At 30.8% G+C, this 115,343-nt stretch carries 106 protein-coding genes, 7 tRNA genes and 3 rRNA genes (2 of these 116 running past the window's edge); 77 read left to right on the top strand and 39 right to left on the bottom strand.

Annotation, left to right across the window (positions count from 1 at the left end):
• From AEBR_RS12830 to AEBR_RS12790, 9 genes are all read right to left on the bottom strand, one after another.
• Positions 1 to 568, bottom strand: the beginning of a protein-coding gene (locus AEBR_RS12830; RefSeq protein ID WP_129088376.1) for a complex I subunit 1/NuoH family protein. It extends 716 nt beyond the left edge of the window; the window shows 568 of its 1,284 coding nt (coding positions 1-568); it begins with the start codon at positions 566 to 568; its stop codon lies beyond the left edge, outside the window.
• On the bottom strand, positions 565 to 2,001 hold the full coding sequence (locus AEBR_RS12825; protein ID WP_129088377.1) for an NADH-quinone oxidoreductase subunit G: 1,437 nt from the start codon (positions 1,999 to 2,001) through the stop codon (positions 565 to 567). The genes AEBR_RS12830 and AEBR_RS12825 overlap by 4 nt, the downstream gene beginning before the upstream one ends.
• A gap of 35 nt (positions 2,002 to 2,036) precedes the next feature.
• On the bottom strand, positions 2,037 to 3,323 hold the full coding sequence (locus AEBR_RS12820; RefSeq protein WP_129088378.1) for a citrate synthase: 1,287 nt from the start codon (positions 3,321 to 3,323) through the stop codon (positions 2,037 to 2,039).
• A gap of 14 nt (positions 3,324 to 3,337) precedes the next feature.
• A complete protein-coding gene (gene nuoF, locus AEBR_RS12815; RefSeq protein WP_129088379.1) occupies positions 3,338 to 4,597 on the bottom strand; it encodes an NADH-quinone oxidoreductase subunit NuoF in 1,260 nt (419 codons plus the stop codon).
• On the bottom strand, positions 4,597 to 5,073 hold the full coding sequence (nuoE, locus tag AEBR_RS12810; RefSeq protein WP_129088380.1) for an NADH-quinone oxidoreductase subunit NuoE: 477 nt from the start codon (positions 5,071 to 5,073) through the stop codon (positions 4,597 to 4,599). Before nuoE ends, nuoF begins: the two co-directional genes overlap by 1 nt.
• Positions 5,073 to 6,707 carry an NADH-quinone oxidoreductase subunit D gene (locus AEBR_RS12805; protein WP_129088381.1) on the bottom strand — a complete coding sequence of 545 codons (1,635 nt, stop codon included), beginning with the start codon at positions 6,705 to 6,707 and terminating at the stop codon, positions 5,073 to 5,075. Before AEBR_RS12805 ends, nuoE begins: the two co-directional genes overlap by 1 nt.
• Positions 6,700 to 7,215: an NADH-quinone oxidoreductase subunit B gene (locus AEBR_RS12800; protein WP_129088382.1), complete on the bottom strand. Its 516-nt coding sequence runs from the start codon at positions 7,213 to 7,215 to the stop codon at positions 6,700 to 6,702. The genes AEBR_RS12805 and AEBR_RS12800 overlap by 8 nt, the downstream gene beginning before the upstream one ends.
• Positions 7,206 to 7,568, bottom strand: a complete 363-nt coding sequence (locus AEBR_RS12795; RefSeq protein ID WP_128983436.1) for an NADH-quinone oxidoreductase subunit A — start codon at positions 7,566 to 7,568, stop codon at positions 7,206 to 7,208. Before AEBR_RS12795 ends, AEBR_RS12800 begins: the two co-directional genes overlap by 10 nt.
• A 131-nt stretch (positions 7,569 to 7,699) precedes the next feature.
• A complete protein-coding gene (locus tag AEBR_RS12790; RefSeq protein WP_129088383.1) occupies positions 7,700 to 8,857 on the bottom strand; it encodes a MalY/PatB family protein in 1,158 nt (385 codons plus the stop codon).
• Positions 8,858 to 8,941: 84 nt separating this feature from the next.
• Between AEBR_RS12790 and AEBR_RS12785 the strand changes: the two genes are divergently transcribed.
• Positions 8,942 to 10,756 (top strand): menaquinone biosynthesis decarboxylase, encoded by a 1,815-nt coding sequence (locus tag AEBR_RS12785; protein ID WP_129088384.1) that lies wholly within the window; start codon positions 8,942 to 8,944, stop codon positions 10,754 to 10,756.
• Positions 10,757 to 10,763: 7 nt separating this feature from the next.
• On the opposite strand, the gene AEBR_RS12780 is transcribed toward AEBR_RS12785, so the two are convergent.
• On the bottom strand, positions 10,764 to 11,582 hold the full coding sequence (locus AEBR_RS12780) for a transporter substrate-binding domain-containing diguanylate cyclase (protein WP_420370943.1): 819 nt from the start codon (positions 11,580 to 11,582) through the stop codon (positions 10,764 to 10,766).
• Between the two features lie 227 nt (positions 11,583 to 11,809).
• A complete protein-coding gene (locus AEBR_RS12775) occupies positions 11,810 to 13,042 on the bottom strand; it encodes an ABC transporter substrate-binding protein (protein WP_129088386.1) in 1,233 nt (410 codons plus the stop codon).
• A 115-nt stretch (positions 13,043 to 13,157) separates the two neighbouring features.
• Here AEBR_RS12775 and AEBR_RS12770 point away from each other — a divergent pair, with 115 nt between their 5' ends.
• The 9 genes from AEBR_RS12770 (at position 13,158) to AEBR_RS12730 (ending at position 21,673) form a co-directional block, all read left to right on the top strand.
• A complete protein-coding gene (locus AEBR_RS12770) occupies positions 13,158 to 13,727 on the top strand; it encodes an anthranilate synthase component II (protein WP_128983444.1) in 570 nt (189 codons plus the stop codon).
• On the top strand, positions 13,724 to 14,920 hold the full coding sequence (locus AEBR_RS12765) for a hypothetical protein (protein ID WP_129088387.1): 1,197 nt from the start codon (positions 13,724 to 13,726) through the stop codon (positions 14,918 to 14,920). Before AEBR_RS12770 ends, AEBR_RS12765 begins: the two co-directional genes overlap by 4 nt.
• A complete protein-coding gene (locus AEBR_RS12760) occupies positions 14,920 to 15,543 on the top strand; it encodes a type II secretion system protein (protein WP_129088388.1) in 624 nt (207 codons plus the stop codon). The genes AEBR_RS12765 and AEBR_RS12760 overlap by 1 nt, the downstream gene beginning before the upstream one ends.
• A gap of 299 nt (positions 15,544 to 15,842) precedes the next feature.
• A 16S ribosomal RNA gene (locus tag AEBR_RS12755) occupies positions 15,843 to 17,360 on the top strand.
• Between the two features lie 144 nt (positions 17,361 to 17,504).
• Positions 17,505 to 17,581, top strand: a tRNA-Ile gene (locus tag AEBR_RS12750).
• A 36-nt stretch (positions 17,582 to 17,617) separates the two neighbouring features.
• Positions 17,618 to 17,693: transfer RNA gene (locus AEBR_RS12745), tRNA-Ala, on the top strand.
• 371 nt (positions 17,694 to 18,064) lie between these two features.
• Positions 18,065 to 20,949: ribosomal RNA gene (locus tag AEBR_RS12740) — 23S ribosomal RNA — on the top strand.
• A gap of 156 nt (positions 20,950 to 21,105) precedes the next feature.
• Positions 21,106 to 21,221, top strand: a 5S ribosomal RNA gene (rrf, locus tag AEBR_RS12735).
• The 16S, 23S and 5S rRNA genes sit together here with 2 tRNA genes alongside, the layout of an rRNA operon.
• 218 nt (positions 21,222 to 21,439) lie before the next feature.
• The gene (locus tag AEBR_RS12730) at positions 21,440 to 21,673 is read left to right on the top strand and encodes a hypothetical protein (protein WP_129088057.1); all 234 of its coding nucleotides are present in this window, start codon (positions 21,440 to 21,442) and stop codon (positions 21,671 to 21,673) included.
• A 41-nt stretch (positions 21,674 to 21,714) separates the two neighbouring features.
• On the opposite strand, the gene AEBR_RS12725 is transcribed toward AEBR_RS12730, so the two are convergent.
• Both AEBR_RS12725 and AEBR_RS12720 read right to left on the bottom strand, forming a co-directional pair.
• On the bottom strand, positions 21,715 to 22,227 hold the full coding sequence (locus AEBR_RS12725) for a peptidylprolyl isomerase (RefSeq protein ID WP_129088058.1): 513 nt from the start codon (positions 22,225 to 22,227) through the stop codon (positions 21,715 to 21,717).
• 15 nt (positions 22,228 to 22,242) lie between these two features.
• Positions 22,243 to 24,033 (bottom strand): peptidoglycan D,D-transpeptidase FtsI family protein, encoded by a 1,791-nt coding sequence (locus AEBR_RS12720; RefSeq protein WP_228712200.1) that lies wholly within the window; start codon positions 24,031 to 24,033, stop codon positions 22,243 to 22,245.
• Positions 24,034 to 24,142: 109 nt separating this feature from the next.
• Between AEBR_RS12720 and AEBR_RS12715 the strand changes: the two genes are divergently transcribed.
• Positions 24,143 to 25,378 (top strand): FtsW/RodA/SpoVE family cell cycle protein, encoded by a 1,236-nt coding sequence (locus AEBR_RS12715; RefSeq protein WP_129088060.1) that lies wholly within the window; start codon positions 24,143 to 24,145, stop codon positions 25,376 to 25,378.
• The gene (locus tag AEBR_RS12710) at positions 25,378 to 26,397 is read left to right on the top strand and encodes a UDP-N-acetylglucosamine--N-acetylmuramyl-(pentapeptide) pyrophosphoryl-undecaprenol N-acetylglucosamine transferase (protein WP_129088061.1); all 1,020 of its coding nucleotides are present in this window, start codon (positions 25,378 to 25,380) and stop codon (positions 26,395 to 26,397) included. The genes AEBR_RS12715 and AEBR_RS12710 overlap by 1 nt, the downstream gene beginning before the upstream one ends.
• Here AEBR_RS12710 and AEBR_RS12705 read toward each other — a convergent pair.
• Positions 26,377 to 27,147 (bottom strand): undecaprenyl-diphosphate phosphatase, encoded by a 771-nt coding sequence (locus AEBR_RS12705; protein WP_129088062.1) that lies wholly within the window; start codon positions 27,145 to 27,147, stop codon positions 26,377 to 26,379. The genes AEBR_RS12710 and AEBR_RS12705 overlap by 21 nt on opposite strands.
• Positions 27,147 to 27,806, bottom strand: a complete 660-nt coding sequence (locus AEBR_RS12700; protein ID WP_129088063.1) for an MqnA/MqnD/SBP family protein — start codon at positions 27,804 to 27,806, stop codon at positions 27,147 to 27,149. Before AEBR_RS12700 ends, AEBR_RS12705 begins: the two co-directional genes overlap by 1 nt.
• A 70-nt stretch (positions 27,807 to 27,876) precedes the next feature.
• Here AEBR_RS12700 and AEBR_RS12695 point away from each other — a divergent pair, with 70 nt between their 5' ends.
• The 5 genes from AEBR_RS12695 (at position 27,877) to glnA (ending at position 32,153) form a co-directional block, all read left to right on the top strand.
• A complete protein-coding gene (locus AEBR_RS12695) occupies positions 27,877 to 28,098 on the top strand; it encodes a MoaD/ThiS family protein (protein WP_129088064.1) in 222 nt (73 codons plus the stop codon).
• Position 28,099: 1 nt separating this feature from the next.
• Positions 28,100 to 28,543: a molybdopterin synthase catalytic subunit gene (locus AEBR_RS12690; protein WP_129088065.1), complete on the top strand. Its 444-nt coding sequence runs from the start codon at positions 28,100 to 28,102 to the stop codon at positions 28,541 to 28,543.
• Positions 28,543 to 29,793, top strand: coding sequence for a GGDEF domain-containing response regulator (locus AEBR_RS12685; RefSeq protein ID WP_129088066.1), 1,251 nt, complete (start codon positions 28,543 to 28,545; stop codon positions 29,791 to 29,793). Before AEBR_RS12690 ends, AEBR_RS12685 begins: the two co-directional genes overlap by 1 nt.
• Positions 29,790 to 30,590 carry a histidinol-phosphatase HisJ gene (gene hisJ / locus AEBR_RS12680; RefSeq protein WP_129088067.1) on the top strand — a complete coding sequence of 267 codons (801 nt, stop codon included), beginning with the start codon at positions 29,790 to 29,792 and terminating at the stop codon, positions 30,588 to 30,590. The genes AEBR_RS12685 and hisJ overlap by 4 nt, the downstream gene beginning before the upstream one ends.
• 135 nt (positions 30,591 to 30,725) lie before the next feature.
• Positions 30,726 to 32,153 (top strand): type I glutamate--ammonia ligase, encoded by a 1,428-nt coding sequence (glnA, locus tag AEBR_RS12675; protein WP_129088068.1) that lies wholly within the window; start codon positions 30,726 to 30,728, stop codon positions 32,151 to 32,153.
• Positions 32,154 to 32,224: 71 nt separating this feature from the next.
• Here glnA and AEBR_RS12670 read toward each other — a convergent pair whose 3' ends face one another.
• From AEBR_RS12670 to gpmI, 3 genes are read right to left on the bottom strand one after another with little or no spacing between them, the layout of a single operon-like run.
• On the bottom strand, positions 32,225 to 34,231 hold the full coding sequence (locus AEBR_RS12670) for a penicillin-binding protein 1A (RefSeq protein WP_129088069.1): 2,007 nt from the start codon (positions 34,229 to 34,231) through the stop codon (positions 32,225 to 32,227).
• Between the two features lie 2 nt (positions 34,232 to 34,233).
• Positions 34,234 to 34,932 carry an ATP-binding cassette domain-containing protein gene (locus tag AEBR_RS12665; protein WP_129088070.1) on the bottom strand — a complete coding sequence of 233 codons (699 nt, stop codon included), beginning with the start codon at positions 34,930 to 34,932 and terminating at the stop codon, positions 34,234 to 34,236.
• On the bottom strand, positions 34,932 to 36,407 hold the full coding sequence (gpmI, locus tag AEBR_RS12660; protein ID WP_129088071.1) for a 2,3-bisphosphoglycerate-independent phosphoglycerate mutase: 1,476 nt from the start codon (positions 36,405 to 36,407) through the stop codon (positions 34,932 to 34,934). The genes AEBR_RS12665 and gpmI overlap by 1 nt, the downstream gene beginning before the upstream one ends.
• Before the next feature lie 69 nt (positions 36,408 to 36,476).
• Here gpmI and mraY point away from each other — a divergent pair, with 69 nt between their 5' ends.
• The 25 genes from mraY to AEBR_RS12535 all read left to right on the top strand — a co-directional run bounded on the left by mraY (position 36,477) and on the right by AEBR_RS12535 (position 60,055).
• Positions 36,477 to 37,538, top strand: a complete 1,062-nt coding sequence (gene mraY, locus AEBR_RS12655) for a phospho-N-acetylmuramoyl-pentapeptide-transferase (protein WP_129088072.1) — start codon at positions 36,477 to 36,479, stop codon at positions 37,536 to 37,538.
• Positions 37,539 to 37,548: 10 nt separating this feature from the next.
• On the top strand, positions 37,549 to 38,709 hold the full coding sequence (murD, locus tag AEBR_RS12650) for a UDP-N-acetylmuramoyl-L-alanine--D-glutamate ligase (protein WP_129088073.1): 1,161 nt from the start codon (positions 37,549 to 37,551) through the stop codon (positions 38,707 to 38,709).
• Positions 38,710 to 38,745: 36 nt separating this feature from the next.
• A tRNA-Phe gene (locus AEBR_RS12645) sits at positions 38,746 to 38,821 on the top strand.
• A 13-nt stretch (positions 38,822 to 38,834) separates the two neighbouring features.
• Positions 38,835 to 38,910 (top strand) — tRNA-Thr (locus tag AEBR_RS12640).
• Positions 38,911 to 38,974: 64 nt separating this feature from the next.
• Positions 38,975 to 39,059 (top strand) — tRNA-Tyr (locus tag AEBR_RS12635).
• Positions 39,060 to 39,068: 9 nt separating this feature from the next.
• Positions 39,069 to 39,145, top strand: a tRNA-Gly gene (locus tag AEBR_RS12630).
• A 237-nt stretch (positions 39,146 to 39,382) separates the two neighbouring features.
• Positions 39,383 to 40,591, top strand: a complete 1,209-nt coding sequence (gene tuf / locus AEBR_RS12625; protein WP_129088074.1) for an elongation factor Tu — start codon at positions 39,383 to 39,385, stop codon at positions 40,589 to 40,591.
• A gap of 9 nt (positions 40,592 to 40,600) precedes the next feature.
• Positions 40,601 to 40,774, top strand: coding sequence for a 50S ribosomal protein L33 (rpmG, locus tag AEBR_RS12620; RefSeq protein WP_128983368.1), 174 nt, complete (start codon positions 40,601 to 40,603; stop codon positions 40,772 to 40,774).
• Between the two features lie 28 nt (positions 40,775 to 40,802).
• Positions 40,803 to 40,878: transfer RNA gene (locus AEBR_RS12615), tRNA-Trp, on the top strand.
• A 70-nt stretch (positions 40,879 to 40,948) separates the two neighbouring features.
• Positions 40,949 to 41,131, top strand: coding sequence for a preprotein translocase subunit SecE (gene secE, locus AEBR_RS12610; protein WP_129088075.1), 183 nt, complete (start codon positions 40,949 to 40,951; stop codon positions 41,129 to 41,131).
• Between the two features lie 10 nt (positions 41,132 to 41,141).
• The gene (nusG, locus tag AEBR_RS12605; protein ID WP_128983372.1) at positions 41,142 to 41,669 is read left to right on the top strand and encodes a transcription termination/antitermination protein NusG; all 528 of its coding nucleotides are present in this window, start codon (positions 41,142 to 41,144) and stop codon (positions 41,667 to 41,669) included.
• Between the two features lie 106 nt (positions 41,670 to 41,775).
• The gene (gene rplK / locus AEBR_RS12600; RefSeq protein WP_128983374.1) at positions 41,776 to 42,201 is read left to right on the top strand and encodes a 50S ribosomal protein L11; all 426 of its coding nucleotides are present in this window, start codon (positions 41,776 to 41,778) and stop codon (positions 42,199 to 42,201) included.
• Between the two features lie 70 nt (positions 42,202 to 42,271).
• The gene (rplA, locus tag AEBR_RS12595; RefSeq protein ID WP_129088076.1) at positions 42,272 to 42,970 is read left to right on the top strand and encodes a 50S ribosomal protein L1; all 699 of its coding nucleotides are present in this window, start codon (positions 42,272 to 42,274) and stop codon (positions 42,968 to 42,970) included.
• Positions 42,971 to 43,134: 164 nt separating this feature from the next.
• Positions 43,135 to 43,623, top strand: a complete 489-nt coding sequence (rplJ, locus tag AEBR_RS12590) for a 50S ribosomal protein L10 (protein WP_129088077.1) — start codon at positions 43,135 to 43,137, stop codon at positions 43,621 to 43,623.
• 59 nt (positions 43,624 to 43,682) lie between these two features.
• The gene (gene rplL / locus AEBR_RS12585) at positions 43,683 to 44,060 is read left to right on the top strand and encodes a 50S ribosomal protein L7/L12 (protein WP_129088078.1); all 378 of its coding nucleotides are present in this window, start codon (positions 43,683 to 43,685) and stop codon (positions 44,058 to 44,060) included.
• Positions 44,061 to 44,232: 172 nt separating this feature from the next.
• Positions 44,233 to 48,378 carry a DNA-directed RNA polymerase subunit beta gene (gene rpoB / locus AEBR_RS12580; protein WP_129088079.1) on the top strand — a complete coding sequence of 1,382 codons (4,146 nt, stop codon included), beginning with the start codon at positions 44,233 to 44,235 and terminating at the stop codon, positions 48,376 to 48,378.
• Positions 48,371 to 52,903: a DNA-directed RNA polymerase subunit beta' gene (rpoC, locus tag AEBR_RS12575; protein ID WP_129088080.1), complete on the top strand. Its 4,533-nt coding sequence runs from the start codon at positions 48,371 to 48,373 to the stop codon at positions 52,901 to 52,903. Before rpoB ends, rpoC begins: the two co-directional genes overlap by 8 nt.
• Before the next feature lie 228 nt (positions 52,904 to 53,131).
• A complete protein-coding gene (locus AEBR_RS15500; RefSeq protein ID WP_228712201.1) occupies positions 53,132 to 53,320 on the top strand; it encodes a hypothetical protein in 189 nt (62 codons plus the stop codon).
• 68 nt (positions 53,321 to 53,388) lie between these two features.
• Positions 53,389 to 53,676, top strand: coding sequence for a YciI family protein (locus AEBR_RS12565; RefSeq protein ID WP_129088082.1), 288 nt, complete (start codon positions 53,389 to 53,391; stop codon positions 53,674 to 53,676).
• Positions 53,677 to 53,914: 238 nt separating this feature from the next.
• Positions 53,915 to 56,014, top strand: a complete 2,100-nt coding sequence (locus AEBR_RS12560) for a TonB-dependent receptor plug domain-containing protein (RefSeq protein ID WP_129088083.1) — start codon at positions 53,915 to 53,917, stop codon at positions 56,012 to 56,014.
• A complete protein-coding gene (locus tag AEBR_RS12555) occupies positions 56,004 to 56,759 on the top strand; it encodes a class I SAM-dependent methyltransferase (protein ID WP_129088084.1) in 756 nt (251 codons plus the stop codon). The genes AEBR_RS12560 and AEBR_RS12555 overlap by 11 nt, the downstream gene beginning before the upstream one ends.
• A complete protein-coding gene (locus AEBR_RS12550) occupies positions 56,747 to 57,808 on the top strand; it encodes an ABC transporter substrate-binding protein (protein WP_129088085.1) in 1,062 nt (353 codons plus the stop codon). The genes AEBR_RS12555 and AEBR_RS12550 overlap by 13 nt, the downstream gene beginning before the upstream one ends.
• Positions 57,808 to 58,824 (top strand): FecCD family ABC transporter permease, encoded by a 1,017-nt coding sequence (locus AEBR_RS12545; RefSeq protein WP_129088086.1) that lies wholly within the window; start codon positions 57,808 to 57,810, stop codon positions 58,822 to 58,824. The genes AEBR_RS12550 and AEBR_RS12545 overlap by 1 nt, the downstream gene beginning before the upstream one ends.
• Positions 58,817 to 59,563 (top strand): ABC transporter ATP-binding protein, encoded by a 747-nt coding sequence (locus tag AEBR_RS12540; RefSeq protein WP_129088087.1) that lies wholly within the window; start codon positions 58,817 to 58,819, stop codon positions 59,561 to 59,563. Before AEBR_RS12545 ends, AEBR_RS12540 begins: the two co-directional genes overlap by 8 nt.
• Before the next feature lie 24 nt (positions 59,564 to 59,587).
• On the top strand, positions 59,588 to 60,055 hold the full coding sequence (locus AEBR_RS12535) for a MarR family winged helix-turn-helix transcriptional regulator (protein WP_172658903.1): 468 nt from the start codon (positions 59,588 to 59,590) through the stop codon (positions 60,053 to 60,055).
• 11 nt (positions 60,056 to 60,066) lie between these two features.
• Here the strand turns inward: AEBR_RS12535 and AEBR_RS12530 are convergent, their stop codons facing one another.
• The 15 genes from AEBR_RS12530 to AEBR_RS12460 form a co-directional block, all read right to left on the bottom strand.
• Entirely contained in the window at positions 60,067 to 60,336 is a 270-nt protein-coding gene (locus tag AEBR_RS12530; RefSeq protein ID WP_129088089.1) for a hypothetical protein, read from the bottom strand.
• Between the two features lies 1 nt (position 60,337).
• On the bottom strand, positions 60,338 to 60,934 hold the full coding sequence (locus AEBR_RS12525) for a nucleotide-binding protein (RefSeq protein WP_129088090.1): 597 nt from the start codon (positions 60,932 to 60,934) through the stop codon (positions 60,338 to 60,340).
• Between the two features lie 250 nt (positions 60,935 to 61,184).
• Positions 61,185 to 61,733 carry a DUF3833 domain-containing protein gene (locus AEBR_RS12520; protein WP_129088091.1) on the bottom strand — a complete coding sequence of 183 codons (549 nt, stop codon included), beginning with the start codon at positions 61,731 to 61,733 and terminating at the stop codon, positions 61,185 to 61,187.
• Positions 61,730 to 62,956 carry an SAM-dependent methyltransferase gene (locus tag AEBR_RS12515; protein WP_129088092.1) on the bottom strand — a complete coding sequence of 409 codons (1,227 nt, stop codon included), beginning with the start codon at positions 62,954 to 62,956 and terminating at the stop codon, positions 61,730 to 61,732. Before AEBR_RS12515 ends, AEBR_RS12520 begins: the two co-directional genes overlap by 4 nt.
• Entirely contained in the window at positions 62,956 to 63,696 is a 741-nt protein-coding gene (locus tag AEBR_RS12510; RefSeq protein WP_129088093.1) for a DUF1365 domain-containing protein, read from the bottom strand. Before AEBR_RS12510 ends, AEBR_RS12515 begins: the two co-directional genes overlap by 1 nt.
• Positions 63,693 to 64,940 carry an NAD(P)/FAD-dependent oxidoreductase gene (locus AEBR_RS12505; RefSeq protein ID WP_129088094.1) on the bottom strand — a complete coding sequence of 416 codons (1,248 nt, stop codon included), beginning with the start codon at positions 64,938 to 64,940 and terminating at the stop codon, positions 63,693 to 63,695. The genes AEBR_RS12510 and AEBR_RS12505 overlap by 4 nt, the downstream gene beginning before the upstream one ends.
• Entirely contained in the window at positions 64,940 to 65,464 is a 525-nt protein-coding gene (locus AEBR_RS12500; RefSeq protein WP_129088095.1) for a lipocalin family protein, read from the bottom strand. The genes AEBR_RS12505 and AEBR_RS12500 overlap by 1 nt, the downstream gene beginning before the upstream one ends.
• 72 nt (positions 65,465 to 65,536) lie before the next feature.
• The gene (locus AEBR_RS12495) at positions 65,537 to 66,790 is read right to left on the bottom strand and encodes an MFS transporter (protein ID WP_129088096.1); all 1,254 of its coding nucleotides are present in this window, start codon (positions 66,788 to 66,790) and stop codon (positions 65,537 to 65,539) included.
• A gap of 1 nt (position 66,791) precedes the next feature.
• The gene (locus tag AEBR_RS12490) at positions 66,792 to 67,211 is read right to left on the bottom strand and encodes a nuclear transport factor 2 family protein (RefSeq protein ID WP_129088097.1); all 420 of its coding nucleotides are present in this window, start codon (positions 67,209 to 67,211) and stop codon (positions 66,792 to 66,794) included.
• Complete coding sequence (locus AEBR_RS12485; RefSeq protein ID WP_129088098.1) at positions 67,208 to 67,966, bottom strand: SDR family NAD(P)-dependent oxidoreductase; 759 nt, start codon at positions 67,964 to 67,966, stop codon at positions 67,208 to 67,210. The genes AEBR_RS12490 and AEBR_RS12485 overlap by 4 nt, the downstream gene beginning before the upstream one ends.
• 164 nt (positions 67,967 to 68,130) lie before the next feature.
• Positions 68,131 to 68,937 (bottom strand): sulfite exporter TauE/SafE family protein, encoded by an 807-nt coding sequence (locus AEBR_RS12480; protein ID WP_129088099.1) that lies wholly within the window; start codon positions 68,935 to 68,937, stop codon positions 68,131 to 68,133.
• 17 nt (positions 68,938 to 68,954) lie between these two features.
• Positions 68,955 to 70,550 (bottom strand): gamma-glutamyltransferase, encoded by a 1,596-nt coding sequence (gene ggt / locus AEBR_RS12475; protein ID WP_129088100.1) that lies wholly within the window; start codon positions 70,548 to 70,550, stop codon positions 68,955 to 68,957.
• 3 nt (positions 70,551 to 70,553) lie between these two features.
• On the bottom strand, positions 70,554 to 71,879 hold the full coding sequence (locus AEBR_RS12470) for a TRAP transporter large permease (RefSeq protein WP_129088101.1): 1,326 nt from the start codon (positions 71,877 to 71,879) through the stop codon (positions 70,554 to 70,556).
• A gap of 3 nt (positions 71,880 to 71,882) precedes the next feature.
• Positions 71,883 to 72,392, bottom strand: coding sequence for a TRAP transporter small permease subunit (locus tag AEBR_RS12465; protein ID WP_129088102.1), 510 nt, complete (start codon positions 72,390 to 72,392; stop codon positions 71,883 to 71,885).
• Positions 72,389 to 73,486 carry a TRAP transporter substrate-binding protein gene (locus AEBR_RS12460; RefSeq protein WP_129088103.1) on the bottom strand — a complete coding sequence of 366 codons (1,098 nt, stop codon included), beginning with the start codon at positions 73,484 to 73,486 and terminating at the stop codon, positions 72,389 to 72,391. Before AEBR_RS12460 ends, AEBR_RS12465 begins: the two co-directional genes overlap by 4 nt.
• Before the next feature lie 498 nt (positions 73,487 to 73,984).
• Between AEBR_RS12460 and AEBR_RS12455 the strand changes: the two genes are divergently transcribed.
• From AEBR_RS12455 to AEBR_RS12415, 9 genes are all read left to right on the top strand, one after another.
• Positions 73,985 to 74,503 (top strand): ureidoglycolate lyase, encoded by a 519-nt coding sequence (locus tag AEBR_RS12455; RefSeq protein ID WP_129088104.1) that lies wholly within the window; start codon positions 73,985 to 73,987, stop codon positions 74,501 to 74,503.
• 224 nt (positions 74,504 to 74,727) lie between these two features.
• On the top strand, positions 74,728 to 75,450 hold the full coding sequence (locus AEBR_RS12450) for a DUF4198 domain-containing protein (protein ID WP_129088105.1): 723 nt from the start codon (positions 74,728 to 74,730) through the stop codon (positions 75,448 to 75,450).
• A gap of 3 nt (positions 75,451 to 75,453) precedes the next feature.
• Positions 75,454 to 76,056, top strand: coding sequence for a cobalt transporter CbiM (cbiM, locus tag AEBR_RS12445; protein ID WP_129088106.1), 603 nt, complete (start codon positions 75,454 to 75,456; stop codon positions 76,054 to 76,056).
• Positions 76,053 to 76,451, top strand: coding sequence for a hypothetical protein (locus AEBR_RS12440; RefSeq protein WP_129088107.1), 399 nt, complete (start codon positions 76,053 to 76,055; stop codon positions 76,449 to 76,451). The genes cbiM and AEBR_RS12440 overlap by 4 nt, the downstream gene beginning before the upstream one ends.
• Positions 76,448 to 77,095, top strand: coding sequence for an energy-coupling factor transporter transmembrane component T family protein (locus tag AEBR_RS12435; protein ID WP_129088108.1), 648 nt, complete (start codon positions 76,448 to 76,450; stop codon positions 77,093 to 77,095). The genes AEBR_RS12440 and AEBR_RS12435 overlap by 4 nt, the downstream gene beginning before the upstream one ends.
• Positions 77,092 to 77,742 carry an energy-coupling factor ABC transporter ATP-binding protein gene (locus tag AEBR_RS12430; protein WP_129088109.1) on the top strand — a complete coding sequence of 217 codons (651 nt, stop codon included), beginning with the start codon at positions 77,092 to 77,094 and terminating at the stop codon, positions 77,740 to 77,742. Before AEBR_RS12435 ends, AEBR_RS12430 begins: the two co-directional genes overlap by 4 nt.
• A gap of 72 nt (positions 77,743 to 77,814) precedes the next feature.
• Positions 77,815 to 78,444 carry a LysE family translocator gene (locus AEBR_RS12425; protein WP_129088110.1) on the top strand — a complete coding sequence of 210 codons (630 nt, stop codon included), beginning with the start codon at positions 77,815 to 77,817 and terminating at the stop codon, positions 78,442 to 78,444.
• The gene (locus AEBR_RS12420) at positions 78,441 to 79,136 is read left to right on the top strand and encodes an aspartate/glutamate racemase family protein (RefSeq protein WP_129088111.1); all 696 of its coding nucleotides are present in this window, start codon (positions 78,441 to 78,443) and stop codon (positions 79,134 to 79,136) included. The genes AEBR_RS12425 and AEBR_RS12420 overlap by 4 nt, the downstream gene beginning before the upstream one ends.
• 8 nt (positions 79,137 to 79,144) lie before the next feature.
• The gene (locus tag AEBR_RS12415) at positions 79,145 to 79,672 is read left to right on the top strand and encodes a GDSL-type esterase/lipase family protein (RefSeq protein ID WP_129088112.1); all 528 of its coding nucleotides are present in this window, start codon (positions 79,145 to 79,147) and stop codon (positions 79,670 to 79,672) included.
• On the opposite strand, the gene nosD is transcribed toward AEBR_RS12415, so the two are convergent.
• The 4 genes from nosD to AEBR_RS12395 all read right to left on the bottom strand — a co-directional run bounded on the left by nosD (position 79,664) and on the right by AEBR_RS12395 (position 83,860).
• Entirely contained in the window at positions 79,664 to 80,875 is a 1,212-nt protein-coding gene (gene nosD / locus AEBR_RS12410; protein WP_129088113.1) for a nitrous oxide reductase family maturation protein NosD, read from the bottom strand. The two genes, AEBR_RS12415 and nosD, sit on opposite strands and share 9 nt — an antisense overlap.
• Before the next feature lie 67 nt (positions 80,876 to 80,942).
• Positions 80,943 to 81,866: an endonuclease/exonuclease/phosphatase family protein gene (locus AEBR_RS12405; RefSeq protein ID WP_129088114.1), complete on the bottom strand. Its 924-nt coding sequence runs from the start codon at positions 81,864 to 81,866 to the stop codon at positions 80,943 to 80,945.
• Positions 81,867 to 83,012 (bottom strand): MFS transporter, encoded by a 1,146-nt coding sequence (locus AEBR_RS12400; RefSeq protein WP_129088115.1) that lies wholly within the window; start codon positions 83,010 to 83,012, stop codon positions 81,867 to 81,869.
• A gap of 92 nt (positions 83,013 to 83,104) precedes the next feature.
• Positions 83,105 to 83,860, bottom strand: coding sequence for an alpha/beta fold hydrolase (locus AEBR_RS12395; RefSeq protein WP_129088116.1), 756 nt, complete (start codon positions 83,858 to 83,860; stop codon positions 83,105 to 83,107).
• Positions 83,861 to 84,001: 141 nt separating this feature from the next.
• Between AEBR_RS12395 and AEBR_RS12390 the strand changes: the two genes are divergently transcribed.
• Both AEBR_RS12390 and AEBR_RS12385 read left to right on the top strand, forming a co-directional pair.
• Positions 84,002 to 86,758 (top strand): transporter substrate-binding domain-containing protein, encoded by a 2,757-nt coding sequence (locus AEBR_RS12390; protein ID WP_164969520.1) that lies wholly within the window; start codon positions 84,002 to 84,004, stop codon positions 86,756 to 86,758.
• A gap of 63 nt (positions 86,759 to 86,821) precedes the next feature.
• Positions 86,822 to 88,936, top strand: a complete 2,115-nt coding sequence (locus AEBR_RS12385) for a methyl-accepting chemotaxis protein (RefSeq protein ID WP_228712202.1) — start codon at positions 86,822 to 86,824, stop codon at positions 88,934 to 88,936.
• A 22-nt stretch (positions 88,937 to 88,958) separates the two neighbouring features.
• On the opposite strand, the gene AEBR_RS12380 is transcribed toward AEBR_RS12385, so the two are convergent.
• Positions 88,959 to 89,711 (bottom strand): Rossmann-like domain-containing protein, encoded by a 753-nt coding sequence (locus tag AEBR_RS12380; RefSeq protein ID WP_129088119.1) that lies wholly within the window; start codon positions 89,709 to 89,711, stop codon positions 88,959 to 88,961.
• Between the two features lie 354 nt (positions 89,712 to 90,065).
• On the opposite strand from AEBR_RS12380, the gene AEBR_RS12375 reads away from it, so the two are divergent.
• The 6 genes from AEBR_RS12375 (at position 90,066) to AEBR_RS12350 (ending at position 95,220) form a co-directional block, all read left to right on the top strand.
• Complete coding sequence (locus AEBR_RS12375) at positions 90,066 to 90,725, top strand: class I SAM-dependent methyltransferase (protein ID WP_129088120.1); 660 nt, start codon at positions 90,066 to 90,068, stop codon at positions 90,723 to 90,725.
• A gap of 9 nt (positions 90,726 to 90,734) precedes the next feature.
• Positions 90,735 to 91,223: a hypothetical protein gene (locus AEBR_RS12370; RefSeq protein WP_129088121.1), complete on the top strand. Its 489-nt coding sequence runs from the start codon at positions 90,735 to 90,737 to the stop codon at positions 91,221 to 91,223.
• A 2-nt stretch (positions 91,224 to 91,225) separates the two neighbouring features.
• On the top strand, positions 91,226 to 91,420 hold the full coding sequence (locus AEBR_RS12365; RefSeq protein ID WP_323807953.1) for a YwbE family protein: 195 nt from the start codon (positions 91,226 to 91,228) through the stop codon (positions 91,418 to 91,420).
• A gap of 145 nt (positions 91,421 to 91,565) precedes the next feature.
• On the top strand, positions 91,566 to 93,683 hold the full coding sequence (locus AEBR_RS12360; RefSeq protein WP_129088123.1) for a methyl-accepting chemotaxis protein: 2,118 nt from the start codon (positions 91,566 to 91,568) through the stop codon (positions 93,681 to 93,683).
• 170 nt (positions 93,684 to 93,853) lie between these two features.
• Complete coding sequence (locus tag AEBR_RS12355; protein ID WP_129088124.1) at positions 93,854 to 94,303, top strand: YaiI/YqxD family protein; 450 nt, start codon at positions 93,854 to 93,856, stop codon at positions 94,301 to 94,303.
• A gap of 104 nt (positions 94,304 to 94,407) precedes the next feature.
• The gene (locus AEBR_RS12350) at positions 94,408 to 95,220 is read left to right on the top strand and encodes a DUF234 domain-containing protein (protein ID WP_129088125.1); all 813 of its coding nucleotides are present in this window, start codon (positions 94,408 to 94,410) and stop codon (positions 95,218 to 95,220) included.
• Between the two features lie 473 nt (positions 95,221 to 95,693).
• Here AEBR_RS12350 and AEBR_RS12345 read toward each other — a convergent pair whose 3' ends face one another.
• Complete coding sequence (locus AEBR_RS12345; RefSeq protein WP_129088458.1) at positions 95,694 to 96,665, bottom strand: IS110 family RNA-guided transposase; 972 nt, start codon at positions 96,663 to 96,665, stop codon at positions 95,694 to 95,696.
• A gap of 467 nt (positions 96,666 to 97,132) precedes the next feature.
• Here AEBR_RS12345 and AEBR_RS12340 point away from each other — a divergent pair, with 467 nt between their 5' ends.
• The 18 genes from AEBR_RS12340 to ffh form a co-directional block, all read left to right on the top strand.
• Positions 97,133 to 97,924, top strand: a complete 792-nt coding sequence (locus tag AEBR_RS12340; protein WP_129086831.1) for a hypothetical protein — start codon at positions 97,133 to 97,135, stop codon at positions 97,922 to 97,924.
• Positions 97,914 to 98,315 (top strand): hypothetical protein, encoded by a 402-nt coding sequence (locus AEBR_RS12335; protein WP_128978663.1) that lies wholly within the window; start codon positions 97,914 to 97,916, stop codon positions 98,313 to 98,315. Before AEBR_RS12340 ends, AEBR_RS12335 begins: the two co-directional genes overlap by 11 nt.
• 368 nt (positions 98,316 to 98,683) lie before the next feature.
• Entirely contained in the window at positions 98,684 to 99,061 is a 378-nt protein-coding gene (gene rpsL / locus AEBR_RS12330) for a 30S ribosomal protein S12 (RefSeq protein WP_129086830.1), read from the top strand.
• An 11-nt stretch (positions 99,062 to 99,072) separates the two neighbouring features.
• Complete coding sequence (gene rpsG / locus AEBR_RS12325) at positions 99,073 to 99,540, top strand: 30S ribosomal protein S7 (RefSeq protein ID WP_129086829.1); 468 nt, start codon at positions 99,073 to 99,075, stop codon at positions 99,538 to 99,540.
• A gap of 18 nt (positions 99,541 to 99,558) precedes the next feature.
• Complete coding sequence (gene fusA / locus AEBR_RS12320; protein WP_129086828.1) at positions 99,559 to 101,667, top strand: elongation factor G; 2,109 nt, start codon at positions 99,559 to 99,561, stop codon at positions 101,665 to 101,667.
• Positions 101,668 to 101,903: 236 nt separating this feature from the next.
• The gene (locus tag AEBR_RS12315; RefSeq protein ID WP_129086827.1) at positions 101,904 to 102,773 is read left to right on the top strand and encodes an NAD(+)/NADH kinase; all 870 of its coding nucleotides are present in this window, start codon (positions 101,904 to 101,906) and stop codon (positions 102,771 to 102,773) included.
• Entirely contained in the window at positions 102,774 to 104,303 is a 1,530-nt protein-coding gene (locus AEBR_RS12310) for an AAA family ATPase (RefSeq protein ID WP_129086826.1), read from the top strand.
• Positions 104,304 to 104,495: 192 nt separating this feature from the next.
• Entirely contained in the window at positions 104,496 to 107,399 is a 2,904-nt protein-coding gene (locus tag AEBR_RS12305; protein ID WP_129086825.1) for a methyl-accepting chemotaxis protein, read from the top strand.
• Positions 107,400 to 107,505: 106 nt separating this feature from the next.
• Positions 107,506 to 108,810: a peptidase U32 family protein gene (locus AEBR_RS12300; RefSeq protein WP_129086824.1), complete on the top strand. Its 1,305-nt coding sequence runs from the start codon at positions 107,506 to 107,508 to the stop codon at positions 108,808 to 108,810.
• Positions 108,810 to 110,114: a glycosyltransferase family 9 protein gene (locus tag AEBR_RS12295; protein ID WP_129086823.1), complete on the top strand. Its 1,305-nt coding sequence runs from the start codon at positions 108,810 to 108,812 to the stop codon at positions 110,112 to 110,114. The genes AEBR_RS12300 and AEBR_RS12295 overlap by 1 nt, the downstream gene beginning before the upstream one ends.
• Positions 110,115 to 110,150: 36 nt before the next feature.
• On the top strand, positions 110,151 to 110,645 hold the full coding sequence (gene purE / locus AEBR_RS12290; protein ID WP_128978680.1) for a 5-(carboxyamino)imidazole ribonucleotide mutase: 495 nt from the start codon (positions 110,151 to 110,153) through the stop codon (positions 110,643 to 110,645).
• Positions 110,645 to 110,878 (top strand): glutaredoxin family protein, encoded by a 234-nt coding sequence (locus tag AEBR_RS12285; protein WP_129086822.1) that lies wholly within the window; start codon positions 110,645 to 110,647, stop codon positions 110,876 to 110,878. Before purE ends, AEBR_RS12285 begins: the two co-directional genes overlap by 1 nt.
• Before the next feature lies 1 nt (position 110,879).
• Positions 110,880 to 111,764 (top strand): glycine--tRNA ligase subunit alpha, encoded by an 885-nt coding sequence (gene glyQ, locus AEBR_RS12280; RefSeq protein WP_129086821.1) that lies wholly within the window; start codon positions 110,880 to 110,882, stop codon positions 111,762 to 111,764.
• Positions 111,765 to 111,767: 3 nt separating this feature from the next.
• Positions 111,768 to 112,523: a Nif3-like dinuclear metal center hexameric protein gene (locus AEBR_RS12275; protein ID WP_129086820.1), complete on the top strand. Its 756-nt coding sequence runs from the start codon at positions 111,768 to 111,770 to the stop codon at positions 112,521 to 112,523.
• Positions 112,516 to 113,238 (top strand): zinc ribbon domain-containing protein, encoded by a 723-nt coding sequence (locus tag AEBR_RS12270; RefSeq protein ID WP_129086819.1) that lies wholly within the window; start codon positions 112,516 to 112,518, stop codon positions 113,236 to 113,238. Before AEBR_RS12275 ends, AEBR_RS12270 begins: the two co-directional genes overlap by 8 nt.
• Before the next feature lie 2 nt (positions 113,239 to 113,240).
• Positions 113,241 to 114,392: a lipid IV(A) 3-deoxy-D-manno-octulosonic acid transferase gene (gene waaA / locus AEBR_RS12265; RefSeq protein WP_129086818.1), complete on the top strand. Its 1,152-nt coding sequence runs from the start codon at positions 113,241 to 113,243 to the stop codon at positions 114,390 to 114,392.
• Positions 114,393 to 115,142, top strand: coding sequence for a pseudouridine synthase family protein (locus AEBR_RS12260; protein ID WP_129086817.1), 750 nt, complete (start codon positions 114,393 to 114,395; stop codon positions 115,140 to 115,142). It begins immediately after the preceding gene.
• Between the two features lie 144 nt (positions 115,143 to 115,286).
• Positions 115,287 to 115,343, top strand: the 5' portion of a protein-coding gene (ffh, locus tag AEBR_RS12255; protein ID WP_129086816.1) for a signal recognition particle protein. Its footprint extends 1,305 nt past the window's final position; only the first 57 of its 1,362 coding nucleotides appear in the window; its start codon is at positions 115,287 to 115,289; the stop codon falls past the right edge of the window.

Genomic DNA, 115,343 nt, shown 5'->3' with positions numbered 1-115,343 from the left:
CCATATCATTTAAGTTTATAGAACCATAAGTTAATAAAATTGAGATAACTGAAAGAGCCATAGCCGCTTCATAAGAGATAACTTGTGCTGAAGCCCTAATTCCACCTAAAAGTCCATATTTATTTTCAGATGAATATCCACCTAAAATAATACCAAATACAGAGAGCCCTGCAAATGCTAAAAACCACATAATTCCAAGAGTTGTTGGAATAGCTTGCATCATATAAGTATTCCCATCAACAGTTATATTATCTGCAAAAGGGATAACACCCATTGTTAAAAACGAACAGATAAATACAATTGCTGGAGCTATTGTATATAAAAATTTGAACTTGATATGTGCAGGAGTAAAGTCCTCTTTAAAGACAAGTTTTAACATATCTGCTATTGCTTGGATTAAACCACCAAGTCTAATCCCACCAATATCAGCCCTATTTGGCCCAGTTCTATCTTGAATAAAACCAGCCACTCTTCTCTCCCACCAAACCATAACAGGAGTTGTACCAACTGATAGGGTTACAGCAAGAAGAATATTTATTATTATAATAACTATTTCAGCTACACTCATAGATTACCTTTATCTATCATAGTTTTTATATGTTCTATAATTGAAGTTATTGTCTCTTTTGGAGAATCTTTTCTTATTTTTGATATTACTTTTTGTTTAATTCCCTCAAAGTTTATATAAGTTCCACTCTTCTCATAAAATGATGCAACAGGTATTGCTACAGCAGATTTTGAGATAGTTTCAAAATTATGAGAGAAAAAGCTTATTACTTTTTTATTATCAAGTGATTCTAAATGTTTATCAAAATAGTTATTTCCTAAAATAACTAAAGTGTTTGCCTCTTCTATTAATTTTTTAAAGTTCTCTTCATTTTCATCAATTTCAAGCTCTTTATATGCAGCTCTATTTGCACACTTGTCACTTTTTCTTAAGAAATCATCCCCAAAACTTTCATCTATATATTGTGGTGCATATCCTGTAACATCTGCATTTAAAATAGAAGCTAAGTTTTTAGCATTTTGCATCTCTTCAATTGAGAGATTTGGATCTAAAATAAACACAATTTTATCTTTTTGTGTTAACACTTTAAATGATTTTGTAATTGCATTATCTAAAAGTGCTTCTTTCCCATCCATTAAAGTTTTTTCAAATCTATTTTCAGCTTCATTTTTATATGATAATCTTCCCTCATCACAAATAAACCATCCATTAACCTCTTTATTAACTCTTGGTTTGAATCTAAAGATTTGGTCATCTTTATATTTCTCTTTTCTATGATCAACTCTGATATTACATCCCCTTGCACAACCATTACAGATTGCATCAAATGAATCTAAAAACCACACCCTTTGTTTAAATCTAAAATCTTGTGAAGTTAAAGCTCCAACAGGGCATAAATCCACAACATTCATAGCATATGGGTTAGATAGTGGTCGTCCTGGGAAAGTTCCAATTACAGAGTGATCTGCTCTATTTATAACACCTAACTCATTTGTTTTTGTAATATCTGAACAAAATCTTACACATCTAGTACAAAGGACACATCTCTCTTGGTCAAGCATTACATTGCTTCCAAGTTCTATTCTTTTTCTAGCAGTAACTTTTTGTTCAACTTCAATTCTTGAGTGATAAAATCCAGACTCCATATAGTAGTCTTGTAGTTTACACTCTCCTGCTTGGTCACAGGTAGGACAGTCAATAGGGTGGTTGATTAGTTCAAGTTCTAAAATTTCTCGTCTAACTTTCTCAATCTTTTCACCTTTTGTTCTAACTATCATTCCCTCTTTTACAGGAGTATCACACGCAATTTGAGGTCTTTTTTGACCTTCGATTTCAACCATACACATCCTACAGTTTCCATCTTTTCCTAATGCTTGGTGATAACAAAAGTGGGGAATATGGATATCTCTATCTAAAAGAGAGTCTATTAATAGACTTCCCTTTTTAGCTTCAATTTCTGCCCCATCCACCGTAAATTTGACAACTTCACTCATATCGTGTAATCTCCTTTTAATTAACCGCTATTATTTTATTTACCTGTATATAATTGTCTAGGTCTTGCAATTTTTGCAGTTGGGTCTTGTTTTAATTCTGTCCATTGAGAGATCCACCCTGGAATTCTTCCGATTACGAAAATTGGTGTAAACATCTCAATTGGTATTTTAAGAGCTGTTAAAATTACTCCTGAATAGAAGTCAATATTTGGATATAAACCTCTTGATACAAAGTAATCATCACTTAATGCAGCTTTTTCAACAGCAGCAGCGATATCTAATAGATGTGAATCTAAATGTAACTCTTCTCTTAGTTTGTCTTGAAGTTTTTTAAGCTCTTGCGCTCTTGGGTCTCTGTTTTTATAAACTCTGTGACCAAATCCCATAAGTCTAAATGGATCATTTTTATCTTTTGCTTTTGCAATATAAGTTGGAACATTTTTAACATCACCAATTAGTTTTAGTTGCTCCATAACTCTCTCATTTGCTCCACCATGAGCTGATCCCCAAAGTGCAGCAATACCAGATGCAATAGATACATAAGGGTGAGCTTCTGTTGAACCAACATTTCTAACAGTTGTAGTTGAAGCATTTTGTTCATGGTCAGCATGAAGTGTTAAAATTGCATCAAGAGCATCAACTTCTACTTGTTTAATCTCATCATTGTGTCCATTTCCAAGATATTTTAGTTTTCCACCTGGATATGCTCTTAGCATATATAAAAAGTTTTCAGTAAAATATCTGTTTATATCTGGATAGATCATTGGAACACCAATAGAGTTTCTATAAGCCATAGCAGCAATTGTTGGCATTTTTGCCAATATTCTTCTTCTCATAACTCTAAACTCATCTTCATTGCTTGGGTTTAAGTGGTCTTTATAAATAGTTGCAAGTGCCATTGTTGCTGCTCCCATTGTTGCCATTGGGTGAGCATGATCTGGAAGTGCATCAAAAAGTCTTAAAATACCTTCATCAAGAAAAGATCTGTGTCTAATCTCTAAATCAAAGTTTTTTGATTGTTCAGGAGTTGGCAAATTACCGTTCATTAAAAGATAACAAACATCAAGGTATGAACTTTTACCTGCTAAATCTTCAATAGGAATCCCTCTGTATCTTAATTCAGAGTTCTCACCATCAATAAATGTGATTTTAGATTCACAAGATGCAGTTGAAGTGTAACCAGGGTCAAATGTAAACATACCAGAGTCTTTGTAGAAAGATCTAATATCTACAACACTTGGTCCTCTTGTACCATCAATAATATTATACTCAAAAGACTTACCTGTTCTGTTATCAGTTAATGTCATCGTATTTTTTCCCATTTTATATCTCCTTATTAATTGTTAAAATGTGCTTCAAATTCATGTCTATATTTTTGCACTATACTTTTGATAATATCTTTTACAGCGGGTGCAAAAACACAAATAGTTTTACCATTCATAGTTTCACATACATCAAGAATAGTTTGAATGTCATTTTGTGAACCTTCTCCCTCTAAAATCTTTTTAATAATTTTATCAATCCACCCAGTTCCTTCTCTACATGGAGTACATTGTCCACAAGATTCATGGTGATAAAACTCTATTAGGTTTTTAGCTACAGCAACCATTGAGGTACCCTCTGGGATAATCATCATTCCACCAGTACCTAAAGTTGAACCAATCTCCCACATAGATTCATAATCTAAATGGGCTTTTTCAACCTCTTGTGCAGTTAAAATAGGACAAGATGCTCCACCTGGGATAACAGCTTTTAATTTAAGCCCATCTTTCATTCCACCACCAATTTCATTGATAACATCAATCATCTTTTCACCATATTGTAACTCATAAACACCAGGGTTTTTAACTGGACCACTCATTGCAAAAAGCATTGTTCCTGGAGCTTTTTGGGTTCCGTATTTTGTATATGATTCATATCCATTTAATACAATATTTGGAACAGATGAGATAGTTTCAACATTGTTTACAGTTGCTGGCATATCGTAGAACCATTCACACTCTTTTCCATGTGGTTTAAGTCTAGGATGTCCTCTTTTACCTTCAATAGATTCAATAAGAGCAGATTTTTCACCACAAATATATGCTCCTCCACCTCTATGAACTGTAATATCAACGCTAAAGTCATATTTATTCATAACTTTAGGTCCTATAATTCCTGCTTTGTAAGCCTCTTCAATAGCTTCATTTAGTCTATCAATGAACCATTTATATTCACCTCTTATATAGATGAATGCTTCATTTGCTTGAAGAGCCCAACAAGATACAATAATTCCTTCTATAAGTAAGTGTGGATCGTATTGGAATATTTGTCTATCTTTAAAAGTTCCTGGTTCTGATTCATCCCCATTAACTATTAAATATCTTGGTCTCTCATCAACTGGTGGCATAAGTTGCCATTTAGAACCACAAGCAGCTCCACCACCACCTTTTCCTCTAAGTCCACTTTTACAAACCTCTTCAGTGATATCTTCTGGTTTCATTGAAAAAGCTTTATCAATAGAGTCATATCTTCCGTGTTTTAAAGCAACTTCTAATTTATGAGAATCAGGAATGTCGAAGTTTTTACTAACAATTTTTACTAATTCAACTGCCATTACTTACACTCCTCAATAATTGATTTTAATTTGTCAACAGTTAAGTTTTCATGGTATTGGTTATTTAGTGCAATCATTGGTGCACCACCACATGCTCCTTGACATTCAACTTCACTAAGAGTGAATTTCCCATCAGCAGTTGTTTGTCCTGGTTCAATTCCAAGAGTATCTTTAATGAATTTTTTAAGCTCTGGCGCTCCCATAATCATACAAGAGAGAGTTTTACAAAGTTCAATATGATATGTACCTATTGGTTTTAAGTTAAACATTGTATAAAATGTTGCAAATTCATAAACCTCAATTGGAGTTTTACCAAGTCTATCTGCAACATAAATCATTGCATCAGGGCTTACCCATCCCTCTTGCTCTTGTACTAACCAAAGTGCAGGAAGCATCATAGCATCAATTTTTGGATACTTTTTTGCTACTCTTTGGAACTCTTGTTCGTTTTCGTCTGTATATTTAAATTTACCCATTATCTATCAAACTCCCCTGCAATAAAGTTCATACTTGCCATTGTTACAACGGCATCTGCTAACATTCCACCTTCAACTATCTTTGCATATCCTCCAAGGGCATAATAACATGGTGGTCTACATTTAACTTTATATGGTGTTCCTGAACCATCACTAACTGCATAGAATCCTAATTCTCCATTTGCACCTTCTGTTGCACTATAGTATTCACCTTTAGGTACTTTAATACCTTCAAATGTTAGTTTAAATTGATTCATTAAACCTTCTATATTTCCATAAACATCTTTTTTACTAGGAAGAAGAATTGCAGGATGTTCTGCATTTATAGGTCCATCAGGAAGCTCTTTCATAGCTTGTCTAATAATTTTCATTGATTGTCTCATCTCTTCAAATCTACACATCATTCTGTCGTATACATCTCCGTGTGATCCAACAACTACATCAAAATCAAAATTTTCATATCCATAATATGGAGCATCTTTTCTTAAATCAAATGCAACTCCAGCAGCTCTTAAATTTGGACCTGTTATCCCTGCATCAAGTGCAAAATTAGCATCTATTACACCTACATCTTGAGTTCTATCATGGAAAATTTTATTGTGTTCAATTAAAGATAAAGAATCATCTAAAGCTTTTTCAACATCTTTTAAAACATCCTCTAAATCTTGGGCAAAACCATCATATAAATCAAACTCCAAACCACCAATTCTTGTGTATGAGTTTGTTAATCTAGCTCCAGTTAGTTTTGAGAATAAATCATAAGCTTTATCTCTTGGTGCGAAGATATACCAAAAGTTAGTAAGACCACCTAAGTCAACCATATTTGCTGCATTACAAACAATATGATCGGTTAATCTACTAAGCTCACCAATGATAATTCTAATCATTTTTGCTCTAGGAGTTATATCAACCCCTAACATCTCTTCTATTGTTTTACAATAACCAATATTATTTAACATTGCTGAACAATAGTTAAGTCTATCTGTATATGGGATAACTTGAGAATAGTTGTGAGTTTCACAAGCTTTTTCAAAACCTCTGTGAAGATATCCAATCTCGGTTACACAAGCTTTGATTGTTTCCCCTTCCATTGCAACAAAGTTTCTAATAGTACCATGTGAAGCAGGGTGCGAAGGCCCAACATTTAGAAGCATTAAATCTTCTAAATCCACATCTTTATATCCTTTTGATTTTAATAAAGGAATCATCTCATCCATTAAATCTTCTGTTTCTGTACAGATTTGACCTTTTGTAACTTCATAATCTTTTCTTAATGGATGTCCAACAAATTGATGGTGATTTAAAACTCTTTTTAAATTTGGATGACCTTTGAATCTGATCCCATATTGGTCAAAGGTTTCCCTTTCTCCCCAATTAGCTGCATAATAAAGGTCTGTTATTGAATCAACTTCTAAAGTTTTATCATCAACATAAGCTTTTACTGTGAGCTGTTTTTTAAAGTTGCTAGTTCTTAATATATATATAACTGCAAATCTTGAAGGTGTAACATCTGGATATTGTAAATAATCAATTGCAGTTACATCTAAAAGAATAGTGTAGTCTTGTTCATTTTTGAGTTTTGTAATTGTTGATTTTATATCTTTTGCATCAATTAGCATATCTGGTTTAAGCATCTAAAATCCCCTTATATTCTTTAACTCTATCTTTGATGATTGATTCATCTTGTGCTCTTTCTTGGATTCTCATAATTGCATCTAAAACAGCTTCTGGTCTAGGGGGACATCCTGCAATATATTCATCAACTGGAATAATTTCATCTATCCCTTGTAATGTTGTATAGTTATCATAAAAACCACCAGAACAAGCACATGCTCCCATAGAGATAACCCATTTAGGCTCACACATTTGATCCCAAATCTTTTTTAAAACAGGTGCTTGTTTATAAGTAATTGTTCCTGCAACAATAAGTAAGTCTGCTTGTCTTGGAGAGAATCTTACAACTTCTGCCCCAAATCTTGAAATATCATATCTTGATGCGGCAACTGACATAAATTCAATACCACAACATGCAGTACCAAATGCCATAGGCCATAAAGAGTATGACCTTGCCCAGTTAATAGCTGAGTCAAGTTTTGTTGTGATTATTGAATCACCTAAATTAGCTTCTGCTCCTAATCCCATGATAATGCCTTTTTCTTATACATATAAATTAATCCTGCAAAAAGTAATCCTATAAAGATAAACATTTTAATAATACCTGCGTATCCTAAGTCAAGAATATTCACTGCCCAAGGAAACATAAATATAATCTCTACATCAAATAATAGAAAACCAATTGCAACTAAATAGAATTTTACTGAGAATCTAATATTTGTATTCCCAACAGGGTTTGAGATACCACTTTCGTATACAGTATTTTTTAGTTTGTCGTCTGTTTTATTTGGTCCAAGATACTTAGTTAGTAAAAAAACTCCTACTAATATAAAAGCAATTGCAACAAATATAACAGATGAAAGAATTAAGTGTGTTGACATATTCTATCCCGTTTATTTATATTGTTAAATGAATTGTACTATATTTTATTTTACTATTTGGTCATATGGTAAAAAATAGTAATAGTTAATCTTCTTGTGAGAAGAATGGTAATACTTGTAAAAAATTACCATCAAAAAAATGTAACTATTTTACTCAAACCTTTTTCTAGTTCAGATTGAGGTAGAGCACAATTAAGCCTAAAATACCCTTTGCCTTCCCTTCCAAAGGTACTTCCTTCATTTAAAGCAACTTTTGACTCCTCCAATAACTTTTGTTTCACTTTGTTATAGTCATTAGTAATTTTTTTAAAGCTTAACCAAAGTAAGTATGTAGCTTCTGGTTCTAAAAATTCAATTTTAGAGTTATTTTTTTCTAAAAAATCTTTAGTAAAATTTATGTTTTTCTTTAAATAAACTAATAATTCATCAAGCCAAGAATCTCCCAACTCATAAGCAGCTTCAAGGGCAGTAAAACCAAATACATTTATTGATTTAACTTCTCTTTTTTCAATTATTGTTTTAAAGGTATTCATAATTTCACTGTTTTTTGAGATTGCATAACCACATTTTAGACCAGCGGTGTTAAATGTTTTCCCTGGAGAGTTTAATGTAAGAGTATTCATTGCAATCTCATCCGAGATTGTGGCGATTGGTGTGAATTTTTTAAATACTATATCTGAATGAATTTCATCACTTATAATTAATATGTTATTATCTAAACATATTTGTGCAAGTTCTTTTAACTCCTCTTTACTCCATACTCTTCCTACTGGATTGTGAGGTGAACATAAAACAAAAATTTTTGTTTTTGGTGTGATTTTCTTTTTTAGGTCCTCTAAATCCATTGTGTAGTAACCATTGTTTTCTTTAAGTGGATTAGTTACTAAAACTCTATTATTTGATTTTATATGCTTAAAAAGGGGAAAATAAACAGGAGTTTGAACAATAACTTCATCCCCAACTTCGCTAAAAGCTTCAATTGCAGCACTGTATGCTGGAACAACACCATTTACAAAAGTGATCCAAGATGTATCAATATTCCAATTGTGTCTTTTTTTCATCCAATTTTTTACTGCATCAAAAGTTCTTTGGGTAGCAATTGGATAACCATATAATCCTTTTTTAGCTCTCTCTAAAATTACATTATTAACTACATCAGGGGTTTTAAAATCCATATCAGCAACCCACAAAGGTTGAAGATCTTCGTAACCAAAATAGATATCAAGTGCATCATATTTAGAACAAGAGGTGTTTTTTCTATCAATTATTTCATCAAAATTATAAATCATACAAATTTTTCCTACTATAAAGTTTTTTTTATGGATAAAATGATATAAGATTTACACTAATTTTTAGGTTATTTTGAGGACGTAATGAAAGAAACTATTGAAATTTTAAAGAAGAATGATTTACTAAGAGTAATTGATGATGAATTGGATATCTATTTGGAGATACCACATATTGCATATATTGAAGTAAAAAAAGAGAATAGTAAGGCTCTTTTATTTACAAATGTAGTTGATAAAAAAAGTGGAAAAAAATTTGATATTCCCGTATTAATGAACGTATTTTGTAATGAAAAAGCTGTAAAACTTTTTATTGGTGATGGGGATATGATAGGAAAAGAGATAGAGTCTCTTCTTAAAATGAAACCACCCACAACCTTTTCAGAGAAACTCTCTACTTTTGGTAAACTATTCTCTTTAAAAAATACAATTCCTAAAAAGATAAAAGGAAAAGGTGAGTGTCAAGAGGTTATAAAATTAGGAGATGATGCAAAACTTTCTGATTTACCTATATTAACAACTTGGGAAAAAGATGGTGGACCATTTATTACCATGGGACAAGTTTATACAACTTCTTTAAATGGTGAGATGAAAAATCTAGGAATGTATAGACTTCAAGTCTATGATGATAATACATTAGGAATGCATTGGCAAATACATAAAGACTCAAATCACTTTTTCCATGAGTATAAAAAAGCTGGCAAAAAAATGCCTGTATCAATCGGAATTGGTGGGGATCCTATGTATATTTGGTGTGGACAAGCTCCGCTTCCTATTGGAGTATTTGAACTTATGCTTTATGGTTTTGTAAAAAATAAACCAGCTCAATTGGTAAAATCTATTACAAATGATATTTGGATTCCAAAAGATAATGATTTTGTAATTGAAGGTTTTGTTGATACTTCAAAAATGAAAATAGAGGGACCTTTTGGAGACCATACGGGATATTATACTTTAGAAGAGGAGTATCCCTTCTTAGAAATCAGTGCAATAACCCATAAAAAAGAGCCAACTTATCTTGCAACAGTTGTTGGAAAACCACCTTTAGAAGATAAATATATGGGGCATGCAACTGAGAGAATCTTTTTACCTCTTTTAAAAACAACTGCACCTGATTTAATTGATTATTATATGCCAGAAAATGGAGTGTTTCATAATTTAATAATTGCAAAAATAAAAACTTTATATCCTGGGCATGCTCAACAAATGATGCATGCATTTTGGGGAGTAGGGCAGATGAGTTTTGTAAAACATGCAATTTTTGTAGGAGAAGATGCTCCTACTCTTACAGATCATCAAGCAATCTCTGAATATATTTTAAATAGAGTAAATATTGATGAGATTTTAATATCAAAGGGGGTTGTAGATGCCCTTGACCACTCTAGTCCAAAATTTGCAATTGGTGGAAAACTTGGTCTTGACTGTACAGGAGATGAGGTAGAAGAGTCAAAAATAAAAGTTGTTGAAGATGATGAGTTATTAAATAAAATGCAAAATATTTGCAGTGATATAAAAGAGTTAAAACAATATTTTATAAATACAAAAAACCCTATTACTGTAATTAGTGTAGATAAAAAAATAAATCAGAAAAAACTATTTGAGAGCTTAAATCCACTATATGAAAATATGAAAATATTAGTAATTGTAGATGCTGCAAATCAAAATGATGTGGAAAACTCATATATGCTTTTATGGAGAGTTGTAAATAATATTGATTCAAACAGAGATATTTTTATTGAATCAAATACTATTTGTATAGATGGAACAAATAAAAATATATTAGATAACTTTGATAGAAGATGGCCTGGAGATGTTGATTGTACAAAAGAGGTTATTGATTCTTTAAGACAAAGAGGTATTTTAGATATAAGTGATGAGTTTATAAAAAAATTCCAGTTGTAAAAGGGCTTTAAGCCACTTTTACGCTGTTTTTGCCATGTTTTTTAACATAATACATAGCATGGTCAACCCTTGAAAGAATGCTATCTTCATTATCACTCTCTTCAAACTGAGTAACACCAAAACTACAAGTAATGGTTTTATTTACACTAAAATCATTATTTGATATTTTTTCTTTTAAAATATGTGCAATATTTGAAGCTTTTATTTTATCTGTTTCAGGAAGAATAATTATAAACTCTTCTCCTCCCCATCTTCCGAAGTAATCAGCATCTCTAATACTGCTTTTTACCACATTAGATATTTTAACTAGCACTTCATCTCCTATTGAGTGTCCTAGATTATCATTTACAAATTTAAAGTCATCAATATCAAAAAATATAATTGAGAAATCTCTTTTGTATCTTTTAAATCTATGAATCTCTTGATTAATCATAGATTTAATTTTTCTTCTATTAAAAATTTGAGTTAGAGGATCAATATTTGCCATTTGTTGCAACTCTTTTTCAATTTTTGTTCTCTTTTTTATTTCCATATTCATTTTTCTATTACTTCTAATTATAAAAAATATCACAATTATTAAGGGAACAACAACTTTATATATCTCTTTGTAATCATAACTATTTTGAAAAATGACAGAGTAATATTTTGAACTAATTAATTCCCTCTCTTTCTCTGTAATTGTTGAAATAGCCTTATTTAAAAGATTTAGAAGAGTTTTGTTATCTGAATTAACAATTAGTTTGAGTTGATATTTTTCATCAAAAGAACCAACTATTTTGATATTTGTTAAGCCTTCGTATGAAATATTATAGTTCAAAGCTGGCATTTTGCTCACATATGCATAAACTTTTTTCTTTTCTAAAAGTTTAAAGCCTTCATTCGCACTTTTTACTTCAACAAAATCTATTTTTGGATAAGCTTTTTTTAATTCATTAAAATATGATGTATATTTAATTATAGCAATTTTTTTGCCATTTAACTGATTTATATCTGAAATATAGGGTTTGTCATAAAGAGAGGCAATACCAATTTTTATCTCTGTTATTGTGTCTGTTAATACTGTTTTATTTGAAGTACTCTTTTACTAAAGGCATATTTTATTAAATTTGGATTGTGTTTAATCCTTTCAACACTCTCTTTTATATTGGTTGTTATCTCAACATTGCTATTTTTAAAATCAAGTTTTTTTATAAGTAGATTCCAATAGTCAAGTTCTATTCCAGTTAACTCATTATTCATCATCATTGCAAAAGGTTGGAAATTATTATCACTCAAAAGAGTTATTTTTGATTGTTCAATATAATTTTTTTGATCTTTTGAGTATTGAATATTGCTGCTGTCATATATAAAATCTTCAACATTAGCTCTATTTTTTGCATACTGTCCAAAACCTAAAAGAATATATAATCTCTTTATTTCATCAATCTTCTTTTTTTCAATATCTCCTAAAAGTCCTTCATCAATTTTTGAAAGTTTTTTAAGAAGGTTCCCCTCATATATAAGTTGTTCTAGAGTTTTGTTTTGTGTATTGTATTTATCAAAAATCAGTTTTGCAGTCTCTTCTATATTATTAAAAGCATACTCCCATCCCCTCATAGTAGCTTTATAAACTGCTCTAACTCTTTGGGAGTGGTTTTTAAGTTCATCTTGTGAAGTAAAAAATATTCCTCCATAAAAATCAAATCCATAATCTTTTGGGTTTAAAACATTGTATTTTATTCCTCTCTTTTCCAATAAATAAGGCTCATTAGATAGATAACATCCCATTGCCTCTGTGTTACCATTTATCAAATCTTCCAAATCAAAAGAGTGATTTTTGAAACTTATGTCACTAAGTTTTAGCCCTTGAGAGATTATCATTGCATTTATACTTGCAGCAGATCTTGCATCAGAGGTTAACATAACACTTCTATTTTTTAAATCAGAAGGGCTTGTAATATTTGATTCTTTCTTTGATATTAAAACCATTGGTGAATTTTGATATATGGCACTTAATAGAATAATTTTTTTATTATCTAATATATCTATAATAAGGGAAGATTTTCCTACGGCGTAACTATTTGGTGTAGTTAAAATTTTATTTACTATATTGAAATTTGAGTTATACTCTTTTATTGATACATCAAGACTCTCTTTTTCGTAGAAACCTTTTTCTTTTGCCACATAATATCCTGCAAATTGAAATTGATGCAACCAATCCAATTGAATAGTTATCTTCTCCAATTCTTTAGCATAAAGAGTTGTTACAAGTAAAAGAAAGATAGTTGTGATTTTGATTTTATACATATAAAAATTATAATTTATTTTATATTATAAAACACTTTTTAGACATTAAGAAAATACAAATTAAATATAAAACTTGATATAATCATATTTCAATATATATATAGGACAATATTAAATGATTTTAATGATTGATAATTATGACTCTTTTACATACAATATAGTTCAGTATTGCCTAGAGTTAGGTGCCAATTTAAAAGTTATTAGAAATGATGAACTTAGTGTAAAAGAGATTGAAGAGTTAAACCCTGAAAAAATTATAATCTCTCCAGGACCTGCAACTCCTGATGATGCAGGAGTATGTCTTGAAGCAATTAAATATTTTGCGGATAAAAAACCTATTTTAGGTATTTGTTTAGGACATCAAAGTATAGCCCAAGTTTTTGGAGGGGAAGTTATAAAAGCAAAAAATATGATGCATGGTAAAACTTCAAAAATGAAAAGAGTTAAAAAAAGTATAATTTTTGACGGTCTGCCTGATGAGTTTATTCAAACAAGATATCACTCGCTGACAGTAAAAAAAGAGAATCTTCCTGAGTGTATTATCCCAACTTCATACAGTATGGATGATGATGAGATTATGTCTTTAGAGATTAAAGATAAACAAATTTATGGTGTTCAGTTCCATCCTGAGTCTATTATGAGTGAGCATGGATTTACTATTATTAACAACTTTCTTAAAATATGAGTCTCTCTGATAATACTTACAAATATCTTTTTTATGCTATTTTATTTGTAGTATTATCACAACTTTTTTTTGCTGTTGAGACATTAAGTATCTCATATAAAGAGGCATTGAATGTTTTTGTAAACAATTCATTACTCTCTTTAATTACAAAAGCATCAATATATTTTTTTGGACAAAATGACTTTGCTTTAAGAGTCCCTTTTCTAATCTTTTATCTTCTTAGCGTTATATTAATGTACAACTACACAGAAGATTTTTTCAAAAATGAAAAAGATAGATTTATTTCAATTGTGATTTTTATGGTTTTACCTGGACTTCTTAGTGCTGCACTTTTAGTTAATAGTGCAATTATAGTTACATTTCTAACAATTTTTTATCTCTATTATCTAAAAATATTTAAAAAACATTGTTATCTTCTTTTGATTCTTTTTCTTTTTGTGGATAACTCTTTTTCTATTCTTTTTTTAGCACTCTTTTTCAATGCTTTAAAAGAGGATGATAAAAAGGTAATTTTTATAACAGTAACTCTTTTTATCATTTCAATGCTTTTTTATGGGTTTGATACGGGAGGTAAACCAAGAGGATTTTTAGTAGATACTTTTGGAATATACGCCTCAATATTTTCACCTCTACTTTTTATATATTTTTTTTACGCTATATATAGAGATGGAGTAAAAGGTAATAGAGATATTGTGTGGTTTATTTCTGCAACCTCATTAGCTTTTTCTCTGCTCTTCTCTTTTAGACAAAGAATATATATTGAAGACTTTGCACCTTTTGTTGTTATCTATTTACCATATATGATTAGAAACTTCTTTCACTCTTTAAGAGTTAGATTACCACAATTTAGAAAAAGACACTACTATATAACTTGGGCAACATTGCTTTTACTATTTATTAATGTAATGCTAACAATATACAATAAGCCACTATATTTGGTGTTAGAAAATCCAAGAAAACATTTTGCTTATAAATATGATATTGCAAAAGAGGTTGCCTCAATTTTGAAAGCAAATAATATAAATGAGATTGAGAGTGATGAAAAGGAGCTCTTATTAAGGCTTAAATTCTATGGGATAAAAAAGGGTCATAAATATTTTGTATCTACAAGAAAACAGTACTATTATGATTTAGAGATTCCCATTGAATATTTTGACAAAACTGTTGCAACTTTATATATAATAAAGAACTGATGAAAACTGCACTTACTCTATTAGAAGTAATAGTTGTAATTTCATTAATATCAATAATCTATTTTACTCAATCAAACAAAACTTTCACAAATACAGATTTAGAAAAAGCTGCAAATAGAATAGTGCTTTATTTAAAACAGACAAGGTATCAAGCTTTAATAGCTGATAGAAGAAATGAAAATGTATCTTTATGGTATAAAAGAAGATGGACAATGAAGTTTTTTAGATGTAGTGAAAGTGTTGGTGGAATCTATTATGTAATATATAGTGATGAAAATGAAACAGGACATCCAAATAAAGATGAATCACTAATTGATCCCTTAACAAGAAAAAGAGTTTACTCTTCAAATAGTTGTGAAAGTAGTAATGATACAAGTAAGTATGTTCTTCTTACAAAAGAGTTTGGAATTAAAAGTGTAAACATTAGTTGTAATAACACTACAAGTTTAGGTCAAATATCTTTTGGAAGAGATGGAAAAGTCTATTCAAAACTAAGTAATAGTGAAAATTCTGAAGATGAATATGAAATTTTTGAAAAATGTAAAATAGAGTTAATATCTAAAGAAGACCAAAAAATAGGCATTTTTATTGAACCTAAAACAGGATTTACACACAAAGAGTAGCTAAAACCCAAAAATTTTCAAAATTTAAGGTTTAATTTAGTTTAAACTCTTGACAAAGGTAAAAAATTTGTCTATAATTCCCGTCCAATTTCAGAGGAACGACACAAAGTTCTAAAGGGATACGATCTTTAAAAACTCAGGTTTGTTAAGAGAGAAATAATCTTTATAAACCGAATATGAAATGACAAAAAAAATACAAGAGAATATGTGAATAACATATCCTTGTCTATTAACACGAGATTTGATTTTGTTACAATAGTAATAGAATTAAAGTCAAGATTAAATAATCTATAAATATTTTTATGGAGAGTTTGATCCTGGCTCAGAGTGAACGCTGGCGGCGTGCCTAACACATGCAAGTCGAACGAGAACGGGGTAAAGCTTGCTTTACTTGTCAGCTAAGTGGCGCACGGGTGAGTAATGTATAGTTAACCTGCCCTCAAGAAAGGAATAACAGATGGAAACGTCTGCTAATGCCCTATATGCCCATAATACAAAAGTATGCTGGGGAAACGCTTTAGTGCTTGAGGATGGGACTGTATTGTATCAGTTAGTTGGTGAGGTAATGGCTCACCAAGACAATGACGCATAACTGGTTTGAGAGGATGATCAGTCACACTGGAACTGAGACACGGTCCAGACTCCTACGGGAGGCAGCAGTGGGGAATATTGCACAATGGAGGAAACTCTGATGCAGCAACGCCGCGTGGAGGATGACACTTTTCGGAGCGTAAACTCCTTTTATATAGGAAGATAATGACGGTACTATATGAATAAGCACCGGCTAACTCCGTGCCAGCAGCCGCGGTAATACGGAGGGTGCAAGCGTTACTCGGAATCACTGGGCGTAAAGAGCGTGTAGGCGGATAGATAAGTCAGAAGTGAAATCCAATAGCTCAACTATTGAACTGCTTTTGAAACTGTCTATCTAGAGTATGGGAGAGGTAGATGGAATTTCTGGTGTAGGGGTAAAATCCGTAGAGATCAGAAGGAATACCGATTGCGAAGGCGATCTACTGGAACATTACTGACGCTGAGACGCGAAAGCGTGGGGAGCAAACAGGATTAGATACCCTGGTAGTCCACGCCCTAAACGATGTGCACTAGTTGTTGCGATGCTAGACATTGCAGTAATGCAGTAAACACATTAAGTGCACCGCCTGGGGAGTACGGTCGCAAGATTAAAACTCAAAGGAATAGACGGGGACCCGCACAAGCGGTGGAGCATGTGGTTTAATTCGACGATACGCGAAGAACCTTACCTGGACTTGACATTTACAGAACTTTCTAGAGATAGATTGGTGTCTGCTTGCAGAAACTGTAGGACAGGTGCTGCACGGCTGTCGTCAGCTCGTGTCGTGAGATGTTGGGTTAAGTCCCGCAACGAGCGCAACCCACGTCGTTAGTTGCTAACAGTTCGGCTGAGAACTCTAACGAGACTGCCTACGCAAGTAGGAGGAAGGTGTGGACGACGTCAAGTCATCATGGCCCTTACGTCCAGGGCTACACACGTGCTACAATGGGGCATACAAAGAGCTGCAATATCGTGAGGTGGAGCAAATCTCAAAAATGCCTCCCAGTTCGGATTGTAGTCTGCAACTCGACTACATGAAGTTGGAATCGCTAGTAATCGTAGATCAGCTATGCTACGGTGAATACGTTCCCGGGTCTTGTACTCACCGCCCGTCACACCATGGGAGTTGAACTCATTCGAAGCGGGGATGCTAAAGTAGCTACCCTCCACAGTGGATTCAGCGACTGGGGTGAAGTCGTAACAAGGTAACCGTAGGAGAACCTGCGGTTGGATCACCTCCTTTCAGAGATTATGTACCTTATTAAGATTCGTTTCTTAATAAGCATAAGAGAAGAGAAGATAAACAATTATCTTCTCAAAAAGCTACATAAGTAGCAAGTCATTCATGTTCGGTTTATAAAGATTATTTAAATAAATAGGTGAAGATGGGCCTATAGCTCAGCTGGCTAGAGCGCTCGACTGATAATCGTGAGGTCCCAGGTTCAAGTCCTGGTAGGCCCACCATGATTTAGATAATCTAAAGATTATAGAATAATAGTTGGGGATATAGCTCAGCTGGGAGAGCGCCTGCCTTGCACGCAGGAGGTCAGCGGTTCGATCCCGCTTATCTCCACCATCTATTAGAAGCAAATCAAGAGAAGAGTTTATAAAAACTAAATATAAGTCTTAAAATAGATAAGATTTATATTTGGTTTTAAAAGAACCAAAGCGTTACCTTGAAAAAACTTGTTTTTTTAAGTTAGCATGATATTTAAAAACATAATGTTAAAGTCTTTAATTTTTTTCGTTTAAATTGTCTTTCGTATGAAGATGATTTAAAAAAATAAAATTTCATATCTAAAAAAAAGTTGACTTGAAAGAACAATAGTTTTTTTAAGAAAATAAATAGATAGACACAACTGTTTTGTTGAATTGTTAAATTCAATAAGATAGTAGCCAAGGAATAATTATTCAAAAAAGGTAAGATAACGAAAGTTATTTTATTCTCAATAAGCTATAAAGGGCTAATGGTGGATGCCTTGACTGTAAGAGGCGATGAAGGACGTACTAGACTGCGATAAGCATTGGGGAGCCGTCAAGAGGCTTTGATCCAGTGATTTCCGAATGGGACAACCCAGTATGTTATGCATACTATCCTTTTTAAAGGAAGCGAACCTGGTGAAGTGAAACATCTCAGTAGCCAGAGGAAAAGAAATCAATTGAGATTCCCAAAGTAGCGGCGAGCGAAATGGGATTAGGGCGCTTAGTGATAGCATTTTAAATAGTAGAATTACCTGGAAAGGTAAACCATAGAGAGTGAAAGTCTCGTATGCGAAATTTTTAATGTGGTACTAGACTAAGGAACGAGTAGGGCGGAACACGTGATATTTTGTCTGAATATGGGAGGACCACCTTCCAACCCTAAATACTACTTACAGATCGATAGTGAACAAGTACCGTGAGGGAAAGGTGAAAAGTACCCCAGTGAGGGGAGTGAAATAGAACCTGAAACCATTAGCTTACAATCATTCAGAGCCCTATGATTTATCAGGGTGATGGACTGCCTTTTGCATAATGAGCCTGCGAGTTGTGGTATCTGGCAAGGTTAAGCCAAGTGTGAAGCCGTAGCGAAAGCGAGTCTTAATAGGGCGAATTAGTCAGATGCTGCAGACCCGAAACGAAGTGATCTATCCATGAGCAGGTTGAAGCTGGTGTAAGAGCTAGTGGAGGACCGAACCGACGGACGTTGAAAAGTCTCCGGATGACTTGTGGATAGGGGTGAAAGGCCAATCAAACTTCGTGATAGCTGGTTCTCTCCGAAATATATTTAGGTATAGCCTCTAGTAGTAGCGTATAGGGGTAGAGCACTGAATGGGCTAGGGCTGCTTACCGCGGTACCAAACCCTATCAAACTTCGAATACTATACGTGTAATCTAGGGAGTCAGGCGGTGGGTGATAAAATCAATCGTCGAGAGGGGAACAACCCAGACTAACAGCTAAGGTCCCAAAGTTACATCTAAGTGGAAAACGATGTGGAGTTACTGTGACAACCAGGAGGTTGGCTTAGAAGCAGCCACCCTTTAAAGAAAGCGTAACAGCTCACTGGTCTAGTGATTCTGCGCGGAAAATATAACGGGGCTAAGATGTACACCGAAGCTTTAGATTCATAATTTATTATGAGTGGTAGGAGAGCGTTCTATTCAGCGTTGAAGATGTACCGGTAAGGAGCGTTGGAGCGGATAGAAGTGAGCATGCAGGCATGAGTAGCGAGAAAAGAGGTGAGAATCCTCTTCGCCGAAAACCCAAGGTTTCCTACGCGATGCTCGTCATCGTAGGGTTAGTCGGGTCCTAAGTCGAGTCCGAAAGGGGTAGACGATGGCAAATTGGTTAATATTCCAATACCAATATATAAGCGCGATGTGGGGACGCATAGAGTTAATCGAGGTCACGGATGGAAGTGTGGCTCGAAGGATGTAGGTTGTAATTTAGGCAAATCCGGATTACGTTAGACCGAGATCTTACAGGCTCTTGACACTCTTCGGAGGAGATAGAGAATCGATGATACTGTCGTGCCAAGAAAAGCCACTAAGTATATTATATATTGCCCGTACCGTAAACCGACACAGGTGGGTGGGATGAGTATTCTAAGGCGCGTGGAAGAACCCTGGTTAAGGAACTCTGCAAACTAGCACCGTATCTTCGGTATAAGGTGTGCCTACTTTGGTATATGGACTTGCTCCAAAAAGCTAAAGAGGTTGCAACAAAGAGTCCCTCCCGACTGTTTACCAAAAACACAGCACTTTGCTAACACGTAAGTGGATGTATAAGGTGTGACGCCTGCCCGGTGCTCGAAGGTTAATTGATGATGTTAGCTCTGCGAAGCATTTGATCGAAGCCCGAGTAAACGGCGGCCGTAACTATAACGGTCCTAAGGTAGCGAAATTCCTTGTCGGTTAAATACCGACCTGCATGAATGGCGTAACGAGATGGGAGCTGTCTCAACCAGGGATCCAGTGAAATTGTAGTGGAGGTGAAAATTCCTCCTACCCGCGGAAAGACGGAAAGACCCCGTGCACCTTTACTACAGCTTGACACTGTAGCTTGGATATTCATGTGCAGGATAGGTGGGAGGCTTTGAAACGTAGACGCCAGTATACGTGGAGCCATCCTTGAGATACCACCCTTGAATATTTGAGTTACTAACTGCGATAGGTTATCCCTATTCAGGACAATGTCTGGTGGGTAGTTTGACTGGGGCGGTCGCCTCCTAAAAAGTAACGGAGGCTTACAAAGGTTAGTTCATGGCGGATGGAAATCGCCAGTTGAGTATAATGGCATAAACTAGCTTGACTGTGAGAGAGACAACTCGAACAGAGACGAAAGTCGGTCATAGTGATCCGGTGGTTCTGTGTGGAAGGGCCATCGCTCAAAGGATAAAAGGTACGCCGGGGATAACAGGCTGATCTCCCCCAAGAGCTCACATCGACGGGGAGGTTTGGCACCTCGATGTCGGCTCATCGCATCCTGGGGCTGGAGCAGGTCCCAAGGGTATGGCTGTTCGCCATTTAAAGCGGTACGCGAGCTGGGTTCAGAACGTCGTGAGACAGTTCGGTCCCTATCTTCCGTGGGCGTAGGAAAGTTGAAGAGATTTGTCCCTAGTACGAGAGGACCGGGATGAACGTACCACTAGTGTACCAATTGTTCTGCCAAGAGCATCGTTGGGTAGCTACGTACGGATGTGATAAGAGCTGAAAGCATCTAAGCTCGAAGCCAACTCTAAGATGAACTTTCCCTGAAGATCCCAGCAAGACTAGCTGGTTGATAGGCTAGATGTGTAAGTGATGAAAGTCATTTAGCTGACTAGTACTAATAGATCGTTTGGCTTATTTTTAATTTCTTGGTTTACTATCTTATTGAGTTTAACTCGTAAGCGTGTATATCTAAATGATATGAATAAAAGAAAACAATAAAGACATTTAACATTTAAACTCATTATATAATGTGAGTAAAGAGATATATTTTTTAAAATACTTTCTTTACTCATATTGCTGGTGGTTATAGCGAGGTGGAAATACCCAGCTCCATTCCGAACCTGGAAGTCAAGCACCTCTGCGCTGATAATACTGCCCCCTACGGGGGTGGAAACGTAAGCCACTGCCAGCTCTTGAGTATTTATGCTTAAAAAGATTTGCATCTTTTTCAGGGACAAAATATTTTTAATCAAGCTTTTAGCTTAATCATTACCTTCATGATTTAGCTAAGAGCTTTTTTTTTATCTAAATTTTATCTCTCCTCTCTGGCTACCTCCTCTTTTTTTTTGTTTGTAACTATTTCGTTGCCATTAACCTTTTATAATTACTTATCTTTTTAAAGGGGCAATTATGAAAGTGATTTATTTAGTTTTATCTGAAGGTAGTGAGTTAGAGTTTGTAGGTAGTGATGAAAACTATAATTTTTTAAGAAATGAGTATTTTAACTATATGGTTGATGAAGAGCAAAAGGTATTCTCTTTCCCTTTTCCAAATAATGGTGAACTATTAGTTAATTTTGATGAAGTGGTTGCAATTTATGCTGAAGAAGATACTGAAGAGTTTGATGACGAAGATGATGAATAGAAAAGTGGTGCTAGAAGATTCTAGCACCTTTTAAAGCAATATTAATTTTTTGACTCTAATATTTCAACAGATTCAATAATATCACCTTGTCTAATGCTATCAAGAACTTCAAAACTCTCTTCATCATTATTTTCTATTTCACCAAAAACTGTGTGATGACCATCTAAATGAGGACAATCAACAAAACAGATGAAAAATTGGCTTCCCCCAGTATTTGGACCTGCGTGAGCCATTGATAAACTTCCTCTATTATGTATCTGTTTAGGAGCATTAGTTTCACATGCTATTGCCCAATCTGGACCACCTGCTCCAGTACCATCTGGACAACCGCCTTGTGCCATAAAATTTTCTATTACTCTATGAAAATTTAATCCATCATAAAATTTATCATTTGCTAGTGTTGCAAAGTTTGCAACTGTATTTGGTGTCTCTTCATAGAATAGTTTTAACCAAATTACACCTTTAGTTGTAGTCATTTTTGCATATTTAAATTTTGAGAGTTCTTCTTTGTTATAGTTATATTCTTTTAACTCTTTTCTTCCAAATCCAAACATTTGTTATCCTTTTTTTTAATTAGAGATTATATCGTTTTTTGGTGATAGATAGTTTAATCGAACTAGATTTTTAACAATCTCTTTAAAAACAGGTACAGCTGACCAAGCTGCATAGTGGTAATACCAATTTTTACCAGTAGAAATTGGGTCAATAACTGTTACACCAATTGTGTAAGAGCTTTTTTCATCATTAACAAAACCAAAAAATGAGGAGATATACTCTTTTTGATATTTACCATCCCTTGCAATTTGTGCTGTTCCTGTTTTACCACCAATTTCCAGACCATCTATTTGAGCTTCTCTTCCTGTTCCTTGTGTTACAGTTTTAATTAATAATCTTTTAATCTCATTTGCTGTTTTAGTTGAAATAATCTTTTCATTTTCAATTTTGTCTTCTTTATATTTATTATTATCAATTTCAACATATGAGACAATCTTAGGTGTTACTGTTACTCCATCATTGTTAAATGCACTATACGCTTTAAGTATCTGCATAAAAGTTGAAGTCATACCTTGACCATAAGAGACAGTTGCTTTAAATACATTATCCTCTTTCTCTTTATCATTTGCAGAAAATTGCCAAACTTTTGGAATCATTCCTATTTTTTCATAAGGCAAATCAATTCCAGTTTTTCTTGTAAAACCAAATCTTTTCATACCTTCATAAAACTCTGGTCCAGTAAGCCTTTGTGCAAGTTGTAATGTTCCTATATTTGAGGAGAAAATAAATATATCATCAAGAGTTAAATAGTTCTTTTTAAATTGGTGATCATCTTTGATTGTAAATCTATCAAGTTTATAAGCACCCTTAGGAAACTCTCCATCTTTATTTACATTTCCCTTATTATTATAAGCAAAAAAGAGTTCATTTTTTTTGATTCTATTCTTATCTATTGCCAATGATATTGCAATGGGTTTTATTACAGAACCAGGTTCAAATTGGTACTCAATTGCATTTACATTTAGAGATGGAATATCATTTTGATAAATTTTTTCAGGATTAAATCTATTTGAAGAGGCAAGCGATAAAATTTTACCAGTCTTACTATCCATAACAGATATAATTATCTCTTGGGCTTGTAGTTTTTCTTTGTAAATATCTAAAATCATTTCATTGTTTTTTTGTAATTTCAAAGGAATATTTAGGACTAAATTTGCTCCATCCACTCTCTGTTTTATAGTTGAGTTTCTATTAAAAGAGATATATGATAAAACATCTCTGTTTCCACTTAAAATACCATCTTTACTGCTATTTAAAAGTTTATCATAGTTACGTTCTAAACCCTTTATCCCTTTTACTTTTGTTTTATCATTTTGAGTTTCAAATTTAGTAATATATCCCACAACTGGAGTTAAAGTTTTTTCATAAGAGTATACACGTTTTTCTCCACTCTCACTAACAGTAAGCCCTCTTAAAATTTTCCCTCCAGGAACTTTTATTGCTTTAAAAACATCCAGTCTTCTTAGCTTAAACTCTAATTCTTTCAGGTTTTTAGCAGTTTTTGAATCAATATTATATGAAAGAACAAGATTCCCTGGTTCTTTTAATGATTCATCAATTTTTTCTACAATTTTTTTATATGGGATGTTACTATAAATAGAGAAAAGTCTAACAAAAAGTTCTTTCTTATCTGTATCTAAAAATCTTGTATCAATTGAGGCTTTATATATCTTTTTTGAGGTTGCAATTTTGAAATTATCAGAACTAATAATATCTCCCCTAACTGAGAGTTCTTTTTTTGAAGTTTCCAAAGAAGGTAGTCTCCGGTACTCTTCCATGGTATCAAAAATTGAAATTATTAACACAATAAGTAAAAAAAGTATAAAGAAAAACAAAAACATAATTTTCTTGATTTTGTTATCTTTTTCCTTTAAATTTGAAGGCATATTTATCCATAATATAATATAATAAAAAATGAATTCTAACAAAAATACAATTAAAAGAAACAATTCCCAAAAAAGAATTTACCAAGCTGATTATGTACTATTTATATTAGTTTCACTACTAATAATAGCAAGCATTATCTTTTCATATTCATTAACAATTTATACAGTAGAATTCTATGGATATAATCAATTTCATTTTTTTATTAGACAATTAACTGTTGGGATTTTATCTATTTTTATTATGTGGGGATTCTCTTTAGTTGAACCAGATAAAATAGTAAATAGAGTAGGAATGGGATTTTTTATCTTTTTCTTTATTTTAATGATAATAATGCCTTTTTTACCTGCCTCTGTAGTTACTGCTTCGGGTGGGGCTAATAGATGGATTAGGTTACCAGGCTTTTCCCTCTCTCCTGTTGAGTTTTTTAAAATTGGATTTATATATTTCTTATCTTGGTCTTTTCATAGAAGATTGATTGAAGTTCCAAGAAAGATTGGCTTAAAACAAGAACTACTACTTCTTATGCCATATTTTATTGCTTTTTTAGTTGTTGTTTTTATTATTGCTTTTTTACAAAAGGATTTAGGTCAAGTTGTATTGCTTGGAGCAATTTTATTTATTCTATTAATATTTGCAAATAGAAGTTATAAAGTTTTCGTATCTTTAGGAGTCGTTGGGATTTTAGCTTTAGTTGGATTGATTATTGCAGCACCCCATAGGATTAAAAGAATCTACTCTTGGTGGGCAATGGTGCAAGATAAAATATTATCAATTTTACCATCTTGGGCAGATAAGTATTTAAGAATTGATGAACTGCCAGAGCCTTATCAAGTTTCTCACTCATTAAATGCAATGCATAATGGTGGTATATTTGGAGAAGGAATTGGTCTTGGAGATATTAAATTAGGTTTCTTAAGTGAAGTTCATACGGACTTTGTTTTAGCTGGAATTACAGAAGAGATAGGATTAATTGGTCTTACTTTTATTACCTTGATTATGTTTTTAATTGTTTTTAGGATTTTTAGAATTAGTGGCAGAGTTGAAAATAAGATTTATCATCTTTTTACAATAGGTGTTGCCTTGATGATAATTATTGCATTTTTGATAAATTCATATGGAATTTCAGGTATGATACCAATCAAAGGGATAGCTGTGCCACTTCTTAGTTATGGTGGGTCGTCAATGCTTGCTATTTCCATTGCAATTGGTTTAGTTTTATCAATTAGCAAATCTGTAGATTTAAGTAAAAGGGTTAATCAATAATGAGAGTTGTAATAACAGGTGGCGGAACGGGCGGACATCTAAAAGTTGCTGATGCATTAATTGAAGAGTATCATAAAAGAGGGATGAAACCTATATTTATAGGTTCAGTTAATGGACAAGATCAAGAGTGGTTTAAAGATGATAAACGATTATATAAAGCCTATTTTTTGGAAACAAGAGGTGTTGTAAATAAAAAGGGTTTTGGGAAAGTGGCTTCTTTGTTTCAAATCTTTAAGGGGATAAATATATGCTTTGATATTTTTGATGAGTTTGATGTAAAAACTGTTATTTCAGTTGGTGGGTTTTCAGCTGCACCTGCAACTTTTACCTCTATTTTATATTTTGGTTGTAAGTTATATATACATGAACAAAATTCAGTTATGGGAACTCTTAACTCAATTACTTCGAAATTTGCAAAACATGTTTTTTCTTCTTTTGATCCAAAATCAGTAGTTAAAGATTATCCAGTATCAAATGAGTTTTTTGATAATGCAAGGATAAGAGATGAACTTAATACAGTGATTTTTTTAGGAGGTTCACAAGGCGCAACTGCAATTAATGACTTTGCTTTAAAAGTTGCTCCAACTCTTAATCGACTTGGGCTTAAGATAATTCATCAAACAGGTAAAAATGATTATGACAGAGTTGCAAAAGAGTATGAAAACTTAAAAATAAATGTTGATGTTTTCCCTTTTTCAAAAGATATCTCTTTGAAAATGAGTGAAGCAGATTTTGCGGTTAGCCGTGCTGGGGCATCAACACTTTGGGAGTTGTGCGCAAACTCATTGCCTACACTATTTGTACCATATCCCCATGCAGCAAAAGATCATCAATATACAAATGCAAAATATTTAGTAGATAGAGATTTGGCTTATCTTTGTAGAGAAGAGAATCTAAGTGAAGAGTTGCTAATTGAGATATTGAAAAAAGACAACTTCTCAATTAGCAAAAAATTGGTTAACTCTATAAACTGCGATGGTGCAGAATCAATAGTCGATTTAATAAATGAAGGTAAGTAATAAAATACCAAAAAGTATTCTATAAATACCAAAGGCTATAAAGGTAAAATTCTCTAGGAATTTAAGAAAAATCTTTATAGTCAAAAAAGCAACAATAAAAGATACAACAAATCCAATCAAAAGATTTAGAAGATTATCTCCAACAAAGAGTTCATTATGATGTTTAAGTAGATCATATCCCGTTGTTGCACACATAACAGGAAAGGCTAAAAGAAAAGAGAATTCAGCACTTGCTTTTCTGTTTAATCCTACTAGCATGGCTCCAATTATAGTTGAACCAGCTCTTGAAGTTCCAGGAATCAAAGCAAAAATTTGTGCTATTCCTATATATAATGCCTGTTTGTATGAAACATCTTCAACATCACTTGTAATATGTTTTTTTTCATCATAATATTTTTCAACAATTAAAAATATTACACCTCCAACAATAAACATTAAAGCAACTACTTCTAATGAAAATAGAGCTTTAACTTGTTTAGAAAAAAGAAATCCAACAGCTCCAATTGGAACAAAAGCTATAAAAATTTTTGTCCATAAATCAATATGTTTAAGTGTAAATTTTGAAGGGTAATTTAAAATAACAGCCAAAATTGCAGCAAATTGTATTATAACTTCATAGGCTTTATTAACATTAGTTTGGTCAAGCCCTAAAAATTCACTTGCAACTATCAAGTGTCCTGTTGAAGAGATTGGTAAAAACTCAGTAAATCCTTCAATTATTCCTAAAACAATAGAATCAATAGCTGTCATTAAAACCCTTTTTGTTTTGCAAACGTTAAAAACTTTTTAAGGGCTTTTTTTTCAGCATTTTTTATATCATAATCAATTCTTTTTAAGTACTCTAAAATATTTTTTCCAGAGACATTTGATCTTTTTGAGTACTCTTTTAGAATGTATTGAGGAATTTTTACCTCTTTTTTATTAAAACTTTTCATTATATCATTTAACATTTTTCCATTTTTTCTATAACATAAGGTTGCAAAAACAAAAGGTAAATTGTATTTCTTTTTCCATTCCAATGCTAAATCAACCACTTTTATATTAGGATTTTCATGGAAAAATTTCAAAGCTTTATCCCCAATTAGAACTTCTCCATGTAGATTTAAAATTTTTGCTAAAGCATTTGAAGTTTCACTTTGATAATCATCTTTATCTTTACCTGGAATTAAAATTACTGATCTTACATCTTTTCTTGCAATGATTCCATAGTCTAATTTTTTTTCACCTCTTGAAGCAATAGAAGAGATAAAACCAGAGTCAACTTTCCCTTTTTTTAGTTTCTTATTGATTTTTGATGGGTATGATTTTTTATAATTAATAATTGACTTTATTTGACTTGACTGAATACGTTTTTTTAAATATACATGAACAGGCAATAAATTAATAAAATCTATTTTTGCAAATATCATCTGCGAGTCCTTCTTTTTTATAAAATTTAATTGGATATAATATCTAAATTGAAGTGAATAAGGGGTTAAAATGGTAAAAGTAGAATTCTTAGGACCAATAAATAAAGAACCAATAGAAGTTGATATAAAAAGTTTAAATGAATTAAGTACAATATTAAAAAATGATGAAGCATTATCAAAGTGGTTAGAAAATTGTGCAGTTGCGGTTAATGATACAATGGTTATTTCAAAAGATATTAGTTTAGAAGATGGTGATAGAGTTTCTCTTCTTCCTCCTGTATGTGGTGGATGAAATGGATAAATTGATTTTATGTGATGGAGCTCTTGATGTTAATAAAATAAATGCATCTTGGTTTGATGAGTATAAAGACTCAAATTTTGGAGCTATTATTACTTTTAATGGAGTAGTAAGAGATGAAAATCAAATTGATGGATTAAGTTTTGATATTTATGAACCAATCTTAAAAAATTGGTTTGATTCATGGCAAAAAAGAGCAAATGAAAATAATGCAATTGTTTTGATGGCTCATAGCAAAGGTGATGTATTAAATCATCAAAGTTCATATATTGCAGCTGTTTGCAGTCCAAAAAGAAGAGTTGCTTTGGAAATGATTGATGAATTTGTTGAAGATTTTAAAGCAAATGCTCCAATTTGGAAATATGATATCATAGATGGCAAAAGAGTTTATGCTGCTGATAGAAGTACTCCTATTAAAGGATCGGGAATATTAAGTTAATGACAAAAAGAGTATTAATTATAGAGGATAGTAAATCTGTTGCAAATACATTGAGCATGCTTATAAATGAGCATTTAGGCTTTGAGACTATAAAAGGTTCATCCCTTGAAGAGTGTGCAAAACTATTCTTAGAGTATAAAGGCAAGTTTGATGTCGCTCTTCTTGATTTGGGACTACCTGATGCTCAACATGGAGAGATAGTTGATTTTGTAGCCAAATTTGACGTTCCTATGATTATTTTAACTGGTTCTTCAACTATTGAAGATGAGATAAAAAATAGAAGTAAAAATATAGTAGATTATGTAGTAAAAGATGGATTATATTCATATAAGTATACACTTTCAATCATAAAAAGAATTATTAACAATGTTAATATGAAAGTTCTAATTGTAGATGATTCTAAAACTTTTTTAGAGAGTACAAAAAATCTTATTGAGAAATATAGATTAACTGTATTTACTGCAACAAATGGTAAAGAAGCTCTTGAAATACTGGAAAACAACAAAAATATAAAAGTTATATTAACAGATTATTATATGCCTATTATGAATGGACTAGAGTTTGTTAGAAGTGTTAGAAAAAATTATAGTAAAGATGAATTATCAATTATTGTTACATCTGTAACACAAGAGAAAACAATTGCCTCAAAGTTTTTAAAATGTGGTGCCAATGACTTTTTATATAAAGGGTTTACGCAAGAAGAGTTATATGTAAGAATAAATGCAAATATTGAGGTTTTGGAACTATTTGAAGAGCTAAAAAATAGAGCAAACAGAGATTTTTTAACAAATCTTTATAATAGAAGATATCTTTTTGAAGTTGGTAATAAAGATTTAAAAATAGCAAATGAAAAGAATCAAAACTTCTTTATTGCACTTATAGATATAGATAAATTTAAAATTATAAATGATACCTATGGACATAGTGTTGGAGATATTGCAATAAAAATGGTTGCAACATTTTTGCAAAACTCTTTTGATGATGAAGAGATAGTCGCAAGATTAGGTGGAGAAGAGTTTTGTATTGTTTTTGCAAATAAAGATATTGATAAAGTAAAAGATAAATTGGAAGAATTACGAAAAATATTTGAAAAAAACTCTATAAAAGTTGATGAACATAGATTAAATTTTACAATCTCTATTGGGTGTTGTTTTAAAAGATTTGATACCCTTGATAAAATGATACAAGAAGCAGATAATGGACTTTATGAAGCAAAAGATTTAGGAAGAAATATGGTGAGATATAGATGAGAGTAGATTTACACAATCATACAACACTTTGTAACCATGCAACTGGAACTATGGAAGAGTATATACAAAAAGCTATAGAAATAGGTATAGATGTTTACGGTTTCTCTGATCATGCACCAATGCCTTTTGATCCAAAATATAGAATGGATATATCTTTAAAAAGTAGCTATGAGAAATCAATTGAAGAGTTACAAGAGAAGTATAAAAATTCAATTGAGATTTTAAAAGCATATGAAGTGGATTTTATGCAAAATAGTTCTTTGATGTTAGATGAAATATTAACCTCAAAAGTTGATTTTTTAATTGGTTCAGTCCATTTTTTACAGGAAAAGAATTCAGAGCTTTGGGGGTTTGATAATCCAGAATTTATTGGAAAATACAAAGAAAAAGATATTGACCTTATTTGGAGTGATTATTTTACTGCCATAAAAGAGTTAGCAAAGAGTAGATTATTTGATATAGTTGGACACCTTGATTTGATTAAACTCTTTAAGTACCTGCCTAAAAAAGATATAAAACTACTAGCAAAAGATGCTCTTAAAGAGATAAAAAAAGCTAATATGGTTATTGAAATCAATGCTGCTGGTTTAAGAAAACCAATAAATGAACCTTATCCATCAAAAGAGCTTTTAGAACTTGCATTTGAGCTTGATATTCCTATTACTTTCTCGTCAGATGCACATAGTGTTGAGCAAGTTGGGTTTATGTACGATGAGGTTAAATCTTTTGCAAAAAGTGTTGGTTATACGAAGTGCGCAACCTTTAAAAATAGAGCTAAAGAGCTAGTTATTTTTTAAACAACTATATACTACTATCATTGAAGAAATTACCAATAAAAAATATTTTATTGTATATTTTTTAATCAATAAATTTATGTTAATTTTTATTTATTTTGATACAATGTTGCATAATTATTTCAAGGAGTTAAAGATATGGGAAAATTCGTAAATAATTCTCAAGAGTTTTTTAAATTTTGTGAGGAAAATGAAGTAAAATTCGTTGACCTTAGATTTTCAGATATGAAAGGTGCATGGCATCACCTAACTTATATGTTAAGTGCTGTAAATGAAGATAACTTAGCAAATGGTATGCCATTTGATGGTTCTTCGATTGATGCATGGCAACCAATTAACAAATCAGATATGCTTTTAAAACCAGATGTTGAAACTGCATTTTTAGATCCGTTTACTGCTGATTCTACAGTTATTCTATTTTGTGATGTTTATGATATTTATAAAGGTCAAATGTATGAAAAATGTCCAAGATCTATTGCTAAAAAAGCATTATCACACCTTGCTGAATCTGGATTAGGAGATGTAGCATACTTTGGACCAGAAAATGAATTCTTTATTTTTGATGATGTAAAAATTGTTGATGAGATTAATGAGTCATACTATAAAGTAGATTCAGAAGAGGGATGTTGGTCAGATTCTACTGATTATGAAGTAGGAAACATGGGACACAGACCAAGAACAAAAGGTGGATATTTCCCAGTTCAACCAATTGACTCAATGGTTGATTTAAGAGCTGAAATGATGCAAGTATTAGAGCAAGTTGGTCTTGAAGTTACTTTAGGACACCATGAAGTTGCTCAAGCTCAAGGTGAAATCGGAGTAAAATTCGGAACACTTGTTGAAGCTGCTGATAATGTTCAAAAATACAAATATGTTTGTAAAATGGTTGCACACTTAAATGGTAAATCTTGTACATTTATGCCAAAACCACTATTTGGTGATAATGGAAATGGTATGCACGTACACCAATCAATCTGGAAAAATGGTAAAAACTTATTCTATTCACAAGGTGAATATGGTAATTTAAGTGAAACTGCAAGACACTACATTGGTGGTGTATTCAAACACGCTAGAGCTGTAGCATCATTTACTAATGCAGCAACTAACTCTTATAAAAGATTAATCCCAGGTTTTGAAGCTCCTTCAATTTTAACTTATTCTTCTCAAAACAGATCTGCTTCTTGTAGAATTCCTTATGGAGCTGGAGAAGCTGCAACAAGAGTTGAAATGAGATTCCCAGATTCAACTGCTTGCCCATACTTAGCATTCGCTGCAATGTTAATGGCTGGACTTGATGGTATTAAAAATAAATTTGAACCAGTTGGACCAATGGATGACGACTTATTTGAATTATCTTTAGATGAGATTAGAGAGAGAAATATTCCTCAAATGCCTCATACATTAAGAGGTTCATTAGAGGCTCTAATTAGAGACAATGAGTTCTTAAAACCAGTATTCTCTCAAGAGATGATTGATACTTATCAACACTATAAATTTGAAAGTCAAGTTTGGCCTTACGAAGCAAGACCAACTGCATTTGAATTTAAATCAACTTACTCTTGCTAGTAGTATTACTACAATAAAAAAGGCTAGTCCAATTTGGACTAGCCTTTTTTTATACCTAAAATATTTTAGTTTTAGAACTCGATAATTTTTCCATCTGAAGATTCACTTGTTGTTGGCATTTGAACTTTTGGAAGTGGAGAGATTTCAGTATAATACTCCTTTTGACCATTTACAAAAGAGCTTTTAACATTAGTATTTATCTCAAATTTTCTATCCAATTCTGGATGTATTTCTAAATATTTTCTATAAAAATATGAAAAAGCTGGTGCGGCTGTTGAACCTCCACCTTCACTTCTTCTCATTGCTGTGTTATCATCTTTCCCATACCATACAACAGTTTGAATTGTAGGAGAGAAACCACAAAACCATGCGTCAACGTTACTATTTGTTGTCCCTGTTTTACCAGCAAGTTCAAGACCTTTTACACTTGCTCTTCTTCCTGTTCCTTTTAACACCACATCTTTTAAGATAGTTTTCATAAGATAGATTTGTTCAGGAGAATCAACATATTTTGTTTCAGGTTCAAAACTAACAGTCTCTCCCTTTACATTAGTAACAGAATTTATCAAATAAGGAGTTACTTGAATACCATCATTTGAGAAAGCACTATAAGCTTTGCTCATATCAATTGGAGAGATAGAAAAAGATCCCAAAGTAATTGATAAATCTCTAGGCATATCTTCAATTCCAAAATTCTCTAAGCCTTTATACATCTCATTAATACCAACATCAGTTACAAGATTGATAGTTGCTAGATTTCTTGATTTTATTAGTGATTCTCTTAGGGTAATAATCCCTTTAAATTTGCCACCATAATTTTTAGGTTGCCAAACTTTCTCTTCTCCCTCAGACTCATATTCGTAGGTTCTTCCAATATCTATTAACTGTGATGCAGGAGAATAACCTAAATCAAGTGCTGTTTGATATAAAAATGGTTTAACAGCAGATCCTGGTTGTCTTTTACTTTGAATAGCTCTATTAAAAGAGGATTCCTCATAATTTACTCCACCAACTAAAGCTAAAATTTTCCCTGTACTATTCTCAATTGATACAAGTGCACCATTTAAGGTATTTACGAAATATCCTTCTTCAACTGGAACTTCCTCATCTGCTTTTTTTATTACATTATTTATTGGATTAGCTTGAAGTTTTTTATCCCTATCAACTATTGCATCATAACCATATTTAAGAGCATTTCTTGCTATTTCTTGTGCATCAAGATCAATTGTAAGATTAATTTTATATCCACCTGATTTAATATCTTCAATATCTTTCCCCAAAATCTTTATAGCAAAATCTACTATATATGGAGCTTTGTTTTTTGTTAAAGTATCATTGTAAACAGTTGGAATATCATTTATAGCATCATTATACTCATCCTCATTTATCCATCCTAAAGTATGCATTCTATTGATTACTTGATTAGCTCTTGTTAGCGCAAATTTAAGATTTCTTGTAGGATCATAAAAACTTGGTGCTTTTGGAAGTCCCACAAGAATAGCTATCTCTTTTAGATTTAATTCAAAAAGATCTTTTCTAAAATAACCTTGCGCAGCTGTTCTAATACCATAATAGCTATGCCCAAAATATACTTGATTTAGATATCTTTCCAAAATTTGTTCTTTTGTTAAAACATTTTCTAATTTAATTGCTAAAAGAGCCTCTTTTATTTTTCTCATCAATTTCTTTTCTCTTGTTAATGAGACACTTTTTATAAGTTGTTGAGTTAGAGTACTAGCCCCTTCAACATAACCCATTGCTTTTACATTTTTTATCATTGCTCTACTAATTGCATCTGGATTTATTCCATGGTGTTCAAAGAAATTTGTATCTTCAATTGCAACAAGTGCTTCTACAACTCTTGCAGGAATATCTTCATATTTTACATAGAGTCTATGCTCTTTATTAAATATGTTCGCAATAAGTCTTCCCTCTTTGTCAAAGAATTGGGTTGTCATTGGTGGATTGTAGTTTACAACTTCATCTAAATCGCCTCTAATATCATTATACAAGACTAAAAGCCATCCTACAACACCTATACAAAGTGCCAATAAAAAAGTGAATATATATTTTTTCATAACTATTTCCTAAATTCTTTGTTATTAAAAGTTGAGTTAATTAGCTCTTTTGTGTATGAACTTTTAGGCTCTTTTAAAATCTCTATGGTATTACCTTTTTCAATTAGCTCTCCATCTTTTATAATAACAATATTTTTGCACACATCTATAATTGAGTTTATATCATGAGTTACAAAAAGTGTTAAAAAATTTAACTCCTTTTGTAATTTATAAATTAACTCTAATATAACCTTTTTAGAGTTTTCATCCAATGCTGTTGTGGGTTCATCCAAAAGTAGAAGTTTTATCTCATTACTTAAAGCAATTGCAATAACTACCCTTTGAAGTTGTCCCCCACTTAATTGACTTGGAAATCTATCTAAAAGCTTTTTGTCTAAACCTACTAAATCAAAAAGTTTCTCTTTTCTCTCTTTTTGACAAAAAAATTGCTCTTTGATTTTTGTCATAGGAGAGAGTGAAGTAAAAGGATTTTGTGGAATAAATCCTATTGTTTTACTACTTAATTCAAAATCTGAATCAACTTCAAGTTTAAGTTCTAAATTTGAAGGCAATAGATTTAAAATAGATTTTAGAGTCAAAGATTTACCACTTCCACTTTGTCCAATCAGTGCTGTAGACTCTTCTATTTTAAAACTAATATCTACTAACTTTTTCTCTTTAGTAGTTATTGTAAGTTTTTTAATCTCTACAGCATTTGTCATTAAACTAAAGCCTCATCCATCTCATTAGGTCTTTCAAGATTCATTAGTTTTAAAACAGTTGGAGCTATATTATTTAAACTTCCCTCTTTAACCTCTTTTACATTTTCTGCCATTATGAAACAAAAAACATCTCCAACTGTATGATTTGTAAGGGTTTTCCCCTCTTCATCTTTCATCATTTCACAATTTCCATGGTCACTTGTTAAAATAAGAGCATACTCTTTTTGTTTAGCTTTTTCTAATATGAGTCCAAGTTGTTCATCAACTGCTTCAACTGCTTTTATACCTGCTTCATAAACCCCAGTATGACCAACCATATCCCCATTTGCAAAGTTTACAACTATAAAATCAATATTTGCATCCATCCCTTTTAAAACCTCTTGACAAACTTCAGGAGCACTCATTTGGGGTTTTAAATCATAGGTTGCAACTTTTGGCGAAGGAATTAAAACTCTGCTTTCATTTAAAACAGGTTCTTCAACTCCTCCATTAAAGAAGAAGGTAACATGGGCATATTTTTCAGTTTCAGCAGTATGAAGTTGAGATAAACCAGCCTCTGAAATGACTTCTGCCAGAGTATTTTTGGGAGTTTCTTTTGGAAAAATTATAGGAAGAGGAAGATTTTTGTCATATTGTGTCATTGTAGCAATGTTTAAATTTTTCTCAAATCTCTTAAATTCACTAAACTTAGCATTTGCTACAACATTTGAAAGTTCTCTCATTCTATCACTTCTAAAGTTGCAGAAAATTACTCCATCATTTTCATTAAATCCCATATAATTTTCAAACGCAGTTGGAACTAAAAATTCATCAAATATCTCATTATTATATGAATCATCAATATATGTTAATACATCTTTAGTAGTTTTTGGTTTTGCAAAGGCAATTGCATCATAACCCTTTTGAACTCTTTCCCATCTATTATCTCTATCCATAGAGTAATATCTTCCAGAGATTGTTGCTAGGCTAATATCTTCATCACATATATTAAGAAGTTGCTCAATATACTCTTTTGCACAGTTTGGTGCAACATCTCTACCATCAGTGATGGCATGAATAAATACTTTTTTTCCATTCACTTTTGCTATTTTTGCTAAAGCAATTATATGTTCTATATGAGAGTGAACTCCCCCATCACTAACAAGTCCAATAAGGTGAATATTGTTTGATTTTAAGAGTGTATTTTTAATAATCTCATTATCTTTTAAAGTGTTGTTTTCTATAGCCATATTTATCTTAACTAAATCTTGATACAGAACTCTACCACTTCCTATAGTCATATGTCCTACTTCACTATTCCCCATTTGTCCATCAGGAAGTCCAACATGTTTTCCATAAGTATGGATTAGTGAATAAGGTACATTTTTAAACAGATAATCGTAGGTTGGAGTATTTGCATTTACAAATGCATTATAATTTTCTGATTTATTAAATCCAATCCCATCTGTTATAATTAATATTGCTTTTTTACTCATTGTTTAAACCTTTTAAAAAGTACATTGTATTATAATCAACGCGGATTATACCAAATTGAAGGTTTAAATTTGTTTTACTGGTTTTATAGACACTTAGATATAAATATATTTCAATATATTTCAGTTCGTGCAGGAATTGCATTTTTCATCTCTTTTTCATTAACAATGTATCTACTTCCAAAGTTTGTAAAATGGGCAAAATCAAAAAAGGCTTCTCAGCCTATTTATGAATATGCACCAAATTCTCACCAAGAAAAAGTAGGAACTCCAACAATGGGAGGAGTCGTTTTTATTTTTTCAAGTCTAATTGCAACACTTCTTACAGCAAAATTAAATAACTTTTATGTTGTTGGAGCTTTATTGACTTTAGGAACTTTTTCTCTTATAGGTTTTAAAGATGATATTTCAAAAATTATAAAAAATAGTAACTCTGCTGGTTTGTCTCCAAGGGGCAAATTGATTTTACAATTTCTTTTTGCAACTATTATTGCAGTTGTTTTAGTTGTTTATCATCATACTACAACACTATATACGCCATTTTATAAATATCCGCTTTTTGATATGAGTTTTTTTGCAGTTATATTTTGGGCTCTTGTAATGGTCTCTGCTTCAAATGCAGTAAATTTAACTGATGGTTTAGATGGACTTGCTACAGTGCCTTCAATTATGGCATTTGTAACTCTTTCTGGACTTGTGTATGTTACAGGTCACTCAGTATTTTCATCTTATTTATTTATTCCAAGTATCCAATTATCAGGTGAGTTGGCAATTGTTGGAACTTCATTAATTGGTGCACTTATTGCCTTTTTATGGTACAACTGTCATCCTGCCCAAGTATTTATGGGAGATAGTGGTTCTCTGCCTTTAGGTGCTTTTATGGGCTATATGGCAATTGTTGCTAAATCTGAGATTCTGCTTATCTTAATTGGACTTGTTTTTGTAATAGAGACAGTCTCAGTTATACTCCAAGTTGGTTCTTATAAGTTAAGAAAAAAGAGAATTTTTTTAATGGCACCAATTCATCACCACTTTGAAGAGAAAGGCTGGAAAGAGAATAAGATTATAGTTAGATTCTGGATAATCTCTTTTATGGCAAATTTAGTTGCTCTTCTATCATTAAAAATCAGATAAGGCTTAATTTATGATTAGAGTTTTAGGTAAAGGCTTAACTGCCCAAGCTATAAAAGATAGTTTAGAAGATGTTGTTTTATATGATGACTCTGATTTTGACAAATATGATTTAGACTCAAATGAGATTACTATTGTAAGTCCTGGAATCCCACCATATAATAAAATGGTAAAATCTTCTAAAAATATCCAAAGTGATTATGACTTAGTCTATGATGAGATGCCTTTTTCTATCTGGATTAGTGGAACAAATGGAAAAACAACTACTACACAGATGACACAACATCTTTTGGAGTGCAAAGGTAGTGTTTGTGGTGGAAATATAGGTACACCAATAACAAAACTAGATAAAGATGCTCCAATATGGATATTAGAAACCTCTTCTTTTACCTTCTATTATACAAAAAGAGCAAAACCAAATCTCTATATATTGCTTCCAATTACAGAAGATCATATAACTTGGCATGGAAGTTTTGAAGAGTATAAACAAGCGAAACTCAAACCACTTGATATGATGGTTGAAGGTGAAATTGCAATAATTCCAGAAGAGTTTAAAGATTATCCAACAAGTGCAATGAAAATTACATATAAAAACAGTGATGATCTTTGTAGTTATTTTGGTATAAAAAAAGAAAAAATATCTTTCAAAGAACCATTTTTATTAGATGCTCTAATGGCTTTAGCTTCAAAAAAGATAATCTTTGATGAGGTCGATTATGAAAGAATAAATAGTTTTAAAATTGATGAACACAAAGTTGAAGAATTTTTTGATAAAAGTTCAAGATTGTGGATTGATGATAGTAAAGCTACAAATGTAGATGCGACTATTAATGCCCTTGTCCCATATAAAGATAAAAAGATTTATTTAATACTTGGAGGAGATGATAAGGGAGCAAATCTTAAACCACTTTTTGAGTATATAAAAGATTTAGATGTAGAAGTTTATGCTATTGGAACTAATCAAGAGAGAATTTTTGATTTTTGTATGCAAAATAATATAAAAATTTTAAAGTGTAATATCCTTAAAAATGCAGTTGAAGAGATAGCTAAAACACACGATAAAAACAGCGTTGCAATCCTTTCACCTGCAGCTGCTTCACTTGATCAATTTTCTTCTTACAAACAAAGAGGAGAAGAATTTAAAAAATTTGTTTTCCAATTAAGCTTAAATTAATAATCCAATGTGTATAATTTCACTCCAATTTAAGACGGCTCGGTAGCTCAGTCGGTAGAGCAAAGGACTGAAAATCCTTGTGTCGGCAGTTCGATTCTGCCCCGCGCCACCACTTAAATTCGGAAGCTGGTGTAGCTCAGTTGGTAGAGCAGCTGATTTGTAATCAGCAGGTCGGGGGTTCGACTCCCTTCACCAGCTCCATTTTTTTAATGTCGTGCGTAATCTTAAAAAGATCAGCGCTTGACCAGAACAATAATTTTTCAACGGTGAGGTTGGAGAGTGGTCAAATCCAGGAGACTGTAAATCTCCCGCCTATGGCTTCGAAGGTTCAAATCCTTCTCTCACCACCACGTAATGTTGCGGGAGTAGCTCAGTTGGCTAGAGCTTCTGCCTTCCAAGCAGATTGTCGCGAGTTCGAGTCTCGTCTCCCGCTCCATTAATTTATTGATTACTGGGAGCTGAGTTATAACGCATATTTATAACTCCTTTTTTATACAAAAAATCTCCCATTAAAGTTCTTTTTAGTATTTTTTAAGTAAAATACCAATCCACGAAAAAATTAGTTACTATTTTTTTTGTGTAATTTAATAAAACAATCCCCTCTGAATAGAGAAGTTATTGGACTTATCTACTCAGAGGGCAACAACAACCAAAATTTTTTAAGGGGAATTTTATGGCAAAAGAAAAATTCGCGCGAACAAAACCGCACGTAAATATTGGTACTATCGGTCACGTTGACCACGGTAAAACTACTTTAACAGCTGCAATTACTATGTGTTTATCACTTAAAACTGGTGCTAAAGCAATGGATTACGATCAAATTGATAACGCTCCAGAAGAGAGAGAAAGAGGGATTACAATCGCTACTTCTCACGTTGAGTATGAAACAGAAAAAAGACACTACGCACACGTGGATTGTCCAGGACACGCAGACTACGTTAAAAACATGATTACTGGTGCTGCACAAATGGATGGAGCTATCTTAGTTATTGCTGCTACAGATGGACCAATGGCTCAAACTAGAGAGCACATTCTATTATCTAAACAAGTAGGTGTTCCATACATCGTTGTTTTCTTAAATAAAGAAGATCAACTTGATGATGAAGATAAAGAAGAGATGTTAGAATTAGTTGAGATGGAAGTTAGAGAATTATTATCTGAGTATGATTTCCCAGGTGATGACACTCCAATCGTTGCTGGTTCTGCATTCCAAGCTTTAGAAGAAGCTAAATCTGGTACTGCTGGTGAGTGGTCAGAAAAAATTTATGAATTAATGAATCAAGTTGATGAATATATTCCAACTCCAGAAAGAGATGCTGACCAAGATTTCTTAATGCCTGTAGAAGACGTATTTACTATCCAAGGTAGAGGTACTGTTGTTACTGGTAGAATTGAAAAAGGTACAATTAAACTTGCTCAAGAGATCGAAATTGTTGGATTCAAAGATACAATGAAAACTACAGTTACTGGTATTGAGATGTTTAGAAAAGAGATGGATGAAGGTGTTGCTGGTGATAACGCTGGTATTCTTTTAAGAGGTATCAAAAAAGAGGATGTTCAAAGAGGACAAGTTCTTGTTAAGCCAGGATCAATCACTCCACATACACAATTTAGAGCTGAAGTTTATATCCTTTCTAAAGAAGAGGGTGGAAGACATACTCCATTCTTCTCAGGTTATAGACCACAATTCTATATCAGAACTACTGACGTTACTGGATCAATTACTTTACCAGAAGGTACAGAAATGGTTATGCCAGGTGATAACGTTGAAATGACAGTTGAATTAGTTGCTCCAGTTGCTCTAGAAAAAGGTACTAAATTTGCTATTAGAGAAGGTGGTAGAACTGTAGGTGCTGGAGTTGTTGCTGAAGTTATCAAGTAAGGATGATTTATGGGTAATGGTGTAAGCATAAAAATTGGACTAAAATGTGAGGAGTGTGGTGATATTAACTACACTACTTACAAAAATCCAAAAACATATACAGAAAAAATGGCAATAAAAAAATATTGTCCAAGATTAAAAAAACACACAATTCATAAAGAGGTTAAGTTAAAGTCTTCGTAAGAAGGCTACACTTAACTGTGTTTTACGTAGGTCAGTAGCTCCAATGGTAGAGCGCCGGATTCCAAATCCGATGGTTACGGGTTCGAGTCCTGTCTGGCCTGCCACTAAATTTTTTTAAAAGCAGTTTCGACTTCTTTTAAAAAAATTTATAAGCTTAGAATTTTGGAGTCGATTGTGAACAAATTAAAAAAATATTATAAAGATGCTAAAGAAGAACTTTTAAAAGTAATTTTTCCTATTAAAGAACAAATTAGATCAGCTTATTTATCTGTATTTGTAGTTGTAACTGTAATTTCACTTTTCTTAGCATTAATTGATGCAATTATGTCTCTAAGCTTATCAGCATTAATAAACTAAGGATATTTTAATGGCACAACAATGGTACGCGATACAAACACACTCTGGAAGTGAATTAACTGTAAAAAGAGCTCTATTAAGATTATCTGATGAAATGGGTGATGATAGAATTGCTGAAGTATTAGTTCCAACAGAGGATTTAATCGAAGTAAAAAAAGGTAATAAAACTATTGTTGAGAGACCTTTATATCCAGCATATGTTTTTGCTAAAATAGATTTAGATACTGCCCTTTGGCATAGAATTCAATCAATGCCAAAAGTTGGAAGATTTATTGGTGAATCAAAAAAACCAACTCCATTATCTAAAAAAGATATTGATTCTATTATTGACAAAGTTCAAAATAGAGCAGCAGCTAAACCAAAAATTTCATTCGATGAAGGTGAAATGGTTAGAATCAATGAGGGTCCATTTGCAAACTTTAACGGTGTGGTTGAAGATTTTGATATGGCTTCAGGATTATTAAAATTAAATGTTTCAATTTTTGGAAGAAATACTCCTGTTGAAATAAATTATACTCAAGTAGAAAGAGTAATATAAATAATAAACTTTAGGCATTAGGCAAAAAAACTTCAGCTTCCTTTGAGTTTTCTTGCCTAATGCCTAAATCACATTAAAAACAATAAAAATTTAAAAAGGAAATATGATGGCTAAAAAAGTAGAAAATATTTTAAAACTTCAAATTCCTGCTGGTGCTGCTAATCCATCACCACCTGTTGGTCCTGCTCTTGGTCAAAGAGGGGTTAACATCATGGAATTCTGTAAAGCGTTTAACGAAAAAACTAAAGATAAAGCAGGATATACAATCCCTGTTGAAATTTCAGTTTACAACGATAAAAGTTTTACATTTGTTTTAAAACAACCACCAATGACAGATTTAATTAAAAAAATCTCAGGTGTAAAAAAAGGTAGTGATAATCCACTTAAAAACAAAGTTGGAAAACTTACTAAAGATCAAATTATGGAAATCGTTGATATGAAAATCGCAGATTTAAATACAGACGATAAAGAGCAAGCTGCAAAAATTGTTGCAGGATCTGCTAGATCAATGGGAATTGATACTGAATTATAATATTCAAAGTAGCCTTACCACTTGGCTTTAAACAGCGGTAGCAAAAAAAATATAAATTGCGGAGAATAAGATGGGAAAAGTTTCAAAAAGATACAAAGCATTAGCAGAAAAAATTGAAGATAAAAACTATTCATTAGTTGAAGCTTGTGCAAAAGTTAAAGAATTGAAATCTGCTAAATTTGATGAGTCAGTAGAAGTTGCATTAAACTTAAATGTTGACCCAAGACATGCAGATCAAATGATCAGAGGTGCAGTAGTTCTTCCAAATGGTACTGGTAAAACTGTAAGAGTTGCAGTATTTGCTAAGGGTGCAAAAATGGATGAAGCTAAAGCAGCTGGTGCTGATATTGTTGGTAATGATGATTTAGTAGAAACTGTACAAGGTGGAGAGATTAACTTTGATGTTTTAATTGCTACTCCTGATTGTATGGGATTAGTTGGTAAACTAGGAAGAATCCTAGGACCAAAAGGTTTAATGCCGAATCCTAAAACTGGAACAGTTACTATGGATGTTACTAAAGCAGTTAATGATGCTAAGGGTGGTCAAGTTGCATATAGAGTTGATAAAAAAGGAAATATGCATGCTGCTGTTGGAAAAGTTTCATTTACTGAAGATGCAATTAGAGAAAATATTTCTGCATTCGTTGGAGCAATTAACAAAGCTAAACCAGCATCTGCAAAAGGTAGATATATTACTAATGCTGCAATTTCATTAACTATGTCACCATCAGTTAATGTTGATGTATTAGAATTAATGGATATTAAATAAGGGTTTCCCCTTATTTAATTAACATTCAATAGTAAGGATTCTTTAATCCTTATGTTTGAGTGTTAATCAAAGCACTACACTAAAACTGAAGACAGCCGGTTAGAGTCAACTCCGGATTCTTGTAAATCCTGCCGAAGTTGGATGTTTTGAAAGGAGAATATAGAATGACTAAACAAGAAAAAGCTGAAGTAATTGATTTCTTAACTTCTGAGTTTAAAGGTTCACAAGCTATTGTAGTATGTGATTATAAAGGTTTAACTCACAAGAAATTAGAAGAATTAAGAAAAGAGGCTAAAAACAGTGGAACAAAAGTTCAAGTTGCTAAAAATACTTTAGTAACAGTTGCTGTTAAAAATGCTGAGTTAGGAGATATTGAATTATCTGGAACTAACATTTTCTTATGGTCTGAAGATCAAATTTCTGCTTGTAAAGTAGCTGATAAATTTGCAACTGCAAACAAAGATAAATTTGCTATTAAATCTGGGATTATCGAAGGACAAATTGCAGATATTAATAGAGTTAATGCATTTGCTAAATTACCATCTAGAGAAGAGCTTCTTGGAATGCTTGCATCTGTTTGGATGGGACCTGTTAGAAACTTTACTATTGGGCTTGATGCTCTTAGAAGAAAAAAAGAAGAAGAGGCTGCGTAAGACGCAACATTGATATTAAATTTAAAATTAAATAAAAAAATAAAATAAGGAAAAATGAAATGGCAATTTCTAAAGAAGACGTATTAGAATACATCTCTGGTTTATCTGTATTAGAATTATCAGAATTAGTTAAAGAATTCGAAGAAAAATTTGGTGTATCTGCACAACCTGTTGCAGTTGCTGGTGGAGCAGTTGCTGGTGCTGCTGCTGAAGCTGCAGAAGAAAAAACTGAATTTAATGTTATCATTAAAGACGCAGGTGCTAAAAAAATCAACGTAATTAAAGAGATTAGAGCACTTACTGGTCTTGGATTAAAAGAAGCAAAAGCAATGGCTGAAGAAGCTGGTGCAGTTGTTAAAGAGGGTGTTTCTAAAGAAGACGCTGAAGCTGCAAAAGCTGTATTAGAAGCAGCTGGAGCAGTTGTAGAATTACAATAGTAATTTTTTACACTCTTGATGTTATACAAGGCTTTTGCCTTGTATAAAGACTAGCATCTTTGAAGGCTAAGGTTAGAATTTGAGGCCAAATTTTAACCCTATCCTTTAAGGATGCTTTTGCGCTTTATATACAAAGCTAAAAAAAGAAACCACATTTTTTATAAGGTCGACAATGTTAAACTCTTTAAAATCTGGTAATAGACTTAGAGTTGATTTTGCAAAAAATCCTCAACAAATCGAAATTCCAAATTTATTACAACTACAACAAAGTTCTTTTGAAAACTTCCTAATGATAGGAAAACATGATAGAACAGAGGCTGGTATTGAAAAGGTTTTCAAATCTGTATTCCCTATTCATGATGCTCAAAACAGAATCACTTTAGAATATCTAGGAAGTGAAGTTGGAAAACCAAAATATGATGTAAGAGAATCTATGGTTAGAGGATTGACTTATTCAATTCCTTTAAAAATCAATATTAGACTAACACTATGGGATTTAGACGAAAAAACTGGTGAAAAAATTGGTGTTAGAGATATGAAAGAGCAATCTTTATTCATCAGAGAAATTCCATTAATGACAGATAGAACTTCATTTATTGTAAATGGTGTTGAAAGAGTTGTTGTTAATCAGTTACATAGATCTCCAGGTGTAATCTTTAAAGAAGAAGAGTCTAATACTTCTGGTAATAAATTAATTTATACAGGGCAAATTATTCCAGATAGAGGTTCTTGGTTATATTTTGAATATGATGCAAAAGATGTATTATATGTAAGAATAAATAAAAGAAGAAAAGTTCCTGTTACAATTCTATTTAGAGCCCTTGGTTACTCAAAAGAAGATATTATTAAACTTTTCTACCCAATCTTAAATATTAAAATTAAAAATAATAAATTTTTAACTGAATTTAATCCTGATGACTTTACAGGAAGAGTTGAATTTGATATTAAAGATGATAAAGGTAATCTAGTAATTGCTGCTGGAAAAAGACTTACAGCTAGAAAAGGTAAAGCTTTAGTTGATGGTGGTCTTAAACTTGTAGAGTATCCAGTTGATTTATTAATGGACAGATCTACAGCAAATACAATTTATGATCCAGAATCAGGAGAAGTATTATTTGATGCTTTAACTACTCTTGATGAGTTAAAACTTAAAAAACTTCTTGATTTAGGATTTGATAATTTTGATATTGCAAATGACTTAGCAAGTGGAGTTGATGATTCTATTATCAACGCATTTAAAGCTGATGCAGAATCACTTAAACTTTTAAAACAAACAGAACAAATTGATGATGAAAATGACCTATCAGCAATTAGAATTTATAAAGTTATGAGACCAGGTGAACCTGTAACAAAAGAAGCAGCTAAAGAGTTTGTTAAAAAACTATTCTTTGATCCAGAAAGATATGACCTAACAAAAGTTGGAAGAATGAAAATGAACCACAAGTTAGGTGTAAGTGTTCCTGAGTATGTAACAGTACTTACTTATGAAGATATTATCAAAACAGTTCAATATCTTGTAAAAGTAAAAGCTGGTCATGGACACATAGATGATAGAGATCACTTAGGAAACAGAAGAATTAGAGCAATTGGTGAGTTGTTAGCAAATGAGTTACACTCAGGACTTATCAAAATGCAAAAAGCAATTAGAGATAAAATGACTACATTAAGTGGAACATTAGAAGATATAATGCCACACGATTTAGTTAACTCTAAAATGATTACATCAACAATTACAGAGTTCTTTACATCTGGACAATTGTCTCAATTTATGGACCAAACAAACCCACTATCTGAAGTTACTCATAAAAGAAGACTTTCAGCACTTGGTGAGGGTGGTTTAGTTAAAGAAAGAGCAGGGTTTGAAGTTAGGGACGTTCACCCAACTCACTACGGAAGAATCTGTCCAGTTGAGACTCCAGAGGGACAAAATATTGGTCTTATCAATACTTTATCAACTTTCTCAAAAGTTAATGATTTAGGATTTATTGAAGCACCATATAAAAAAGTTCAAGATGGCATTGTAAGTGATGAGATTGTTTATGTAACTGCTACACAAGAGGAAGGTATGATTATTGCTCCTGGTTCAACTAAAGTTGATGACCATGGTAAAATTATTGAACCTCTAATTGAAGCAAGACAAGATGGTGAGATTTTACTTGTTGAAAGAAGTAAAGTAAATCTAATTGATATCTCTTCACAAATGGTTATGGGGGTTGCGGCTTCACTTATTCCATTCTTAGAACACGATGATGCCAACAGAGCACTTATGGGATCAAACATGATGAGACAAGCTGTTCCATTATTAAGACCAAATGCACCTATTGTTGGAACAGGTTTAGAAAAAATTGTTGCAAGAGATGCTTGGGAAGCTATTAAAGCTAAAAGAGCTGGTATAGTTGAAAAAGTAGATGCAAAAAATGTTTACATCAGAGGTGAAGATGAATCAGGTGCATTTATTGATCACTATGAAGTAAATAAAAATGTTAGAACAAACAATAATACATCTTTTGGACAAAGAACTGTTGCAAAAGAGGGTGATATTGTTACTAAAGGGCAAGTAATCGCTGATGGTCCATCTATGGATAATGGAGAACTTGCAGTTGGTGTTAATGCAATGGTTGCCTTTATGCCATGGAATGGTTATAACTATGAGGATGCTATTATTCTATCTCAAAGATTAATTGAGGAAGATGCATTTACTTCTGTTCATATTTATGAAAAAGAGGTTGAGTGTAGAGAATTAAAACATGGTAATGAAGAGATTACAAGAGATCTTCCAGGTGTAAAAGAGGAATCTATTACACACTTAGATAATTCAGGTATTGTAAAAGTTGGAACTTTTGTTAAACCAGGAATGATTCTTGTTGGTAAAGTTACACCAAAAGGTGAAATCAAACCAACACCAGAGGAAAGACTATTAAGAGCTATCTTTGGTGAAAAAGCAGGTCACGTTATAAATAAATCTTTATACTGTCCAACTTCTATGGAAGGTACAGTTGTTGATGTAAAAGTATTTACTAAAAAAGGTTATGAAAAAGACGAAAGAGCAATTGCTGAGATTGAGTCTGAAAAAGCTGAACTTGATATGAAACACCATGATAAGTTATTGATGTTGGATAGAGAAGAGATTCTAAAAATCAATGATCTTTTATCAAAAACTCCTTTAGCAAGTGATGTTGAACTTGATGGAAAAGTATATAAAGCAGGTGGAAGTATCCCTGTTGATGTGCTTGCTGGTGTAAACAGATTTGCAATGAAAAAAGTAGTATCTTCATATTCAAATGAGATTGAAAAAGCATACAATGATATTAAAGAGTACTTTATTAAACAAAAAGCAACTCTAAGAGAAGAGCATGAAGAGAAACTTCAAGTTCTTGAGCATGATGATATTTTACCAAGTGGTGTAATTAAACAAGTTAAAGTTTATATTGCAACTAAGAGAAAAATCAAAGTTGGGGATAAAATGGCGGGAAGACACGGTAACAAAGGTATCGTTTCTAACATTGTTCCTCAAGTTGATATGCCATATTTAGAAAACGGTACAACAGTGGATGTTATTCTTAACCCACTAGGGGTTCCTTCAAGGATGAATATTGGGCAAATCTTAGAGGTTCACTTAGGTCTAGCTGGAAGAAAACTTGGATACCAAATTCAAGATATCTTTGATGCTAAAAAAGCAGATTTTATTGTTGAACTTAGAGCTAAAATGGCTGAGATTGCTGATGTTGCTAAACTAATGGATGGTAAGAAATTTATGGAGTCTTTATCTGATGAAGACTTGATAAGATACGCAAGAGACTGGTCAAAAGGTGTTAGATTTGCAACTCCTGTATTTGATGGTGCAAAAACTGAAGAGTTTGCAAGACTATTTGAGTTAGCAAAAATCGATAGTGATGGTAAAACTACACTTTTTGATGGTAAAACTGGTGATAAAATGAAAGAGAGAGTAAACGTAGGTTATATGTACATGTTGAAACTTCACCACTTAGTTGATGAAAAAGTTCACGCAAGATCTACTGGACCTTACTCACTTGTAACACAACAACCAGTTGGTGGTAAAGCACTATTTGGTGGACAAAGATTTGGAGAGATGGAGGTTTGGGCACTTGAAGCTTATGGTGCTACAAACGTTCTTAAAGAGATGCTTACAACAAAATCAGATGATGTTGAGGGTAGAACAAGAGCTTATAGAGCTATAGCAAACGGTGAAAATGTTCCAGCTTCTGGTGTTCCAGAAACATTCTTCGTATTAACAAAAGAGTTAAAAGCCTTAGGGTTAGATGTAGAGATTTTCGAAGAGGTAGAAGATAATGAGTAATAGCAAAAAAATTTTACAGCCAATTGAAGTAAAAGAATTAGAGAGACCGCAAGATTTCTCTGCTTTTCAGTTAAGACTTGCTAGTCCTGAAAAAATTCTATCTTGGTCATCAGGGGAAGTTAAAAAACCTGAGACTATCAATTATAGAACTTTAAAACCAGAAAGAGATGGTCTATTTTGTGCTAAAATTTTTGGACCAGTAAAAGACTATGAGTGTCTTTGTGGTAAATATAAAAAGATGAGATACAAAGGTGTTGTATGTGAAAAATGTGGTGTTGAAGTAACATCATCAAAAGTTAGAAGACACAGAATGGGACATATTGATTTAGTATCTCCTGTTGCACACATCTGGATGGTAAGCTCACTTCCTACAAGAATTGGAACACTATTAGGTGTTAAATTAAAAGATTTAGAAAGAGTATTATATTATGAAGCATATATCGTAAATGAGCCAGGTGATGCTTATTATGATAATGAAAAAACTAAAAAAGTTGAAAAATATGATATCTTAAATGAAGAGCAATACAGAACTATCTCTGATTTGTTTGAACACACAGGCTTTGAAGCAAATATGGGTGGAGATGTTGTAAAAGAACTTCTTGAAACTATAGATCTAATTGAACTCCTTCACTCTTTAAAAGAAGAAATGGACGGAACTAAATCTGAAGCAAAAAGAAAAACAATTGTAAAAAGATTGAAAGTTGTTGAAAACTTTATCAATTCTGGAAATAGACCAGAGTGGATGATGTTAACAAAACTTCCAGTTCTTCCACCAGACTTAAGACCACTTGTTGCTCTTGATGGTGGTAAATTTGCTGTTTCAGACGTAAATGACCTTTATAGAAGAGTTATAAACAGAAATAATAGACTTAAAAGATTAACAGAACTTGATGCACCAGAAATCATTATTAGAAATGAAAAAAGAATGCTTCAAGAAGCAGTTGATGCACTATTTGATAATGGTAAAACTGCAAATGCTGTTAAGGGAGCTAATAAAAGACCTCTTAAATCTCTTTCTGAAATTATTAAAGGGAAACAAGGACGATTTAGACAAAACTTACTTGGTAAAAGGGTTGACTTCTCAGGAAGATCTGTAATCGTTGTTGGACCATCTTTAAATATGGATCAATGTGGTATCCCTAAAAAAATGGCTCTTGAGCTGTTTAAACCACATTTGATGGCAAAATTAGAAGAGAAAGGTTATGCAACAACTCTTAAATCAGCTAAAAGATTAATTGAGTCTGCAACAAATGAAGTTTGGGAGTGTTTATCTGAGATTGTTGATGAATATCCAATTTTATTAAACAGAGCACCAACTCTTCACAAATTGTCAATTCAAGCTTTCCACCCAGTATTAATTGATGGAAAAGCAATTCAGCTTCACCCACTAGTTTGTGCGGCATTCAACGCCGACTTTGATGGGGACCAAATGGCGGTGCACGTACCACTATCTCAAGAAGCTATTGCAGAAGCTAAGATTTTGATGATGAGTTCTATGAATATTCTTCTTCCAGCATCTGGTAGAGCAATTGCAGTACCTTCACAGGATATGATTTTAGGTATTTACTATCTATCATTAGAGAAAGAGGGAGTAAAAGGTGAACATAAACTATTCGCTGATGTAAATGAAGCAAAAATTGCATTAGAGATGGGTAAAGTTGATCTTCATGCAAAAATTAGAACTAAAATTGATGATAAAGTTATTCATACAACTATTGGTAGACTAATAGTTCATGAAATCTTACCATCATTTGTTCCTGTTGAATTATGGAATAAAATTTTGAAGAAAAAAGATATTGGAGCATTAGTTGATTACATCTATAAACATGGTGGATATGAAGTAACTCCAAGATTCTTAGATAACCTTAAAAACTTAGGTTTTAGATATGCAACAGATGCAGGTATCTCTGTTTCTATTGATGATATTAAAGTACCACTTTCAAAACCTGAACATATTTTAAAATCTAAAAAAGAGGTTATTGAAGTTCAAAGACAATTCTCTCAAGGTTTATTAACTGAGCAAGAGAGATACAACAAAATTATTGATATCTGGACAGAGGTTAATAATATACTTGGTTCAGAGATGATGGATATTGTTAAAACAGATAAAAATGGATTTAACTCTATTTATATGATGGCTGACTCAGGAGCTAGGGGTTCTGCTGCTCAGATTAGACAGTTATCTGGTATGAGGGGTCTTATGGCTAAACCAGATGGTTCTATTATTGAGACACCAATTATCTCTAACTTTAGAGAAGGTCTAAACGTTCTTGAGTACTTTATTTCTACGCACGGTGCTAGAAAAGGTCTTGCGGATACAGCTCTTAAAACAGCAAATGCAGGGTACTTAACAAGAAAACTTATTGATGTATCTCAAAATGTAAGAATCACAAATGAAGATTGTGGTACTCACGAAGGTATTCAAATTACAGATATTAGTTCAGGGAATGAGCTTATTGAGTCACTTGAAGAGAGAATTACAGGTAGAGTTATTGCTGAAGATATTATTGACCCAATCTCAAATGAGATTTTATTTGCAGAGGGTACTTTAATTACAGAAGAGGATGCAAAAGTAGTTGCAGAAGCAGAAGTAAAATCAGTTGTTATTAGAACTCCACTAACTTGTAAAGAGGAAAATGGACTTTGTTCAAAATGTTATGGTCTAAACCTTGGTGAGCAAAGAAAAGCTAAACCAGGTGAGGCTGTAGGAGTTGTTGCTGCTCAATCAATTGGGGAACCAGGAACACAGCTAACACTTAGAACATTCCACGTTGGGGGAACTGCAAGTGCAACTCAAACAGAGAGAGAGTTAAGAGCAGATAAAGAAGGTTTCATTAGATACTACAATATTAAAACACATATTGATAGAGAAGGTAGACATATCGTTGCAAACAGAAGAAATGCAGGTATTTTACTTTGTGAACCAAAAATTAATGCACCATTTAAAGGTAATGTAACTGTTGAAACTATTCACGAAGAGACTGTTTTAACTATTACAAATGGAAAAGAAGAGAAAAAATATTACCTTAGAAAAAATGATGTTGCAAAAGCAAATGAACTTGCTGGGGTTTCTGGTAAAGTTGAAGGTAAACTATATTTACCACATGCAGATGGTGTTGAAGTTGAGAAAAATGAGTCTATCGTTGAGATGATTAAAGGTGGATGGAATGTACCAAATAGGATTCCATACGCATCTTTATTAAAAGTTGAAGATGGTGCGCCTATCACTTCTACACTAATCTCTGGAGCTAAAGGTTTTGTAAAATATTACAAACTTCATGGGGACTACTTAGAAAGAAGAGAAGACATCAATTCTGGTGAAGTTGTACATGAAAAAGGTATGTTTGCAGTTATCGTTGATGCAGAGGGAAGAGAAGCATTAAGACACTATATCTCAAGAGGTTCTGTTGTTCAACTTGACAACAATACTCCTGTAGAAAAAGACAGTGTTATTGCACTTCCAGCTTCAAATGAGCAAGTTGTAATCGCTGAGTGGGATCCATATTCTAACCCAACAATTGCTGAAAAAGACGGTAAAATTGCATTTGAAGATATTATCCCAGGTGTAACTGTTGCAGAGCAATTTGATGAGTTAACAGGTTCATCTAAATTAGTTGTAAATGAGTATATTCCAGCTGGTTATAAACCAACAATAGTTGTTGCAACTGATAAAAAAGAGTTAATTAGATATGCACTTGATCCAAAAACTTCAATTTTTGTAAATGAAGGACAAGAGGTTAAAGTTGCAGATATTTTAGGTAAAACGCCAAAAGCTACACAAAAATCTAAAGATATTACTGGAGGTCTTCCAAGAGTATCTGAGTTATTTGAAGCAAGAAGACCAAAAAATATTGCAGTTCTTGCATCATTTGATGGGATGGTAACATTTGGTAAACCACTTAGAAATAAACAAAGAATTAATGTAACAGATGAAAATGGAAACAGAGTAGAGTACCTTGTAGAGAAATCTAAACAAATTTTAGTAAGAGATGGAGAGTTCGTACACGCTGGTGAAGCATTAACAGACGGACAAGTTTCTCCTCATGATGTACTTAAAATTTTAGGTGAAAAAGCACTTCATTACTTTATTGTTTCTGAAGTACAACAAGTGTATAGATCACAAGGGGTTAATATTGCTGATAAACATATTGAGGTAATTTTATCTCAAATGTTAAGACAAGTATCTATCATTGAAGGTGGAGATACTAAGTTTATTATTGGTGATATGGTTTCTAAGAAAAGATTTATCCAAGAGAATGAAAAGATAATTAAACTTGGTGGTAGACCAGCAATTGCTGAACCTTTATTATTAGGTATTACAAGAGCTGCTGTAACATCAGACTCTATTATCTCTGCTGCATCGTTCCAAGAAACAACAAAAGTTCTAACAGAGGCTGCAATTAGTGCAAAAATGGATATGTTAGAAGACTTAAAAGAGAACGTTGTTATTGGTAGAACAATTCCTGTTGGAACTGGTCTATACAAAAACAAAAAAGTTAAATTTCTTAAACCAAATGAGGAATAATATTAGGGCTTAGGCCCTAATAAAACTATGGATATAATCTCACTTTTCCTTATCTTCATAGCCATTGAAATCTTTGAATCAAATTGGCAAAAATCAGATACTTTATATGGAGTAATCCACAACAACTACGCAATATATAAAAAAAGCATTTTTCTTTTTTTTATATTAAATCTTGGATTTATATATTCACTTTTTTTAGTTATATACTTACATAATAACAGTTTTTTAATGCTTAGTATTATTGGTGTTAAGTTTATGGATATAGCTTTAAAACTAAATATTATAAAAAAAATAGAGAGTAATATAGCTTTGGAAGAGGTAATGCCAAATATAAAAATGAACTTTCTTTTTAGATATCTAAATGCAATTATTTACCCTATAACTTTTCTTTTATCAGAAAACTATTTTAATCTTTAATTTTCATCTTAAACCTTTTGTAAATATTAAATGATAAAATACTTTCAAATTTAATATTGGAGTTCCCCATGCAATACCTAGTAATAGCCTATGATAATGACGGTGCCTTAGAAAAAAGACTTGAAGTTAGAGATGCACATGTTGCTGGTGCAAAAAAAATGATAGCAGAAGGTAAAATCATAAATGCAGGTGCCTTAATTGAAGAGGATCAAATGGTTGGTTCTACACTTTTTGTTGATTTTGAAAGTGATGATGAGATAAATGAGTGGTTAGAAAATGAACCATATGTACAAAATGGTGTATGGAATATGGACGAGTTCCAAATCGTACCTGTGAAGCTACTTCCTAAAGATTAATATCTAAAAAGCTCTATACTTATATCTATAGAGCCTCTTTTATTCTTTTTTTTCTTACAAATACAAACTTTAATATCACATAAAATAATAATTATTTTAAAAGTTTAAAATATAAAACGAAAAATTTATGATTTTCTGTAAATAAACTTATGCGAATAAGTATTTAAGCAATTATTAAATAATAATAAGATAAATTTCATTACCAATTTTAATAATTATTATCATAATAGGAGAAGATATGAATTATTCTAAATATTTGTGGGGGATATCTTTATTATCATCAACATCATTTGCAGAATCAATGATGTATGAAACAATAGATATTTATGACGTAGTTGGGGATGATTTTAAGAATAAAAATATTCTTATAAAAGAGAAAAAGCAGAGTAATAATATTGCAGATTTTTTGAAAGATGATCCTGAAATAACTATAAAAAGAAAGTCAAATTATGGAGACAATGGAGATACCTTATTAATAAGAGGGCAAGGTGGCAATAGAATTGCTTTAAATATTGATGGACATAATATTAACTCTTTAGGGCAGATGGGTGGAAGTTATATCGATTTTGGAACTATTTCTATGGATAATATAGAAAAAATTGAAGTCCTTAAAGGTGGAAGCTCAGTTGAGTATGGAAATGTTTTGGGTGGAGTTATAAATGCTTATACAAAAAGTCCAGAAGAGAAGCCATATTTCAGTATATATGGAACATTGGGAGGTTGGGATGCTGATAATTATTACAATATTAGAACAAGTTATTCCCAAAGATTTGGTAATTTTGGTATAAGTATTGGGGCTAGTCACCAAGAGTCTGATGAATATCTTTGGAATAATGATTATAAGTCTGACTCTATTTCGGCAAAATTATACTATTTTACTCCAAATGATGGTGAATTATCATTAGGTATTATTCATTCTGACACTACAAGGGGAGTAGTTAAAACAAATAGACAGAGTACTAATCCAAATACTCCTTTGTATAATCAAAAAATATCAAATAAATATCCTCTATCTTTGGGTGAAACTTTTGCTGGAGAAAGTGGTGCAAATAGAGCTTTTTCTGTAGTAGGAGAAGGGGCTAACTCAAATAAAAGGAAAAACCTTTTTGATATTGCATACTCCCAACCAATAAACAAAAACTTAACAATTGATTTAAGTGCATATGCAAATAGAGAAGATAGAGATGAAAAGAACTATGCTGATACCTCATTGGTTGGAGGTACTTCATTAAATAATGGTGATTTAGTAATGCAAAGAGATATAGAGATGGATAGAAGCTATGGATATAAGTCAAAAGCAACAATAACATTAGATAACCATAATATTTTACTTGGAGTCCAAAGAAGAGTTTTAAGGTCAGGGGAAAATGTAATCAATTTTATAAATACCCAATACAATGGAAATGCAGGGGGAGGTGGAAATAAAAATAACTCTGTAGGTATTGTAAATGAAGGTACAGATATACAACTAGATGGAATATTTATATCAGATACTTACTTTTTAAACGAAAAACTGGAATTAAATATAGGGGCAAGATATGATAATTATGAAATAGACATGCCAAATGGAGGTGAGACTTTCACTCAAAGTGAAGATAAAATATCACCAAAACTAGGATTAGTTTATACTCCTAATGCAAAAGACTCTTATGGTATCTATTTGTACCAAATGTTTAGAGCCCCTGGTGCAACAGAAGCATATCACTATACTGTGGGTAGAGATGCTTTAAGTGAGTTGGAAAGTAAAAATCTAAAAGCAGAAAAAGCAGATGCTTTAGATTTAATTTATAGGCATAGTTTTAGTGGAAGAAGTATCTTTCAAGCCTCTATTTTTTATTATGATGTAGATGATTACCTATTGTTTAAAACTCCAATAAGTGGGGGAAGGTATGCATATAATGTGGATAATGCAACTTTTTTTGGAGTTAGTATGAATAGTTTCTATGAGATAAATGACTATTTTGCACTAAAAGGTGGTTTTTCATATCAAGAAGCAAAAAAAGAAGGAGATGCCCTAGATCCAAACAATAGAATGGATAAATTAGACTATATACCTGATTTAAAAATAAATGCAGGCTTTGAATGGAAAGTTACTCCTAAAATAAAAACAGACTTTTTAGTAACTTATATAGGTGAGAGATATTATCAAAGAACAATTGATGATGTGGAAAAGTTAAGTGGATATACAACAGTAGATGCTTCAGTTCAATATGAGTTAGCAAAAGGTGCTGTTGTAGAACTTTATGCAGAAAATATTATGGATGAAAATTATGAAGAGGTATTTGGTTACCCAACTGCAGGTACTATAATAGGAGCGAGTTTTAAGTATGTATTTTAAAAAAGAGGAAAAAATAATGTGGGATAAAAAGTCAGAAAATTATCCAAGATATAATCCAAATAGTGAAATTTTTCAAAATAGAGTTTGGGAAATATTAAATAAAGAGGGTGCAATTTGCAAAGATTATAGACTACTTGATATTGGTTGTGGTACAGGAGTATATACAATTCCTTTAGGAAAAATGTTTAAAGAGGTGTATGCAATGGATATATCCTCTAAAATGCTAGATATATTAGAAGAAGATGCAAAAAATTATAGTGTGAATAATATCAAAACCATTCACTCCACATGGGATGAATTAGATTTAAAAGAGATGAAGTTTGATGTGGTTTTTGCTTCTAAAACACCAGCAATAAAAGAGTCAAAAGATTACAAAAAAATGGCAGACTATTCAAATAAATATGTAGCATATTTGGGGTGGGCAGGAGTAAAGAGATCAAATATTCAAAATGAGATTTTAAAAATCTATCCAAATATAGAGTTTAGAAAATTTGATGATACAACAGCTTTTAAAAAATGGCTTGAAAAAGAGAGTATTGAGTATAAATCAACAATATTTGAAGATACTCTTACAAGGGAGATGAGTAGAGATAATGCAGTTACACAGATAAATGAATATATTTCAAAAACAGATATAAACCTATCAAATATGGAGATTGAAAATATAATAATCTCAATTGAAAAGAGTGGAAAGTTAATCTATAGCTTAGATGTAAAATTGGAGTTAATATTATGGGAAAAATAAAATATATCTTATTTATGTTTTTATTTAGTTTGCCAGCTTTTGCCCTAACTGTAACGGATTTATTAAATAGAGAGGTAAGCCTTGAAAAACCTGCAAATAGAGTTATTGCTTTAGGTACTAGTCTAAGTTATGTTACCTATTTAAATTCAGTTGATAAGGTTATTGGTATAGAGGCTATAGAGTTAAAAGATGTAAAAAAAAGAGCTTACACCTATGTAAATAGGAATAAAATAAAAAGTCTTCCTATTGTAGGGCAGGGTGGAAAAGCAAAACGACCAAATCTAGAAGCAATAATAACCCTTAGACCTGATGTGATTTTTACTATTGTTCAAGATAAGAGCGAAGCAGATCTATTATCAAAGCAATTAAATATTCCTGTAGTTGTTGTAGGATATGGAGTAGAATCAGTAGAGTTTGAAGATATTTATAAATCTCTACAGATTATGGGAAAAATTCTAAATAAACAGAATAGAGCAGAGAGTTTAATTAGCTATATAAAAAACTTGCAAAAAGAGTTTAAAAGAGTTGAAAAAAGAAGTAGAGCCTATATTGGAGCAGTTGCATATAAAGGTTTACAAGGTATTACAAGTACAAAAACTGATTTTATGCCATTTAGATTTTCACAAGTTGAAAATATTGCCTTTGATTTACAGAAAAAGGGGCATCTTTTTATAGATAAAGAGTATCTTCTAATGAAAAATCCTTCAAGAATTTTTTTGGACAATGCAGGATGGGAGTTAATATTACAAGAGTTTAATAAGGATAAAAGCTATTTTAAAAGACTTAAAGCATTTAAAGATAGTTCTTATTTGATATTAGCAAACACTTTTTATTATATTAATATAGATCAAATGCTTGCTAATAGTTTTTTTATAGCAAAAACAATTTATCCTAAACAATATAAAGATTTAGATCCAATAAAAAAATCAAATGAGATATTTGAAGCTTTTGTGGGAGAGCCTTTATATGATATGTTTAAAGAGGATACAGGTGGATTTCAAAAGGTCTATTTAGAAAATGAAAAATTAAAATTAAAAAGTATTTTATAATGATTACTCAAAGAACTTTTTGGATTGCAACAATCTTATTTGCATTTTTTATAGTAATGCTCACATTAAAAGTTGGATATATAAATAGTAGTTTTTCTGAAGTTTTCAATGTACTTTTTTTTACATCAACAAATGAAAATCTATCATATTTACTCTGGAATATTCGTATTCCTAGAATGCTAGCAGCATTTAGTGTAGGTGCTGTATTGGCACTATCAGGTGCAATATTACAAAGTACTTTAAGAAATCCCCTAGCTTCACCTTTTACACTAGGATTATCTCAAGGAGCTGCATTTGGTGCATCTTTTAGTATAATTATTTTGGGTTCTGCAACTTTTAGTTTTGGAATTTTTCAAAATGTTAGTTATATTGTAATAGGAGCATTTATAGGTGCTCTTATCTCATCAATGATAGTTTTACTATTCTCTATAATCAAAGGTGTAAGCTCAGAAGGTCTTATTTTAGCAGGTGTTGCAGTTGCAGCTTTTTTTAATGCAGCAACAATGCTTTTACAATATTTTTCTAGTGATAATCAATTAGCAGCAGCAGTATTTTGGACTTTTGGGGATTTAAGTAAAGGCAAATGGGTAGAAATATCTTTGGTATGCACTTTTTGGCTAATAGGAATGGTTTTTGTAATTATAAGAGGTTGGGATTTTAATGCAATAGTGTGGGGAGATACCCATGCAAAAAGTTTAGGAGTTAAAGTTTGGACTTTAAGAATCTACTCTTTATTATTCTCTTCAATTCTTGCTGCAATTGCGACGGCATTTTATGGAATAATAGGATTTGTAGGGCTTATTGCACCCCATATTATTAAACTACTTTTTGAGAATCCTAAACACCATTTTCTATTTTTCGCTTCTTCTTTTTTAGGGGGAATTTTTCTAATGGCATCTGATTTATTAGCAAAGCAAATACTATCACCAATATCTTTACCCGTTGGTATATTAACTGCTTTTGCAGGTGTACCTCTATTTTTATTTATTCTTATAAAAAGGTCAATGCGTGATTAATGTAAAAAATTTAAACTATAAAGTAAAACACAAACATATATTAAAAAATATAGTATTAGATACCAAAAATACTCAAATAACTGCAATTATTGGACCAAATGGTGCAGGTAAAACTACATTTATAAAATTACTAAGGAATTTTTTACCAATTACATCTGGTCAGATAGATCTAGCAGGAAAAAGTATACAAAGCTATAAAAACAAAGAACTCTCTAAATTAATCTCCTATCTTCCTCAGACCACAAAAGCAGTATCTTGTAGTGTGGAAGATTGTATTTTATTAGGAAGGAAACCACATATGAAGTTTTTCCCTAAAAAATCAGATTATGAAAAGTGTGAAAAAATAATGGATGAACTTCATTTAAGTAGGTTAAAAAATAAAAATGTATTAAGTCTAAGTGGTGGAGAACTTCAAAAAGTGCTTATTGCAAGGTCTTTAGTTCAAGAATCTGATATTCTTTTTTTGGATGAGCCTATTAATCACCTTGATATAAAAAATCAGCTAGAGATTATGGATATTACGAAAAAAATGACAAAGCAGAAAAAGATAACAACTTTTGTAGTATTGCACGATTTGAACCTTGCTTTTAAATATGCAGATAAAATTTTACTTTTGAAAGATGGAGAGAATATATTTTATGGAGATAAAAATGAAATTAATGAAAAGATACTAAGCAGTGCATATGGTGTAGATATTGAGCTAATAGATTATAAAGGAGAAAAAAAAGTGATTTATTAGAAAAACTTTTGTATTATTATGTCTATGAAAAATAATGAAAAAGTATGTATTGCTTTCTTACTAGCAAAAGTGCATCATAAACTTCGACATAGACTTAATCAAAAGCTTCGTAAATATGATTTAACCATAGAGCAAAGGCAAATACTTTTAAGACTTTTTACTTTTGGTGCAATGTCACAAAGGGAACTTTGTGAAAAGACTTTAACTGAACCTTCAAATATTACTATCACCCTTAAAAGAATGGAACAAAGGGGATATATTCAGAAAGTAAAGCATCCAAAAGATAAAAGAGCTCTTCTTATTGAAGCTACTGAAAAAGCTTTTAAACTGCAAAAAACACTTGAAGAACTAGGTCGTAATACAACTAAAAATTTTTTGGGTGATATAGAACAGAGTAAAATTGATACTACCATAGAGGTATTACAACAAATGTATAAAAATGAGTTGGATATTGAGTTAAACGATGTGGTGACCCGTGAGATATTTAATTAGATAAAGACTTTTCACTTCTTCATCCCCTTTAAAAGGGTCATTCTCATCCAAGCAGATGTTGTGATTTTTATCCCCACTTGTTTTGACATCTCTAAAGCTTGATTTTCTATCCACTCTTTTTCATTTTGACTTAGAGCTACTGGAATAGCACTGTTTCTTACCTCTTCTTTTTTCTTTTTAGGTCTTCCAGCTTTTTTAGTTTTTGTATTTTTCTCTTCTAAAACACTTTCATTTGTTTTTATTTTAGATGAGTTTTGTTTTAGTTTATCTGCATAGCTCATATTATGCCTTTAGTAGTTTTTTTATCTCTTGCATATCTTCTATTGCATTTCTATAGATATGTCTTTTAAATCTATTCTCTCCTGCTTTTGTCTCTACATATTCACAATCAAAAAGTGAATCCTCTAAAACAGAAGATTCTCTAACAAAAACTATAGGTATTTTGATATCTTTGTAAAGTTTTTTAATCTCTTCATTTAGATACTCTTTTAGTTCAACTGCTTTGTTATTGTTTTTTGCTCTATTAACCACAATTATTATGTTTTCATTTATCTCTTTTACATCTTTAAGTGTTGCCATAGTTGCTTGTAGGTCAACAATAGAAGTAAGTGTTGGGATGATTACTTTTTTTGCTTGTTTGATTATACTATTGATTCTTGTATCTTTAAATCCACCAAAGTCATAAACAACATTTTCATCAAAAGGTATCTCTTCATACTCCTCTTTTGAAACTAAAAACCCCTTTTCCTCTGGCATAAGATTGTGAGCAGAAGAGTGAGAATCATTAGTTACATAGGTTAATCCTAACATCTGTGAAATTTGAACAGATAGTGTTGTTTTTCCAACACCACCTTTTATACTATAAACAACATATGACATCTATATTCCTATTTTTACTATATATTTATATATAAAATTATATATTTTTATATTTAATAGAAAAATATTATATTAAAATAGCTTTAGTAAGAATAAAAAATATAAGTGATGAGGATTTTATTGAATAAAAATTCTGATTTTAAGTGGTTTGATGGATTTTAAAAGCCTATAAAATAGAGAATATTAAATTTATTCTATATATTTTTATATTATATATAGGAAATTTAAATATCTCTATATATTTATATATCTAATTTCTTGGGAAATCTTTTATTATAGTGATTACTAACTCCCCAACTGTAAAACCAAATTTTTTCATTTTTGAATGATTTATTATCACCCCATCACTTTGAAGATGTAACCAATCTTTTACACTAATATCTATTGTTGAATCATTGTATGGAACTCTCATTACATAATCAATCATAACTGTATTTCCATTTGCAATCATTTTTGCTGTTCCTACTATATCCCCTGCTGTTGCATCAAAGGTTTTATCTCCTGTTGGAACAAGTTTCCAAACTCTTGTTTGTTTTTTCCCATCACTATAGACAAATTTCTCATCTAAAGTTCCAATGCCATTTTTATCCCAGCTTCCAACTAAATCACCTTTGAAACTTTTTATGATTTTGCCACTTCTATCTTTTACTATGCCATAGGCTGTAAGTTTTCCATTGAAATACTCTTGGGGTATAAACTCTGGAGTTGTGTTATTAAAGTCTTCTATTTGCATTTTTGAACATCCTGTAAAAATTAGTATGGTAAGTAGGCTTGCTACAACTGTTAAAATCTTTTTCATGCTACTAATCCTTTATTTAACTGCATATTCTCATATCTAGTAAAAGATATTTGAATAAGATTGATATTTCTTGTTAAAAAACCAGCTTCACAATAACAAAGATATATCTCCCACATTCTTATAAAGTACTCATCAAAGCCAAGCTTTTTTACTTCTTCAAGTTTTTCTTTAAAGTTTTTATGCCATATATTTAGAGTTTTTGCATAGTGTTCAGTGTAATCATCTAGGCTTAGAAGATTTAATTTTGTATGTTTTGACGTTACATTAAGTATTTTATTTACACTTGGAAGGTGACCCCCTGGGAAAATATATTTTTGGATGAAGTCTGTTCCTTTTGAATAGGATTTATATCTTTGATCAGGAATAGTTATAATTTGCATTACTAAAACTCCATTTTCTTTTAGTAGTTCTTCACATTTTTTAAAGAAAATATGAAAATATTCTTGACCTACTGCTTCAAACATCTCTACTGCAATAATTGCATCAAATTTTCCATTCATATCCCTATAGTCTTTTAGGAGAACATCCACAAATTCTTCTATTTTATTTTCTTTAAATCGTTGTTCACATAATCTTTTTTGTTCTTTTGATAGGGTTAGAGTTTTAACTTCACATTGATACTCTTTTACTAAATGTAAAGCCATAGCTCCCCAGCCTGAACCTATCTCCAGAACTTTTGAGTCTTTTTTTAGATTTAGTTTTTTTGCTAGAAGCTCAATTTTTCTTTGTTGGGCCTCAAAAAGTGTTTCATCATTTTGGGAAAAAACAGCAGAGGAGTACATCATAGTATCATCTAAAAAGAGCTTAAAAAAATCATTTGACAAATCATAGTGTTTTGAGATATTTTTTTGTGCTTTTGTTTTTGAATTTTTTCTCATATTATGTTTAATTTTATTAAATATAGGAAAAAGATTATATGAACTTAGTTTTTTTTCATCTTCACTTTTTGTTTGAAGTTGTTTTGAGTTTATAAGTGCAATTTGAATTAGAGAGGTTAAATCTTCACATTCAAAGTCTTTATCCATATAACTTTCTGCAAAACCTATATCACCATAAAAAGATAATCTTCTAAATAGATCCCAATTATTCAAAATAAGTTTGGCTTTTGGGAAAGTTCCATTGCCAAATTTTTTTATTTGATTGTTGGGAAATTGAACTTCCAAATCTCCATATTCAATTTTTGATAAAAATTTTTCACCTATTCTTTTCCAGAAAAAGTTCATTATAATCTCCTTATTTGATCCTCTTTAATTGGGTTTGACCATTTTAAACCCTTTCTTTTTAGTTTGAAACTTTGATAAAGGGTTCTTGTAACAACCCATAGGGTTAAAAAAGTGTGTTTAAAAAACAGTTTTAAAATATTTGTTTGACTAAAATTTAATGGTTTTAGTTTTAGTGTTGAACACAACATCTTTTTTTCATCTTCAAAAAGTAAAATATTCAGAAAGAGTTGTTTTTCATCATATTTAAGTCTAAACTCATAGTTCCCCTCCCTTTTAAAAAATGGACTTACATACATATCTTTTTTTGTACTTGATTTAAAATTTATCCCATCTTCACTTTGTAATTTTGTGGGATAAATAACCCTTCCTCCATTATAGTTATGAACTTCTGCTATTAGATATGTGGGGATGTTTTTTTCAAAAAGTATTAAAAGGCTAATTGGATTAAATACAAAGCCTAAAATAGAAGGAAGGGTTATAAACCTCATTTTATGGCACCTTTTAATATCAAAATATTTTAATAGATAGGTTACATTTTCTATAAAATCATCACTTTTGCCAAAATGATTTTTTGTATTAAAAGAGAAGAGATTAAAACTATTTTGGCAAAAAAATCTATTTTTTAGTGAATCTAACTCTTGTAGGTCAATATCAACCATAAAAAATTTATACTCAAATTTATGCTCTTTTGGTAAAAATCTTTTGTGGTAAATAACTCCATCTAAAAATTGATGACTCATAGTTCACATCCAAACTCTTTTGCTATAGTATTTGCACTATATAAACCATCTTCATGGAAGCCATATCTCCAATAAGCTCCAGCATAATAGGTGTTGTTTTGTCCATTTATTATCCCCCTTTGTTTTTGCATATCTATTGCTTTTTGATCAAATTGAGGATGAGAATAGGAGATTTTTTCTATTACATTTGATAAATTTTTAGTTTCATTTAGTGAGACAAAATACTCTTTATTTGATTCTAGATTTTGCAATTTATTTATCCAGTATGAGAGGGTAATAGAGCTATCTTTCCCTTCTGTTTTATAGTTCCATGCTGCATAGGCTTCTTTTTTAGGATATAAAGCTGTAGTATCATTATGAAGAAGGGCATCGTTTTGTTTATATTTAAAACAAGATAGAATTCTCTTTTCATCTTCACTGGCATCCTCAAGAATCTCTAAAGCCTCAGGTGCATGCATAGCCAAAATAACTTTGTCGTAAAGACTTTTTTTACCATCTTGATGAATTAATTCAACTAAATCTTTTTTTCTTCTTATTTTTATTACATCTGAATTAACTATCACTTTTCCAGAAATTTGCATTTGGATTTTATTTACATAATTTATAGAACCTCCACTAACTGTTAACCATTGATGATGAGTATTTACTCCCAACAATCCGTGGTTTTTAAAAAAAGTTAAAAATGTTCTTGCTGGAAATTCATTCATTTTATCTGAGGGAGTTGACCAAATTGAAGCTCCCATTGGGATTAGGTATCTTTCTTTAAAATATCTTGAATATGGTTTTAAATATTCCCCTAAACTTTTATCTAAATTAGATGAATTTTTTTCTAAATCATCATTTGCATTTTTATTAAATTTTAAAATATCAAAGATCATTTTATAGTGTTTAAAATTAAAAATATTTCTTTTTTGTATAAACATTCCACTTAAAGATTGCCCATTGTAAGCTATATTTGTTTTTGTATCCCAAAATGCAAAACTCATATCACTATTTTCTATTTTTACATCAAGCATAGAAAATAGTTTAGTAAGTAGGGGATAGGTTTCATAATTAAAGACTAAAAAACCAGTATCAACACCAAACTTTTTGCCATTTTCTTCTACCATGGTTGTTCTAGCATGACCACCTAATCTTGGCTCTTTTTCATACAAATCAACTTCATGTTTTTTACTTAAAAGATAAGCAGTAGATAATCCACTAATTCCTCCGCCTAAAACAGCTATTTTAAATCTTTTTTCCATTATTTATATTTCCCATTTTTATCTTGTTTTGTAAAAATAAACTCTTGAATATTCATATAATTTTCTAACATACCAAGAATATCTTTTAATTTTTTTTCATCCAAAAAAGGTTCTCTATTCATTATCCATACATTTTCCATATTTTTGTCACCCATTACAGCAGTTTGATAATCATCTAAATATATAATTTGGTAGTTTTTACTAAATATCCAAAAATAGGTACTTTTGATTTTCGCCATATTATCTTTTTCTAAGGCTTGAACTGTACCATTGTAAACTATCAATTTCCCATCTATTTCATGTTCAAAACATCTATTTGTAACACTATAGTTATTATTCTTTTCTAGTTTATATTCAACAGTAGCTGCCACACAATTTTTTTCAAAACTGTTATAAGTTCGTGCAATCTCATACCAAAGTCCACTAAAATTAATAGGGTTTACATATTCCACAGCCAAGGGTGTTTTTGTTTGTTTAGCGTAAGCGATACAAAGTGAAAAAAATAAAACAATTATTAATCTCATAACTTTGATCCCCTTTTTATTTTTTAATATTTTATATGTTTTTTTACTCTTTTTGTATTGAAAAAATGTTTGTTAATCTATTATATCAGCATATTTACGTATGAAAAATAATGAAAAAAGTTTTAATAAAATAGGTAAAAATCCATAAAGAAAAATAAGAGTATATATTGATAATTTTGTAAGTTCATCTTTATTGAAATCAACAAGTCCTAAAATTCCAAAAGCTATAACAACAGAGATTGCAAGGGCAAATTTTGTAAGCATAGTCCATATGCCAAAAAGGAGTCCTGAATAGTTTTTTTCTAAACTTTTTGATTTTTGTACAATATCTGCTTGAATAGAGGTTGGGAAGGCAATATCTGCACCCAAACAAAGACCACTTAAAAAAGATATTATGGAAAATAGTAATAGATCACCTTTTTGTAAAAAAACTACAAAGAAAAAGGCACTACAAGCCAAAATTATAGAGTATATCCAAACTCTTTTTTTACCAATTCTTTTTGATAATAGAGTCCAAAAAGGTAGGGCAATCACCCCTGCAATAAAATATAAAATCAAAATAGTATCGGCAAACTCTTTTTTTTCAATAATTGTTTCTATAAAAAGTAAAAAGAGTGTTGCGGGGATTGCATTTGCAAGATTATTTAAGAAATAACCAACTTGAAGAGATTTTAGATTTGGTATTTTTTTGTAGAGCATTTTTATATCATTAAAGTTATAAGTAGAATATTTTTGGCTATTTTGTGTTTTGATTGTCAACATTGTAATTATTAGAAAAGGGATAAATAAAAAAGTAAAAATATAAAAAAGACTATCAAGTTTCTCTTTAATAATATTTTGTGTAAAAAAATAGGGTAATACAAGAGCTAAAACAAGTCCTATTATTGTAGAACTCTCCCTATAACTATTAAGTTTAGTTTTTTCATAATAATCATTGCTTAGTTCTGAACTCCAAGTTAAATAAGGGATAGTAATTAAACTCCATGCAAAATAGATTAAGATGGAAAAAATAAGTAACCAAAGATTTGCAAAATCCATATTTGGATTAATAAGCGCATAAAAACTAAATATTAACATAATAGAACCTATTAACATTATTGGTTTTTTGCTATTAAATTTTTTTTGTGAAATATCGCTTAAGTATCCAATTAACGGATCAGTAAAAACATCACTAAGTCTTGCAATAAATAAAATCAATCCAACAGTAGCTATATTTATATTAATTTGTGTGGCATAAAATGTAGGTAGATAGATATATAGCGGAAGCCCTACTATTGATAGGGGCATAGCTAAAAGTGCATAGATTAGAAATGTTTTTGTTTTCATATCAATTTTTTATTTTTATTTTTACTAGTTTTATAAAGTATTTTAAAAGTGGAATCTTTTCATATATATTTTCAGCTGCATCCCAAAAATCCTCATGGCTAATCACCATTTTTTTATCATTAAAATAAACCCTGCTAACACCTGAAAAACTTTCTCTTTTTTCCTCTCCTTTAAAGGAAAAATAAAAAATCCATTTAATATATGAAGTTGTATCATTTTCTACTATCTCTTCAATTTTAAATTTTGGATTATCAAGGTTTTTATACATTTTCATAAAAATATTATAGATATTTCCCACCCCTTTTACTTCATGGAAAGGGTCTTTAAAAAGGGTTCCTTCATCAAAATATTTTTTATATTCAACAATACTAATATTCTCATTAAGTGTTTCAAAAAAATCGGCATAATTTTTGGCAATCATGGCAGCATCTTTTTAGTTAGAGCTAAAGATATTTTATATGGTAATAGATTTAACAATCTCAAAAAGAAACCTAGTTTAAATGGGAAACTTATCTCAAATCCACTATTTTTTTCTAAACCTTCATATATCTTTTTAGCTGCATATTGTGGAGTCATTAGTTGGGGCATATCAAAACTATTTTTTGCAGTTAGTCTTGTTTTTACAAATCCGTGGTTTATCACTTGTAAGTTTATATTGTTTAGTTTTAATTCAGGTTGTATGGATTGGGCTAAATTTAATAGTGCTGCTTTTGGAGCAGAGTATCCTCCCCCATTTGGAAGACCAAAATAAGTTGATAAACTCAAGTTCCAAATCCATCTTCCATGCCCTTGTTTTATAAAATATGGAACAATATCTGTCATAATTTTTATTACACCCAGATAGTTGGTACTGTTCATATTTATAAACTTATTTTTATCCCATTGTTTAATACTCATCATATCATAAACTCCAGCATTGTAAAACCAAATATCAAGTCCATTATAGATACTCCAAGCCTCTTTTATTTTTAGGCTTAAATCCTCTTCTAACACATTAAAATTTAATAAATAAAGTTTTTGGGGATATGCTAAACATAAGTCAATTAAATCTTTTGAGCTGGTGGCATCTCTTGCACTAACTACTATTTTGTAATCATTTTCTAAAAGAAGTTTCACAAGTTCTAGTCCTATACCTGAACTACCTCCCACAAGCCAAATTCTTTTTTGATTTTCCATGGTAAGCTCCTTTTGTCTAATTATAATGACTTTATATATATTTTGTATGGGCTAAATGTTTATTTATAAAAATTAAAAGATTAAAAGTGAGTTTTATTTTTCCTATATATTTATATATATTTTTATATAAAAATATTAGACTGAGGTTTTTTGGGAGGTATTGGTTAAACCAATACCATTTTAACCCCAACACAAGCTAAAAATATTGCAAAGGCAAATTTTAGTTGTTTTACATTTAAGATATAAGCTAGTTTTACACCAAGTGGTGCAAATATCATTGTCATTGGAACAAGAATTATAAATGCTAACCAGTTAACATATCCAGTTGATGCAAAAGGTAAATTTTCTACTCCAGAACCTACAATAACATAACCAACAGTTGCTGGAATACTAATAATAAGTCCAAATAAAGAAGCAGTGCTAACAGCTCTGTGAATTGGAAAAGAATAAAGGGTTAAAAGTGGAACTAAAAGTGTTCCCCCTCCAATTCCAAGAAGTGAAGCAAAACCACCTACAAGTGCAGCATAGATTGATTGACCAGCTTTCCCTGGTAATTCATCTGCAATTACAAGTTTTTTGAAGTTGCTAATTATCATATTAAGTGAAACAAGCAAAAGTAAAACACCAAACATAAACTTTAGGCTACTTCCATCAATATATTTAGATGAAAATGAACCAATTAAAACTCCAATAATAACAAAAGGGACCCATCTCTTTGCAAGATCCCAATCAATTCCACCTTTTTTATGGTGAGCTCTTGCTGAGATAATTGAGGTAACAACTATTGTAGATAGTGAGGTACCAATTGCTAAAGGCATTGCAATAGAGATATCTATCTTCATATAGATAAAGACGTGGTAAAGCATTGGAACAATAACAATTCCTCCCCCTACACCTAACAGTCCTGCTAATACTCCAGCAACTACACCACAGACAAGCAGAATTGGCAATAAAACTAATAATTCATTCATATATATTTATCCTTAATTTAAAAACTTGAAGCTTTTCCATCGCTTCTTGGATCATAAGCACCTTCATAAATTTTTGAAGGATTTAAAACTATTGCTCCTGCATGCCCAACAGCCGAATCAAACTCTTTTAACATCTCTATTTCATGCCCTTTGTTTAGAAGCTCATTTATTATTTCATCTTCTATTCTTGCTTCTAATTTTAGGCTTTGTGAAGAGTTACCCCAAGTTCTACCTAAAAGCCATCTGGGATTGTTAATAGTATTTTGTAAATCTTCATCATAATAGGCATATCTTGAAAAGAGTGCTGCTTGGGTTTGTGGTTGTCCATCCCCACCCATTGTTCCATAAGCCATAACTCTTCCATCATCAAATAGTGCAATTGCTGGATTTAATGTATGGAAAGGTTTTTTATGTGGTTTTAATGTTTGAATATGAGTTTCATCTAAACTAAAACTGCAACCTCTATTTTGCCAAACAATACCAGTTTGAGGTAGGGTAAAACCACTTCCAAATTCATGATAAATACTTTGTATGGCACTAACTACTCTTCCTTTATCATCTATTGCTCCAAACCATGTTGTGTCTCCTGCTTGGGTTTTTTCTCCCCAAGGAAGTGCTTTATCCAAATCTATCTCTTTACTTAATTTATCCAAATACTCTGGCTCTAACCAAGCTTGAAGTTCCTCACTCGTAGAAGCTGTATCCATTATATCTCTATGTCTAAAGGCAATTTTTGTAGCCTCAACAAGAAGGTGAATATGATTTGCAGAGTCTTTATCTGGAAGTTTTTCTTTCCATCTATCAAAAAGCCCTAAAATCATAAGTGATGCAATTCCTTGTGTTGGAGCAGAAGCATTATAAAGCTCTCCTTTTGAAAATTTCATTTTTAAAGGTTTTTTCCAAATTGCTTGGTGCTTTTCTAAATCTTTTTTATTTAATAAACCATTTTTTTTATGAAAATCATCTATTATTTTAGTTGAAATCTCACCCCTATAAAAATCATCAAAACCATTTTTCCCTAATGTTTCTAAAGTCTTTGAGAGTTTCTCTTGAACTAAAATATCATTTTGTTTTAAATCTTTATTGTTTGGATAATAGATTTTAGCAAACTCTTCATCCCCGATAAGTTCTTCTTTTTTATCTTTTAACGTTTGTGCTAAAGATTGTGAAACTATAACACCATTTTTACCAGAGTTTACAGCCTCACTTACTAATATTGAAGGAGAGATCTTTCCATCCCACTCTTTTTTACTTTTTTCATAAGCTAAACTCCAAGCTGAGACAGCTCCTGCTACACTATTTGCAGCAAGTGCTCCCCTAAAAGGTATTGTTTTTAACCCAGAGTACAAACTCATATTAACATCAAAGCCAGAGTATCCAGAAGCTTCAATAAAACTAACACCCTCTTTTGGATCATAGATTAGCCAAAAAGCATCTCCACCTATTCCTGTCATATGTGGGTAGTGTACACATAAAGAAGAGGCTATAGCAATTGCAGCTTCAATAGCATTTCCCCCTTGTTTTAAAATTTCAACTCCAGCATCTGAAGCAGCATGATGGGGTGAAACCACCATGCCATTTTTTGAAGTTTGCGTTATTGGTAAATTTTGCATATTTTACATCCATCCTATTGCTTTTGGTAGCCAAGTTGCTATTTGTGGGAAAACCATTACAAGTCCAATTACTATAATTTGAATTGCAATAAATGGTAATACCCCTTTATATATATCCATAGTCTTAATCTCTTTTGGAGCAACACCTTTTAGGAAGAATAATGACCAACCAAAAGGAGGAGTTAAAAATGAAGATTGAAGGTTTAGTGCAACTAAAATCCCCAACCAAATCATATCTATATCCATTGCATGGAAAATTGGTAAAACCAATGGTAAAACAATATATGATATCTCAATCCATTCTAAGAAGAATCCAAGAACAAAAAGAACAAGCATCATAAATATAATTGAACCCCACATTCCACCAGGTATTGCAGCAAAAAGATCTTCTACTAAATAATCCCCTTCTAATCCTCTAAAGCTTAGTCCAAAAACTTGAGAGGCAATAAGAACGAACATAATCATACCTGTAACTTTCATTGTCTCAAATAAAGTCTCTTTTAAGATATCCAAAGTTAATCTTTTACTAAGAAAAACAATCAGAAGAGCACCAATAGCACCCATAGAAGCAGCTTCAGTTGGAGCTGCAAGTCCTCCAATAATTGAACCTAATACTGCAAAAATCAGAACAAAAGGAGGTGCAACAGATTTAAAAAACTCAATCCATAACTCCTTTTTTGAATATAGAGATCTCTCTTCTTCATCTATTGGTGGAACATGATGAGGTGCAAATTTACTCAAAAGTACAATATAGACTATATAACATCCTGCAAGGAGAAGTCCTGGCATTAGTGCCGCAGCAAACAAAGGACCAATAGCTTCACCACTAATATCTGCCAAGAGAATCAAAACTAAACTTGGCGGTAAGATTTGACCTAACGTTCCCGAAGCACAAATAGTACCACAAGAGACACTATGACTATAGTTTCTTTTTAAAAGAGTTGGTAGGGCAATCATAGTAAGAGTTACAACGGTAGCACCAACTATCCCTGTAGAAGCACCCATAAGAATACCTACAACTATTATTGCAATAGCCATTCCTCCGGGTTTTTTACCTGATAGTAGTCCTAATACATCTAGCATTTTTTCAGCTAAGCGAGATTTTTCTAAAAGTATTCCCATAAATACAAATAGAGGTATTGCAAGAAGTGTATAGTTTGTAAGTACACCAAAAATTCTTGCTGGCAGTAGATTAAACATATTCATATCTACCCCAATTAGACCAAAAAATAGTCCAGCTCCTGCAATTGCAAATGCTACTGGTACTCCAAGTAGAATAAGTGCAAAGAGGCTTACAACCATCATGATTGCTAATATTTGCGGATCCATAAATTAATTTCCTTCCTTTATCTTTGTAATTGATCTAAAGAGTATTGCAACTGCTTGAATAAGAATAAGTGTAAATCCAAGGGGAATCAAAGATTTTACTAAATATCTATATGGCAAACCTCCAGGATCTGGTGAAACTTCTCCTGTTGTAAATGATTGGGCAACATAATCACTTGATAAATAGATAATAAAAACTGAGTAAGGAATAATAATTAATAAAGGAATCAATAAATCCATCCATATCTTTAATTTTTCACTATAACTGTGATAAAAAAGGTCAACTCTTACGTGCTCTCCTTGTTGGAAAGTATAAGCTGAACCAAACATTGCAATTGCAGCTAATATGTGCCATTGAAACTCTTGTTCAGCAATTGAACTAATGTGAAAAAAGTATCTAAATAGAACATCTCCTGCAACTAAAACTACAAGAACAAAGATAAGCCATGAGCTAATTTGACCGATGCGTTCAATTAACGCATCTAGTCTTTTTGAGATAAGAAGTAGGTTTTTCATGATGATAACTTAGTCATCACAACTTCTTCACTTTTGTTTTGCCAGTCATCATGCATTGCTTTAAAAGCGAAGTAACTTTCGTGAACTTTTTTTACAAGAGGATCATTTGCAGTTAATTTAGCATAAGTTGCAAATGTTAATTCTCTTAATTTTTCAATAACTGAATCAGGTAGAGTTTTTGCTTCAACGCCTTGGTTTTTAACTAAATCTTCTAATGCTTCTGAGTTATTTGCTTCTGACCAAGATAGACCCATTAGGTTACACTCAGCTGCAACAGTTTTTACTATTGCTTGAATATCTTTTGGAAGGCTTGCCCACGCATCTTTGTTTATTAAACACTCAGTTGTGTTACTTGGTTCTCCCCATCCAGTTGTATAGTAGAATTTTGCAGCTTTTTGGAATCCCATTCTTCTATCTTGAAATGGTCCAACAAACTCTGCCGCGTCAATTACACCTCTTTCTAATGCTGGGAAAATTTCACCACCTGGAAGAAGTTTAACACTAACTCCTAGTTGCTCTAAAACTTTTCCTGCAAGTCCTGGAACTCTCATTCTTAGACCATCTAAATCTTTTACATCTTTAATCTCTTTTTTAAACCATCCTGTCATTTGAACACCTGTATTTCCAGCAGCAAGACCAATTACATTAAATGGTTTATAAACTTCATCCCATAACTCTTGTCCTCCACCAAATTGAAGCCAAGCATTTGTTCCTTGGAAGTTCATTCCAAATGGAACAGCTGTAAAGTATTGTGCTGCAAAAGTTTTACCAGCCCAGAAAAATGAGTTACCCCAGTTCATCTCAATTGTTCCTTTTGATACTGCATCAAAACCTTCCATAGCAGGAATTAACTCACCTGCAGGATAGTGTTTGATTCTAAGTCTTCCATCCGTTAACTCTTCAACTCTTTTACAAAAGTAGCTAGCACTTCCAGGGCCAGTAGAATAAAAAGGAGCACCTGCACCATAGCAGTTAGTCATCTTCCATCTAAATGTCTTTTTAGAGTCTGCACTAGCAATTGATGGGACAGCAATAGCTGCACCAATTCCAGCTAAACCTGTTTTTTTAATAAAATCTCTTCTTTCGTTAGTCATTTTTGTTTTCCTCATTTTTAAAATTTAGATTTTGTACAAATCCACCTAATGACATTGCTCTTGAATTGCAAGAGCTAATATGTTTAAAACACTCAAGAGTTACTTATACTTACTAGATAATTATTTTTTTTTATTGCAATTTACGTAGGTTGAATTTTGTAATATTGCTATTAAGTTTTAGTAAAGTTAATCCCTCAAATATGTTTTCTAAAGGTATTCTATAACTTGAGAATATTTTTGTAAAGATATTTTCTACAAATAATTGTACATACTAAATGTATATAATCTATACATGACATGGTTAAAAAATTTACATACCAAAATCTATAATTAGATATTACAATTGTAATGGTATTTATGATAATATTGGAATTATTAAACCTTTGAAAGAGGCAATTGTGGTTAAGTTGCTTTGTCTATAAAAATGAAAAATACAACGAACAAAATTAAATAGTAGGGTTTAATATTAAACAAAAAAAGATGGGTTAAAGGTAGAGTATGAGAGTAGAAATAAAACCAAAACCTCTAACAAGAGAAGCTTTTAAAAAATTTGGTGAAGTAATAGAAAAAGAGGATAGAGACTCTATACTTATAAATAGAGAGTCTGCAGAAAAGTTTTATGAAATTTGCAATATGGATACAAATGAAAAGAATGGAATTACAACTTTACATATTTATGTAGGTAATAAAAGAAAATTCCCTTTACATATTGATATGTTGGAAAAACATCCTTTATTTTCTCAAACATTTTTACCAAGAAGTAAAGAACCATTTTATTGTGTAGTTGCATTAGGAGGAAGGGAGCCAGATTTATCAACTCTTGAAATTTTTGAAACAAATGGAGAACAAGGTGTTCACTATAATAAAGGGATTTGGCATTTCCCACTGATTTGCATAAAAGATAAAGAAGAGTTTTATGTTTTAGATAGAGCAGAAGCAAATAAAAAAGAAAAATTAATAGTTGAACAAATAGAATTTAATATGAGGAATGAAGAAATCTATTTAATAAGAGATTAAATTTTATACAACTTCCAAGCTAGCTAACACAGCTTCTTATGGCTTGGATTAAAACATCAAAATCAATAATAAGCATTTAGATTTTTTCTATATATTTATATACATAATTATATAAAAATATAAAATTAAAAAATTGGTTCTAAAAATACATAAGAGAAAAAATAATTTATTTCAATTGAATTATAAATATCTATAATTTTCCCATTAAAAACATGGAGAGTACAATGAAAAAATTAGTTTTAGCAGGAGTATTAGCTATTTGTGCAAATGCACATTTCCTTACATTCTTACCCTCAACGGATAATGTAACATCTAAAGATAACTCTAAAATAACCCTTGATGCAATGTTTATTCACCCTTTTGAACAAACAGGTATGACAATGGTAAAACCAGAAGGTATCTTCTACGAAAAAAATAAAAAATCTTTACCTTTAGAAGAGACTAAAGTATTAGATCACCAAGCATGGAAAACAACATATCAAATAAATAGACCAGGTGTTTATAAATTTTATACTGTTCCAAAACCATATTTTGAACCAGCAGAGAGTAAATATATCTCTCATGTTCCAAAAGTTATTGTATCAGCTTTTGGTATGGAAGATGGATGGGATGAGCCAATTGGTTTAGAGTATGAAATAGTTCCTTTAACAAAACCTTTTGGACTATATGCAGGAAATATTTTTCAAGGAAAAGTATTGCATAATGGTAAAGCAGTTTCAAATGTGGAAGTTGAAGTGGAGTTGTTAAATAAATTTGGATTAAAAGCTCCAACTGATGCACATATAACACAAGTTGTTAAAACCGATGATAACGGAGTATTCTCTTTTGTTATGAACCACAAAGGTTGGTGGGGATTTGCTGCATTAATAGAAGAGGGTGAAAAAGAGTTTGAAGGTAAAAAGTATCCAATTGAAAACGGTGCTTTAATGTGGTTAAAGGCTTATTAAAAAATGCATATATCAGATGGTATCTTATCAAGTGAAGTAGTTATAGCAACATCAGTTATTGGTGTTGCTATGGTTGCATATTCACTTAAAAATTTAAAAACAGAGAATATAGCACTTATTGCAGCAATGGGTGCTATATTTTTTATTGCTTCATTTATACATATTCCTTTGGGACCAACAAGTATACATCTAATATTAACAGGTGTTATAGGTATATTAATAGGCCCCTTAGCTTTTCTTAGCATACTTATAGCACTTCTGTTTCAAGCAATACTTTTAGGGTATGGAGGACTAACCTCTCTTGGTGCAAACTTAATAATTATGGCACTCCCTTCATACCTTACCTATCTATTTGTAAAAAGGGGTTACTTAAATTTTATGAATATAAAGATTAAATATTTTATGATAGGATTTATTCCTGTATTGCTGTCAACTCTTCTTTTAGCTCTTGTATTAGCAATCTCTAAAGATGAGTATTTATATGCCTCATACACCCTTATTTTAGCAAATGCACCAGCTATGTTTATTGAAGGATTGATTACAATTTTCTTAATAAATTATCTAAAAAAATCAATTCCAAATCTACTTGATGGGGTAAAATTATGAAAAAAATTTTATTAATTGCTCTTTTTGTTAGCTCATTATTTGCTCATAAATTGAATCTTTTTGTATTTGAAGAGGATGGCAAAGTAATAGCTTCAACATATTTTGCTTCAGGTACTTTTTGTAATGAGTGTAAAATAGAAGTTTATGATAAAGACAATAAACTATTAGAAAAAGGTTTAACCAATAAAGATGGGGATTATATAGTAAAAAATGTTGAATCAAAACTTCTTATAAAAGCAGAAGCTATGGGTGGACATGGTGCCCAAAGTGAATTTGAAGTAAAAAATTTGGCAACACATAAAGAGGAAGTTCACAATTACAATTTAGTTGAAGCAGCAGTTGGTATAATATTGATCTTTCTAATTTTCTTAGGTTTAAAGAGGTTTCAAAAGTGAGTAAGTTTAACTCTTCTGTTATTTTAGTTAGTGCTTTTTTATACTCTATTTTTATTAGCTTTAATAGCGTTGAGTTAATCTTTTTATTACCTATAGCTTTTTTGCTTCTTTTTGAGTATAAAGAGCTTATAAAACTTATTAAAAAACTTTTATTTTTAAATCTATTTATAGGGATGATTTTTATTATATTGCTTCTACAAGGGGATTTTGAAAATGCTCTTAATATCTATATTAGAACAAATATGATTATATTTTTCAATCTTCTTCTTTTCCTAAAATCAAGTGGTTATGATGTTGTTAGAGCTTTAAATGAGCTAAGGTTTCCAAAAAAGTTTGTAAGTAGTGTATATTTTTCACTAAAGATGATACAGACTCTAAGTGATGAGTTTAAAAAGATGAAACAGACTTTAAAATCAAGAGGTTTTAGAGCAAACTCTTCTTTGTTTACCTATGAAACCTATGGAAATCTTTTTGGTCATATCTTTGTAAAATCAATAAAAAAAGCAGCAGCATTGCAAGACTCATTTGAATTAAGGGGATTTAATGGTAGAATCTACTTAATAAACAGTTCTTCACTTACTTATTATGATGTGTTGTTACTCTTTATAATTTGTATGTTGTATGTAAAAGAGGTAGTTGTATGAGTTGTTCCATAAACTTGAAGGAACTTGGTTATAAAAATTCAACAAAAGATGTTTTTAATAGTGTAACTTTAAATGTATCCCATGAAGAAAAGGTAGCAATCATAGGTGCAAATGGAAGTGGGAAAAGCTCTCTTTTAAAAATTATTGCGGGATTAATAACTCCAACTTCTGGTGGAGTCTTTCTTTTTCATGATGAGATGAAATCTTTAAAAGATTTTAGAAAATATAGATGTGACATAGGTTACCTTCCCCAAGATGTAAGTGATCATTTTTTATGTCCAACAGTTATTGAAGATGTAATGTTTGCCCTAAGAGCAAAGGGTAAAAGCAAAGACGATGCATATAAAAAATCTTATGAAATGCTGCAAAGTTTAGGAATTGTACATTTAGAAAATAGAAATATCTATGATCTAAGTGGTGGAGAACAAAAGATTGTAGCATTAGCTGGAATTTTAATAACAGAGCCTAAAATACTTCTTTTAGATGAGCCAACAAATGCCCTTGATGAAGATGCAGAACAAAAAATTATTGATATTTTAAACTCAATAAAAAAATCTATGATAATAGTATCTCACCATAAAACTTTTATTGAAAAACTTGCGCCAACTGTGTATAAACTAAATAAAGATGGATTAAATAGACTCTAAATAGTAAAAAATAAACACTGATATATCTTTTCTTTGTTACAATTTTATATTCTACAAAGATGAAGGTAAAAAATGGGTATAACTGATTTATATCTTTTTATAATAGCTGGACTTCTTCTAAACATCACTCCTGGTGCCGATATGCTTTATATCTTAAAAAGTAGTTTTCAAAGAGGTTTCAAAGGTGGAGTTGTTTCAAGTTTTGGGGTAAGTTTTGGATGTTTTGTTCATGTCTTTTTAGCTGCTTCTGGACTTAGTGCACTTTTACATAGCTCTGATACAGCCTTTATGATAGTTAAGTACTTAGGGGTAATATATTTGATTTATCTTGGAGTATCATTGTTAATTAGTGTTGAAAAGAAGATAGATATTAATGTTAACCAAAAAGATACTCAAAAGATTAAGAAACTTTTTTGGCAAGGGTTTTTTATAAATGTTCTAAATCCAAAGGTTGCTCTGTTTTTTATAACATTTTTGCCTCAATTTATAGATATAAATAGTCAACATAAAGTTTTAGCTCCATTTATTTTGGGAGTTATTTTTATATTTTTTGGAACAATAGTTAATATTACAATCTCATTTTTTGCAATAAGAGTTAGTTCAAATATGAGAGTTTCAACTTTTATTTCAACTTTGGTTAAAAAAGTAGTTGGACTACTTTTTATTGGCTTTGGACTTAAACTTGCAATGGAGAAGATATGAAAAAAATAGGAATGTTAGGTGGTATGAGTTGGGAGAGTACAGCTACATATTATAAACTTTTAAATGAAGAGATTAAAAATAGACTAGGTGGTTTACATAGTGCAAAAATTATCCTTTCAAGTGTAGATTTTGAAGAGATTGAAAAATTTCAACACAGTTCACTTTGGGATGAGACAGCAGTAATTCTTTCAAATGAAGCAAAAGCAATAGAAAAGGCACAAGCAGATTTTTTGATTATTTGTACAAATACAATGCACAAAGTTGTTCCTCAAATTGAGAAAAATATCAATATACCAATTTTACATATTGCAGATGCCACAGGGGAAGCTTTGGTAAAAGATGAGATAACAAAAGTAGCTTTATTGGGAACTAAATTTACAATGAGCGAAGCTTTTTACAAAGATAGAATTAAAGAAAAATTTGGTGTAGAAGTTGTAATTCCAAACGAAGAAGAGCAAGATTTTATTCATAAAGTAATCTACAAAGAGCTTTGTCTTGGAGTTTGTAACAAAGATTCAAGGGATAAATATATAAAAATAATAAAAAGATTAGAAGAACAAGAACAGTGTCAGGGAGTTATTCTTGGATGTACTGAAATCTCTATGCTAATAAAACAAGGATATGTTGATATTCCAATTTATGATACAACAAAAATCCATGCAATAGCTGCTATTGAAAAAGCAATCTCATAGTTTATAATATGAAAAATAATATAGAGATTGTTTTACTTGGAGATTCTCTTATTAAAAGAGGAGAGTGGAAGACCCTTTTAGAAAAAGAGGGAATAATCAATCTTGGAGTTGATGCAGATACAATAAATAGGGTTATTAAAAGAGTTGACAAGGTTATAGATATAAAACCTAAAATTGTTTTTTTAATGATAGGAATAAATGATCTTTGTATCTCAACTCCTTTGGAAAATGTTTTTGAAGAGTATAAAAGTCTTTTAAAGATTTTAAAAAAAGCATCAGTAAAAACTGTTGTTCATGCTCTATTTGTGACTCAAATGCCTTCAGTTAATAAAAAAGTTGAAGTTTTTAATCTTTTATTAAAAGAGTATTGCCAAAAAGAGAAGATATCTTTTGTAGATTTGAATAGTTATTTTTCCAATGAAAAAAATCTTTTAAAAGAAGAGTTAACAACAGATGGTTTACATCTGGGGCAAATGGCCTATAAAGTCTGGGCATATAAGTTAAAACAATTGATAGAAGAGTTGAAGTTACTTTAAACTTACTTTTGGTTTAGTATCTTCCAAAAGAAGAACAGGTTCTACAAAAGGAGCTAAATTTAGTATAAAATCCAGTATTGATATAATTGGTGTTGCATAGAAAAATTTTACTTTATTATTGTAGTGCCAGAGTCTATCAGCATATTGGAAAATTTTATAAGGAGTATCTCCTATAGAGTCTTTGTTTGAATCAAATCCACTATAGTTATCCCAATAATTTTGTTCAACTATATTATTTGAAGTTTTGTTCCCTCTTACTGTTTTTACAACATCATCAATATTTCCAAATATTGTATTCTCTTTAATTTGGTTTTGTTTTATGGCTCCATGAAAATGAAAAGCTTCAATGTTGTAGCTTATCTCATTTGAGTTAAAATATCTTTTGATTGTATCTTCATTGTGTTTTGAATCTATATAAAAAGCTTTTGTATTAAATGTAACAATATTGTCTTCAAAAAGGAAGTTTGAAACACCTTTTATCATCACACCAATACTATTTTGTTTGAGATTGTTTTTTATAATATTTGCCTTAATTTGGGTATCTTTTGCCCCTTCAAAAATCAATCCAACATAGTTCATAAAAAAGTGATTATTTTCAATTATATTTTCATTAGATCTTTCTAAATAGAGAGAAAATCTAGAGTTTTCAATATGATTTTTTGTAAAAGTATTACTATTTGAGTACAAAAAAGTTATATCCCTTGAGTTGTATATTTCATTATTACTTATTAAGTTGTTGTTACTATAGTAAAGTTTTATGGCATCTCCTCTTAAAGAGAGATCAAGGTTTTTTGAACTAATCTTATTATTAATAATTTTTGAATTTGTTAGTATTCCTGCATCAATTCCATATAAAGAATCTTTTATTGTACAAGAGTCAATAATACTATTTTGAGAGTTGGAAATTTTTATTGCAGAGTCACGATTATCAAGTCTATTACCACTTCCTTTAATAATAAGACCTTTTAGGTTTACATTTGAAGAGTTTATCTCAATTACACTATTTTTATTGTCTCCTAAAATAACTACATTTTTCCCTTTTGCTACTATGGAAATAGGTTTGTTTATTTTTATATTTCCTTGATAAACTCCATCTTGAAGTTTAAGTGTAGAATAGGCAGAGGCTTTGTTAATACTCTCTTGCAAAAGATTTGCTTTGGCAAAACAAAAAGAAAATATTATTAATAAAAATAGAGTTTTCATTATAAATCTTTTATAAAATAGTTCTATTATAGTAACATTTGTTTTTTAAAAGTATAGAACTTTGCCTTTAGTAAATAGAGATTTCACAACTAACTATTGCATGATCACTTTGCAATAAAGAGCCATTTTTATTCTGTTTTAGATGTTCATCCCAAACTTTATATGATACAACTTCTCCTATCTCTTTTAAGAACTCTTTTGAAACATGAATATAGTCAAGTACATTTCCAACTCCTTTGTAATAACTTGTTGGAACTCTTTTTTCATCACTGTTTAAAAGATAAAAGGCATCAAAAAGAAGAAAAGAGTTCTTCTCTTGTTCTTGATGAAAAGTTTGATTTGTTAGACAATCTAGAGTTAAACTGAACTCTTTATCATTTAAATCACAAAGGGAGATGATGGGAGTTTCTGTTTTTAAAAAATCAGAATAGAGAAGAGAAGCCTCTTGCAATCTTTGTTTTTGTGAGGGAAGATTATTTAATAGTTCAAATACCTTTTTTTTCTTATACTCTACACTATCTTCTTTTTTAAATATATGTTCAAATTCATTTAATCTATTTGATTTAAAATGATTTACATAAAAGGTTATATCTATCCCATTTGGTAAGCTAATCAAAGCTTTTATTGGTTTCCTTGAAAAGTTAAACCCTTCTAATGTTGAGGTAACTTTTTCAACTTTTTTAATTGGAAATTTTGAAGCAAGGGCTAAAGTTGTAGTTGTAAAAATTGTTTCATTGTTCTCATCAAGTTTGGGCTTATCGACAGTTACAAAGTATTTAAAACCTAAAGCTTTAACTTGCCTCTGTAACTCCTTTTGTGAAAATACCTCTTGAAAACCTATTATATCGCAATCTATACTTTCAATTTGAGAGTTTAGCCACTCTTTTTTCTTTTCCCACTCATTCTCATTGAATTTATCTTTTTTAAAGTACCAAGAGTATGGGGGCGCACAAAATTGAAAAAGGTTAAAGGTTGCAATTTTTATATTCATCTACATATTATATCTTTTAAGAAATAAAATACAAAGTGCAACTCCAAAAATTGCCATACCTGCACCCACAAGAGCAGGATAATTATATCCAAGTCCAAATACTAAAGGTATTCCTCCGAAAAATGCTCCAAGTGTATTTGAAACATTAAAAGCTGCTTGTAAAAAGGCAGCTCCTAGCATCTCTGAATGTTTTGCACTTTTTAACATAACCATATTTATAGGAGAGCCAAGAGACATAGCTAATGCTCCACAAATAAAAGTTAGAATAATAGACAAGAGTTTGCTTTCCGAGAAGAAAAATACAATAATTAATGAAGTAACAAGTAGTGAAAGTAAAAGAATAGAGACTTTTATTGGATCTTTTTTATCAGCCAAATATCCTCCAAAAATATTTCCTACAACCATACCTGCCCCTGCAACAATCATAAGATAAGAGACACTGCCTTCTTCAAAGTTTGATACATGGATTAAAAGTGGCGCAATATAACTAAACCAAGCAAAAAGTCCTCCAAATCCAATTGATACAATAGTTAGAATATGCCAAGCTTTGATGGTTTTAAAAAACTCTAACTCCTCTTTAAAGGTAACTGTTCTAAGTGCTTTTTGTTTTGGCATCCAAAAGTATAAAAATAGCATAGTTGCTATTCCAATTAGTGAAACTATACCAAAAGCGTATCTCCAATGAAGATGGTGCCCTATGAAAGTAACTAAAGGAACCATTGCTAAATTTGCAAGAGTAAGTCCTGTAAACATAGAGGCTATTGCTTGGGCAGCTTTACCCTCTTTTGCAAGTTTTGATGCAACAACAGTTCCAACTCCAAAAAAAGCTCCATGGGGAAGACCACTTAGAAATCTTGTAAGCATTAGAGTATAGTAATCAGGAGCAATTGAAGATAAAAAATTGAATATTGTAAAAAGTGCCATTAGGGTAATTAATATATGTTTTGGTGAAAATTTTGCACTAAGAGCAACTAAAATAGGCGCTCCAATTACAACTCCAAGGGCATAAGCTGAGATTAGATGTCCAGCAGAAGGAATAGAGATATCAATATCTTTTGCTACATCAGGAAGTAATCCCATAATAACAAATTCTGTGGTACCAATACCAAGACCGCCAAGGGCAAGAGGGAATAGTTGTTTTCTCATGTAATATCTTTGAATTAGAAAAATTTATATTTATTATAAGTTTTGGAATTCTAGTGAAAAAAGTTTATTTTGAACTTAAAGAAAAATTGATTTTATAAACACCATTTTTCAATATGTGAAGCAAAAAATATGGGAGTTTCTATCATGGGATAGTGCCCCGCTTCATTACATTCAATTATCTCAACATCTTTGTATTTGGAAAAGTTTTTATTTACTTGGTTATATGCAAAAACAGGAAAATCATGTTTTCCTACAATAATCTTAATAGCAATATCAATTTTTTCTTGTGCCTCTTCTTGAAAATCTACATTTAAGTACATCTTCATATAACCAACTCTTGCTTCTAGTGTTGAAGAGCTGTAAGCCATTTTTATTCTATAATTTTTCCAAGAGTTATTGTATCTTTTTGAAGAGTCTTCTACTATCTGCTCTATTTTATTACTATTTTCTTGCATTTGATTTAGAAGTGCCTCTTTTGCATAGTGATTCATCTTTATTCCAAAGGCTGGAATGGGTGTTATTAGAATTAATTTTTTTACTCTAATATCAATCAAAGCAATCTTTTGTGCTATAAGTGTTGACATAGAGTGCCCAACTAAAGAGTAAGTAGTTATATTTAAAGAGGTAATTAAATCCTTAACATCATTGGACGCTTCAAGGCAATTATACTCTCCATGGATCTCTTTAGATAAACCATAGCCCCTTAAATCTACAAATAAGCAGGTAAAAATTTCTTGGTCTAAATAGTTAAATATGGGTTCATAGTTTCTACAATCTCCCATTAACTCATGCAAAAAAATAATATAATTTTTCCCTTTTCCTATTGTTTTATATCCTAAACTAGACATCTCATCCCTCAAAATTTTTGAAGATTTTAGTAAAAAATTCCTTTAATAAGTGAAAAAAGTAATTTTTTTTTTTAATTTTGCGATTAATAAGTATATAGTAACATATAACTAAAATTATTATATACAATGCATTGGAGGGTCATGAAAAAGTTTTTTTATTTAATACCTTTTTTATTCCTTATTAATTTATATGCAGAAGATAATAAATTGATTGGTGAAATTAACTCTTATCTAACTAAAGAAGAGATAGCTTATATTAATGATAAAAAAGTTATAAAAGTTTCAAATGAGTTTGATTATGAACCTATGGACTTTAGTGTTGATGGGATTGCTTTGGGATATTCTATTGATTTACTAAATATACTTGCAAAAAAAATTGGTATAGAAGTTGAGTATGTTACTAAGCCTTGGACTGAACTTTTAGATGACTTATATGCTGGAAAAATTGATTTAATACACACTATTTATAAAAGTAACAAAAGGGAAGAGACTCTTTATTTTTCTACTCCTTATCTTATTAGTGAAAATTACTATATAACAAGAAAAGATAATAGAAAAAATGTAAAATTAGCATCTTTGAAAAATGAAAAATTTGGAGTATCAAAGGGATGGCATGAAGAAAATATAGTAAATCAATACCCAAATGTAAAAAAAATATATTATGAAAATCTTAAAAGCAAACTTGAAGCTTTGTCTATGGGTAAAATTGATATTTTTATGAATGACAGAAATATAGCAAACTATTATATAAAAAAATATGGTTATACAAATATCAAAGTAGCTAATCAAGTTAATGAATCAGAAAATGAAGAGTTAGATAAGTACTATTTTGCCACGCTAAAAGAGCAATCAATCTTAATTTCTATTTTAAATAAAGCCTATATGAATGTTAGTATTGATTTGTTAAATAAACTGCAAGATAGATGGTTTGGTAAAATTAGGAATCAAGTCTTTAATTTAAGTGAACAAGAGTATTTAGATAAAAAAGCAAAAATAAGAATGTGTGTTTTTCCTAAATCGATGCCAGTTAGTGATGTAAATAAAGAGAATGTTGAGGGTATTATTTCTGATATATTAAAAGAACTCTATGAAAATGTACAATTGGAGTTTGAACTAATACAGACAGACTCTTTTAAAACAACTTTTGATTACTTAAAAGAGGGGAAATGTGAAGTTTTGCCAACGGTAGAGTATTCAAAGAAAAATAGAGATAAATATAATCTGACAAGCCCTTATTTAAACTTACCTTATGTTGCAATAGGGAAAAGTGATAAAGCCTTCTTCTCTGATTTATTAGAGCTAAAAGATAAAACAATCTCTGTTGTTTCTTATACAAGTCTAATAAAAGCTTTAAAAGAGCAATATCCTTCAATTAAGATTAGGACTGTAAATAGTGTTGAAGAGGGATTAGATTTGGTCAAAAGTGGTGAGGTTTATGCTCATTTGACTCTCTATCCAATTGCAAGATATTATAAAGCAAAAAGTAGTTATAGCTCTTTAAAAATTATTGGTAGGTTAATAGAACCTCTAAAACTCTCTATTGCAGTAATAAAATCTGAACCTATACTTTTAGGAATAATCCAAAAATCAATAGATACCATCCCTAAATCTAAAATAGATAATATAGTAAATAATTGGACTGAGGTAAAAATTCAAAAAGTTCAAGATTACTCTCTTCTTTTAAAAATTTTGATAGTTATTTTTGTATTGATTCTTTTAGGTGTATGGAGATATAAAATCCTTAAAGAGACAAATGAAGAGATAACTTCTATAAATGATGAATTGCATAAATCACAATCAGAGTTAATAAAACAGAAAGAGGAGTTTGAGGCAATATTTAGATATAGCAAAGATGGAATTGCAATTTTAGATTTCGAACTAAGATTTATAGATTTTAACTCTTCATATTTGAAGATGTTAGGCTATTCACCAGAAGAGATAAAGAGAAAAAAATTTATAGAAATTTTAAGTTTAGAAGAGAAAGAAAATATTGAAATGATATTTAAAGAGGTTCTTGAAAATGGTTACATTGACAATTTTGAAAAAGTCTGTTTAGGAAAAGATGGGAAAAGAGTATCAACAAACATAACTATAACATTGATGCCAGATAAATCAAGACTCTTATTAACCGCAAAAGATATGACTTCTACAAAACTTTTAGAGTCTCAATCAAAATTGGCATCAATGGGAGAGATGATAGGAAATATTGCCCATCAATGGAGACAACCTTTAAGTGTAATCACTACAAGTGCAAGTGGATTATCCCTAAAAGCAGAGATGTTAGATAGTATAAAAAGTGATGAGGTAATAATGTTTTCTAATCAAATAATTGAACAAGCCCAATATCTTTCAAAAACAATTGATGATTTTAGAAATTTTATAAGAGAGGATTTAAATTATAGTGAAATTAGTGTAAAAGAGGCACTTCTAAATGCAATAGCAATAGCAAGAGTAGCAATAAAGAGTAACTATATAACTGTTGTTGAAGATATCCAAGATGATTTAACAATTATAGGAAATAAAAATGAGTTAGGACAAGCTTTTATAAATATAATAAATAATGCTAAAGATAAGTTAAAGGAGATATCAGAAAAAGAGCAAAAAAGATATATCTTTATTTCTACAAAAAGTGTAGATAAAAATACTTTGGAGGTAAAAATTTTAGATAATGGTAGGGGAATAGAAGAGAAGATAATTAATAGGATTTTTGAACCATATTTTACTACAAAACATCAATCAATTGGCACAGGATTGGGTCTTTCTATGAGTGATAAAATAATAAGGGAGAGACATAAAGGTTTAATACATGTTTATAATGAAGAGTTTGAATATCATAAGAAAAAATATAAAGGGGCAGCTTTTATTATAAGTCTTTCAAAAAATAATATTTTGCAATAAAAATGTCATATATATGACATATTAACTTAATAAAATTGTATAATAAAAGAAAAGGATTTGCTCATGACTAGTATAAAATCAAAACTTTTAATAGTATTGTTGATTAGTATTTCGCTTTCGTTTTTTATATTGGGTTTTTATAATGCTTATAATAAGTATGAATCTGAATACTCTCTAGCCAAGCAAGAACAACTATCTTTATCTACCCAGACAGCAAAGTTTATTGAGGATTATCTCTCTTCTAAACTTCAAATTGTAACATCTGTTGCAAATATGATTGATGATAAAAATTTAACCATTGAAAATAAGGTTTTAGTTGATCAATTATTACTTGGAAAACAAGCTGGTGAGTTTGCTAGTATGTACTTTGGAAGGGAAGATAATGGGGATTTAATTAAGTTTGATGGTACTTTGAAAAGCATTCCAACAATGAATTACGATTCAAGAGAAAGACCTTGGTATAAATTATATAAAGAGACTAAGAAAAAAGGTGTAACAAAGCCTTTTATAAGTGCTTCATCAAATAAATTAGTAATAACTCTCTTTGCTCCTGTATTAAAAGAAGATAAGCTAATAGGAGTAGTAGGAGCAAATATCTTCTTAGATACTATTGTTGAGCAGATTTTGAACCTAAAAATCAAAGGAGGACATGCATACCTTCTTTCAAATGATGGAAAAATATTAATACATAAAGAGAAAGAACTTTTAAATAAAGAGAGACAACTTTTTAAAAGCATAAAAACTGAAAATGATACTTTTTTTACAGAATATAAAGATAACGGTGTTGATAAATTAGTTAGTTATAACAAAGTTCCTCTCTCTTCTTGGTATTTAGTTATAGAGATAGAAAAAGAGGCAATTTTTGCAGATATTAAAAAAGATATTGCAATAGAAGTTTTCTTATATATTGTTCTACTAATTGCAATCTTAACTTTTATATATTTTATTTTATTAAAACTACTTAATCCTTTAAAAAAATTAGAGGGTGGTCTTTATGGTTTCTTTGAATATCTAAAAGGAGAAAAAGATAGTGTAGATAAGTTAAATATTAATACAAAAGATGAATTTGGGAGTATGGCTACACGAATTGATTTTGAAATTGAGGGTGTAAAAAGAGGAATCGATGAAGATAGAAAATTAATTGAAAATGTAAAAAGTGTAGTAACAAAGGTAAAAGAGGGTGATTTAAATGTTCAAGTTATTAATAAAACATCAAACCAATCATTAAATGATCTAAAAGATATTCTAAATGAGATGATTGATACAGTAAAACAAAATGTTCATAATAATATAAATACAATTTTGACCTCTTTAGATAACTATTCAAATTTAGACTTTGTAGATAATATAAAAAATCCTACAGGAAAAATCTCACAGGGATTAAATGGCTTATGTAATATTATTAACGAGATGTTACAAGAGAACTATAAACTTGGAACAACATTGGAAAATAATGCTAAACAACTGTTAGAAAATGTTGATAAATTGAATAAATCTTCAAATGAAACAGCAGCTTCACTAGAAGAGACTTCCGCTTCAATTGAAGAGATCACTTCAACTATTATTGAAACAACACAAAATATTGCAAAAATGGCTATCTACTCAAATAATCTTATTGAATCGATTAACGATGGACAAAGATTGGCAAAACTTACAGTAGAGTCAATGAATGAGATAAATGAACAAACTACTGCAATTGCAGAAGCAATTACAGTAATTGATCAAATTGCTTTCCAAACAAATATTTTATCTTTAAATGCAGCAGTAGAATCAGCAACAGCAGGAGAGGCTGGAAAAGGGTTTGCTGTTGTTGCCCAAGAGGTTAGAAATCTAGCTTCAAGAAGTTCAGATGCAGCAAAAGAGATAAAAGAATTGGTTGAAAATGCGACACAAAAAGCAAATACAGGTAAAAAGAATGCAGATGAGATGATTAAGGGATATTCTGTATTAAATGAAAATATTAATAATACAAGCCATTTAATCAAACAGATTGAAAATGCAGCAAATGAACAAAAACAGGGAATTGAACAAATTAATGATGCCGTTGCTAAACTTGATACAAGAACCCAAGAAAATGCAAGTGTTGCCTCTCATGCACATCAAATATCAATCGATACATCAACAATAGCACAAAATATCATTGAGAATGTTGAGAAGAAAAAATTTAGAAGACATTAAAAATAGAGGATTCCCCTCTATTTTATTGGATTGTTTGTATATAACATCCATTTTTAAAGATAGTTTCCAAATCATTAAGAAGTACATCCTCTTTTTTGCACTCTTTTAGGCTAAGACTTGCCACATGGGTAATTCCACTATTCTTAAACCAATTAGGGTTTGCACCTGCTGAGAAACCAGAGATAACAACCATTTTTGCTTTTGAGGTAAATTTAAGTATTGCATCTATTGTTGAGCCAATAAGAGTTGTTCCTGTTATTACAACAATATCTGCTTTTGAGATAGCTTCATATTCAAAGATATCATTATAAACTCCAAGTTCTGGCTCAATTTTTATTCTTGAGAAGATAGTTGTATTTTCTCTTTGCTCTTGTATCTTTTTAATAAGTGGTCTTAAGTGCCCAATAAAAACAATATGATCAGAATCACTACTGTTTTTTATAATTAGGTCATAAATCTCATCTCTTAGGTCATCTTTTACATCAATATTCTCATCTTGAAGTTCATACTGTCCTATTGCATTAATTGCAGCAAGTGTAACTGCTCTTAAAGATGGGTTATAACTTGTTTCATTTAATAACTCTTCTAACGATTTGAAATTCTTTTCTAAAATATTTCCCTCTCCATTTGGAGTTAGGGCTATTCCCACTTGACTTCTATTTTCACCTTTTACTAATACATAGGTAAAAAGCTCTCCAACAAAAAAACTCTCTAATACTAGGCTATTTTTTTTTGCACTTTTTAGTGCCTCTTCTCTCAAGTTATCATATATCATAGATATACCTTTTTATAGATGTGAATTATTTTATTATTTTACCATCACTATACTCAAAAAATACAATTTGATAATATAGTAATCAAAACCAATAGCTTTTTTAGGTATTTTAAAGTCACAATAATATTGTCTTTTTCTATTTTTTCTTAATCTATTTGAGTCAAAATTAGACAAAGTAAGATAAAAAATTTTCAATTATATAAGATATAACTTACCCTTGTTTTTTTATAAAGTTAAGTTAATTTAAGATATTAATTATATAATGAAAAAAATTTTAATTAATATCTTCTGCTTCTTTACTCTTTTATGGACTAATTTAACTTTATTTATTGATTAACTAAATAAAGGAAATAAATGAGTAATATTCGTGTAAAGTACAACACCTATGAATTTGATAAAATAGACATTCACCTAAAAACACTTAGAGACAAACAAGAGTATGACAATGAAAAAGAGCAGGAGCTAAATGAATATGGAATATCTTCTGCAACTTGGTCTCTTTTTGGAGTAGTTTGGCCAGCATCAGAAGTTTTAGCAAAATATATAAAAGATTATGATGTAAGAGGGAAAAGAGTATTAGAAATTGGATGTGGCATAGCCTTATCAAGTCACCTCTTAAATAGCAAAAATGTTGATATAACTGCAACAGACTATCATCCTGAAGTTGAAAGTTTTCTAAATTATAATTCTGCATTAAATAACCTAAAAAATATTCCTTTTGAGAGAACAAGTTGGAGTGATGAGGATGATACTTTAGGGAAATTTGATTTGATTATTGGAAGTGATATTTTATATGAGAGATGGCATATTGAAGAGTTATCCTCTTTTGTAAGTAAACATGCAAAAAAGAAGTGTGAAATAATAATCTCAGACCCAGGAAGAGGAAATCATGCAAAGTTTAGCAAAATTATGGTAACTTTAGGTTTTTCATTTATGCAGTTTAAACCTAAAAAAACTGATGAGTATTTAACAAAAGCTTTTAAGGGTCAACTAATCAAATATACAAGAGAGTAAAAAAGATATATGGATTTCAATAAATTAGATACAAAGACAAAAGAGTCTTTACATGAAGAGTTTAGTAACTATGCACAACAAATGGGTGGAGCTAACTTCTTTTTAAATATTGTTGAAGAGATAAGAGCACTAAAACCAAATGGTTTGTTAAATACAAGTGCAGCTTTTCACACAAAAAAAGCAAGAATAAGTTTAAGCAAAGCAATATACAAAGATACACTAACTACTCTTTTTGAGGCTATTAGAAAAGAGGAAAGAGATGGAGATATGCTTGATGGTGCAAATCCAAAAGAGTATAAAGCGACAATGAATATTATAAGAGCTTTAAAACCTGTAACTGTTACTTTTGAATCAAAAGAGAGTGAAGGTGGAAGTTTTACTTTTAATATTTTGGATACAAGTGTAGAAAAAAAGACAAAAGTTACTTTTGCTTTTAAAACAATCTTCTTTTATCATCTTGATGAGATAAAAAAAGTTCTTTTTTACAAAGCGAAGTAATGATAAGAGACCCTAAAGATAGAGCAGATATAAAAGCTGGACTTAGTGTAAAAATTGTCCTTAAACAAGACCAGCGAACAGGTAAACTAACCCAAGGTGTTGTAAAAGATATTTTAACAAACTCTAGTTTTCATCCAAGGGGAATAAAAGTAAGACTTGAAGATGGTCAAATAGGACGAGTCCAAGAGATATTGTAGTAAAAATTATATATTAATTATTTATGTTAGAAAATCCCTACCAATATGCATTTAGAAAATTATAAATAAAATAATTTGTCATTTTTGACATCTAAATGACAACAAGTTATTATATTATTAGCCCCAAAATTTAAAAGGGGATAGAATGAATAGTGTAAAATCAAAGCTTTTGGCATTATTACTTATTAGCATATCTTTTTCATTTTTTATTTTAGGTTTTTATAATACCTCAAATGAATATGAATCTGAATATGCTCATGCAAAACGAGAACTACAGTCCTTATCTCAAGGAACTTCAAAGTTTATTGATGATTATTTAGAATCAAAACTACAAATAGTGGTATCTGTCGCAGAGATGATTAAAAATGAAGAGTTGACTATTGAGAATCAAAATTTAATCGATAAATTGATGCTTGCAAAACAGTCTGGAGATTTTGTAAGTGTTTATGCGGGAGTAGCACAAAATGGAAATGTGCTTAGATCTAATGGTACTACGGCAGGACCAGATAAAAATAATTATGATTCAAGAATTAGACCTTGGTATAAACTTTGTGAAGAAAGAAGAAGTAAAGGTGTTACAGAACCTTTTATGAGTGTGGCAAGAAAAAAACTTGTTATCACTTTTGTTGCTCCAATAATAAAAGATGGGAAACAAATCGGAGTGGCTGCTGCAGATGTTTTTCTTGAAACTATTATAAATAAAATCTTAAATTTAAAAATGAAAGATACTGGAATGGCATATTTGCTTTCAAATGAAGGAAAGATATTAATTCATAAAAATACAAAATTACAAAATAAAGAGAGTGAACTTTTTAAAAAAATTAAAAATGATAAAAATAGCTTATTTGTTGAAGCAAAAGAGAATGGCGTAGAAAAATTTGTAAGTTATAGTAAAATAAACCTTACTTCTTGGTACTTGCTTTTAGAAATAGAGAAGGATTCCATATTTGCACAAATTAAAAAGAATATTGGTTATGAAATAATATTGTATATAGTATTATTAATAGCAATTTTAAGTTTTATCTATTTTACTTTATTGAAATTGTTAAAGCCTCTAAAAGCATTAGAATCAGGGTTAAATGGTTTTTTTGAATATTTAAAAGGTGAAAAAAGTAGTGTAGATAACCTAAATATCAATACAAAAGATGAGTTTGGTAATATGGCCAAAAGAATTGATATAGAAATAGCAACTGTAAAAAAAGGTTTAGATGAAGATAGAGCATTTATAGAAGATGTTAAAAGTGTTGTAAATAGAGTAAAAAGTGGAAGTTTAGATGTGCAAGTTGTGAAGATGACTTCAAATAAATCTTTAGATGAATTAAAAAGTATTTTAAATGAGATGATTGATACTATAAGATTAAATGTAAATAATAATATAAATAGTATTTTAGACTCTTTAGATAATTATTCAAAACTTGATTTTGAAAAAGATATAGAAAATCCAACGGGAAAAATCTCACAAGGATTAAATGGCTTATGTGATATTATTAATGAGATGTTGCAAGAGAACTATAAACTTGGTGCAACTTTAGAAAATAATGCAAAACAACTTTTAGAAAATGTTGATATTTTAAATAGATCGTCAAATGAAACAGCAGCCTCTTTAGAAGAGACTTCCGCTTCAATTGAAGAGATTACTTCCACAATAGTTGAGACAACACAAAATATTTCAAAAATGGTAAATTTTTCAAATAATTTAACTAATTCAATCAATGATGGACAAAGATTGGCAAAATTTACAGTTGAATCAATGAATGAAATAAATGAACAAACATCAGCAATTGCAGAAGCTATTACAGTAATTGATCAAATAGCTTTCCAAACTAATATTCTCTCTTTAAATGCAGCGGTAGAAGCAGCAACAGCAGGTGAAGCAGGGAAAGGTTTTGCCGTTGTAGCACAAGAAGTAAGAAATTTGGCAAGTAGAAGTGCTGAAGCAGCAAAAGAGATAAAAGATTTAGTGGAAAATGCAACAACTAAAGCTAATACAGGTAAGAAAAATGCGGATGAAATGATAGATGGATACTTAATACTTAATGAGAACATAAGTAAAACAACTCAATTGATAAAACAAATAGAGAGTGCTGCAAATGAACAAAAACAAGGGATTGAACAGATAAATGATGCAGTTGCAAAACTTGATACAAGAACCCAAGAAAATGCAAGTGTAGCAGCACATACACATAAAATTGCAATTGACACTTCATCAATTGCACAAAATATTATAGATAGTGTTGAAGAAAAGAAATTTAGAAAAGATTAAAATAGAGGGGAAGTATTCCCTCTATTTCTAACTTAAAATCTTTTTTTATTTACATTTTCTGACGTAAAGCATATGTTAAAGTTTAGGAAAATAATGGTAACTTTAGATTAGGCATTTATATATTTTAATGCTAAATAAATTGAAAAGTAACAGAGGGAAATAGATAAAATATGATACTCTACATAGATGGTGATGCCTTCCCTAATCTTCTAAAACCTATAGTTTTAAAAGCCATAAACAGATTAGAATTAAAAACTTTTGTAATCTCAAATAAAAAAATTGATATTGGAAAATCAAACTTTGTAAACTATGAGATAGTCTCTTTGGGCGCAAATGAAGCAGATGATAGAATAGTAGAACTTGTAAACGAACATGATTTGGTTATAACAGCCGATATTCCATTGGCAGATAGAGTTATAGAAAAAGATGCCCATACAATTGATCATAGGGGAGAGCTCTTTACAAAAGACAATATCAAAGAGTATTTAGCTATGAGAAACTTAATGGAAGAGATAAGAGATAGTGGGGAGATTACAAAAGGACCTAAGCCTTTTTCCAAAAATGATACACAAAGATTTGCAAATCAGTTAAATATGTTTTTACAAAAATATATTAAATAGTATGTTATACTTCCAAAAAAACAAAAGGCTCTCCCATATTACTAAATGATAAACCACTAATAGAACAGTTTCAAATATTTTGTGAAACAAATAGACCAAAAGATATGGAAACAGCACTAAACTATTTTGCAGTTTTTGGTGGACTTGATACAAAAATTGATATGTCAAAACCTCTAAGAAGTTTGATAATTAGACATATTTTAAATGAGTATGAAAAAATAGAAAAGTTTATAGAAAAGCTTACAAAAAATCATGCACCTTTTCATAAAATTCTAACAGGAATTGCCCTTGGTGATAGAAGAGTTAATTCAGCTTTTAAAAGAGCAGAAGTTGAGTATGAAGAGGGTGTTAAAGATTTATATGAGCTTGAAGAGTTAAATATAATTCAAACAGAGACTTCACTTGATTTTCTTACAAATAAATTTGAAGATAATGATGTGGCAGATAAACTTCTTTTTACAGCTCCATTTTTAAGATTTTGGTTTGCTTTTGTTTCTCCACTTTATAGAGGTGTTATAAGAGGGGAATATGATGAAGTTTTTGAAAGATTTAATAACTATCAAAATGAGTTTATGCACCTTATTTTTGAACAACTTTGCCACGAATATGTAAAAACTATTTTTACAGAAGATGAAATTGAAGAGATTGGAAGATATTGGGATGAAGATAAAAATGAGATAGAACTTTTAGCTCAGAGTAAAAGTGGGAAAGTTATAATTGGTTCTTGTAGATATACAAACTCTAAGATGAAAAAAACAGAACTATCAAGATTAAAAGAGCTTTGTGAGAAACTAGAGCTTGTTCCTGATGAAGTTATGCTTTTCTCTAAAGCTGGGTTTACAAATGAGCTAAAAGCTGAGAAAGGGCAGGGTCTTAGACTCTTTACTGTAAAGAGTTTAAAAGGGTTGCTTAATTAAAACAATTTTATAAAAGCTAAAGCTTTTATTCTCTCTTGCACTTTTTTGCAAAGAGTTGCGCTTCTATCACTTTTTGGTGGCAAAAAGTAATGTAAAAAGCCACCAACGGCTTCACTGTTTGCTAAAGCAAATACCCTCAAAGATATAAAAATATTTATTGCGTTGCGGAACTCCTTCATAAAAGGTATATTCAATACCTTCTACTCAGTCAAACAGTCCTCACGCTTATCATAAATATCTTTATGTTTTTTCGGCAGTTGCAGAGGTTGGAAAGGATATTGATAAAAAATCAAAGATTTTTTAATTCTTTAAATTTCGCAGCTAGTTCTTTAGTCCAGACTTTGTTAAAGCTAAGATTTTTATGATTTAAAGCTAAAAAAGTCGAAACTGTTTGAGCGTTAAGAAATGTGATTTAATATCACATTTTAGCGAGTTGCCACCTTAAAAAAACATAAATATAATCATTAAAAGAATTAAATCCTATTTGGCTCATAGACTTCATTATTTTTATAAATTGAATGAGCAATAATTAATAATTTTCGCATAATTGCAACTTGTATAACTGTTGTGTGTTTCCCATTCTCTTTTAACCTATCATAAAAACTTTTTAATCTTTCATTATGTCGTACAGATGTCATTGCTGGCATAAACAAAGTACCTCTACATATTTTTGAACCTGCTTTTGATATTTTAGTCTTACCTTTAACTGAACTTCCTGAACTCTTTTCTATTGGATCTAATCCTGCTAGGGATACTATTTGTTTTTGATTGGCATTTGGATATTGTGTGAAATGTGATAATAATACTATTGCAGATATTTCTCCTATACCATCAATTGTTTGAATATTTTTAAATGCTTCTTGGAGTTTCTCATCTTTTTTTATCATAGATTTAATTTGTTTAATAAGTTTTAATTCTTGCTTTTTTAAAAATTGATACTGTGATTCTAACTCTTTAATTGAATAGCTCTTTTCTCTTTTTGCTTTTAAAGCTGCAATATGATTTTTGGCTATTACTTGTTGTTTAATAATAAGTTTATAACAGGCTATTAATTCTTTTAACTCTTCTTCAACCGAATTAATTATAGGTACTTTAATATCTTCATTTTTAGCTGTTACAATCATCTTAGAAAGTAATCTAGCATCTTTTATATCTGTTTTATTTCTATGTCCGATTACTTTCGCAAAGCTTGCACTTTTTTTAGGATTGACAATAAAACTTTTTATATTTTGATTTGCACAAAAAGATTTTAATAAAAAAGAGTAATTAGAAGTTGGTTCATAAACAAACACTAATTTATCCAGTTCTTTTTTATAATATTTTTTTAATTTAGAATATAAACTTTTTATTGATTTTAGATTATTCTCAATAATCAAATCTAAATCATTATATGGAACATACACATTGATTGTTGACTTACTAATATCTAATCCGATAGAATACATTTCTAGAACCTTTATTTTAGGATAAAGAGTTCGTTAGGGTAGGATTTCTCCTACCTGATAATTGTTACACCAAATTTAGACTTATAAAATACGAACTAGCAATGCTGTTCTTGTTGCCACTCAAATTTAAAGTATAACTATCAAACTCGCCATCAAGCTAATTATTTTTTATAATTGCTTTAGTTCCGCACCGATATATTATCTTTCAAACTCTAAGGAAATATATTATCATATTCCCTTAAATGTATTATATAAGTTTTGCAGACTAGCTTTAAAAAGTAAAAATAGAAGGGACTCTGTAAGAGCTTTAACAACTGTTTGGTTGCTTTTGGCACAACCTTTTTCAATAAAAAGGTTGTAAGCGTGACACACGCACGTGCACAAGAAAGGGTTAAAGTGAAAATTCCAAGGAAAAAGAAAGTTATCTTGTAATAAAATTATAATAAATTCAATAATAAATTACTAAAATGGAAAAACTAGCATTTAATATATTACAAATTTTAGAAGAAAAAAATAGTTGTGGAGAAAGATATGTTTCCCCAGATGTTGATACATTTAAAAATTTAGATGAATCTTTTAATATCCAAATAGATAATGTCTACTACGAAGTTATTATAGAATTAGATAGTTCTTATATTTGGTTTTCTTTTGATTTTGGTAAGACAAGCCCTAGAGATGAGAAATTAACTAACATATTAACAGGTGAAAAACGAGATAATGAAAGAGAACCTGTTGAAGCAGAATTAATTCAGCAATTTTTTTGTTTATATATTTATTCAACAAAAAGTTTTTTCATATCAAATTTAAAAAAGAAGAATGTTTTCCAAGCAGTATTAAAAAGTAAACTAAATAAAAATTTTTGTTTAAAAACAATTTATAAAACACAAGAAGAATTTATTAATATTATTAATTCAATACAGAAAATATCTTTTACACATTTAACTAATATCTTTTCTCATGATAGTAAAAAAAGACAAGCTTTAATTGACCTTACTGGTACAGATGCTCCAGAAAACTTTACAATTGAGGCAACATATGAAAAGAGTAAAATTCTTGGTTTTGTATTAGACTTATTAAACTCAAAAGACTCTTATAAGGATTTAGTAATAACTGGTTTAGATGAAAGTAATTTTGAGGTAGTATTTAATAATGATACTTTTAATAAAAAAATTGAAGTAAAAGCAATTAAAAATGAAAATGGAAAATATTGTTCTAATCAAATAAAAGAGGGATTATTGAAGGAAATAGATGAAAAGTAATGATTTGTATATATTTATTGCAATAATAGTATTTTCAATATTTTTAGGTAATTATATATTTGATGAGGAGTATAAACGTTATTCTGATTTAATAAATTTTTTATCAATAATGATAGGGTTTAAGATCGCTTCTCTTTCAATTTTATTTAATTCTCCTTTAAAAAAGACACTCTACGATAGAGGTAACTATTTGTATAAAACTGAATTACATAGATTGAAAGATTTTTATAAACATGCACTTTATTATGAAGTATTTTCTGTGTGTATACTATTTATTGATTTCCCTAATAAATATTTGATTATTATGCCAATAATTAGTGGGACAGTTTATTGTTTTTATAAGATAACTTCTGAATTATTGCGAATATTTACTTATCCTACAAATGACTGACATTGTAACCCAATAGCAACCCAACCCCATTATAATTTCATTACGCCCTACGAAGCGTATGAGATTTAACAATTTCTAAAACAATTTTGTCATTAAGCCTTATAATGATTCCTCTCCCCCTGATTTGCGTTATTGTTATAAGGCTGTTTTAAGTTTAAATTAAGTAAAATATCACACTTTTTTAGAAAACACTCAACGTTTCTCTAGAATGGTAGTATCGTTTTGATTATGGCACTTGTCATATGTCATGGCGTCATTGGGACGTAACGAGAAGCCTGAGCCGCTTAAAAGCTCAAACCAAGAAATAGAGAATCTATAAGATTCACACATTGTTATAAGACTCTCTATAAATTAAAAAAAGGGAAAATATGCCTACTATAAATCAGCTTGTTAGAAAAGAGCGAAAAAAGGTGATTAAAAAGTCTAAATCACCAGCATTAAAAGATTGTCCACAAAGAAGAGGAGTATGTACAAGAGTATATACTACAACTCCTAAAAAACCTAACTCGGCTTTAAGAAAAGTTGCTAAAGTTAGATTAACTACTGGATTTGAGGTTATCTCATATATCGGTGGAGAGGGTCATAACCTTCAAGAGCACTCAATCGTGCTAGTAAGAGGGGGAAGAGTTAAGGATTTACCTGGGGTTAAGTATCACATCGTAAGAGGTGCTTTAGATACTGCTGGTGTTGCAAACAGAACTGTTGCAAGATCTAAATATGGTACAAAAAGACCTAAAAAAAAGTAGAGGGATAGAAAATGAGAAGAAGAAAAGCTCCTGTTAGAGAGATAATGGCAGATCCAATCTACAATAGTAAAGTGATCACAAAATTTATTAACACAGTTATGCTAGATGGTAAAAAATCTACTGCAGAAAAAATTATGTATGGTGCAATTGCAAACCTTGATGGTAGAGGAGAAGATAAAGGAATTGATCTTTTCGAAAAAGCAATTGAAAATGTTAAACCTCTTATTGAAGTAAAATCAAGAAGAGTTGGTGGGGCTACATACCAAGTTCCAGTTGAAGTTAGAGCTGTTAGAAGACAAACTTTAGCTTTAAGATGGTTAGTAGACGCTGCTAGAAAAAGAAATGAAAGAACTATGGTAGAGAGATTAGCTAACGAATTATTCGAAGCAGCTAATGAAAGAGGTGCATCATTCAAGAAAAAAGAAGATATGCACAGAATGGCTGAAGCAAATAAAGCATTTGCTCACTATAGATGGTAAGAATAGGAAACTAATATTATGGCAAGAAAAACACCACTTTCAAGAGTTAGAAATATCGGTATTGCTGCGCACATTGATGCAGGTAAAACTACAACAACAGAAAGAATTCTGTTCTATACTGGTGTATCTCACAAAATCGGTGAGGTTCACGAGGGTGCTGCAACAATGGACTGGATGGAACAAGAGCAAGAGAGAGGTATTACAATTACTTCTGCTGCTACAACTTGTTTCTGGAAGCATCCAAAAACAGAAGAACAACTACAAATTAACATAATCGACACCCCAGGGCACGTTGACTTTACAATTGAAGTTGAGAGATCTATGAGAGTTCTAGATGGTGCTGTTGCTGTATTCTGTTCAGTTGGTGGGGTTCAACCACAATCTGAAACAGTTTGGAGACAAGCAAACAAATATAGAGTTCCAAGAATGATTTTTGTTAACAAAATGGATAGAACTGGTGCAGATTTTTACAATGTTGAAAAACAAGTAAAAGATAGATTAGCTGCAAATCCAGTACCTGTTCAATTACCAATTGGTGCAGAAGAGGCTTTCAAAGGGATTGTAGATTTAGTTCAAATGAAAGCTATCGTTTGGGATGAAGATGCAGCTATGGGTTCTCACTACCACGTAGAAGAGATTCCAGCAGATATGGAAGATAAAGCAGCAGAATATAGAGAAATGATGGTTGAAGCTGCAGCTGAATCTTCTGAAGAGTTAATGGAAAAATATCTTGAAGAGGGTGATTTAACTGAGGATGAAATTATTGCAGGTTTAAAAGCTAGATGTTTAGCTATGGAGATTACTCCAATGACTTGTGGTACTGCATTCAAAAACAAAGGTGTTCAAACACTACTTGATGCTGTTGCACTATATTTACCAGCTCCAACAGAAGTTGCTGACATTAGAGGTGAAACTCAAGATGGTGATCCTGTAGTTGTTAAATCTGCTGATGAAGGTGAAGTAGCGGCATTAGCATTTAAAATTATGACTGACCCATTTGTTGGACAGTTAACATTTACAAGAGTTTATAGAGGGGTTTTAGAATCTGGAACTTACGTATTAAACTCTACAAAAATGAAAAAAGAGAGAATCGGAAGACTTCTTAAAATGCACGCTAACAACAGAGAAGAGATTAAAGAGCTTTATGCTGGTGAAATCGGAGCTGTTGTTGGTCTTAAATCTACAATTACTGGGGATACTTTAGCATCTGAGAAAGATCCAGTTATTTTAGAAAGAATGGATTTCCCGGATCCAGTTATCTCTGTTGCAGTTGAGCCAAAAACAAAAGCTGACCAAGAGAAAATGGGTATCGCATTAGGTAAACTTGCTGAAGAAGATCCATCATTTAGAGTTGCTACAGATGAAGAGTCTGGACAAACTATTATCTCAGGAATGGGTGAGTTACACCTTGAAATTCTAGTTGATAGAATGAAAAGAGAGTTCAAAGTTGAAGCAGAAGTTGGTGCTCCACAAGTTGCATACAGAGAAACAATTAAAAATGCTGTTAGCCAAGAGTACAAATATGCAAAACAATCTGGTGGTAAAGGTCAATACGGTCACGTATTCTTAAAAATTAATCCACTACCATCTGGAAGTGAACCTAACTATAAATTCAACAATGATATTAAAGGTGGGGTTGTACCAAAAGAGTATATTCCTGCAGTTGATAAAGGTTGTCAAGAAGCAATGGCTGGTGGTATCTTAGCTGGTTATCCAATGGTTGATATCGAAGTTACACTTTATGATGGTTCTTACCACGACGTTGACTCATCTGAGATGGCGTTTAAACTTGCTGCTTCTATGGGTTTCAAACAAGCTTGTAGATCTGCTGCTGCTGGTGCGGTAATTCTTGAACCAATTATGAAAGTTGAAATTGAGACTCCTGAAGATTACATGGGAGACGTTATTGGGGATTGTAACAAAAGAAGAGGACAAGTTCAATCTATGGATGACAGAGCTGGTGTTAAACTAGTTACTGCAATGATTCCATTATCTGAAATGTTTGGTTACTCTACAGACCTTAGATCTATGTCTCAAGGTAGAGCAACTTACTCTATGCTTTTTGATGCATACCAAGAAGTTCCAAAAAATGTTTCTGAAGAGATCATTAAAAAGAGAAATGGTTAATAATTAAAGCTTTAAGCTTTTATAACCAACTCAAAATAGAGGGGATATGTTTTATACATATCCCCTTTTTTATTAGTTTGATAAAAAAGCACTTATTGTAAATATAAAGAGAGTATCTTAAAGTTTTTTGACTCTTTTTGAAACTTTAAAGGTATCACTAGATAAAATTGAGATTCTAAATAAGAGTTAAATAATAAGTTTATACAAATTAAGATTGAAGTAGAGTAGGAAAAATATTGAAAGTTACTAAAAGTGATGAAAAACTTAAAGCTGTTAAAAAAGCAGGGGTAGTTTTAAAACCAAACTCATCAGATATGATTGATGATTTTCTAGAGATAAAAAAACATTTTATAAATCATGGCATTGATACTATATTAGAAAAGAACTCTGCAAAAATGTTAGGATTTGAAAAGGGTTTACCTCTAAAAGAGCTTTGCAAGGAAGTTGATTTTTTAGTCTCAATTGGTGGAGATGGAACTCTGCTTTCAGTTGTAAGAAACTCTTTTGAATTTAATCTGCCAGTTCTAGGTATTCATATGGGAACATTAGGTTTTTTAACAGATGTTCTTTTTGAAGAGGTTGATACTTTTTTAACAGATTTAAAAATTGGTAATTATAAGATTGATAATAGAATGATGGTTGAGTGCCATGTGGATAATAGATGTTTTGTGGCTTTTAACGACATTGTTATCTCAAGAAGAACAGTCTCTTCAATGATAAAAATAAAAGCAAAAATCAATGGAATCTCTTTTAATTCATACCATGGAGATGGAGTAATTATTTCAACTCCTACAGGTTCAACAGCATATAATCTATCAGTTGGAGGACCTATTGTTTATCCTTTAACGGATGCTTTTATTATAACTCCTGTTGCTTCTCACTCTTTAACTCAAAGAGCTCTTGTTATGCCTGCAGATATTGAAATTGAGTTTAAAATAAAAGATTCACAAGGTGCTGTTCTTTTAATAGATGGGCAAGATACTTATGAAGTTGCAGATAATACTGTTATCAAAGTTAATATAGCAAATAAAAAAGCTAAACTTATTCATAGAACAAAAAGAAACTTTTTTGAAGTTTTAAATGATAAATTAGGTTGGGGAAATTAATTGATAAATAGAATATATTTAAAAGATTTTTTGTCATTTCAAGAGGTTGACTTGGAATTAGACAAAGGTTTAGTGGTTTTTACAGGACCTTCAGGTGCAGGTAAATCTGTTTTAATGCAATCTATTTTATCTCTTTTTGCAATAACTGAACCTAAAGCAGATTTGGGAGAGGTGACCTTATCTAATTTGGATATTGAAGATGAAGCTTATGATATTCAAGCAGGTGATGAGATTATAATTAAAGAGATAAAAAAAGATAAAGTAAGATACTTTTTAAATGCCCAATCAATCTCAAAGAAAAATCTTAATGACTTCTCAAAAAGTTTAGTAAAACATCTTCATCTAAAAGATACAACAGATTTTGATTCTTCAAAACTTATAAACTTTCTAGATAGACTTTGCAGTAAAGAGAAGGTTGAATTTAAAACTCTAAAAGAGAGCTTTGATGAAAATATCAAAACTCTTTTTAGTATGCAAAAAGAGCTAAACAAAATAAAAGAGGATGAATCAAAGCTTGAAGATTTAAAAGAGTATGCAAAGTTTGAGATAGAAAAAATTGCTTCTGTTGATCCCCAAATTGGAGAGTATGAAGAGTTAAGTGAAGTAAAAAAGAGACTCTCTAAAAAAGAGAAAATCCAAGAGGCAATTGAAAAATCAAATGCAATTTTTAACTACAGCTCTTTCGTTAATGAAACTTTGAATCTTTTAGATGAAGATAGCAGTTTCTTTGATGAAGCAATAAATGAGTTGAATAATATCTATGAAAAATTTAATGACTCTTTATATGAGTTAGAGGATCTTGATATAGAGAGTGTTTTAGATAGAATAGAAAAACTCTCATCTTTGCAAAAAAGATTTGGTTCAATAAAAGAGGCTTTAGAGTATAAAGAACAAAAACAAAAAGAGTTGGACTCTTATGAAAACATCTCTTTTGAAAAAGCTATATTAGAAAAAAATATAAAAAAACTATCAAATGAAGTTGAAGAGCAAGCTAATAAAATTAGTCAATATAGAAAAGAGTTCAGTACTCTTTTAGAAGAGAAAATCAATCACTATTTAGAGTATTTGTATCTTTCAAATGCAAAAATACTTTTAGTAAAAAAAGAGCTTGATACAAGTGGAATAGATGAAGTTGTTTTTGAATTAAATAAAGTTAACCTTGATACGATTAGTAGTGGGGAATTTAATAGACTTAGACTTGCCCTTTTAACTGCTATTAGTGAATATGATATTATTGGAAATGGAATTCTTTTTTTAGATGAGATTGATGCGAACTTAAGTGGAAAAGAGAGCTCAGCAATTGCAAAAGTTTTAACAAAACTTGCCAAAAACTATCAAATTTTTGCAATCTCACATCAACCCCAACTAACTTCTGCTGCAAATATTCACTTTTTAGTGGATAAAAAAGATGGAATCTCAACTGTAAAAAAACTTGATAAAGAGTCAAGAATCAATGAAATTGCAAGAATGATTAGTGGTGAAAATATTACAGAAGACGCTCACAATTTTGCAAAAAATCTATTAGAATAAAGAGGAGTCTAATTTTTTTTAGACCTCTTTGTTTTTTTTGTTTAAAAACAACTTTTTATGGCAATAAATAATTACCAAATAGCACCTAAAATAGCATTATCGTAGCAATTAATAAGTTTCTTTTATCTTTTCTTGACATAGAGATTTTTACACTATATAATATATATAAATCAATGGGTTAAGGGATAATCAATGTTTAAAAATCTATCAATTAAATCAAAAGTTCTAATCATATCTTTGATTGCTATTGTTATTGTTTCAATTTCAATATCTTTTGAATCTATATACTCTATAAACAAACTTTCAAAAGAGAAGATTGAAAAATTTAAAGAGGAGTCATACTCTAATAAAGAAAAAGAGTTAGAAAACTATGTCTCACTAGCACTTAAAACTGTTGAATCTTATTATTCAAGAACGGCAATAGATAAAATTAAAGTTGAAGTTCAAGAGGATTTAAAAGCACAAGCAAAATTTCTATTCTCAATTTTAGACTATGAGTACAATAAATATAAAGATACTCTAAGTACAAATGAGCTTAAAGCAAGACTTATTGAGATTATTGATGGAACAAGATATGGTGAAACGGGATATTTCTGGGTAAATGATTTAGATGCAAATATTGTTGTACATCCAATAAAACCACAGTTAAATGGGAAAGACCTATCAGAGTTTAAAGACAAAGGTGGAAAAAGAATCTTTGTTGAATTTGCAAATGTAGCAAAAAAAGATGGTGAGGGTTTTGTTGATTATGTTTGGCCAAAACCTGGTTTTGAAGAGCCACAACCAAAAGTTTCATTTGTAAAACTTTTTAAACCCTATGGATGGGTTATTGGAACAGGAGAATATGTATCAGATGTATCTGCAAGTTTAAAAGCTGAAGCCTTGAAATCTATCTCTGCAATGAGATATGGTCAAAATGGTTACTTTTGGATAAATGATTCCCACCCAAAAATGGTAATGCATCCAATAAAACCTTCTCTTGATGGGAAAGATCTTTCTAAATCAAAAGATCCCGCTGGTAAGTTTTTATTTAATGAAATGGTAGAGGTTTCAAAAACTAAAAACAAAGGTGGATTAGTTAAATATTTATGGGAAAAACCAGGGAAAGAGGAGCCTCAGAAAAAATTTTCATATGTAAAAAAATTTGAACCTTGGGATTGGATTATTGGGACAGGAGCATATGTTGATGATATAGAAGAGAATATTATTAAGATGGAAGCTGAAACTAATAATGATATAAAAGAAGTTGTAATATTTACCCTTGTTTATACATTTATTTCCGTTTTGGTTGTTTTAGCATTATTTTCATTTTTGATTAAAAGAGCAATTGTAAAACCTTTGGATGATCTAAATAGGGCTATTATAAAAGTTACTTCTGATGATTCATCAAGTAGTAGTCAAATTGAGAAAAAATCAAATGATGAGATAGGAAAAGTAGTTGATAGCTTTAATGCTTATATTAATAAACTCCAAGATGGTTTTAAAGAGGATGCAAAAGTAATTGAAGAGGTAGAAAATGTAATTCAAAAGGTAAATAATGGTTTTTATGTTTATAAGGTAGAAAAAGAATCATCTAATCCTTCGGTAAAACAGCTTAGAAACTCTATTAATGCAATGATTGAAGGGACAAATCAAAAATTAGAAGAGATAAATAGAATCCTAATTGAGTATGGTAATTCAAATTTTGATTATAAATCAGATGCAAATAATCATAAAAATTCAAATGGTATAATTGGTTCAATCTATACAAGTACAAGACTTCTTGGTGGAACAATCTCTGAATTTTTAGCAATGATTACTACAACTGGAGAAAAACTTGATGGTGATACAGCAGTATTGTCCTCTTCATCAACAAAACTTTCTACTTCTGCAAATGAACAAGCGGCAAGTTTAGAAGAGACAGCGGCTGCTGTTGAAGAGATAACTTCTATTATTAAAACAAGTAATGAAAAAGTAAATAGAATGTCTGTTTTAGCTAATGATTTAAGTAATTCAGCCCAAGAGGGTGAATCATTAGCCTCTAAAACTACACAAGCTATGGATGATATCGATAAACAAGTAAATGCAATTAATGAAGCAATTACTGTTATTGATCAAATTGCATTCCAAACAAATATTCTTTCACTTAATGCTGCTGTTGAGGCTGCAACTGCTGGGGAAGCTGGAAAAGGTTTTGCAGTTGTTGCACAAGAGGTAAGAAACCTTGCAAGCAGAAGTGCAGATGCAGCAAAAGAGATAAAAGAACTTGTTGAGAGTGCTACAATTAAGGCCAATGAAGGTAAACAAATAGCAGATAATATGATAAGTGGTTATGGCTCATTAAATAATAAAGTTAATGAAACTATAGAGCTAATTGCTGATGTAACAACAGCAAGTAAAGAGCAAGAGAGTGGAATTATCCAAATTAATGATGCTGTTAACTCTTTAGATAGAGCAACGCAAGTAAATGCCTCATCTGCAACACAAATTAGCAATTTAGCTAATGAGGTATCAAAATTATCAACTAACCTTTTAGATATAGCAGATAGAGCAGTATTTAATAAAAATAAGAAAAAAGAGATTTGTGATATTGATTTAGTATTTAAAATATGTGAGTTAAAAAATGACCATATAATTTTCAAAAATACTAATTTTGCTAAGGTTGGAACTTTTGAAACTTGGAGTGTAAATTCAGCTACAAATTGTAATTTTGGAAAATGGATTTTAGAACAAGAGAAAGAGAATTGTGATTTCACTAAAGTTACAATTTGGAAAGAGATGAAAGAGTACCATGAAAAGGTTCATAATAGTGTTGAAGAATATGTTAATTTAAATGCAAAAAAAGCACCTAATAATGAACTTGAAAAAGTTTCAAGGGATTTAGAAACTTATACAGCAAAACTATTTGATATTATGGATATGATAAAAGTTGAAAGATGTAAAAATATCTCTAATGATGAGACAAAAATTAATGAGAGCTCTAAAAATGAGAGTAAAAAAGTAGAAGTTCCTCCTATTTCTGTACCAAAAAAAGAGGAAAAACCTACAAAAACGAAAAGTGAACCAAAACAAGTAGTTGCAAACAAGCATGACGATGATGAGTGGGAAAGCTTTTAAAAGCTTTCTTACTTAAACTAAACTTTTCTTAATAAAAATCAATTAAATAATTACAAAATCTTTTTTATAAAAAAATTTGATATAATTGCCCTTTTAAAGGAATATAATGGATAATAAAAAAGTTGAATTACTCTCACCAGCAGGAAACCTAGAAAAATTGAAAATTGCTTTTAAATATGGTGCAGATGCTGTATATGGTGGAGTTAGTCATTTTAGCTTAAGAATAAGAAGTGGAAAAGAGTTTACTTATGAGACATTTAAAGAGGGGATTGATTATGCTCACTCTTTAGGCAAAAAAGTTTATGCTACTATCAATGGATTCCCTTTTAACTCTCAAATAGATTTACTAAAAAAACACATAGTTGAGATGGCAAAATTAGAACCAGATGCTTTGATTGTAGCAGCACCTGGTGTTGTAAGACTTTGTAGAGAACTTGCTCCAAATATACCAATACACCTCTCAACCCAAGCAAATGTGATGAACTACCTAGATGCCCAAGTATATTATGATATGGGTGTTAGAAGGATTATTGCAGCTAGAGAAATATCTTTAAAAGATGTGCAAGAGATAAAAAAATATCTTCCAGATATGGAGATAGAGATTTTTGTACATGGTTCTATGTGTTTTGCTTATAGTGGAAGATGTTTAGTTAGTGCAGTTCAAATGGGAAGAGTTCCAAATAGAGGATCTTGTGCAAATGATTGTAGATTTCAATACACCCTTTATGCCGCAAATGAGGATCATAGTACCCTTTTTAGACTTGAAGAGGAACCAGGAGTTGGAACATATATTTTTAATGCTAAAGATATGAATCTGGCTTCTCACTTAGATGAGATATTAAAAAGTGGTGCTGTTGATTCAGTAAAAATTGAAGGAAGAACAAAATCTCCATACTACGCGGCAGTTACAGCTTATGCATACAGAGAAGCAATAGATGATTTCTATGCAAATAGTTTTAATGCACAAAAATATCAAACAGAGTTAAATACAACTAAAAACAGAGGTTTTACAGATGCATATTTGATTCATAGACCTTTTGAAAAAAATGATACACAAAATCATGAATATGCTTTAAGTAAAGGTAGTTTTGAAGTAAGCGGACTTGTAACAGAGGATGAAGAACATTTCTATTGTAAATATAAAACCTATCCAAATGAAGAGATAGAGATTTTTGCTCCTTTAAATTCTAAGATTGAAGAAGTAGATAATGAGATAGGAAAAATCTACAAAAAAGAGAATGGCAAGTTTTATATAAATTTTAAAAAGATTTTAACTGAGACAAATAAAGAGTTAGAATCTGTTCATAGTGGAAATACAAATAAAATAAAACTTCCAGGTAAACTTCCATATCTTACAATGTTTAGAGTAGAAAATGAAGAAGAGCTTGAAAATGGTGGTTGTAGTAATTAATGGTTGTATTTAGGGTTACTGAGAATTTAAATATAAAAACAACTGATGGTTCGCTTATTAAATACATCAAGTTAAAAAATCCTGCAAATTTTCTTAATGAAGGTCTTTATATTACTACTTTAGAGGATTTTGAATCTCTAAAAGAAGTTTTTACAAATGTAGGAAGAAAGTATAAAGCAAAAGTAATTGATGAGACAAGAGTTAGAGATTTGGGTCAATTCCCTTTAGAACTTGGAATATCAAATTTAAACGAGTATACAATTACAAACACTCTTGAATACAAATTAAAAAAAGAGACTCTAATAGAGACTAATGAAGAGCTTCAATCTTTGTTTTTAGATGAAAATAGTGTTGATCTATTAAAACAAGTTGATAGAGTCTCAAAACAAGATATCTCTTTGGTTATTCTTGGAAGTTTAGGTTTAAGTGTCTCTGAAATGATATGTGCATGTAGTGCTCTTAGAATTTTATACACAACTTTAAAAAAACAGTTTAAAAATGTAAAAATTGATATATATATAAATGCTTCTGAAAATAAGTATTTCACTAGAGATAAAGCAATTTTTTCAAATCAAACTTTTATTAATAAAGTTTCAGGTCTTTCAATTGATGTAAAGAGTTTGTGTGAGTATGATTTTTTTATTGATGCAAGTTCTGTTACAAGAAGAAGTTATTATGAAGTGTTCCCACATATTGATGCATGGCTTTATAAATTTGGAATTGACTATAAAAAAATACCAGATGAAGAGAAATACAATACAATAAATTTTAGTATGTATAGACCAAAAGATAGTCTAAAAGAGAAACTTGATAGATTAAAACAAAATGGCAAAATTATTCTTTTTCATCCTTTCTCTGCAAATATAAATAAATCAATACCAAAAGAGAAGGCAGTCTCTTTATTAAAAGAGTTAATAGATGAAATGCCTGAATATAACTTTGTCTCAGTAATTAAAATTGATATAAAAAGTGAACTTGATAGATTTACAGATTTATCGGGATTCTCTCAAACATTTTTGGACTACTCTTACATTGTTTCAAATGCTAGTAAAGTTATAACTGTAAATACTGCAACCTATCATATTGCTGAAGCATTTTTTATTCCTACTGTTGTAATTTTCACAGATAATCAAAAAAGAGAGACTCCACATATTTACTCTAATTCAAAAGCAATTTATATTAAAGATATGTCAAGAAAATTTAGTAAACTTGTCTTTAAAAATGATCTTTTAACCCTCTATAAATTTGAAGGTTGGAACAGATTAAAAGCCTCTGAGATTATAAAACTGTTAGAAAAATTTTGATATAATATCTACCATTTTTAAAATAAGGGATAATGTATGAATTTTGTATCAATTATTATGGGAAGTAAATCAGACTATGAAATTATGAAAAATTGTGCTGAAACATTAGAAAAATTTGATGTAAAGTACGAAATGATTGTCTCTTCAGCTCATAGAAGTCCAGAAAGAACTAAAAATTATGTAAAAGAGGCCGAAGAGAAAGGTGCAGTTGCATTTATTGCTGCTGCTGGAATGGCTGCTCACCTTGCTGGTGCACTTGCTGCAACTACAACAAAACCAGTAATTGGAGTTCCAATGAAAGGTGGGGCAATGGATGGTATGGATGCTATGCTTTCAACTGTTCAAATGCCTTCAGGTATGCCTGTAGCAACTGTTGCTTTAGGTAAAGCTGGTGCAGTTAATGCTGCATATCTTGCAATGCAAATTTTAGCTATAACTGATAAAGAGTTAGCAGTAAAATTAAAAGAAGATAGATTAGTTAAATCAAAAGCTGTTGAGACTGACTCAGCAACAATTGAAGTAAGACTATAATGAAGCAAGTTGCACTATTTACTCTTCCAAAATGTAAATGGTGCGACGAGGCTAAAGCATACTTTAAAGCAAAAAAGATTCGATACAATTTAGTTGATCTTTCCACAAATAAAAAAGCTTTAAATGACTGCAAAAAACATGGTTGCAGTGGTGCCCCTGTAGTTTTAATAGAGAATCAGTGGATTTGTGGTTTTGACAAAGAAAAAATAAATAAAGCATTAGGAATTAGATAAGATGGTAACATTTTCGGAAGTTCTATTAAAATTACAACAGTTTTGGGCGGAGCAAGGGTGTAATATTGTTCAACCCTATGATATACCTGCAGGTGCTGGAACTTTCCACCCAGCAACACTTTTAAGAAGTTTGGATTCAACTCCTTGGTCTACAGCATATGTTGCTCCAAGTAGAAGACCAACAGATGGAAGATATGGAGAGAATCCAAACAGACTTGGAGCTTATTATCAGTTTCAAGTTTTGATTAAACCAAGCCCAGACAATATTCAAGATTTATACCTAAAATCTTTAGAGTTTTTAGGACTTGATTTAAGTAAACATGATATTAGATTTGTAGAAGATAACTGGGAATCACCAACATTAGGAGCTTGGGGACTTGGATGGGAAGTTTGGCTTGATGGTATGGAAGTTACTCAATTCACATATTTTCAACAAGTAGGGGGTCTTGCTTGTGATCCAGTAGCAGTTGAGATTACTTATGGAACAGAAAGACTTGCAATGTACTTACAAGGTGTTGATTCTGTATATGACATTATCTGGAATGAAAACTGTTATGGAAAAACTACCTATGGGGATGTTCACAAAGAGAGTGAATATGAGTTCTCTACATACAACTTTGAAGTAGCAAATACAGATATGCTATTTAGACATTTTGATGATGCCTTTAATGAGTGCAAAGTTTGTTTAGAAAAAGAACTTCCTCTTCCAGCGTATGATCAATGTATGTTAGCTTCACATGCTTTTAATACTTTAGATGCAAGAAAAGCTATCTCTGTTACAGAGAGACAAAACTATATTCTAAAGGTGCGAGAACTAGCACAAGGTTGTGCAGTTTTATATAAAAATCAAGAAGAAGATAGATTAAAAAGAGTAGGTAGAAAATAGTCTATGAAATTAAAAGAGATTTATCATTTTTTAAATGAATTGTCACCCTTTGAACTACAAGAAAAATGGGATAATTCAGGTCTTCTTGTGGGTAATTTTGAAGATGAAATAGAAAAAGTTTATATCTCAATTGATTTAGATGAAGAGATTTTAGAATCAATGGATGAAAACTCTTTAGTGATTACCCATCATCCTTTGATTTTTTCACCATTAAGAAGAGTTAACTATGATACTTATAGTTCAAAGCTTCTAAAAATTTTGATTCAAAAAAATATAGCACTTATCTCTATGCATACAAATATTGATAAAACTCACTTAAATAGATTTGTTGCCAAAGAGATTTTAGGGCTTGATTTAATAGAAAGTGATGAATATATTTGTTATGCCAATGTAGATGAAGAGTTTGACTCTTTTGCAACAAAAATAGCAAGAAGTTTGGGCTTGGAGTATTTAAAATATGTTAAGTGCAACCAAAGAGTTAAAAAAGTTGCACTTGTAACTGGTGCTGGTATGTCTTTAATAGATGAAGTTAATGCGGATTGTTTTTTAACAGGTGATATAAAATATCATGATGCAATGGAAGCAAAAGCAAGAGGGATATCTCTAATTGACATAAGACATTATGAAAGTGAAAAGCATTTTAGCCCCTTATTAGAGGGACTATTAGAAGAATATTTGAAAAAAAATAAATTAAAAGCTATAATTACAGCTTCAAAAAATCCATTTAAGTTTTGTATACAAGGAGAAACGGTTGAATAAATATTTACAAGATCTAATAAAACTGTCTAAATATGATGGTGTTATTAGTATGTTTGAACCAAAAATTGAGAATGAAAAAGCTAAGCTATCAACATTTGTTGAGGTTGCAGAGTCAATTAAGTCAAAAATAAATGAGACTTATGCACAAATTGATGATGTTAAATCAAAAAGAACAAAAAATAATATTCACTTAGCTGAATTAAAATCAAAGTTAGATGACATCTCAAGAAAAAACAATGAAGTAACGAATGAAAAAGAGTTAAAAGCTTTACAACTTGAAGAAGAGATTGCAAAAGAACAAATCTCATTTGCAAATGAAGAGATAGAGAGACTTGATTCTATTGCAGTTGCAAAAGAAGAGGAATTAAAAGAGCTTCAAAGTAGATTGACTGAAGAAGAAGAGTCAATAAAAGAGATTCAAATTGCTGTTGATAATGCAATTGAAGAGATTAACCAAGAGAGAAATGTTGTTTCTCAACAAAGAGCTGAATTATTAGAAGAGTTTGATAAAAAAATCTTAACTTTCTATCAAAAAATTAGAAGATGGGCTAAAGATAGCGCTGTTGTTCCTGTTAAAAACCAAGCATGTTATGGATGCTTTATGAAAATAAATGACAAAACTTATTCTGAAGTAATAAAATCTGAAGAGATTATCAACTGTCCTCACTGTGGAAGAATTTTATATAAAGAAGATGAATCAACTGAAGAGGCTTAATATTGAGCTTCTTTAGTGTGGTTTATTATATATTAGCTTCTTTAGCATATTTATTAATATTTCCATATTTACTATTTAAACTAAGAAATCCAAAATATAAAGTTGCAATACCCTCGAAATTTTTTTTAAAAGAGAATCCCTCTTTTAAAGAAGAGGGTATTTGGTTTCATACTTGTTCAATGGGAGAGACCAAAGCAATAAAACCTTTAGTTGATGAGTTTAAAAATAATTTCCCAATAAATATTTCAGTAATTACAAATACTGGATTTCAAGAGGCTAAAAAACTAACTACTAATGTTAGGTATCTTCCTTTTGAGATTTTTTTACCCTTTTGGATTAAAAAACAGAAGGTATTAGTTGTAATGGAAGCGGAGCTTTGGTATATGCTTTTTTTGTGTGCAAAAAAAAGAGGTGCAAAAACCTATTTGATAAATGCAAGAATCTCTGATAAATCTTATGCTTCATATAAAAAGTTCTCTTTTTTTTATAAGAAAATTTTTAAAAATATTGATAAAATTTTTGCCCAAACTCAAATTGATAAAAAAAGACTTTTAGAGCTTGGAGCAAAAGAAGTAGAAGTAATTGGAAATATTAAACTAGCGCAACTTCCGATAGTTACAAAAGAGCTAAAAAGAGTTGATGAAGTATTAATTACAGCTGGAAGTACCCATGAAAATGAAGAGAAGCTAATATTAGAGAGTTATAAAAAAGAGTTTGGGAAATTAGTAATTGTTCCAAGACACCCAGAGAGATTTGAAAAAGTAAATCTACTAATAGAAGAGTATATTAAAGATAAAAATCTTACATATCATAGATTTTCTTCAAATGAGAGTTTTGATTCTGATATAATATTAGTTGATAAATTAGGTGAGTTAAATAATATCTATGCAATTTCAGATGTGGTTATCTTAGGTGGTGCCTTTGAAAATATTGGTGGTCACAATCCAATCGAACCAGCTTATTTTGGTTGCAAGTTAATTAGTGGTAAAAATATATTTAATCAAAAATCACTCTTTGAGTGTGTGAATAATTATATATTAATTGAGAATGAAGAGTTAAGAAGTACCCTTGAAAATCTTCAAAATCTAAAGGGTGCAAAATTAGTACAAAAGGGTGATATTAACCCTATTATTGAAGAATTAAAAGGTTTATAAATGGCTGAATATGATAAAGCTTACAAAGTTTTAGCAAAACAAGAGGGGATCTCTAACTCAAAAGCAAAAGAGTTAATAGATAAAGGGCTTGTAAGGGCTCATGGTAAAAAAGTTATGATTGCAAGGGGTGAAATACCTGCTGATACAAAGTTTAGCGTAAAAGAGATGGCAAAGATAAAAGTTATATTTCAAGATGATGATATTTTAGCTTTAGATAAACCTTGCTTTATGACAAGTGATGAAGTAGCACAAAAATATCCAAAATATATTATGCTAAATAGACTTGACAAAGAGACAAGTGGTGTTATGCTTTTTGCAAAAAATGAAGAGTTTCAAAAAAAGGCTATTAAAGAGTTTAAAGATAATAGAGTCTATAAAGAGTATGTTGCAATTGTTGATGGGAAAGTAATAGAGACTATTGAGATTGATAAACCTATTTTAACTACAAAAGATAGAGGAATGGCAAAATCAAAGGTAGATAGTAAGGGAAAAAGTGCCAAATCAACTATTTATCCAATGCTTGTAGAGGGTAATAAATCTAAAGTAAAAGTTGTGATTGATACTGGACGAACCCATCAAATTAGAGTGCATTTAAGTAATGCTGGATTTCCTATTATTGGTGATGCAATGTATGGAAAAGTTGCTTCAAACATAAATAGAGTACTTCTTCACTCAAAAGTTACCAAAATATTTGATTACACATTTGAATCTCCTGAGCCAAAAGAGTTCAAAGTGTATGATTTTAACTAACCTTAAGCTTCCTGAAAATTAGAGTGCCCATTTCTAGGCACTCTTAAAATTGAAATAATTAAATTAACCTTAAACAACTACGTATTTAAACTTATTTAAAGGATAGTATAGATAAAATCCACAAAAAATAAGTTGGAGTTAGTTTTGTTTGATTCAATAACCGGTTCAATAATAAATGCAGTAAATAAGATTAGACACAAG

This window comes from Halarcobacter ebronensis, from assembly GCF_013201825.1.
Lineage (GTDB): Bacteria > Campylobacterota > Campylobacteria > Campylobacterales > Arcobacteraceae > Halarcobacter > Halarcobacter ebronensis.
The sequence above is the reverse complement of the archived record's forward strand: the minus strand, read 5'-3'. Positions and strand labels throughout refer to the sequence as shown.

Coding starts and splice junctions, on each gene's coding strand:
- glnA (WP_129088068.1), top strand. CDS start 30,726: ATGGGAAAATTCGTAAATAATTCTCAAGAGTTTTTTAAATTTTGTGAG.
- AEBR_RS12790 (WP_129088383.1), bottom strand. CDS start 8,857: ATGATTTATAATTTTGATGAAATAATTGATAGAAAAAACACCTCTTGT.
- rpoB (WP_129088079.1), top strand. CDS start 44,233: ATGTTAAACTCTTTAAAATCTGGTAATAGACTTAGAGTTGATTTTGCA.
- AEBR_RS12700 (WP_129088063.1), bottom strand. CDS start 27,806: ATGATATTTGCAAAAATAGATTTTATTAATTTATTGCCTGTTCATGTA.
- AEBR_RS12550 (WP_129088085.1), top strand. CDS start 56,747: ATGGGAAAAATAAAATATATCTTATTTATGTTTTTATTTAGTTTGCCA.
- nusG (WP_128983372.1), top strand. CDS start 41,142: ATGGCACAACAATGGTACGCGATACAAACACACTCTGGAAGTGAATTA.
- AEBR_RS12380 (WP_129088119.1), bottom strand. CDS start 89,711: ATGATATATGATAACTTGAGAGAAGAGGCACTAAAAAGTGCAAAAAAA.
- AEBR_RS12530 (WP_129088089.1), bottom strand. CDS start 60,336: ATGAGCTATGCAGATAAACTAAAACAAAACTCATCTAAAATAAAAACA.
- AEBR_RS12500 (WP_129088095.1), bottom strand. CDS start 65,464: ATGAGATTAATAATTGTTTTATTTTTTTCACTTTGTATCGCTTACGCT.
- AEBR_RS12455 (WP_129088104.1), top strand. CDS start 73,985: ATGAGAGTAGAAATAAAACCAAAACCTCTAACAAGAGAAGCTTTTAAA.
- AEBR_RS12495 (WP_129088096.1), bottom strand. CDS start 66,790: ATGAAAACAAAAACATTTCTAATCTATGCACTTTTAGCTATGCCCCTA.
- AEBR_RS12375 (WP_129088120.1), top strand. CDS start 90,066: ATGAGTAATATTCGTGTAAAGTACAACACCTATGAATTTGATAAAATA.
- AEBR_RS12345 (WP_129088458.1), bottom strand. CDS start 96,665: ATGTATTCTATCGGATTAGATATTAGTAAGTCAACAATCAATGTGTAT.
- AEBR_RS12670 (WP_129088069.1), bottom strand. CDS start 34,231: ATGAAAAAATATATATTCACTTTTTTATTGGCACTTTGTATAGGTGTT.
- AEBR_RS12785 (WP_129088384.1), top strand. CDS start 8,942: ATGAAAGAAACTATTGAAATTTTAAAGAAGAATGATTTACTAAGAGTA.
- AEBR_RS12490 (WP_129088097.1), bottom strand. CDS start 67,211: ATGATTGCCAAAAATTATGCCGATTTTTTTGAAACACTTAATGAGAAT.
- AEBR_RS12685 (WP_129088066.1), top strand. CDS start 28,543: ATGACAAAAAGAGTATTAATTATAGAGGATAGTAAATCTGTTGCAAAT.
- AEBR_RS12695 (WP_129088064.1), top strand. CDS start 27,877: ATGGTAAAAGTAGAATTCTTAGGACCAATAAATAAAGAACCAATAGAA.
- AEBR_RS12335 (WP_128978663.1), top strand. CDS start 97,914: ATGAAAAGTAATGATTTGTATATATTTATTGCAATAATAGTATTTTCA.
- AEBR_RS12710 (WP_129088061.1), top strand. CDS start 25,378: ATGAGAGTTGTAATAACAGGTGGCGGAACGGGCGGACATCTAAAAGTT.
- AEBR_RS12300 (WP_129086824.1), top strand. CDS start 107,506: ATGGATAATAAAAAAGTTGAATTACTCTCACCAGCAGGAAACCTAGAA.
- AEBR_RS12425 (WP_129088110.1), top strand. CDS start 77,815: ATGGGTATAACTGATTTATATCTTTTTATAATAGCTGGACTTCTTCTA.
- AEBR_RS12535 (WP_172658903.1), top strand. CDS start 59,588: ATGAAAAATAATGAAAAAGTATGTATTGCTTTCTTACTAGCAAAAGTG.
- AEBR_RS12705 (WP_129088062.1), bottom strand. CDS start 27,147: ATGACAGCTATTGATTCTATTGTTTTAGGAATAATTGAAGGATTTACT.
- rplA (WP_129088076.1), top strand. CDS start 42,272: ATGGGAAAAGTTTCAAAAAGATACAAAGCATTAGCAGAAAAAATTGAA.
- AEBR_RS12340 (WP_129086831.1), top strand. CDS start 97,133: ATGGAAAAACTAGCATTTAATATATTACAAATTTTAGAAGAAAAAAAT.
- AEBR_RS12275 (WP_129086820.1), top strand. CDS start 111,768: ATGAAATTAAAAGAGATTTATCATTTTTTAAATGAATTGTCACCCTTT.
- AEBR_RS12820 (WP_129088378.1), bottom strand. CDS start 3,323: ATGGGAAAAAATACGATGACATTAACTGATAACAGAACAGGTAAGTCT.
- AEBR_RS12415 (WP_129088112.1), top strand. CDS start 79,145: ATGAAAAATAATATAGAGATTGTTTTACTTGGAGATTCTCTTATTAAA.
- AEBR_RS12510 (WP_129088093.1), bottom strand. CDS start 63,696: ATGAGTCATCAATTTTTAGATGGAGTTATTTACCACAAAAGATTTTTA.
- AEBR_RS12430 (WP_129088109.1), top strand. CDS start 77,092: ATGAGTTGTTCCATAAACTTGAAGGAACTTGGTTATAAAAATTCAACA.
- murD (WP_129088073.1), top strand. CDS start 37,549: ATGATTAGAGTTTTAGGTAAAGGCTTAACTGCCCAAGCTATAAAAGAT.
- ggt (WP_129088100.1), bottom strand. CDS start 70,550: ATGCAAAATTTACCAATAACGCAAACTTCAAAAAATGGCATGGTGGTT.
- AEBR_RS12355 (WP_129088124.1), top strand. CDS start 93,854: ATGATACTCTACATAGATGGTGATGCCTTCCCTAATCTTCTAAAACCT.
- AEBR_RS12715 (WP_129088060.1), top strand. CDS start 24,143: ATGAATTCTAACAAAAATACAATTAAAAGAAACAATTCCCAAAAAAGA.
- AEBR_RS12385 (WP_228712202.1), top strand. CDS start 86,822: ATGACTAGTATAAAATCAAAACTTTTAATAGTATTGTTGATTAGTATT.
- nosD (WP_129088113.1), bottom strand. CDS start 80,875: ATGAAAACTCTATTTTTATTAATAATATTTTCTTTTTGTTTTGCCAAA.
- AEBR_RS12780 (WP_420370943.1), bottom strand. CDS start 11,582: ATGCCAGCTTTGAACTATAATATTTCATACGAAGGCTTAACAAATATC.
- AEBR_RS12480 (WP_129088099.1), bottom strand. CDS start 68,937: ATGAATGAATTATTAGTTTTATTGCCAATTCTGCTTGTCTGTGGTGTA.
- rpsG (WP_129086829.1), top strand. CDS start 99,073: ATGAGAAGAAGAAAAGCTCCTGTTAGAGAGATAATGGCAGATCCAATC.
- nuoE (WP_129088380.1), bottom strand. CDS start 5,073: ATGGGTAAATTTAAATATACAGACGAAAACGAACAAGAGTTCCAAAGA.
- rplK (WP_128983374.1), top strand. CDS start 41,776: ATGGCTAAAAAAGTAGAAAATATTTTAAAACTTCAAATTCCTGCTGGT.
- hisJ (WP_129088067.1), top strand. CDS start 29,790: ATGAGAGTAGATTTACACAATCATACAACACTTTGTAACCATGCAACT.
- cbiM (WP_129088106.1), top strand. CDS start 75,454: ATGCATATATCAGATGGTATCTTATCAAGTGAAGTAGTTATAGCAACA.
- AEBR_RS12770 (WP_128983444.1), top strand. CDS start 13,158: ATGATTTTAATGATTGATAATTATGACTCTTTTACATACAATATAGTT.
- purE (WP_128978680.1), top strand. CDS start 110,151: ATGAATTTTGTATCAATTATTATGGGAAGTAAATCAGACTATGAAATT.
- AEBR_RS12525 (WP_129088090.1), bottom strand. CDS start 60,934: ATGTCATATGTTGTTTATAGTATAAAAGGTGGTGTTGGAAAAACAACA.
- AEBR_RS12800 (WP_129088382.1), bottom strand. CDS start 7,215: ATGGGATTAGGAGCAGAAGCTAATTTAGGTGATTCAATAATCACAACA.
- AEBR_RS12555 (WP_129088084.1), top strand. CDS start 56,004: ATGTATTTTAAAAAAGAGGAAAAAATAATGTGGGATAAAAAGTCAGAA.
- AEBR_RS12350 (WP_129088125.1), top strand. CDS start 94,408: ATGGAAACAGCACTAAACTATTTTGCAGTTTTTGGTGGACTTGATACA.
- AEBR_RS12825 (WP_129088377.1), bottom strand. CDS start 2,001: ATGAGTGAAGTTGTCAAATTTACGGTGGATGGGGCAGAAATTGAAGCT.
- rplL (WP_129088078.1), top strand. CDS start 43,683: ATGGCAATTTCTAAAGAAGACGTATTAGAATACATCTCTGGTTTATCT.
- AEBR_RS12775 (WP_129088386.1), bottom strand. CDS start 13,042: ATGTATAAAATCAAAATCACAACTATCTTTCTTTTACTTGTAACAACT.
- AEBR_RS12420 (WP_129088111.1), top strand. CDS start 78,441: ATGAAAAAAATAGGAATGTTAGGTGGTATGAGTTGGGAGAGTACAGCT.
- AEBR_RS12440 (WP_129088107.1), top strand. CDS start 76,053: ATGAAAAAAATTTTATTAATTGCTCTTTTTGTTAGCTCATTATTTGCT.
- AEBR_RS12690 (WP_129088065.1), top strand. CDS start 28,100: ATGGATAAATTGATTTTATGTGATGGAGCTCTTGATGTTAATAAAATA.
- rpoC (WP_129088080.1), top strand. CDS start 48,371: ATGAGTAATAGCAAAAAAATTTTACAGCCAATTGAAGTAAAAGAATTA.
- AEBR_RS12765 (WP_129088387.1), top strand. CDS start 13,724: ATGAGTCTCTCTGATAATACTTACAAATATCTTTTTTATGCTATTTTA.
- AEBR_RS12460 (WP_129088103.1), bottom strand. CDS start 73,486: ATGACTAACGAAAGAAGAGATTTTATTAAAAAAACAGGTTTAGCTGGA.
- gpmI (WP_129088071.1), bottom strand. CDS start 36,407: ATGAGTAAAAAAGCAATATTAATTATAACAGATGGGATTGGATTTAAT.
- AEBR_RS12370 (WP_129088121.1), top strand. CDS start 90,735: ATGGATTTCAATAAATTAGATACAAAGACAAAAGAGTCTTTACATGAA.
- AEBR_RS12520 (WP_129088091.1), bottom strand. CDS start 61,733: ATGAAAAAGATTTTAACAGTTGTAGCAAGCCTACTTACCATACTAATT.
- AEBR_RS12470 (WP_129088101.1), bottom strand. CDS start 71,879: ATGGATCCGCAAATATTAGCAATCATGATGGTTGTAAGCCTCTTTGCA.
- glyQ (WP_129086821.1), top strand. CDS start 110,880: ATGGTAACATTTTCGGAAGTTCTATTAAAATTACAACAGTTTTGGGCG.
- AEBR_RS12390 (WP_164969520.1), top strand. CDS start 84,002: ATGAAAAAGTTTTTTTATTTAATACCTTTTTTATTCCTTATTAATTTA.
- AEBR_RS12730 (WP_129088057.1), top strand. CDS start 21,440: ATGAAAGTGATTTATTTAGTTTTATCTGAAGGTAGTGAGTTAGAGTTT.
- fusA (WP_129086828.1), top strand. CDS start 99,559: ATGGCAAGAAAAACACCACTTTCAAGAGTTAGAAATATCGGTATTGCT.
- AEBR_RS12760 (WP_129088388.1), top strand. CDS start 14,920: ATGAAAACTGCACTTACTCTATTAGAAGTAATAGTTGTAATTTCATTA.
- rpmG (WP_128983368.1), top strand. CDS start 40,601: ATGGGTAATGGTGTAAGCATAAAAATTGGACTAAAATGTGAGGAGTGT.
- AEBR_RS12260 (WP_129086817.1), top strand. CDS start 114,393: ATGGCTGAATATGATAAAGCTTACAAAGTTTTAGCAAAACAAGAGGGG.
- AEBR_RS12515 (WP_129088092.1), bottom strand. CDS start 62,956: ATGAACTTTTTCTGGAAAAGAATAGGTGAAAAATTTTTATCAAAAATT.
- AEBR_RS12405 (WP_129088114.1), bottom strand. CDS start 81,866: ATGAATATAAAAATTGCAACCTTTAACCTTTTTCAATTTTGTGCGCCC.
- AEBR_RS12485 (WP_129088098.1), bottom strand. CDS start 67,966: ATGGAAAATCAAAAAAGAATTTGGCTTGTGGGAGGTAGTTCAGGTATA.
- AEBR_RS12805 (WP_129088381.1), bottom strand. CDS start 6,707: ATGCTTAAACCAGATATGCTAATTGATGCAAAAGATATAAAATCAACA.
- AEBR_RS12560 (WP_129088083.1), top strand. CDS start 53,915: ATGAATTATTCTAAATATTTGTGGGGGATATCTTTATTATCATCAACA.
- AEBR_RS12795 (WP_128983436.1), bottom strand. CDS start 7,568: ATGTCAACACACTTAATTCTTTCATCTGTTATATTTGTTGCAATTGCT.
- AEBR_RS12305 (WP_129086825.1), top strand. CDS start 104,496: ATGTTTAAAAATCTATCAATTAAATCAAAAGTTCTAATCATATCTTTG.
- AEBR_RS12295 (WP_129086823.1), top strand. CDS start 108,810: ATGGTTGTATTTAGGGTTACTGAGAATTTAAATATAAAAACAACTGAT.
- tuf (WP_129088074.1), top strand. CDS start 39,383: ATGGCAAAAGAAAAATTCGCGCGAACAAAACCGCACGTAAATATTGGT.
- nuoF (WP_129088379.1), bottom strand. CDS start 4,597: ATGGCAGTTGAATTAGTAAAAATTGTTAGTAAAAACTTCGACATTCCT.
- AEBR_RS12395 (WP_129088116.1), bottom strand. CDS start 83,860: ATGTCTAGTTTAGGATATAAAACAATAGGAAAAGGGAAAAATTATATT.
- AEBR_RS12285 (WP_129086822.1), top strand. CDS start 110,645: ATGAAGCAAGTTGCACTATTTACTCTTCCAAAATGTAAATGGTGCGAC.
- AEBR_RS12665 (WP_129088070.1), bottom strand. CDS start 34,932: ATGACAAATGCTGTAGAGATTAAAAAACTTACAATAACTACTAAAGAG.
- rpsL (WP_129086830.1), top strand. CDS start 98,684: ATGCCTACTATAAATCAGCTTGTTAGAAAAGAGCGAAAAAAGGTGATT.
- AEBR_RS12465 (WP_129088102.1), bottom strand. CDS start 72,392: ATGAAAAACCTACTTCTTATCTCAAAAAGACTAGATGCGTTAATTGAA.
- AEBR_RS12565 (WP_129088082.1), top strand. CDS start 53,389: ATGCAATACCTAGTAATAGCCTATGATAATGACGGTGCCTTAGAAAAA.
- AEBR_RS12545 (WP_129088086.1), top strand. CDS start 57,808: ATGATTACTCAAAGAACTTTTTGGATTGCAACAATCTTATTTGCATTT.
- AEBR_RS12725 (WP_129088058.1), bottom strand. CDS start 22,227: ATGTTTGGATTTGGAAGAAAAGAGTTAAAAGAATATAACTATAACAAA.
- AEBR_RS12450 (WP_129088105.1), top strand. CDS start 74,728: ATGAAAAAATTAGTTTTAGCAGGAGTATTAGCTATTTGTGCAAATGCA.
- AEBR_RS12400 (WP_129088115.1), bottom strand. CDS start 83,012: ATGAGAAAACAACTATTCCCTCTTGCCCTTGGCGGTCTTGGTATTGGT.
- AEBR_RS12360 (WP_129088123.1), top strand. CDS start 91,566: ATGAATAGTGTAAAATCAAAGCTTTTGGCATTATTACTTATTAGCATA.
- AEBR_RS15500 (WP_228712201.1), top strand. CDS start 53,132: ATGCTTAGTATTATTGGTGTTAAGTTTATGGATATAGCTTTAAAACTA.
- AEBR_RS12505 (WP_129088094.1), bottom strand. CDS start 64,940: ATGGAAAAAAGATTTAAAATAGCTGTTTTAGGCGGAGGAATTAGTGGA.
- rplJ (WP_129088077.1), top strand. CDS start 43,135: ATGACTAAACAAGAAAAAGCTGAAGTAATTGATTTCTTAACTTCTGAG.